94 protein-coding genes (2 of these 94 cut by a window edge) are annotated in these 115,343 nt (G+C 45.1%); 14 read left to right on the plus strand and 80 right to left on the minus strand.

Annotated features, from left to right (window positions below; genetic code table 11):
* On the plus strand, positions 1-829 hold the 3' portion of the coding sequence (locus MHB82_RS16750) for a helix-turn-helix domain-containing protein (protein WP_095357717.1). Its footprint begins 86 nt before the window's first position; only the last 829 of its 915 coding nucleotides appear in the window; its start codon lies off the left edge, out of view; its stop codon occupies positions 827-829.
* A 91-nt stretch (positions 830-920) separates the two neighbouring features.
* Here the strand turns inward: MHB82_RS16750 and MHB82_RS16755 are convergent, their stop codons facing one another.
* Positions 921-2,342: a family 43 glycosylhydrolase gene (locus MHB82_RS16755; RefSeq protein ID WP_341175347.1), complete on the minus strand. Its 1,422-nt coding sequence runs from the start codon at positions 2,340-2,342 to the stop codon at positions 921-923.
* 109 nt (positions 2,343-2,451) lie between these two features.
* On the opposite strand from MHB82_RS16755, the gene MHB82_RS16760 reads away from it, so the two are divergent.
* Complete coding sequence (locus tag MHB82_RS16760; protein ID WP_095357715.1) at positions 2,452-3,258, plus strand: helix-turn-helix transcriptional regulator; 807 nt, start codon at positions 2,452-2,454, stop codon at positions 3,256-3,258.
* Here the strand turns inward: MHB82_RS16760 and MHB82_RS16765 are convergent.
* From MHB82_RS16765 to MHB82_RS16885, 25 genes are all read right to left on the minus strand, one after another.
* On the minus strand, positions 3,248-4,105 hold the full coding sequence (locus MHB82_RS16765; RefSeq protein WP_258377870.1) for a carbohydrate ABC transporter permease: 858 nt from the start codon (positions 4,103-4,105) through the stop codon (positions 3,248-3,250). The genes MHB82_RS16760 and MHB82_RS16765 overlap by 11 nt on opposite strands.
* A gap of 18 nt (positions 4,106-4,123) precedes the next feature.
* The gene (locus tag MHB82_RS16770; protein WP_341175348.1) at positions 4,124-5,017 is read right to left on the minus strand and encodes a carbohydrate ABC transporter permease; all 894 of its coding nucleotides are present in this window, start codon (positions 5,015-5,017) and stop codon (positions 4,124-4,126) included.
* A gap of 95 nt (positions 5,018-5,112) precedes the next feature.
* Positions 5,113-6,414, minus strand: a complete 1,302-nt coding sequence (locus MHB82_RS16775; RefSeq protein ID WP_341175349.1) for an ABC transporter substrate-binding protein — start codon at positions 6,412-6,414, stop codon at positions 5,113-5,115.
* Positions 6,415-6,835: 421 nt separating this feature from the next.
* Complete coding sequence (locus tag MHB82_RS16780) at positions 6,836-7,240, minus strand: PucR family transcriptional regulator (RefSeq protein ID WP_110822939.1); 405 nt, start codon at positions 7,238-7,240, stop codon at positions 6,836-6,838.
* A gap of 49 nt (positions 7,241-7,289) precedes the next feature.
* Positions 7,290-8,690: an allantoinase AllB gene (gene allB / locus MHB82_RS16785; protein ID WP_341175350.1), complete on the minus strand. Its 1,401-nt coding sequence runs from the start codon at positions 8,688-8,690 to the stop codon at positions 7,290-7,292.
* A gap of 53 nt (positions 8,691-8,743) precedes the next feature.
* The gene (locus tag MHB82_RS16790) at positions 8,744-9,799 is read right to left on the minus strand and encodes a DUF6282 family protein (protein WP_341175351.1); all 1,056 of its coding nucleotides are present in this window, start codon (positions 9,797-9,799) and stop codon (positions 8,744-8,746) included.
* A gap of 34 nt (positions 9,800-9,833) precedes the next feature.
* Complete coding sequence (locus MHB82_RS16795; RefSeq protein WP_095357708.1) at positions 9,834-10,703, minus strand: carbohydrate ABC transporter permease; 870 nt, start codon at positions 10,701-10,703, stop codon at positions 9,834-9,836.
* A gap of 2 nt (positions 10,704-10,705) precedes the next feature.
* Positions 10,706-11,602 carry a carbohydrate ABC transporter permease gene (locus tag MHB82_RS16800; protein WP_341175352.1) on the minus strand — a complete coding sequence of 299 codons (897 nt, stop codon included), beginning with the start codon at positions 11,600-11,602 and terminating at the stop codon, positions 10,706-10,708.
* A gap of 23 nt (positions 11,603-11,625) precedes the next feature.
* On the minus strand, positions 11,626-12,963 hold the full coding sequence (locus MHB82_RS16805; RefSeq protein ID WP_341175353.1) for an ABC transporter substrate-binding protein: 1,338 nt from the start codon (positions 12,961-12,963) through the stop codon (positions 11,626-11,628).
* A 74-nt stretch (positions 12,964-13,037) separates the two neighbouring features.
* The gene (locus MHB82_RS16810; protein WP_341175354.1) at positions 13,038-13,700 is read right to left on the minus strand and encodes a GntR family transcriptional regulator; all 663 of its coding nucleotides are present in this window, start codon (positions 13,698-13,700) and stop codon (positions 13,038-13,040) included.
* Between the two features lie 382 nt (positions 13,701-14,082).
* Positions 14,083-16,707 carry a phosphoenolpyruvate synthase gene (gene ppsA, locus MHB82_RS16815; RefSeq protein WP_341175355.1) on the minus strand — a complete coding sequence of 875 codons (2,625 nt, stop codon included), beginning with the start codon at positions 16,705-16,707 and terminating at the stop codon, positions 14,083-14,085.
* Positions 16,708-17,266: 559 nt separating this feature from the next.
* Positions 17,267-17,398 carry a sporulation protein YjcZ gene (locus MHB82_RS16820; RefSeq protein ID WP_095357703.1) on the minus strand — a complete coding sequence of 44 codons (132 nt, stop codon included), beginning with the start codon at positions 17,396-17,398 and terminating at the stop codon, positions 17,267-17,269.
* Between the two features lie 286 nt (positions 17,399-17,684).
* Complete coding sequence (locus tag MHB82_RS16825) at positions 17,685-18,194, minus strand: DUF4188 domain-containing protein (RefSeq protein ID WP_341175356.1); 510 nt, start codon at positions 18,192-18,194, stop codon at positions 17,685-17,687.
* A gap of 18 nt (positions 18,195-18,212) precedes the next feature.
* A complete protein-coding gene (locus MHB82_RS16830; RefSeq protein ID WP_341175357.1) occupies positions 18,213-18,842 on the minus strand; it encodes a TetR/AcrR family transcriptional regulator in 630 nt (209 codons plus the stop codon).
* A gap of 205 nt (positions 18,843-19,047) precedes the next feature.
* Positions 19,048-19,665, minus strand: coding sequence for a histidine phosphatase family protein (locus MHB82_RS16835; protein WP_110822949.1), 618 nt, complete (start codon positions 19,663-19,665; stop codon positions 19,048-19,050).
* Between the two features lie 90 nt (positions 19,666-19,755).
* Positions 19,756-20,334 carry a hypothetical protein gene (locus tag MHB82_RS16840; protein ID WP_341175358.1) on the minus strand — a complete coding sequence of 193 codons (579 nt, stop codon included), beginning with the start codon at positions 20,332-20,334 and terminating at the stop codon, positions 19,756-19,758.
* Between the two features lie 142 nt (positions 20,335-20,476).
* Positions 20,477-20,677 carry a hypothetical protein gene (locus MHB82_RS16845; protein ID WP_341175359.1) on the minus strand — a complete coding sequence of 67 codons (201 nt, stop codon included), beginning with the start codon at positions 20,675-20,677 and terminating at the stop codon, positions 20,477-20,479.
* A gap of 167 nt (positions 20,678-20,844) precedes the next feature.
* Positions 20,845-21,075, minus strand: coding sequence for an isochorismatase family protein (locus MHB82_RS16850; protein WP_309147263.1), 231 nt, complete (start codon positions 21,073-21,075; stop codon positions 20,845-20,847).
* A gap of 325 nt (positions 21,076-21,400) precedes the next feature.
* Complete coding sequence (locus MHB82_RS16855) at positions 21,401-22,750, minus strand: ABC transporter substrate-binding protein (RefSeq protein ID WP_341175360.1); 1,350 nt, start codon at positions 22,748-22,750, stop codon at positions 21,401-21,403.
* Positions 22,747-24,495: a sensor histidine kinase gene (locus MHB82_RS16860; RefSeq protein WP_095357696.1), complete on the minus strand. Its 1,749-nt coding sequence runs from the start codon at positions 24,493-24,495 to the stop codon at positions 22,747-22,749. Before MHB82_RS16860 ends, MHB82_RS16855 begins: the two co-directional genes overlap by 4 nt.
* 98 nt (positions 24,496-24,593) lie before the next feature.
* Complete coding sequence (locus MHB82_RS16865; RefSeq protein ID WP_095357695.1) at positions 24,594-26,237, minus strand: extracellular solute-binding protein; 1,644 nt, start codon at positions 26,235-26,237, stop codon at positions 24,594-24,596.
* A gap of 88 nt (positions 26,238-26,325) precedes the next feature.
* Positions 26,326-27,195, minus strand: coding sequence for a carbohydrate ABC transporter permease (locus MHB82_RS16870; protein ID WP_095357694.1), 870 nt, complete (start codon positions 27,193-27,195; stop codon positions 26,326-26,328).
* Positions 27,196-27,209: 14 nt separating this feature from the next.
* Complete coding sequence (locus MHB82_RS16875) at positions 27,210-28,175, minus strand: ABC transporter permease (RefSeq protein ID WP_095357693.1); 966 nt, start codon at positions 28,173-28,175, stop codon at positions 27,210-27,212.
* 195 nt (positions 28,176-28,370) lie between these two features.
* Complete coding sequence (locus MHB82_RS16880) at positions 28,371-29,918, minus strand: response regulator (protein WP_110822954.1); 1,548 nt, start codon at positions 29,916-29,918, stop codon at positions 28,371-28,373.
* A 342-nt stretch (positions 29,919-30,260) separates the two neighbouring features.
* The gene (locus tag MHB82_RS16885) at positions 30,261-31,457 is read right to left on the minus strand and encodes an MFS transporter (protein ID WP_341175361.1); all 1,197 of its coding nucleotides are present in this window, start codon (positions 31,455-31,457) and stop codon (positions 30,261-30,263) included.
* A 272-nt stretch (positions 31,458-31,729) separates the two neighbouring features.
* On the opposite strand from MHB82_RS16885, the gene MHB82_RS16890 reads away from it, so the two are divergent.
* Positions 31,730-32,179, plus strand: coding sequence for a MarR family winged helix-turn-helix transcriptional regulator (locus MHB82_RS16890; RefSeq protein ID WP_095357690.1), 450 nt, complete (start codon positions 31,730-31,732; stop codon positions 32,177-32,179).
* A 220-nt stretch (positions 32,180-32,399) separates the two neighbouring features.
* Here the strand turns inward: MHB82_RS16890 and MHB82_RS16895 are convergent, their stop codons facing one another.
* From MHB82_RS16895 to MHB82_RS16915, 5 genes are read right to left on the minus strand one after another with little or no spacing between them, the layout of a single operon-like run.
* Positions 32,400-33,494 (minus strand): pectinesterase family protein, encoded by a 1,095-nt coding sequence (locus MHB82_RS16895; protein ID WP_341175362.1) that lies wholly within the window; start codon positions 33,492-33,494, stop codon positions 32,400-32,402.
* Positions 33,495-33,521: 27 nt separating this feature from the next.
* The gene (locus MHB82_RS16900; protein WP_176475944.1) at positions 33,522-34,502 is read right to left on the minus strand and encodes a LacI family DNA-binding transcriptional regulator; all 981 of its coding nucleotides are present in this window, start codon (positions 34,500-34,502) and stop codon (positions 33,522-33,524) included.
* Positions 34,503-34,530: 28 nt separating this feature from the next.
* Complete coding sequence (locus MHB82_RS16905; RefSeq protein WP_341175363.1) at positions 34,531-36,120, minus strand: extracellular solute-binding protein; 1,590 nt, start codon at positions 36,118-36,120, stop codon at positions 34,531-34,533.
* A 54-nt stretch (positions 36,121-36,174) separates the two neighbouring features.
* Positions 36,175-37,056 (minus strand): carbohydrate ABC transporter permease, encoded by an 882-nt coding sequence (locus tag MHB82_RS16910; RefSeq protein WP_095357686.1) that lies wholly within the window; start codon positions 37,054-37,056, stop codon positions 36,175-36,177.
* Between the two features lie 29 nt (positions 37,057-37,085).
* A complete protein-coding gene (locus MHB82_RS16915; protein ID WP_341175364.1) occupies positions 37,086-38,003 on the minus strand; it encodes an ABC transporter permease in 918 nt (305 codons plus the stop codon).
* Positions 38,004-38,423: 420 nt separating this feature from the next.
* Here MHB82_RS16915 and MHB82_RS16920 point away from each other — a divergent pair, with 420 nt between their 5' ends.
* Positions 38,424-39,428, plus strand: a complete 1,005-nt coding sequence (locus tag MHB82_RS16920) for a pectate lyase family protein (protein WP_341176652.1) — start codon at positions 38,424-38,426, stop codon at positions 39,426-39,428.
* 233 nt (positions 39,429-39,661) lie between these two features.
* Here the strand turns inward: MHB82_RS16920 and MHB82_RS16925 are convergent, their stop codons facing one another.
* The 5 genes from MHB82_RS16925 to MHB82_RS16945 all read right to left on the minus strand — a co-directional run bounded on the left by MHB82_RS16925 (position 39,662) and on the right by MHB82_RS16945 (position 45,203).
* Positions 39,662-40,822: an alpha/beta hydrolase gene (locus MHB82_RS16925; protein ID WP_341175365.1), complete on the minus strand. Its 1,161-nt coding sequence runs from the start codon at positions 40,820-40,822 to the stop codon at positions 39,662-39,664.
* Between the two features lie 164 nt (positions 40,823-40,986).
* Positions 40,987-41,667, minus strand: coding sequence for a glycoside hydrolase family 43 protein (locus MHB82_RS16930; RefSeq protein ID WP_341175366.1), 681 nt, complete (start codon positions 41,665-41,667; stop codon positions 40,987-40,989).
* Positions 41,668-42,152: 485 nt separating this feature from the next.
* Positions 42,153-43,493: an ABC transporter substrate-binding protein gene (locus MHB82_RS16935; RefSeq protein ID WP_341175367.1), complete on the minus strand. Its 1,341-nt coding sequence runs from the start codon at positions 43,491-43,493 to the stop codon at positions 42,153-42,155.
* Between the two features lie 34 nt (positions 43,494-43,527).
* Positions 43,528-44,403 (minus strand): carbohydrate ABC transporter permease, encoded by an 876-nt coding sequence (locus tag MHB82_RS16940; protein WP_341175368.1) that lies wholly within the window; start codon positions 44,401-44,403, stop codon positions 43,528-43,530.
* The gene (locus MHB82_RS16945) at positions 44,403-45,203 is read right to left on the minus strand and encodes a carbohydrate ABC transporter permease (protein WP_341175369.1); all 801 of its coding nucleotides are present in this window, start codon (positions 45,201-45,203) and stop codon (positions 44,403-44,405) included. The genes MHB82_RS16940 and MHB82_RS16945 overlap by 1 nt, the downstream gene beginning before the upstream one ends.
* A 375-nt stretch (positions 45,204-45,578) precedes the next feature.
* On the opposite strand from MHB82_RS16945, the gene MHB82_RS16950 reads away from it, so the two are divergent.
* The gene (locus MHB82_RS16950) at positions 45,579-46,736 is read left to right on the plus strand and encodes a DUF418 domain-containing protein (RefSeq protein WP_445671260.1); all 1,158 of its coding nucleotides are present in this window, start codon (positions 45,579-45,581) and stop codon (positions 46,734-46,736) included.
* A gap of 142 nt (positions 46,737-46,878) precedes the next feature.
* On the opposite strand, the gene MHB82_RS16955 is transcribed toward MHB82_RS16950, so the two are convergent.
* From MHB82_RS16955 to MHB82_RS16990, 8 genes are all read right to left on the minus strand, one after another.
* The gene (locus tag MHB82_RS16955; RefSeq protein ID WP_341175371.1) at positions 46,879-47,871 is read right to left on the minus strand and encodes an LCP family protein; all 993 of its coding nucleotides are present in this window, start codon (positions 47,869-47,871) and stop codon (positions 46,879-46,881) included.
* Positions 47,872-48,300: 429 nt separating this feature from the next.
* Positions 48,301-50,214, minus strand: a complete 1,914-nt coding sequence (locus tag MHB82_RS16960) for an acyltransferase family protein (protein ID WP_341175372.1) — start codon at positions 50,212-50,214, stop codon at positions 48,301-48,303.
* Between the two features lie 97 nt (positions 50,215-50,311).
* Positions 50,312-51,457: a WD40 repeat domain-containing protein gene (locus tag MHB82_RS16965; RefSeq protein WP_341175373.1), complete on the minus strand. Its 1,146-nt coding sequence runs from the start codon at positions 51,455-51,457 to the stop codon at positions 50,312-50,314.
* On the minus strand, positions 51,450-52,919 hold the full coding sequence (locus tag MHB82_RS16970; RefSeq protein ID WP_445671261.1) for a HAMP domain-containing sensor histidine kinase: 1,470 nt from the start codon (positions 52,917-52,919) through the stop codon (positions 51,450-51,452). The genes MHB82_RS16965 and MHB82_RS16970 overlap by 8 nt, the downstream gene beginning before the upstream one ends.
* Positions 52,920-53,618 (minus strand): response regulator transcription factor, encoded by a 699-nt coding sequence (locus tag MHB82_RS16975; RefSeq protein WP_341175375.1) that lies wholly within the window; start codon positions 53,616-53,618, stop codon positions 52,920-52,922.
* A gap of 214 nt (positions 53,619-53,832) precedes the next feature.
* Positions 53,833-54,552 (minus strand): CPBP family intramembrane glutamic endopeptidase, encoded by a 720-nt coding sequence (locus tag MHB82_RS16980; protein ID WP_341175376.1) that lies wholly within the window; start codon positions 54,550-54,552, stop codon positions 53,833-53,835.
* Position 54,553: 1 nt separating this feature from the next.
* Positions 54,554-55,102, minus strand: a complete 549-nt coding sequence (locus MHB82_RS16985) for a PadR family transcriptional regulator (protein ID WP_095357673.1) — start codon at positions 55,100-55,102, stop codon at positions 54,554-54,556.
* A 177-nt stretch (positions 55,103-55,279) separates the two neighbouring features.
* Positions 55,280-55,681 carry a hypothetical protein gene (locus tag MHB82_RS16990; protein ID WP_110822965.1) on the minus strand — a complete coding sequence of 134 codons (402 nt, stop codon included), beginning with the start codon at positions 55,679-55,681 and terminating at the stop codon, positions 55,280-55,282.
* A 340-nt stretch (positions 55,682-56,021) separates the two neighbouring features.
* On the opposite strand from MHB82_RS16990, the gene MHB82_RS16995 reads away from it, so the two are divergent.
* On the plus strand, positions 56,022-57,782 hold the full coding sequence (locus tag MHB82_RS16995) for a methyl-accepting chemotaxis protein (RefSeq protein ID WP_341175377.1): 1,761 nt from the start codon (positions 56,022-56,024) through the stop codon (positions 57,780-57,782).
* A gap of 115 nt (positions 57,783-57,897) precedes the next feature.
* Here MHB82_RS16995 and MHB82_RS17000 read toward each other — a convergent pair whose 3' ends face one another.
* From MHB82_RS17000 to MHB82_RS17075, 16 genes are all read right to left on the minus strand, one after another.
* Positions 57,898-58,785 (minus strand): aldo/keto reductase, encoded by an 888-nt coding sequence (locus MHB82_RS17000; protein WP_341175378.1) that lies wholly within the window; start codon positions 58,783-58,785, stop codon positions 57,898-57,900.
* 270 nt (positions 58,786-59,055) lie between these two features.
* Positions 59,056-60,714: a glycoside hydrolase family 13 protein gene (locus tag MHB82_RS17005; RefSeq protein ID WP_341175379.1), complete on the minus strand. Its 1,659-nt coding sequence runs from the start codon at positions 60,712-60,714 to the stop codon at positions 59,056-59,058.
* Positions 60,715-60,953: 239 nt separating this feature from the next.
* Positions 60,954-62,582 (minus strand): glycoside hydrolase family 13 protein, encoded by a 1,629-nt coding sequence (locus tag MHB82_RS17010; protein WP_341175380.1) that lies wholly within the window; start codon positions 62,580-62,582, stop codon positions 60,954-60,956.
* Between the two features lie 67 nt (positions 62,583-62,649).
* Entirely contained in the window at positions 62,650-63,543 is an 894-nt protein-coding gene (locus MHB82_RS17015; protein WP_110822971.1) for a carbohydrate ABC transporter permease, read from the minus strand.
* 12 nt (positions 63,544-63,555) lie between these two features.
* Positions 63,556-64,470 carry an ABC transporter permease gene (locus tag MHB82_RS17020; RefSeq protein WP_095357662.1) on the minus strand — a complete coding sequence of 305 codons (915 nt, stop codon included), beginning with the start codon at positions 64,468-64,470 and terminating at the stop codon, positions 63,556-63,558.
* Between the two features lie 61 nt (positions 64,471-64,531).
* Positions 64,532-66,268 (minus strand): extracellular solute-binding protein, encoded by a 1,737-nt coding sequence (locus MHB82_RS17025; RefSeq protein WP_341175381.1) that lies wholly within the window; start codon positions 66,266-66,268, stop codon positions 64,532-64,534.
* A gap of 372 nt (positions 66,269-66,640) precedes the next feature.
* On the minus strand, positions 66,641-68,047 hold the full coding sequence (locus MHB82_RS17030; RefSeq protein ID WP_341175382.1) for a response regulator transcription factor: 1,407 nt from the start codon (positions 68,045-68,047) through the stop codon (positions 66,641-66,643).
* Complete coding sequence (locus tag MHB82_RS17035; RefSeq protein WP_095357659.1) at positions 68,044-69,756, minus strand: sensor histidine kinase; 1,713 nt, start codon at positions 69,754-69,756, stop codon at positions 68,044-68,046. Before MHB82_RS17035 ends, MHB82_RS17030 begins: the two co-directional genes overlap by 4 nt.
* Positions 69,757-70,036: 280 nt before the next feature.
* The gene (locus tag MHB82_RS17040) at positions 70,037-70,864 is read right to left on the minus strand and encodes a phosphoenolpyruvate hydrolase family protein (protein ID WP_110822973.1); all 828 of its coding nucleotides are present in this window, start codon (positions 70,862-70,864) and stop codon (positions 70,037-70,039) included.
* Positions 70,865-70,875: 11 nt separating this feature from the next.
* Positions 70,876-71,238 carry a cupin domain-containing protein gene (locus MHB82_RS17045; RefSeq protein WP_110822974.1) on the minus strand — a complete coding sequence of 121 codons (363 nt, stop codon included), beginning with the start codon at positions 71,236-71,238 and terminating at the stop codon, positions 70,876-70,878.
* A gap of 51 nt (positions 71,239-71,289) precedes the next feature.
* Positions 71,290-72,810: an extracellular solute-binding protein gene (locus MHB82_RS17050; RefSeq protein ID WP_110822975.1), complete on the minus strand. Its 1,521-nt coding sequence runs from the start codon at positions 72,808-72,810 to the stop codon at positions 71,290-71,292.
* Between the two features lie 64 nt (positions 72,811-72,874).
* Positions 72,875-73,756 (minus strand): carbohydrate ABC transporter permease, encoded by an 882-nt coding sequence (locus tag MHB82_RS17055; RefSeq protein WP_110822976.1) that lies wholly within the window; start codon positions 73,754-73,756, stop codon positions 72,875-72,877.
* Between the two features lie 30 nt (positions 73,757-73,786).
* A complete protein-coding gene (locus MHB82_RS17060) occupies positions 73,787-74,749 on the minus strand; it encodes an ABC transporter permease (protein WP_239297475.1) in 963 nt (320 codons plus the stop codon).
* A gap of 7 nt (positions 74,750-74,756) precedes the next feature.
* Complete coding sequence (locus MHB82_RS17065) at positions 74,757-75,536, minus strand: sugar phosphate isomerase/epimerase family protein (protein WP_110822978.1); 780 nt, start codon at positions 75,534-75,536, stop codon at positions 74,757-74,759.
* Positions 75,533-76,528: a Gfo/Idh/MocA family protein gene (locus tag MHB82_RS17070; protein ID WP_110822979.1), complete on the minus strand. Its 996-nt coding sequence runs from the start codon at positions 76,526-76,528 to the stop codon at positions 75,533-75,535. The genes MHB82_RS17065 and MHB82_RS17070 overlap by 4 nt, the downstream gene beginning before the upstream one ends.
* 52 nt (positions 76,529-76,580) lie before the next feature.
* Positions 76,581-77,795, minus strand: a complete 1,215-nt coding sequence (locus MHB82_RS17075) for a Tm-1-like ATP-binding domain-containing protein (RefSeq protein ID WP_110822980.1) — start codon at positions 77,793-77,795, stop codon at positions 76,581-76,583.
* A 294-nt stretch (positions 77,796-78,089) separates the two neighbouring features.
* Between MHB82_RS17075 and MHB82_RS17080 the strand changes: the two genes are divergently transcribed.
* The gene (locus MHB82_RS17080) at positions 78,090-78,647 is read left to right on the plus strand and encodes a helix-turn-helix domain-containing protein (protein WP_110822981.1); all 558 of its coding nucleotides are present in this window, start codon (positions 78,090-78,092) and stop codon (positions 78,645-78,647) included.
* 133 nt (positions 78,648-78,780) lie between these two features.
* Here MHB82_RS17080 and MHB82_RS17085 read toward each other — a convergent pair whose 3' ends face one another.
* A complete protein-coding gene (locus tag MHB82_RS17085) occupies positions 78,781-79,335 on the minus strand; it encodes a class I SAM-dependent methyltransferase (protein ID WP_110822982.1) in 555 nt (184 codons plus the stop codon).
* 528 nt (positions 79,336-79,863) lie between these two features.
* Here MHB82_RS17085 and rsgA point away from each other — a divergent pair.
* Together rsgA and MHB82_RS17095 are read left to right on the plus strand one after the other, a co-directional pair.
* Positions 79,864-80,868, plus strand: coding sequence for a ribosome small subunit-dependent GTPase A (gene rsgA, locus MHB82_RS17090; protein WP_258377875.1), 1,005 nt, complete (start codon positions 79,864-79,866; stop codon positions 80,866-80,868).
* Entirely contained in the window at positions 80,865-81,875 is a 1,011-nt protein-coding gene (locus tag MHB82_RS17095; RefSeq protein ID WP_110822984.1) for an aminoglycoside phosphotransferase family protein, read from the plus strand. The genes rsgA and MHB82_RS17095 overlap by 4 nt, the downstream gene beginning before the upstream one ends.
* A gap of 102 nt (positions 81,876-81,977) precedes the next feature.
* Here MHB82_RS17095 and MHB82_RS17100 read toward each other — a convergent pair whose 3' ends face one another.
* From MHB82_RS17100 to MHB82_RS17115, 4 genes are all read right to left on the minus strand, one after another.
* On the minus strand, positions 81,978-84,263 hold the full coding sequence (locus tag MHB82_RS17100; RefSeq protein WP_341175383.1) for a preprotein translocase subunit SecA: 2,286 nt from the start codon (positions 84,261-84,263) through the stop codon (positions 81,978-81,980).
* A 102-nt stretch (positions 84,264-84,365) separates the two neighbouring features.
* Complete coding sequence (locus MHB82_RS17105; RefSeq protein ID WP_341175384.1) at positions 84,366-84,839, minus strand: SMI1/KNR4 family protein; 474 nt, start codon at positions 84,837-84,839, stop codon at positions 84,366-84,368.
* Between the two features lie 260 nt (positions 84,840-85,099).
* Entirely contained in the window at positions 85,100-87,058 is a 1,959-nt protein-coding gene (locus MHB82_RS17110) for an FUSC family protein (RefSeq protein ID WP_341175385.1), read from the minus strand.
* A 517-nt stretch (positions 87,059-87,575) separates the two neighbouring features.
* Positions 87,576-93,959, minus strand: a complete 6,384-nt coding sequence (locus MHB82_RS17115; RefSeq protein WP_341175386.1) for a rhamnogalacturonan lyase family protein — start codon at positions 93,957-93,959, stop codon at positions 87,576-87,578.
* Between the two features lie 308 nt (positions 93,960-94,267).
* Here MHB82_RS17115 and MHB82_RS17120 point away from each other — a divergent pair, with 308 nt between their 5' ends.
* Positions 94,268-95,140 (plus strand): AraC family transcriptional regulator, encoded by an 873-nt coding sequence (locus MHB82_RS17120; RefSeq protein ID WP_095357651.1) that lies wholly within the window; start codon positions 94,268-94,270, stop codon positions 95,138-95,140.
* A gap of 108 nt (positions 95,141-95,248) precedes the next feature.
* Here the strand turns inward: MHB82_RS17120 and MHB82_RS17125 are convergent, their stop codons facing one another.
* The 10 genes from MHB82_RS17125 to MHB82_RS17170 form a co-directional block, all read right to left on the minus strand.
* Complete coding sequence (locus tag MHB82_RS17125) at positions 95,249-95,731, minus strand: DUF3888 domain-containing protein (RefSeq protein ID WP_341175387.1); 483 nt, start codon at positions 95,729-95,731, stop codon at positions 95,249-95,251.
* Positions 95,731-95,964 carry a transcriptional regulator gene (locus tag MHB82_RS17130; RefSeq protein ID WP_095357649.1) on the minus strand — a complete coding sequence of 78 codons (234 nt, stop codon included), beginning with the start codon at positions 95,962-95,964 and terminating at the stop codon, positions 95,731-95,733. Before MHB82_RS17130 ends, MHB82_RS17125 begins: the two co-directional genes overlap by 1 nt.
* A gap of 334 nt (positions 95,965-96,298) precedes the next feature.
* Positions 96,299-96,967: a hypothetical protein gene (locus tag MHB82_RS17135; protein WP_095357648.1), complete on the minus strand. Its 669-nt coding sequence runs from the start codon at positions 96,965-96,967 to the stop codon at positions 96,299-96,301.
* 470 nt (positions 96,968-97,437) lie between these two features.
* Complete coding sequence (locus MHB82_RS17140; protein ID WP_341175388.1) at positions 97,438-98,541, minus strand: peptidylprolyl isomerase; 1,104 nt, start codon at positions 98,539-98,541, stop codon at positions 97,438-97,440.
* 180 nt (positions 98,542-98,721) lie between these two features.
* Positions 98,722-98,976 (minus strand): hypothetical protein, encoded by a 255-nt coding sequence (locus MHB82_RS17145; protein ID WP_445671233.1) that lies wholly within the window; start codon positions 98,974-98,976, stop codon positions 98,722-98,724.
* Positions 98,977-99,623: 647 nt separating this feature from the next.
* Complete coding sequence (locus MHB82_RS17150; protein WP_176475937.1) at positions 99,624-100,367, minus strand: GntR family transcriptional regulator; 744 nt, start codon at positions 100,365-100,367, stop codon at positions 99,624-99,626.
* Positions 100,354-101,367: a sugar kinase gene (locus tag MHB82_RS17155; protein ID WP_341175389.1), complete on the minus strand. Its 1,014-nt coding sequence runs from the start codon at positions 101,365-101,367 to the stop codon at positions 100,354-100,356. Before MHB82_RS17155 ends, MHB82_RS17150 begins: the two co-directional genes overlap by 14 nt.
* The gene (gene dagF, locus MHB82_RS17160; protein ID WP_341175390.1) at positions 101,360-102,115 is read right to left on the minus strand and encodes a 2-dehydro-3-deoxy-phosphogluconate aldolase; all 756 of its coding nucleotides are present in this window, start codon (positions 102,113-102,115) and stop codon (positions 101,360-101,362) included. Before dagF ends, MHB82_RS17155 begins: the two co-directional genes overlap by 8 nt.
* Positions 102,112-103,221, minus strand: a complete 1,110-nt coding sequence (locus tag MHB82_RS17165; protein ID WP_341175391.1) for a DgaE family pyridoxal phosphate-dependent ammonia lyase — start codon at positions 103,219-103,221, stop codon at positions 102,112-102,114. Before MHB82_RS17165 ends, dagF begins: the two co-directional genes overlap by 4 nt.
* Entirely contained in the window at positions 103,199-104,251 is a 1,053-nt protein-coding gene (locus MHB82_RS17170) for an amidohydrolase/deacetylase family metallohydrolase (RefSeq protein WP_341176655.1), read from the minus strand. The genes MHB82_RS17165 and MHB82_RS17170 overlap by 23 nt, the downstream gene beginning before the upstream one ends.
* A gap of 279 nt (positions 104,252-104,530) precedes the next feature.
* Here MHB82_RS17170 and MHB82_RS17175 point away from each other — a divergent pair, with 279 nt between their 5' ends.
* Positions 104,531-106,867, plus strand: a complete 2,337-nt coding sequence (locus MHB82_RS17175; RefSeq protein ID WP_341175392.1) for a helix-turn-helix domain-containing protein — start codon at positions 104,531-104,533, stop codon at positions 106,865-106,867.
* A gap of 57 nt (positions 106,868-106,924) precedes the next feature.
* Here the strand turns inward: MHB82_RS17175 and MHB82_RS17180 are convergent, their stop codons facing one another.
* Genes MHB82_RS17180 through MHB82_RS17195 form a run of 4 tightly spaced genes read right to left on the minus strand, consistent with a single transcriptional unit; the run spans position 106,925 to position 111,521 of the window.
* Complete coding sequence (locus MHB82_RS17180) at positions 106,925-107,941, minus strand: glycoside hydrolase family 130 protein (protein ID WP_341175393.1); 1,017 nt, start codon at positions 107,939-107,941, stop codon at positions 106,925-106,927.
* Between the two features lie 52 nt (positions 107,942-107,993).
* Positions 107,994-109,604, minus strand: a complete 1,611-nt coding sequence (locus tag MHB82_RS17185) for an extracellular solute-binding protein (protein WP_110822998.1) — start codon at positions 109,602-109,604, stop codon at positions 107,994-107,996.
* A 38-nt stretch (positions 109,605-109,642) separates the two neighbouring features.
* Positions 109,643-110,554 (minus strand): carbohydrate ABC transporter permease, encoded by a 912-nt coding sequence (locus MHB82_RS17190; RefSeq protein WP_095357638.1) that lies wholly within the window; start codon positions 110,552-110,554, stop codon positions 109,643-109,645.
* A 16-nt stretch (positions 110,555-110,570) separates the two neighbouring features.
* Positions 110,571-111,521 (minus strand): ABC transporter permease, encoded by a 951-nt coding sequence (locus tag MHB82_RS17195; RefSeq protein WP_095286731.1) that lies wholly within the window; start codon positions 111,519-111,521, stop codon positions 110,571-110,573.
* 407 nt (positions 111,522-111,928) lie between these two features.
* Between MHB82_RS17195 and MHB82_RS17200 the strand changes: the two genes are divergently transcribed.
* From MHB82_RS17200 to MHB82_RS17210, 3 genes are all read left to right on the plus strand, one after another.
* Positions 111,929-113,209 carry a glycoside hydrolase family 125 protein gene (locus MHB82_RS17200; protein ID WP_341175394.1) on the plus strand — a complete coding sequence of 427 codons (1,281 nt, stop codon included), beginning with the start codon at positions 111,929-111,931 and terminating at the stop codon, positions 113,207-113,209.
* Between the two features lie 445 nt (positions 113,210-113,654).
* The gene (locus MHB82_RS17205; protein ID WP_341175395.1) at positions 113,655-114,482 is read left to right on the plus strand and encodes a helix-turn-helix transcriptional regulator; all 828 of its coding nucleotides are present in this window, start codon (positions 113,655-113,657) and stop codon (positions 114,480-114,482) included.
* 208 nt (positions 114,483-114,690) lie between these two features.
* The gene (locus MHB82_RS17210; protein ID WP_110823371.1) at positions 114,691-114,999 is read left to right on the plus strand and encodes a cupin domain-containing protein; all 309 of its coding nucleotides are present in this window, start codon (positions 114,691-114,693) and stop codon (positions 114,997-114,999) included.
* Between the two features lie 259 nt (positions 115,000-115,258).
* On the opposite strand, the gene MHB82_RS17215 is transcribed toward MHB82_RS17210, so the two are convergent.
* Positions 115,259-115,343: the final stretch of a DinB family protein gene (locus MHB82_RS17215; protein ID WP_341175396.1), read on the minus strand. The gene runs 371 nt beyond the window's last position; 85 of the gene's 456 nt are visible here — the last part of the coding sequence; its start codon lies beyond the right edge, outside the window; it ends in the stop codon at positions 115,259-115,261.

Here is a 115,343-nt window from a genome sequence, read left to right on the forward strand (position 1 = left end):
AGTAGATTCCAACTGGACGTATCCGTCTCATGAGCATTCCATGTATGAAATTCACTGGATGTTGGACGGCGAGATGAACATGGTGGTCAACGGTCAGTCGTACAGTCAATCCGTTGGAGACCTTCTGTTTATCCGTCCGGGTATGACTCACTCCTGCACAGGTGCCGGACCGAAGGGTTTCACATACTTTTCTGTTCATTTCAGCGTACACGATACCTCCTTCTGCAGAGAACTCAACCGCTGTAAGGACATTTATTATCCGGCAGATTCGAGCCTGGCTTCAGGACTGTCCTCTTCACTGTGTACCTTGTATGATCTGGCTACAGAACACTTATCCATGCCGTTGTCTTCCTCCAAACAGATGAAAGTCCATGCCGCCGTATTCGAACTGCTCGGCTCCCTGGTTGGCCAGTTATCTCAGAACGCATCCGTTACCTTATCGAGAAAAGAAACCATCGCCCACCAAATTGCCGAGCACATTGAGGACTCCGTAAGATATATCCATCTTCATGGTGACGTTCGGGAGAGCGAACGAACCTGGATCCAAGACATCGCGAAGTCACTGAACATTAGCCCTTCACAGATCAACCGGATCTTTCGGGAGGTATATGGTACAGCCCCGCGCAAGTTTTTATCAGAAACCCTTCTGAACGAAGCCCAGCGGCTGTTAAAACAAACAGACCTGAACATTGACCATATTGCGATGATGCTGGGGTACAAGACCAATGCGCATTTCAGCCGTCAGTTCAAGCGATGGACGGGCATCACGCCAAGCGAATTTCGCATCCATTCCCAGCGGACTGCTGCAGCCGAGCATCTCGGTGATTGAAGAACCTTTCCACATGAAATAAGCAGCTGCCGGGTTACCAGCAGCTGCTTTGCCTTGTCTTAACGATGTTTCAATCAATCTGTGGTATCCGTTATGCTAATGTAAAAGAAGCCAGGCTCGCGCCTCCTGATCCTCTATAAGTCAAATACAAAGCCTGCCTGCCGTCTGGAACGGTAATGTCAGCCGTATATTTTTTCCATTCATTTGTAAAATGGACCGGAATCGTTCCCAGTACAGGACCGTCCCATGCGGTTTTAATCTCAAATTCTCCATTGCAATATCCGCGGACCTTCACCGTGACCTGGCGAATCCCATCACAATTGAAATATTTAAAACCTGCTGTGGCTGAATCCACCATATTGGCAATATATCCGACCTCTTCATCACCGTCTCGCCCATCCTGGGTAATCTTCGGAAAGCGGCTGTCCAGCCACGCACCTCCTCCAAAACCACCGGTATACATTTGATCATCTTTTGCAAAAAGATTACATGCAAGGTAAGCGGGATATTCCCCTTTTCCTACAAGAGGGCCCCTATTCACGCCGCAGGAAGTCATTTCTACCTGAGATATCAATCCATGCTCGTCAAAAGAGATACGTTCAATGCAGCCCTGACGGTTAAATGCGTCCCCATTGGTATGGCGGTGATAGAAAATGTACCAGTCTTCATGGATCTCAACGATGCTGCCGTGATTGTTCCCGCCATAATACATCGGCTTGTCAGCTGGTTTATAGGAGTCAATATGTAGATCGCAGTTGCTTATGATTACACCCTGATATTCAAACCCTTTGTTAGGAAATTTACTGGTAGCATAACATAATTCATGCATGACAATGGAGGAGTAAACCAAGTAGTAGGTTTCCCCTCTTTTCCGGATGGAAGGAGCCTCGAAAAATTCATGTCCTTCGAATCCGCTGCCTTCGCTGTATGGCTGACTCGGCGCTATGAATACGGGCTCATCCACAATCGTGAGCATGTCGGGACCAAGCACCGTTGCCATCGCACCGTGTCTCGATCGGTCTCCGGGCGCACAGAATCCGGTATACAGATATGTACGCTCTCCTTCGGTCAGCACGCCTGGATCAAATTGGGGCTCGTCCCCTTCCCTTTCCCCCAGTCGAGTGCCATCCGCATATTTCACGTATCCGTAGAATTCAAATTTGCCTGCAGGTGTATCGCATACAGCCACAGAAACAACCGGCACTTTATCCAGCACATAATAAAGATAATATCGTCCGTCAGCACCAAGCGTAACGTCTGGGGCGTAAAGGCACATACTGCCGCCCGGATTAAGCGGATCATCTGCCTTTTGGTAGATTACGCCTTCATTGCGCCAATTCCCGAGGTCGTCCACAGGCGCCGACCAACATACGTAGTCGTTTAGACAAAAGACATGTCCGTTAAACCGGTCATGCGAACCGTACACATAAACTCTATTCTCAAATACATAAGGCTCACCGTCAGGGACGTACTCCCAGGATGGGAGATATGGATTTAACCCCTGTTTTTTCATAAAAGCTACACTCCTCGTCAAAGTAATTAAGCAATATGAATCGAAAATGAATTCGGTATAATAGAAAAATAGTCCATCTAACAAACTTACATGATATAGGTGAAAATCAATGACAAATATATTTTACGTTGAAAATGACGCAGCACATCATAGCAATTTTGTTTTTGATATTCCCCAAGGACATCCCTGCTGGCTTTTGGTCATTACAAAGACTCCCGCTCAGTTCTGGGTAGATGGAAAACTCAAGGAATACCCTCCTCATTGTGCTGTTCTTTTCGAGCCCCATCAAAAAATTTACTATCGGGCTTCCGCAGGGAAATATATTAATGACTGGATCCGCTTTGCAAGCGATGAACCTTACGTAACCGAAACTTCGCTTCCCTATGGCAAGCCTTTTCCTTTGGATGATCCTGAATATTGCCACAAGCTGTTCCAGCTGCTCGTCGTAGAGAATTCATTCAATAAGGATTACAGAGAATCCTCCATTGATTGTCTGCTCCGAACCCTGTTCAACAAACTGCTGGAGTCTTACTTTCAAGAGGAAATTAGTCCTCAGCACTACAACCTTTTAAAGCTGCGTGCGGCCATTCATAACAATCCAAGCCACCCCTGGACCATATCGGAAATGGCTAAAATTATTAGCATCAGTCCGGGATACCTGCAGTTGATTTACAAAAAATTGTTTGGCCTCTCGTGTATGGATGATGTTATTCACAGCCGGATTCGCCTAGCCAAAGAATATCTCAGGCATGATCAGTATACGGTTGCGGAGATTGCAGACCGGTGCGGTTACCGCAATGTGGAGCATTTTTGCAGACAGTTCAAACAAATGACCGGTTCATCACCCAAGAAATTCCACAAACGCGCGAGTAACTTAACTCCCGGCCCAGCAGATTCCGAAAAGGTCATCCTTTGATTCCGGTCATGGTAATCCCCTGAATAAAATATCTCTGTCCGATGAAGAAGAGGATCAGCACAGGAATAACGGTAATTAATGAAACGGCCATCAGCATCTGTATTTGCGAGGAGCCAAAAGAATTCTGGAAGAACTGCAAACCGATAGCGAGTGTGAAATTCTGATCGCTGTTCAGATAAATCAGCGGAGACATGTAATCATTCCAGTGAAAGGTTATCGACATGAGACCGACCGTAATCAAAGCCGGTTTGATTGCAGGCAGCAGGATTTTGTAATAAATCTGAAATGCATTGGCACCGTCGATATATGCGGCTTCATCCAAATCTTTCGGAATCGTTTTGAAGAATTGCCGCAGCAGGAAAATGTTAAACGCACCTCCCCCAAAAAAGGACGGAACGATAAGAGGCATCAAGGTATCGAGCCAACCAAGCTTGGTGAACAAGAGGTACGTAGGAACGAGAGTGACCTGACTGGGGAGCATCATGGTAGCAAGCACGACTGTAAATAACAATCCGCTGTATCGAGATTTAAACCGTGCAAAGCCATATGCTACGAATGAAGCGGAAAGAACCGTTCCAATCGTCGCAAGTCCTGTTACGATTAAGGTATTCCATGTATAACGGGTGAAATCCGCGTATTGCCAGCCCTGAATGAAGTTATCCCAAGTAAACGTTTCCGGGATGATTTTGGGAGGCAGCGTATAGGCTTCCGAAGGGATTTTAAAGGCGGTTGAAAGCATCCATATAAACGGAAAGATAAACACGACTGCAATGATCGTCAATATCACATAACTCAGGCTGACTTTAATCCGGCCGCTGTTTTTTTTACTTTTGTAATAAGCCTCCATGGTTGCACCTCCCAAATTTTAGTTATCGTAATAAACCCAGTGTCGGGAAGTCCGGTTTACGATGAGCGTGATGATCATAATAACGACGAACAATAACCAGGCCAGCGTTGATGCATAACCCATCTCGTTGTATTTAAATCCGCTGTTATAAATATGCATCATGTACGTGTAGGTGGAGTAGCTGGGGCCACCCTCGGTCAGAATGTAAGGCTGCATAAAGATTTGGAAACCACCAATGATTCCCATAACCAGATTAAAATAAAGCGTTGGCGTGATTAGCGGCAGGGTAATCTGCGTAATTTTAACGAAACTGCTCGCTCCATCAATCTCAGCGCTCTCATATAAGGCTTCCGGAATATCCTGCAGCCCCGCCAGTGTAATGATGATGGAATTCCCGATGGTCCAGATCCCCATTATAATAATCGCCGGCATGGCCCATTTCGTATCGCTTAACCAGTTAGGACCGGTAATACCGAATAGAGAAAGGAAATAATTGATAAAGCCAAACTGGGCATTAAAAATCCAGCCCCAAAGCAAGGTAACCGCAACCCCTGATGTGATATACGGGATATAGAAGCTGGTCCTGAAAAAACCAACTCCCTTTATTTTTTGATTGAGCAGAAGAGCAATCAGAAACGACATGAGTAAACTGGCCGGAACAGAAACCAACACAAAATATAATGTATTTAACAAAGAACGGTAAAAAAGTGGATCCTGTGTAAAGGCCCTGATGATATTATCTAAGCCAACAAATTGGCCTGAGCCGGTCATATCCATATCGGTGAAAACCAAAAAGATAGAATAACCCATTGGATATAAGGTGAATATGAGAAAACCTAAAAGCCATGGCGAGATAAAAAGGAAGAATTGTTTCTCCTCCCTGTTTGCAATGCGGTTGTTTCGCGCCTTCATTCTTTCGCCTCCAAAGCTGCCTCCTATTGAGACCGGTTTAGGATAGAAGGGGGAAGATCGCTCCCCCTCGTTGTAACCAGGTAATCATTATTCGTTTATTTACTCTGATGAATGGAGTCGAGAGCGGACTGAATTTGGGATGTATAGGCTTTGGCCGCTTCCTCTGCGGATTTCCCTTGAACGGTGACCTGCTGCCAGGTTTGCTCATAGAGGTCCCCCGCCTTTGCAATGGAGCCACCCCACGGGAAAGTTATGGCATCCTGCAACCCTGTTACGAAATCCACCATGGAGATATCTGTGCCTTCAATTTTCAAATTGGCAAAAGTACTGTCCGCTGATTCTTTTGCCGCAGGAAGATTTACCTTACTGTACAGATCTCCGACCTCTTTATTCAGGGAGACCGTTTTAATATAAGCCCACGCTGCTTCCTTATTTTTGGAGTCCTTGTTCATGGCGAAGCCTGTCTGGAATTTAATGTTGACGGTTTTACCGGATGGATCTTTTGGAGGCATCACGATACCCCATTGAAAATTGGGACCGATATTTTTGGCGATCGTCGAAGCTTCAAATACACCTAGCGGATACATCGCAGCTCTACCTGCAGCGAACATTTGGTCCATAGGCATGCTCTTGGCGGCTGCATCATCTGGCATTGCTTTTGCATTCACCAGGTCTCCGAACAACTGGTACCCCTTCAGGGTATCGGGATCATCCAGAGTCTGTTTGCTCCAATCCTCGTTATATGGCATCCCGCCGTATACAAAAGGAGCGAAGCTCTGCAAGATCCAGTGGGACACAATGCCATAGACCCGATTGGCACCTTCACCCGAGGAGACCTGTTTGGCTGTTGCCGAAAAATCATCCCAAGTCCAGTCATTCGTTGGATACGGGAGCCCCGCCTTGTCAAAAATGTCTTTATTATAAGCAATCATAAAATCAGAAGCGGTTGTTGGCATCCCTTCGCGTTTTCCGTCCGCATCGACATATCCCCCATCAACCCCCTGTGTTAACAAAGCCTCGAGGTCCAGTTGATCCTTCTCAATATAAGGGTTTAAATCTTCGAACCATTTGGATCTCAACCCTTTCCAGTCTGGAGACATCATGATCACATCACCGGCATTTCCTGCAGCCAGAGCTGCATCGAGCTTGACATCGATGTTATCTGCCGGGAGCCAAACTTCATGTACCTTCACTTTTGGATACAATTTTTTGAAAATTTTGGTGGCTTCCTTTCGAGACTGGAGCTCCTCGCCGCCGCCCCACCCAAATACGGTAAGGTCACCGGAAATTTCTCCATTACCCGATGAATTTTCCGCTGCCTGATCACTGTTTGCTGAGCAGGCGGTGATCACTGTCACGAATATTCCGATAAGCAGAATGATTGCAAATTTTCTCATATATATCCTCCTTTTTATACTTAGGCGAGCGACTGGTGTCGTAACCCGATGAATGAATTTGGATTCTCAAGTGGCAATCGAATAAAAAGGAAATACTAATCTATCCTCATGTAACGCCGAGGATCTACAACCTTCCCAACCTGAATTTGTCATTACATTGCAAGGTGAAATTACAGTTAGCACATATTAAAACACCACTCTTTCTGCCTTGTTAGCGTTTCCATCGTTATTTAAAAGTAAGGTTTCTTCGTGCTTGATACAATGACATATCCTTAAGAATTATTGATGAATAATCATATTCTGAATTTGAAATCCAGGGTTTCAATTCAATGAATGCCAAAAAAGACGACTCTGATCTCCGCTGTTCAAAACGGTTAGAGTCGCCTTTTCTCTTTCTATTCTTTCACCTTTCTTATTGGAATTATGATGTGCGATAATGGCTTCGATAGTCCAGAGTAAGAAGACCATTGGCAGACGCATTGGCTTTTTCTGCATCAAGCAGGCGGCGGAACAGGAACACCAAATTTAGCAGCAACAGGTTTTCGGTTTCTTTAAGCGGAATACCTATGAGCCGTTCCAACTTCTCCAGCCGGTAAGCCGCTGTATTGCGGTGAATGTACAACCTGGAGGACATTTCATTGATGTGGCCATTACAAATTGCGTACGTTTCCAGTGTCTGTAGAAGCTCAGGGTCATAACCTTCTACTGTAAGCAGGCTGCCAATATAGCGGTCGACATATTGTTGCATTTGCTCTCGTGGAATATCTTGAACCAATCGGAGAAGATCTTCCTGAACGGCAGACAATCTACCAGCTTTTGCGGTCATTGCTTTCCCTCCTTGAAATGGGACGTGCTCTTTTCAAGATCAAGCATGACTAGCTACTTATGTTCACCTCTCCCGGGCAGACGATACTGAATTCCCTCCCGGTACCTCGGTTAGGAAATGGCGAACCTTCACTATACGTCAACTGGCCTCGCAGCAGTGTCATCTTAACTTTACAGCCAAAGCTGCGGCCAATGTAAGGGGAATGACGATGCTTCTGATAGAGGTCTGATGCTTTAAGTGTGTAGGGAGCATTTAGGTCAACCAGGGCCAGGTCGGCATCGCAGTTCAGTGCAATGCGTCCCTTCGCCCGATCCAGTCCGAATCGTTCGGCTGGTGCACCAGACAACAGACGCGCCAGCAGCGGAAGCGGAACCCCCCTTTTCAAATATCCTTCATCCAGCATCAACTCCAACGTGCTCTGTACACCGGCAATGCCGCCCCACGTTTCAAACATATCATCCCCTGTCTTCATGCCAGCTGGGCAGGGTGAATGATCCGAAGATAAAAAGTCGAACCAGCCTCCCTGTAACCTGTCCCATAGCTTCCCCTGTTCTTCCGCATTACGCAGTGGAGGTGCACATTTCGCTACAGCACCCATGACTGCAAAATCATTATCGGTCAGACATAGATAGTGCGGACAAGTCTCCAGGGTTACATCGACTCCTGCTAGCCGGGCTTCACGGATTCGTTTTGCAGCAGATTCACTGCTAATGTGGACAAAATGCAATCGGCATCCGCTCTCGGCTGCATAACGCAGCGCCGTTTCCACTGCTTCCACCTCTGCCTCTATCGGACGTGAAGCTGTATAGCTCGCCGGGTCAAACCTCCCCAATCTGCGGGCTTCACGAGTGAGTCTTGCAATAGTAGGCTCATGTTCAGCATGGAGTGCCAGCAGCTTGCCTGTCTCCGCAATCATTCTCATCCCTTCTCTAAGGGTTTCGTCGTCTGACCGACGAAATCCGTCCTTGTCCTTGTCCCCCGGAGAAGACATGAAGGCTTTGAAACCGATGACTCCGGCGTCTGCCAACAGCGGCAGCTCCTTAAGATAACCAGGCATAAGTCCGCCCCAAAATCCATAGTCCGCATACGTTTTACCTGCCGCGCGGTCTCTTTTTTGCTGAAGTGCACGAACTGTAATTGTAGGAGGAACAGCATTGAGCGGCATATCCAGAAAGCACGTTCCTCCTCCGGTAGCCAGAGCAGCGGAACCCGTCTGGAATCCTTCCCAGGATTCCAGACCCGGCTCATTAAAATGTACATGAGTGTCAATAACACCGGGCATCACGGTCAATCCATGTGCATCAATGATTTGGGCCCCCGAAGGATCCATGTTATCTGCGATTTCAGCAATCAATCCATTCCTAATACCGATATCCTTTCGCTCAACGGCTGCTTCCGTAACGATCGTTCCGCCTGTAATGACTAGATCATGCGATGTTGCGGATTTCATGCTCCGCTCCTCCTTATCCATACGTAAGGTTGTAACAGCACACCAGCAATCTTCTATGTGTTCATGCCGATAAGCCTTGCCGGATTTGTCGCTACCATCCGGTAAATATCATCCGGAGAGAATTGATAATCGAGCATGCTGGCAATCATTGTTCTCATCCCTTGCACAGGCGTTGAGGCCGCACGGATCCCATAGTCCGTACCAAGAACGAACTGATCGATTCCCACTTCACGGATGGTATTCATCCATTTTGTCGCATTCGAGAATCTGCCGAGTTCAGCTCCCATATCCATGTACTCTCGTTCTACATAGTAATGGGTCCGGGGGACATCAGGATACAGCCAATCCACAAGGCATGCTTCTAAAAAAGCACCCCTGGCTGCAGCCGATTTTTGCTCTTCGATTGTCATTTGTCCGCGGACGGGATGAGCGATTAACACCTTTGCTATGCCGTATTGTTCTGCAAGGTCCAGCAGACGGAGCGCTTCCGGCACAGATACATGACCCGTATTCAGATAGACCTCCGGATGTTCTGCCACCATGCTTAAGATCTCATCCAGCGCTTCCGGAACAGGACCTTCCAGCGGTATCGACGTCGCCACAGACAGCTCTTTCTCCACAAATTTCGGATAGGCATCCTTAAACGGAACAAGCTTGCCATCGATCAGTGTGGACTCACGCTCAGCTGAATGGCGTGTACAATGTGAACCGAAGCTGATGAAGCGGCAGCCCTCTTCCAGATGTAGTGCGGTTTTTACGGAACGCGGATTCATACCGGCATGGCAGGAGTTCATCAAATAACCCCCATACGTGTGAATGCCCGGTACATGACGGTTCACTACCCAGGCCATCCCTGAGGCCCAGCCGAATACATCATAGTACACAATACTCCTCATGCCTGCAGCTGCAGCTTCTTGCGCTACCTGAATCGGGTCCAGATGCCCAGGGTTAGAGTTCAACACTGGCCCTGCATGTACATGACTATCAATGGCACCAATCAGAAGCTCATCTGGCAGTTCCATTGACCTCCGATAAAAGGATTCATTCCATCTGGTACGATCTGGTGTCCGTTTCTGTGGTTGTTCTTGATTGGAATCAAAAGTAAGCATAGTAATCCCTCCGTGAACGATGAATTTTTAGTGATTATCCCTTAATAGCTCCCGCCATAACGCCGGCAATAATCCGTGAACTGAATACAAAATAAATAATCGTGACAGGCAGCATCGATAATATCATTCCGGCCATAAGCTGTGGATAGTTGGTGCTGTGCTGGGACTTAAAATAGGACATCCCGAGCGGAACCGTGCGCAGCGACTCATCATTCAGCAGGACGAGAGCAAATGAAAATTCATTCCAACAGGAGAAAAATTGTAGAATTGCGACCGTTGTCAGTACAGGTACGGCTATCGGCAGGATGATACGGTACATGGTTCCACTGAAGCTAAGACCGTCGATTGCTGCTGCTTCCTCAATTTCTCTTGGAATGCCCATCACGTAGCTGCTGACCAGCATAATTGGTAAAGAAAGGTTAAAGGCAATATAGGGGATGATGAGCGTATACCATTGATCTGCCAGCCCCCAATTTTTAAATAACAGGTAGATGGGAACAAGTAGAGCGTGAATGGGTACCAGCATACCGAAAAGGTAATAAAAGATCATTGCTCTCTTCCCCTTGAAGTCCAGCCGGGCCGTAATATAGCCTGTTACATATGCAATTGCCGTAATGCCAATGACGGACAGGAAGGTGACCCGAGCACTGTTCCACGATAGCTGCAGCATATTCGTCAGCTTAATCGCTTCCCAATAATTACTAAACTGCGGTGCACTTGGCAGACTAAGAATATTGTTGGCGAATTCTGCTTGTGTTTTCAATGATGAATAACCGATCCAGAGCAGCGGTATGATACAGCTCGCGGTAAAGAGCAGTAATAAGGCGTTCACGGCCAGCTTGGCTGGATTGGGAAGGAACCGACGGGGACTGCGCTGCGATTGTAGTTCCAGTTGTAACTCCATTTTTACGCACCTCCCTTGGAGTGATTACGGCGCTGGAGTAAAAGTGTGGATAGCAGAATCATAAGCATAGTGAGCGTAATGATGGCTATGGCGAGCGCAGAACCATATCCATACCGGAAACGCAGGAAAGACGTTTCATACGCGTATAGCGCCATCACCGAGGAAGAGTTGCCCGGACCGCCCCCGGTCAGTGCGTAGATATGCTCAAACCCGCGCATATTGTTGGCAATACAGAGCAGTGAAGCAACGACCAGGGTAGGTTTGGCCAAAGGAATGATGATATACCAGGCTTTGCGCACACCTGTTGCTCCATCCAGTTCAGCAACCTCAAGAACTTCCTTATTGATTGTCGATAAGCCTGCCAGCATAAGCAGTGTGAAGAACCCGATGTTTTGCCAAGACAGAGGTATGGAGGCCAGCAGAACGATTGGTCCCGTCAGATCCAGCCAGGATTGCACCAATGCACCTAGGCCAAGCTTGGTTAGTCCGGCATTAAGTAAACCGTAGTTATAGTTGTAGACCAGCATCCATAGAAAAGCGATAATTACCGGGGCAAGTGTAGAGGGGAAATAGCTCATTGTCCGATGCAGCCCTTTCAGTTTTACCATCTTGGACATCAGCAGCAAAGCAAAAACAAAACCGAACCCTACTTGTCCAATCAAGCCATAAGCTGTCATCAGCACATTGTTCAGAAAGGAATGCCAGAACACATCATCCTGAAGAATTTCCTTGTAGTTTCCCATGCCGATATACGTTTTTTTGGGACCTCCTGTCCAGGAGTAGAAGCTGTCTCGAAGAGCAGCAAGTATGGGAACCAGCACGACAAATGAATAGATAAGTAGACCCGGAAGCAGATATGCCACAAGCACCCAGCCTTTCGGTCGCAGCGCCTTGCCCATGTTCTCACTCCTTCAATAATAAGTTAGGGTTGATTTAAAAAAGTCTCATAGGCTTGTTGAGTTTCCTCAGCCAGCTGCTCGGGTGTTCTGGAACCAGCCATTACACCTTGAATCCCCGTATTTAGCACTTCTACGATCGAAGCATCAAACCAGAGGTCAAAGATTTTAGTCGCGTCAGCTGCCGCGCTGGCCTCGTAAGCAGCCAGGGCTACCGGATGCAGCTTCCCAGTATCGAAGTCTCCGGGATCATAGGCCGGGAATCCTCCGACTTCTGCCATTAGCTTGGCGCTATCCGAACCGGTCATATATTCTAGCATCGTCATAATGGCGTCTAACTTTTCTCCGGCTTCTACCCCAGAGTTAACGCTATAATAGACACCGGCGCCTCCGGAAGAACTGAGTGGATTGCCAAGTCCGTTCTCGACCCCCGGAAAGACGGCAACTTGTGTACTCGCCTTAATCCCATCCGGTGCATTGTTTACGATATTCATTGCTGACCAGATTCCGCTGACAAAGGCAGCCGATCGACCTTCAAAGTAATAGTTAACCATGGTGTCGTTGTCGACAGAATTCAGGTCCTTATTCAGATAACCGGCTTTCGCCAGCTCACTCATGATGCCAATTCCCTGTATGAAACCTTCATCGGTAAATTTGGCACCATCACCGTTCAAAATGGACTCGGTCCATTCCGGGCCGTTGATCCGATCAGTCAACGCACTGATCCAGCTGGACATGGCATATCCTTTGGACTTGTCTCCGTATGAGAACAGGTTAATGCCTTTTTCGGCCAGTTTGTCTCCGGCATCCATCAGATCAGGCCAGCTCACGGGAAACTGGTCGTAGCCGATGCTTTCGAACATATCAGCATTATAGTAGATCAGATGCGTAGGCCCTGCTGCAATGGGTATCCCGTAAATTTGGCCTTCACGGGTTCCGGCATCCAGTGTTCCAGCACGGTAACCGTCTCGCCATTCAAGGCGCTTGTCCAATTCCTTGTCCAAAGGGCGTACGATTTCATTGTCCACAAAATTGGTCATCCATGAGCCGGGTACGATGAATACATCAGGCATATCGTCAGCCGCTGCCAGTGCCTGAGCCTTAATGGAATAGTCCTCGTTCTGAAGCTGCTCCTCTATGATCTCGATATCCGGATAATCTTCCCTGAACCGCTTCAGTCCATCAAGTACTGCGGTATCCTCCGGACTTTTGCCGATATTAGATTCCTGATACCTGTGCATGAGCGATATCGTAATGGTATTGCCACTTTCAGCTGCTGATTCCTCGTTCTCTCCACTGCCGCAAGCACTAAGCACAGACGATGCCACCACCATTAACCCCAGCATGAATGACCGTTTGTTCAAATCTCTCCACTCCTTTGGATGCATTTTCAGGTAATTTAGAATCCAAAATTGGATACAATCCTATCCAAAAAAAATCACTTTTGAAAGATCTCTTTAAAATTCAGGACATTGGGCGCCGTTTCTGTAAAATTTAGCGAACGTTCGATTTGCCAGAGATGCTCTGTCATAATGCGAGCTGCCTGCTCACCATCTTGCTGCTGAATCGTCGCTAGCAAGTCTATATGATCATGGCAGAAGCTCTGATCCGTCCCATACAAGGCGATGATGACAGAGGTGAGCGAGATCAACTCCTCGAGAAAATGATAGTAGTAATAGTTATCCGATAGTTCTGCCAGCTTAAGGTGTATATCAACCGTGACATCCAATGCGCCAACGATATCGCCTTCATGGCTAGCCTGATGCTCCTCCCGGATCAGAGTCTCGATAGGGAATAACTGCTCCGGCTTCACGGTTGCGCATAACTTTCGGACCATTGAGGTTTCGATAACCCTACGCATTTCAAAAACTTCTCTTGCTTCATCAACACTAGGACAAGAGACAAAAGCTCCCCGGTAAGGTATAACCGTGACCAGCTTCTCCATTTCGAGCCTTCTCAGCACGTTTCGGATTGGAGTGCGGCTGACCTCAAAAGCTTCGGCCAGTGCATCCTCCACCAGTTGGGAGTTCGGCAGCAGCTTGTGCTGTGTGATCGCCAGTTTGATGTCCCGGTAGATTTCCCTCTCCTTTCCTTTAGTCATATACTTCATCACTCCATCTCTTCTTAAGGTTACCTACTAAATTAAGAATGAATGAACTCTTAATTGAATATTATGATAGTTTTAGTCCTATCGAACGTCAATATATGTAACCTTATTTCGGAAAAATGCACAATAAAACCGACCAATACTCCTGTTTCTTCATCTACACACCATTTATAAGTTAATACCTAACATAATTATGATATGTATTCATTCATGTAGACATTTGTTAATGTGTAATTCCACGGAGCTTAACTAGAAATTGTATAGATAAAAATAAAAAAGCCGCTATAAAATAGCGACTTTCATCGGGATTGTATTCTTGTCTCACATTTAACGATACTGCATCTGTAAGGCAGTTAATTCTGAGTTGTTTATTTATTTACGACAGCAATTCGATATACCCTTCAGTTCCGTGTAAACGAATTCGTTGCCCATCTTTTATCAATTTAGTCGCATTCTCCACTCCAACAACGGCAGGCAAACCATATTCACGTGCGATAACAGCCCCATGAGTCATCAGTCCACCCACCTCCGTAACCAAGCCTTTTATGGATAAAAACAATGGAGTCCAGCTGGGATCAGTAAAAGTGGTCACAAGTATATCTCCATCTTCCAGATCCGCCTCCTCCATATTCAGAATGACACGCGCCCGCCCTTCGATCACGCCTGAAGATACAGCAAGACCGACAACAGCTTCAGCAGGAAGGTCCCCACGTCTGTACTTGCCTGTAATAATTTCGCCATCAGACGTGATCACCCGTGGCGGAGTTAGTTTTTCATACAACTTGTAATCATTTTTCCGTCTGTCAATGACCTCGTAATCCAATTTCATCGTGCGTACGGCTTCCTGCAGTTCTTCAAATGAAAGATAGTATATATCCTCCTTATTATCACGAATTACATGGGCTTGGACGAGTTGTTCCGTTCCCTTCAGCAAAGCCTGCTTATAAACGAAGTAACGACTAACAATGTCGTATTTCGGATATTCACGATAACCGATGAAATTACGGATCAGGTCAATCATTTGTTTTGTTTCTCTAGCTTTCTGTTCGCCGCCAGGTAATTGCTTCAAACGAGCTAATATGTCCTGTTCTTTTGACAAAGCTTCCTGTCGTCCTTGTTCAAATTTCCGTTTGCTGGCTCCAGGCTCAAGGTTCTTGATATTACTGAGGATCATGGGTATCAGCACACTCGGTTTTTCACTCCATCGAGTCCGTGTAATATCGATCTCCCCGGCACATCGCATTCCATATTTATTGAGATAAGCAGAAATAGCTTCATATGCTTGCTGGCCGCCTTCGAATTGAACCAGTTTATCCATAAAATGATCATCTCTTACTTGTTGTAAGTACTCAATGATTTCCGGATAGGGACGAATCACATCGGCAACATCCAGCAGCTCCATACCCATTTCTGAAGTAATGTTATGAGGTACAGACAAGGAAAGTGTGTCTGCAGCGTTTTTCTCACCTAACCAGTCATCCATTTTTTCATTAATCCATGCGGATGCGTGAAAAGCAGCCATGATCACACTCAAATTTTTCGAGTCGGAAGAACGCTTCTTCCGCTGCTGCATATCTTCCAGAATGCAATCAAATACGTCCAATCCCGCTTTCGTTTGCATCGTATGTTTCAACTCAGATACCGAGGTCTCACTATTCTGTATCAACGCAGCCACAATGGCTGAATCGCTTCCTGCCTCTTTTAAAATATCCGCAGGAGACATGCCCTTATGGCTTTTTATAGGTCCCTGTTCGCTTTTGTCATTCGGGTCCAGTGGTATAAAATCTCCCCGCTCTATAATGGTCATTAGTGCATCTTTTATAAGCGGATCGGAGTGTCCCAAGACACCCAGCAAATTCTGCCTGCCCGCCGAGGTAGACAGACCCTTGGTAATATCGACAAACAACCTTCCACCCCCCATTTTAAACATGGAGGGGTTGCCCGTTAGCTTCCAGATGGACATTCCCAATGGTTTGATTGGATCTGTCATCATTTGCTGATGACCAACAGATACATACACGTGATTTTCCTCATCTTGTGCTTCAGGAATTGGATATAAAGTGGTGATGGGGCGGCTCTGAACGATGTAAAATGTATCACCGTCCATACACCATTCGATGTCTTGGGGGCATCCGAAATGTTCTTCGAGCTGTTTACCCAAATGTGCGAGTTGTAAAATCTGTTGATCCGAAAGTGTTTGCGTCTTTTGCTGCTCAAGCTGAAGCTGCTTGGTCTCTGTTCCGCCTTCCTTCCGTCCATAAATCGCAAGTTTTTTGGTCTCAATTCGCTTGCTGACGATTTCCCCATCCTTAACTTGGTAACCATCAGCAGACACTAGGCCGGAAACAAGCGCCTCTCCGAGTCCGAAACTGGCATCGATTGAGATCAACTTCCGATTGCAAGTGATCGGATCCGCAGTAAATAATATCCCTGATGCCTGCGGTAACACCATTTTTTGAACCACAACAGATAAATAAACCTGCCTGTGGTCAAATCCATTCTGCATCCGGTAAATTACCGCGCGTTCTGTAAATAAAGAAGCCCAGCATTTACGGATATGTTCCAAGACGGCTTCTGTGCCGATAATATTTAAATACGTGTCCTGTTGACCAGCAAAAGAAGCATGGGGTAAGTCTTCAGCAGTTGCACTTGAGCGCACAGCATAGGCATGATCCTCACCAAAGCGAGAGAGAGATTGGACGACTGCTTTCACAACATCGGAAGGAATGACTACTTCCAAGATGGCCTGTTGGATCTCCTCACGGATTTTATTAACACGTTCTCGATCTTCTACCTTAAGCTCAGACAGCTGATCCAACAATGCATGAACCATTTTATTCTGTTTGATCGCTGTTTGGTATCCCACCGTTGTGACACAAAACCCTTCAGGCACATGAATCCCTTCCAATTTGGATAACAACCCTAAGTGCAGCCCTTTTCCACCAACCAGCCAAAGCTGAGTGTGATCTATTTCTTGAAAATCGAGAACCAGTGAATTCATTCAACCTCTCCTCTATCCGTTAAAATGTGAAAAACAAATATGATCGCTTCAGTCCTTTTCCCCTCAAATACCACCTTTCAAAAAAATAGCATTGACAAATCAAATTAAAAGATGTACTATAAATATAGGAATAATAATACTTACATACTTTTTTCGATTGAAATCAATGACGTTTATCGATTATATCATAGCGTTTTTTTGTGTTCAATTATTTTTTTGCTAAAAAGAGATGACCTTTGTTTTTATGGGGGCATCTCTTTTTACGTAAACAGTCTGAATAACTTTCTTATGTATAGAGAATAGATGGCCAGGAAAAGTATAAATGAATCTATTAAACAAATGCTCATAACAGAACTAGGAGATTTCTCTCCAACTCCTGTATTGACCCTACCTCTAACTTCTTAAAAAAAGGAACTGCCATATTAGCAGTTCCTTTTTTTTACATTACAGGCGAAACACCGAAACTCCGCTAGTCATACCAATTTTGCTTAAGGCACAGTTAGTTTTGAAGGTTTACAAGTTCTTATCTCTTCACTACTTGCGGCTTATTCAGTGATCATTACACCAAGAAAGCTTTGGAGATGATGACTAACAGAATAAAAAGTACCAGAATAGCACCAATGGACGTAAAACCACCATATCCTCCACCAATTCCTCCTACATTATCATTGCTGTATCCAACTGAACTCATATTTCTTCCCCCTCTTCTGTGGTATGTGTTAGATTATTCAGAAATGAATCTTTTGACAAGGCTATATACAAAAAGGGCTTATAGCAACGCTGCCTTTGCTTGTTTTCTGTTCGTTCATAAAAAACAAACAGCCGATCACGATGTCGGCTGCCTTATTCTTGTATTCAGTTATGTTTACCCCATTATCTACAAACACGCGACTTAGATACAGGATATCACCATGCAAGCATAAACTTAGGTTGCACCCTTTATTTGTTTGCTTCGGCAATGGCAGGAGACGCTTAGACTAAGGATTCGGAGGTGTTGGAACAGCTGGATCTCCTTCGCGGCCAAGCCGCCGACTTGCCGTTTCTCTACGCCCCGTTGCTGGAACGTGGGCTCCCGCTTTTGCCAATCCAAAGGTCGGCATATTGTTGTAGACACATTCATATTGCCCTTCAGGAACCACATAGGTTTCGTGGAAAATTCCTACATCTCCCCCAGTTCCAACTTTGCGGTTGAAATCCCTCCATGCCTTCAGATGGTTAGCTCCGTGTCGGGCATAGTGTTCCAGGTGTTCAAAGCTCCTCCAATATTGGATAAGTGTAAGTCCACGGCCTGAAAAGTGATAGGAACCATCCATGAATCCGAGCTCCTCTTTGTTTCGATACAGCTCCTGAAGCATCGGGGACATGGAATTCATAACAGGCAGCCATTTATGTATCGCCCACCATTTGTTAATCCGAAAACCAATCACGAAAACAACGAAGGAACCTTCCATCTGTGCGGTATAACGACCTGCAATCACTTTAGCCATGCTTATTCGCTCCTTCTCCTATATTTCAAGCAGACCCAGATGCGTATCATAAAAGCGGCCAATATCCGCTGAATTGTACAGTTGAGCCGTCAGAAACGCACCATAGAAAATGGTGAAACAGATCTGTACAGATTGCTCCAAGGTGAGAGATGGGTTGAGCTTACCCACTTGTTGTTCTTCCTTCATAAACTGTTGAAATAAAACGAACATATTAGGCGATTGACTCCCCGCTTCCTCGTGACCTGGAAAGAGCAGCGATACTTCCGCTTGACTCAGTTCAGGCATACAAGGCTGCATGTTCTGTTCTGCTAGAAAGGAAATCAAACTCGGCATCATCCCCGGCCTTACTTGATGCTCCTTGGCAACCCTGGACAATAAATGGCGGAATGCCTGGAATCCTTTTTTCTCTTCCTGTTCGATCTCGATCATTCGTTCAGTAAGCCAAACCCGCATAAAATAAATCAGCAAATCCTCTTTACGTTGATAAAATTTGAAAAAGGTGACCTTGGATATTTCTGCAGTCTTGCAGATGTCCTCAATCATGACTTGGCTGAACATTCGATCCTTCATTAAAGATAATCCAGCTTCATACAGCGCAATTTTGTTCTTGGCTTTTTTTAATTCCCTTAGTGAGATATCCTGGTTCATATTGATTGCATCCCCTCAAAGTTAACTACAGTTAATAAATTAACACGAGTTAACTTATTTAGTCAATACGGCTAAACAGACAGACTAAATACCCCTAACATTCGCTAGACAGATGCAGGGGTACAGCCCTAGTGAAATAATCTTTATTCCATTGGGACGCATATTGTATTGTTGTACCGATAAAAAAAGCCGCTTATCACGGCTTCTATATTTCATTTTCCATATTCTCTTTTACAATCTCGATAGATTTTACATTTAAATGTGTAGTGCAATTATACAACGAACATTCCCATCGAGGTTGTGCTGTATGCAGTATGGTGATAGAAGTATTCATTAAACTTTCTGTCATGTCGATATGCGGGATAAGTCTCTTCAAAGTCATCCCAAGGAATGCACCGTGACTCACGATTAATATATTCTCGTCTGGGTGTCTGTCTGATATGTCAGCAAGGCACTCCCTTCCTCTTTTTACAATCTCATCGTCTGATTCGATGCCGAGATCCAGTCTAAACCATCCATACCCCCATCGATTGACACGCTCTTGTTCTGTTGTCCCTTCTATAAGCCCACAGTTCATTTCTCTCAAGCGTGGGTCGGTTCTTACTTCAATATTCTTGAATTTGCCGATGATTTCCGCTGTTTCAAGTGCTCTGGACAAATCACTAGAATAAATATAATTCCACTGTTCTGTGCTAATTCTTCGGGACAAGAGTTCAGCTTGTTGTCGCCCCTTTTCATTGAGCGGGATATCTGAATGGCCTTGTGTCCGATATTCGTCGTTCCAATCCGTTACTCCGTGTCGGATCAATCCTAACGTCGTCATTGGTATCCCTCTTTTCCTCGGTATTATGTAATTTGGTCAAGAGAAAGCCTTCTATTTATTCAACGAATGTTCCCCTTAGACCAATGATGCTTAGCCCCGTTTCCTTTTCTTCCTTGCTCTCATGATGAAGACGGCACTCACCACAAGGATTATTGCAAGGACGATATACAAATCAAAATCCTGCTCCATCATAAACCACATCTTGGATTCCAGATTCACTTGTTGTTTTGGCCCGAATCCCTCACCGAATTGTTTAGTTGCTTGATTAAGGTTATTCATTTCAATTGTCGTGCTGCACGGACTACTGCTTAATTCGCCATCCATTTCACTAATAAATATGAAGTATTTACTGCCTTCCTTGAAGTTAAAACCCCAAGTGTAGTCGGTTGCGACAATGATTTGAGAATCAACTTCCGTTTTCCAGCTTCGCTCAACTTCCACTAGTATATATCTAACTTTCTCTTTTGTGCCCGTTATCCCTTCTTGCTTCAGGTCAACTTGAATTTTCTTTATTTCACCGTAAACAGCACCAGTATATACGTCTAACTCTTCTTGAAGGTTTCCCTTCTCAGCACAGGATAGAGCATTAACGTCTTGACCACTCGAAAAATAGAATATGGTAGTGATAAGAAATATGATCGTGAGTAAACGATGCTTCAGTTTCTCCACCTACTTATCATCATATTATTACGTACATCTTACATCTTACATCTTATTGACTTTCTCAGCAGATGAAAAGTTGCACTCATCCCTCAGCTAGTTGAACAAGAGCAGCCGATCACATAAGTCAGCTGCTCTCTTAGCTATATTGCTAAAGACAACCAATGACTTCGTTGTTATCCAAGGCAATGATTATGGAATTACCGATTTGCTTTTCCATTTTTGCAAAAGCTTCCACATATTCTTTTGGCAGTGGATCTATGAAACGCTCTCGGGTAGCACCCATTTCATCATCTGCTAATATACGAATAATGGTAGGAAGATGGGTTAACATTGCAGTTCTAACTTCCATGTAGACTCCAATACTGAATTCAAGTTATTTTATTTACATATAGAATACCAACAATATAGCTCCAAACACCATCGTGAGAAAAACATTAGTTTCTTAAAACAAAAAGCCGCTATTATAGCGACTTTGAATGGAACATTGTTTTTTTCTGCGAAACCCCACGTCTCTGTTTAATTTAATGTTGTCTGATGTGAGGTATCTATATAAGAGACTATTCCTGCTGTATCTTTAACCATGCCGAAATACGTATCCACTGTTTTCAACGTCATATCATGTTCTGCTTGTGAAAAAGCTGCGCAGGCATCTTGTATAAGGACAATGTGATAATCAAGCATAAAACCTTCCCTTGCTGTAGACTCAACACACAAATTCGTGCTAACCCCTGTCAGGATGACAGTAATCGTTACAACAAGAGATTAAACAGAATTTGAATTGATCTATCCTACCTATTCTACTCCCTCTAATTTAGTACGGTTGATTTCAAGTAAATCGTGCCATTTAAAATCAATTAACTGGTATGATTCTGTCCTGAGTTGAATGGTACCGCTCAATTTTCATCCTTACTTGTTCCGATATAATAATAAGCAGTCGCTATTAACTATTAAAAAACAGTTGCCTACATAGGCAACTGTTTTTAGGTTAAGTGACATCGACAGCAAGACGTTATCCTGGCAGTTAGCATAATGAAACTGATATTATTCACGATATTGTATCCTCTTACTCATATCATTCCATCGTTTGTTTTTCAGATACTTCAGATACTTCAGATACTTTAAACGTAAGTTTGGGTTTCTCTCCCAAAATTGCACTGGCTTCCTCTCGGAACTGCCTGGCCGCCTGTTCCGGTGTAACTCGGCCAAAAAGCAGCTGGTCGTAAATCTCCCGCAGGACCGCGGTCACTTCTGATCCGCTAACCGGATCGGGGGAGTCCATTGGGCTGCTGTTCCTTTCTACCCAATCCACATAATCAAATACCTGTTGTACCTCTGGGTCCACAATTTGTTTGATCTGCACTTTGACCCTTGATGAGAGAGGGACACCCCGTTCACCCTTAAGCAGTTTATTCGCTTCAATATCATTAACGAAAAAGCTGATAAACCGGGCTGCTTCTTCCTTGTGTCTGGAATTACTTGCAACTGAGAAGAACATGCCCGGCTTTAGGAAAAGTGCTTCCTGGCTATGGGGTCCCGGCATGGGGGCAATAGCCAAAGGCTTGCCGTATTCTCTGGACGTGGCAATGAACTGGTTCGAATAGCCCCAGTTAAACAGGGCTTGCCCCCTATAAAATGGATCCCTATCCGGCTTGCCAATATCCGAGGCCCATATATCTGGCGGAAAAATTAGCTTCTCTTTGGCCATTTGCTGCATACGGCCAAAGTAATCGATAAACAACGTATCATCCTCGTACCCCAGCCGCTGTCCATCCTCAGCATAGAGCTTCATTCCATGCTGCCTTAGATAATATGCAAAAAACTGTTCTGGCGTAAAGTAAGTGCCTAGATACATGTCTTTGTCATGCAACCTGTTTCCCATGGCGTAGAAATCGTCCCACGTCCAGTCCACAGTGGGTTCTTCGATACCTTGCTCCCGCAAAATCTCCGGGTCGTAATAGCCCATCAAGGCATTGACTCCCAGACTCATGCCGTAAACTTTACCATCCATTTCACCGATCCGGACCTTGCCTTCGTCCATGTCGCTTGTGTCAATTATGCCTCGATCCATGTATGGTGCAAGATCTTCAAGCAAGTTGAGGGAACTATACTGAGACAGATAGGAGATATCCATTTGTATAATGTCCGGCAACGTATTCCCCGCTGCGTAAGGGGCTAGTTTTTTCCAATATTCATTGAAGTTGTTGTACTCATACTTAATATGGACATGAGGATTCTGCTGTTCATACAGATCTATCACTGCAGCGGTTGCCTCGTTGCGCATCTGTCCACCCCACCAGGCCATATGCAGTGTAATGGGCTCTTCTTCGACAATCATGCCGGGTCTCGAGACAAGCTGGGGCGTACACCCCGCAAGAATCGTTAAGAGACACAGTATGCCGAGGAATCGAAACCATATGCTCATAGTGCTTCCCCCTTTGGTGGTGGTAACAGCAAGATAACCCGCGTTCCCCTACCCGGACTGCTCTCCAGAATCATGTCGTACTCTTCCCCAAAAGCAAGATGGAGCCGATCCCTGATATTCAATAACCCGATCCCGCTTCCTCTGGTTTGAACCTCTCCACGCAATACCTGTTTGACGTATTCTTGCTCCATGCCAGGACCGTTGTCCTCTACAAATACAGCCAGCTTATTTTCATGCATCTGAGCGTACAGACGAATCACGCAAGGACCTGTCTGTAATTCCAGACCATACTGGATGGCGTTTTCGAGCAGTGGCTGTAAAGTCATTTTGGGGATACTGCACTGTAAATAGGCAGAGGGCATATCCATTTGCAAATCCAGTCTTGTCTGAAAGCGGTATTGCTGAATCGTGATATAATGGCTCACAATTTCAAGCTCTTCCGCAATGGTAATTACATTTTGCTTGAAACTGATAGAAGTACGGAGCAAATATCCAAGAGACAAGACCATGCGTGATATCTGTTCCTGCCGGCTCTTTTTGGCAAGCCAATGGATCGAATCCAAAGCATTATACAGAAAGTGGGGATTAATCTGAGCTTGCAATGCTTTAAATTCTGTCTCTTTGATCACCAGCTGATTAGCATAATTCTCCTTGATTAACGTATTGATACGGGTAATCATGAGCCGGTACGTACGCTGCAGCATACCTAGCTCGTCCACATGCTTAGAAACTGGCATAGTAATGGTGGTATCCATATTCTCCAAACTTCCGTGCTGAATGTCTCTCATCTGGGTAATCAATTGCTGAATTGGCCTGGTCAAGCTGCGCGCAAAAGCCATACCGAGTGTCAGTACCACAACAATTGCAATCACATAGACCACGATGAGTGCATTCTTCAATAAAATAATGCGCTCAAATATCTGTTCATAAGGTGCCATATTATAATAAACCCAGCCTGTCTGCGCAGACTTCTTCTGTGCCACAAGTACGATTTGGTCATCCAACTCTTTGATCTCATACCCTCCACTCCCTGGAAGCGGTTGCAAATCTGCAGATAGGCTATCTGAAAACTCCCGGAACGGATATATTACCTTTTGCCCTGCTTTGAGCACAATATCACTGTCCTTGTTGTCTATGCCGGCATATTCCTCGATTAGTTTGTCAATGTTGATCCGAAAAAACAGAATGCCTATAGGCTCCAGCGTCATCGGCTCGTAGCTTCTCACTTGACGCACCATGGCCAGCATCGGATCGTCTTCATCCGGATACAGCCAGCGTACCGCTCCGTTTGCCCCTTCTGCCGCTCGGATCATTCGGTTGTACTTTTCACTGGAAAAAGTCAGCGCTTCGCCGTATTTAACCAACCCACCTTGAGAGTCAATAAGATGAACGGACTGCACATATCGTGCAGCCCCACTGGCGTGTTCCCATATCCGGTCAGCCATCCGGTTTCGCTCAACAAACCCCGTATAATCCGTATCATCCTGGGCAAGCGACTTCAGGGACTTTTGAATAACTCTATCTGAGATCATCGCATGCGATAATGCCTCCAGCTTCCTGAGCTCTGCATCCACGGTGGACGAAGAGAGGTTAAGCAGACTGGACGATTTGTCATACAACTGTCTGTCATAGACCGAGTACGTATAATATAAAGAAGTAAATGCCAGTGTGATGACCAGAGCCATCATCAGCATAATCATCAGAAATACTTTCATTTTAATGCTTAATTTGCGATAGGCTGTCATGGCAAGTGCGCTCCTTTGCACCACGTGTTCTCTATACTTATAACACATGTAGGAGAAATTTCCTGTCGAAACAAACATGAACAGCCACAAACTGACTTTTATTTTGATTGGTAGCGGTCGTAGGCAGCTTGATGCACGGCAATGGCCTCGTCGATGCCCATGCTTTTAATGGTTTCGACCATTTTATCGAATTCCGTGATAGGTTTCTGGCCGTTAATGATCGCGGTCATCGTTTCATTCAGATACGTATCGACCTGGCTCATGATCGAGGTGCTTTTACTGGCTTCTTGCGTAGTCAAGCGAATCGTGGGAAGGGTAAGTGCCGAGCTGGCTTTCATCCATTCCTCGTTGGCCGCCCGCTGCCCGTCATCGAAGAGAAGCGCATCCAGATACCTGCTGTCCTGATTGATTGGTCCATCCATGATTGATAGTGCATAAGAAGCCAGTGCCTGGTCATAGGTCAACCCCTGCGGATTATCGGTGATGACTTCTGTAAATTTCACACCATCACCTTCCTTCACATAGCTCTCATTCTCGATGCCAAAGTTGAACAGATCACTGCCATCTTCACTGTAATTATAGTCCATCCACTGTACGATGTACTTCAATTTATCCTCGTCCGCCGATGAAGTGATGGCTTCGCCGTAACTCAGCACTTTGTTTTCCAAATTAAAGGAAGAATAGCCTGTTCCATCCGGGGATATCGGCCATGGAGCGCCTGTCACATTAAAGTTCGGGTCTGTGTCCCGCATCAGGTTGAAATACTTGCCCATTCCGCTAAATACGCCACCTTGATAGGCTCCCGCCAGGTTGTTGGTGACTTTGTAATCAAACGCCTTGCCATCATTCGTCATGATTTCGGGATCAATTAATCCTTCCTTGTACCAGGTGGACATGTTCTCCAGAAAGTCACGATACCCTGGCTGTATAGGTCCGTACTCCACCTTGTCTCCATTCAGCTGAAAGCCACCGATGACACCAAATCCGGGTGCAAAATCATGCAGCTTGGTCAGATTTCCTGGTCCCCAGTTGCCGGTAAATGGCAATTCATCCGCTTTGCCGTTACCGTTCGGATCTTGCTCCCTGAAGGCTTTGAGTACCGTATGCCACTCGTCGATTGTGGTAGGAACCTCCAGCCCCAGCTTATCCAGCCAATCCTTGCGTATAATCAATCCTGAAGTGGCGTTCAGCTTCAGTGCATCCAGCTTCATTAACGGGAACATGTAGATCGTTCCATCATCCAGGGCAATTTGCTTTTTCACATCCGGATCGGATTCAATGATTCGTTTCAGGTTTGGAGCATATTGATCTATCAGTTCGTTAAGCCGAATAATTCGACCATCCTTAATCATCTTCTCCGGGCCGCCAACGGCATCCGCCCAGTTGTAGTAGATCACATCAGGCAACTGCTTCGTCGAAATCAGCAGATTGAATTGGTCACGCTGCTGTCCCAGAGGCGGATGTGTAAAATTTGCCTTGATGCCAGTCAGCTCTTCTTTCTTTTTGTAGGCTGCCGTTTCGCCGAAATTCCCCAGGGAAGCCGTCAATTTAGCATCATTGGCACGCCAGTATTCAATGGTAAATGGCTCGCTTGTAATCGGCAAAGGAATTTCGGTAAGTGCCTCTGACGGAGTTACCGTGTTGTCGTCAGGTTTAGTGGTTTCGCTTCCTCCGGTGCAGCCTGCCAGCATCGCCATCGTCAGAAGAGAAGAGAGCATGATGGACCCCATTCTTTTTTTCATGTCATTCGCCTCCACATAAGTCATTTATAATATCAGAAGTCGTGACCTTAGTCAGTCACGGCTCCTAAATATTTCAGTTAAATTGCTTTTATTGTTTGACAGCACCAATTAATGCTCCCTGAACGAAGAAACGCTGGATAAACGGGTATACGAGCATAATTGGCAGTGTAGAGATGATAATCGTTGCATATTTGATGTTTTCCCCGATGGCAAAACCGGTATCTGTCCCGGCGCCCATGGCTTCCGTACTGCTGCTGATCAGAATATCCCTCATAATGATCTGGATGGGATAAAGCTCCTGACTGCGTAAATAAAGCATCGGTCCTACATAATCGTTCCAGTGATCCACTGCATAATACAGCATCATCACGGCAAGGATCGGCTTCGATAACGGCAATACGATACGGAACAGGATCAGAAAATCGTTTGCCCCGTCCAGCTTCGCTGATTCGATCAAACTGGTCGGAATGCCTTCGAAATTCGTTTTCATAATGAGAAAATAAAATGTACTGATTGCACCTGGAATAATCATGGCCAGTCTTGTATCCACAAGGCCCAGATTCTGAATCAACAAAAACGTCGGAATCATGCCGCCACCAAAAAACATGGTGAAGGTAATCATTTTCATTAATGTTTTTCGCCCCATCAGATCCTTTCTTGACAATCCGTAGGCAGCCAAGGAGGTCATCAGCAGGTTAATCGCCGTACCGGCGACCACGTAGAACAGCGTGTTCATGTAGCCCGTATATATCCTTGTATCTTTGAAAACGGACTTATATGCTTCCAGCTGAAAGCCTTCCGGCAGCAGCATCAGGGATCTGGAACGCAGCATCTGATCCGGGTCGCTGATGGAGGAATTGAACACGTATAACATGGGGTAAAAGCAGATCAACATAAAGATGATCAGAACAAGAACATTGATTGCATCAAAGATGCGTTCCCCTACAGACCTTTTCATCGTTTCACCTCCGCTTACCAGAGACTGGTTGAGTTCATTTTTTTGCTAATCGCATTGGCGATAATAAGCAGTGAAAAATTGATAATGCCGTTAAATAACCCGATAGCCGTGGAATATGTATAGTTACCTTCCAATATCCCTGATCGGTACACGAAGGTGGAGATAACGTCTGATGTTTCATACGTTGGTGCTGTCTGCATCAAGAGGATCTTTTGAAAATCGGAGTTCATCACCGCACCAAGACGAAGGATCAACATAATGACAATCGTCGGCATAATGCCTGGCAGCGTGATATGCAGCAGTTGTCTCCAGCGTCCGGCACCATCGATTTTGGAGGCTTCATACAACTGGGGATCAATGCCGCTGAGTGCCGCCAAAAAGATAATGGATGCCCAGCCAGCCCCTTGCCATATGTTCGATAAGATATAAATGGGACGGAACATGTCCTTTTCGGCCAAAAACATGACCGGCTGTAAGTCGAAAAAATCCCGAATGACATTAAACAAGCCGCCATCGAGTGTTGAGAACGTTTTCAACATTCCGACCACCACAACGACTGATATAAAATGAGGCATGTAGCTTATCGTTTGCACTGTGCTCTTGAACCATTTCTTGCGAACCTCGTTCAGCAGGATAGCCAGCAAGATGGGTGCCGGGAATCCAAATACAATGCTGTAAAAACTTAAAATGAGTGTGTTTTTAATCAGCCGCCAAAAATAGTAACTCTCGAAAAACATCGTAAAATTGTCAAAACCGATCCACGTTCCTGCCAAAATCCCGTTGACGGGGCTATAGGATTCCTGAAAAGCCATCAGCAGCCCGTACATTGGGCCATAACTGAATATCAAATAATACGCGACGACAGGAACGAGCATCAGATATACATATTTGTTTCGAGCCAGTTCCTTTTTGACGACACCCCATCTGCCTGGTGGTTTCAATGTACCCGCTTGCACCACCGGACCTCGCTTCAGTTCCATTCCCCTTGCCTCCAATTCCGATGTTCATTCGTTAACATCCTATGGTAATCATAAAATTTGGAGGTCATGCTTCCCATGCTCATTTCCGCTCTCTTCATGTTCAAAACCGACTTTCAACCGACAAAAAACACCCTGACGCCTTTTGAGGCATACAGGGTGTATGATGCTGAGAATGCATTAGAACAACCGACAAGGCTATGGAACCTTCTTATATTCGGAAGGCGAGAAACCCGTATATTTCTTAAACACTTTGCTGAAATATGGCCAGTTGGCTCCAAAACCGGTCTTCTCGGCGAGCGATGAAACCGTGCAGCTGCTATCCTGCTTCAAGAGTTCCAATGCTTTGCCCATCCGGTAACGCAGTACATAATTCGTAAATTTCTCTCCAGTTTCCTTTTTAAATATTTTGCCGATATAGTCCGGATTCATGTAAATCTCACCAGCAATAGCCTGAAGTGTCAGAGATTCATCCTCATACCGTGACTCCACGAGTTCCTTGACAGCCTGCACCATTTGCGATTGTCTGGAGCGCTGCTGCCGGTAGCGCTCCAGTGCAATATCTCGTGCTGTATCCAGAATAAAAAGTTGAAACGACTGAAGTGTACTTGATTCCATCATACAGGGCAGTCGATCCATGTATTCTTTCATCCCCGTAGGACTGCTAAGCCGAATGATCTCCATAAAGGTCTGAATGAGATAGGACTTGGTCTGAAATATGTCATAACGTTGATCTGACAGTAAGCAGAACGTCTGCTTCAGCTCATCCTCTGCCACCTGCCAATGTCCAGCCTGAATGGCCGCAACGAGCCGCTCCTGATCCATCTCAAATTCCGAATAGCCATGTTCCTCCGGGGATAGAATATCCCTTTCCATGATAAGGCTGCCCTCCCCCAGGTAAAAGCGATGGTTCAGGTACGATATAGTCTGCATGTACAACTGACGTGTCTGTGCCAATTCTCCCGGCTCACTGAGAGCCATCGTCAAGTCATAGTGATAGTACCGGGTGAACGTGTGACGAATCTCGTCGATATTATGAAACAATTGCTTCTCTGGAAGTTTGTCTTCCATGATCAACAGCACATGACGTCCCAAGGTTGTGCTGAGAATGGGATTGTGAAAGACATCTTCGGCGATGTTCTGGATGGCAAACAGGTGCAAGTACTCATGCTCTCCCTCTATCTCAACCAGCAGCATCCGCACCTGCTGACTTCGAAAATCCACGCCGAACAACTCGCCGAAGTGTCCCCACTCCTTGGCACCATAGGTCTTGTTAGTGACGAGTTCCTTCAGGAAGTATTGCTTCGCATGCGGCAATACACGTTCCAAGTTAGTTTGGATCGTTTGCACAAACTGGGCCTGATCCGTCCATTCATCCTTTTCGCCTACCAGTTCAGCGATAGCCTCCATCAGGCTCTCTTCACTGCACGGCTTAAGCAAATAGTGCTTGACTCCGTACTGCATTGCTCTCTTGGCGTACTCGAATTCAGTAAAGCCTGTCAGCATAACAAATGATATATCCTGATACATTTCGGTAACCGCTTCAACCAGCTGCAGGCCATCCATGCCAGGCATACGAATATCCGTAATAATAATGTCAGGACGTTGAAGCTCTATAAAAGCGAGCGCTTCCAATCCATCCTGAGCGGTGCCTATCAATTCTGTACCAAGTCGATTCCAACTCATTACGCTGGCAATTCCGTCAAGAATCATCCATTCGTCATCAACCAGCAGAACCTTGTACATTCGCTATTCCCCCTGTTGGATATGCTTATGTCTCTATTATAATGAGATAGTGCCTCATGACGAAGAATGAATTGTAGTCTAATCATGAAATATCTTCAATTCCTGCACTTCCTTTTAACCAAAAGGTTTCCATTGCCGCATCTAGTACGCTGGCTTATTAAATTCACGAGGTCTTCCGTTTTTACTCATGATATCTCCTTTCTCAGAAGCAGGTACAGACACAGTGCAGGTATTTTGTAACGATCTGTCAAGAATTCTGATTCCCTATTCACTTCTGGCTTACAAACCCACGCTGGACTTGGATGAAAGCAAAAAGAAGCACCTCCTCAGGTGCCCCTTCTACTAAGATTCCTTCCAGCTATACGCTATATAGACGATACAGAATAGGATGATGACGAGAAACGAATAACGATACATCATCGCATAACTGCTGGCTTCGGCTAGACGCCCAAGAAGTAACGCACCTCCGCCGATGCCAAGGTCAAACGCCGAATAAAAAGTCGCATTCGCAGGTCCGCGCAGTTCGGGTTCCACGCGGTTTAAGATCCATGCTTGCAGCGAAGGCTGCACTGCTCCGAACCCAAAACCAAAAAGAACTGCTGAAATTGCCAGCATGGTCATGCTATGGGCATAGGACAGAACGAGCAGCGAAGCGGCCAGTAATACGCTGCCGGGCAATATGACCCAGGTGTGGCCCTTGCGGTCGAATAGACGTCCTGAGATAAACCGCACAATAAGCAGGCAAATGGCATTCAACGTAAAGAACAAACCAACGTTACCTATCTGAGCTTCTTCACCAAACAGTGTAATGAAGCTGACGATCCCGCCATAAACAATCCCGATCAGCAGACCAAGCAAGGAAGGAAACAGCGCCTTTGGCTCGAACAGCTGTGACCGAAAAGAGGTTTTCGCTTGTACTTGATCTCCGCTACCCAAAGAGGAATCGCTCTGTTTACGCTGTTTCTGAACGCCCCATACGCATAGCAAAGACAGGGCCGTACTGACGGCTGCAACGACAATAACACCAGGCATCTGCCATTTTCCGTCCAGAAGTGCAAGTCCGATCGCAGGCGCCAAAGCCATGGCAAGAGTACTTGCAAGACCGAAATAACCAATCCCCTCTCCCCGCCGATTAGCCGGAATAATATCTGAGGCGATGGTGCTCGATGTGACCGTGACAATCCCCCAACCAACGCCGTGAATGCAGCGCGCCAGTAGAAGCATGGCAACCGAAACCGTCCAATTGTACGAGGATATAATGAGAAAACAAAGGATAAGTCCTGCAACCAGCCAGCCTTTTTTGCTCCGATTCATAAGTGCTCCGACCAATGGCCGTGTGAATAAGGAGAATACGGTAAAAATACTAATGATCAAGCCGACCGCCGTATTGTTTCCACCCAAGTCCAGCATATAAACCGGCAACGTAGGCAGCAGTATCTGAAACCCGAAGAACAAAAAGAAGCTTGCAGCTGTGATCAGTACAAAATCCATTGTCCATAACCTAGGCGACTGCTGTTGCTGTGAAAGTTCATTGTCCATCACACGCCTCCTTAGAACTGCCGAGCCAGGCTTGCTGTGTTTGCCAGCCCTTGTACAGTCAGTCTTGGATTTGGTCTGACGAATAATACGTTAGTCATGGTGAAGCCTCCAGTATGGTTAATTTAGTGAGTAACCTCACCTTTTTTAATATATAGTGAGTTTACTCACTAATTTTCAGGAAGTCAATCCTTCTGGGCTGACACAATTTGAAAAAGAGATTCTTTACGATAAAATAGAAGGAGACTTATTGTGAAAAGAGGATATATAAGCAAATGAACATATCGTCAAATGACTACCCGGATGAAGAAGCTGCCGATACCTTTTATTTACTCACCACCACCTCACGTATTTTGAAATTCGAATTCGATAAACGTCTGGCTTCGTTGGATCTGCCCATCCCCCTCTCAGGGGCCCGTCTGCGACTGTTGATGGAAGTTTGGAAAGCGGAGCATATACGCATGAATGAGCTTGCGGCTGTCATGGACTTAAAACCACGAACGATCACGGATTTCGTGAACGCCTTGGAAGAAAACGGACTGATTCAGCGTACCGTTGACCCGACAGACCGGCGTGCGACCATTCTTTCACTTACTGATAAGGCCAAGCCCCATATTCGGACGATTCGCTCAATAAGCGCGGAAATCTCTGAAAAGCTCATGGCTAAACTTACAGTCGAGCAGCGGCGACAAATGAGGGAAATGCTTCACGTTTTAGTCGAGTAATGATGCTTCCTAAATGCAAAATCCCTGCACTTGAGTAGTTGTGGAGGGATTTTGCACCTGATCAGATATGTCTCGGGACTGCTTTCCGTTTCGCTAATCGCCCGTTTGATACCGAAAACAGCCGATCATGTTGATCGGCTGCCTCCTTGTTTATTCCCTATCGTTTCTCGTTTGTTGAAAGACATCTTATTAGGCATAAAAGTGTTTCGTTCGGAAAGGGTTATCTAAAGGGAAGCCAGCCATCGACCCCGGACAAAATGTGAGCCGCTGTATACTCGGATGCTTCTTCTTCAGTCAGCCTCTTAGCCCACGAAACCCTCTCTTCCGTACTCGCTGCTCCGGGACCCTTACTATTAAATTCAGCGTATACAACAGTAGTTTCGGCATCTGGTTTGTTCCAGTTATGCCAGCCCTCCATCTTAACATGAGCACCCATCCAGCAGTTCAGAAAGCACACTTTAGCATGGTTCCGCCACGGCCGGCCGAGGTATATCGACTGCGGGGGAGCATTGCTGGTCAGGGTGCAATCGATGAACACATAGCCATGGCGAACGTCTTCGGGTGTCGAAGCCGCAGTAATCCACCCATTTACCGTATTCTCTGCTGGAGCAGTATCTGATATATGATTTTGGGAGAAAATTTCACACCCCTTGAACACGGCCGTAGCCGAGCCAAAAATAAAATCAACATCGCCCTCTATATAACAGTCCTCAAAGTACTGACGGAGTTTCCGGCGTTCTGCCCCATCGCGCGGCCCCCCGAAAAAGCTTCGGTCCATGGGCTTTGACGGGAGCGGTCCGGTGAAAATGGTATCCTGATGCCCGATGAAGCGACAATTGCGGAACGCTGCACGGTCACCATCCACGTATATGGCAAGGGCTTGCCCAACATCCTTGCCTGGACCTGCAGAATTCACAAAAGAAAGTCCCTCTGCTGTGAAATCATCCTCTCCGATGAAGGCCGTGTACGAATGAAACGTATGATATAGCTGTCCGTCAGGGAATTTTTTTAGCGCATAGTCATCGTAAGTAATAACAGTTTGCTCTGCGCCCTCTCCGATTAAATGAATCCTAGGCTTATCCATATAAAGCTTCTCATAATAAATACCTTGCTTGATTCGGATCTCCAGCTCATTGATGGCATTATCTGGCATGGCGTTAATTGCAGCCTGAATGGTAGAGAAGTCTCCGCTTCCATCTTGAGCCACCGTGTAGTAACGAGATGGACAGGGCTGATTTATACCATTGAACACCTGTTCATCCCCCGCTTTCGTTTCAAGTCTATTTATACAAGAGTTGTTCTTGTGTGCCTCCATATTCCACCTCCTCTATCGTTGTTATTGCTAAAACTCCCTGGCTATCGCAGTTGAATTACGATGATTCAGTTTCGGTTGGATGACAACTGGATAATCCACTTCTTCATTGCGGATTAATGATACGATTAGTTCTGCAGCCTGAACAGCCAGTTCATCCAGTGCAGGGCCGATTGTGGTCAGAGCAACTTCAGCATATTGCATATCTGGCAGATCATCATAACCGATTAATGATATCTCACGGGGTACATTGTAGCCTGCCTCCAGCAAAGCCCGCAGCGCTCCTCGGGTTACAAGGTTATTCAAACCGATAAAAGCCGTCGGTGCCTTTGGACCAAATGTATAATTTCGAATTGCAAAATACCCGTCCTCCCAAGAGGAATGTGCTGGCAGTACGTAATCTTCTTCAAATTTTAGATTTGTGCGCTGCAAAGCTTCTCGGTACCCTTCCAGCTTGATATTTTGCGAGTTACCAATGAAACCGATACGGGTGTGTCCGAGCGAATTCAAATGCTCCACCGCTTTAAATATTCCCTCTTTACGATCAACTTTGATATAAGGGGAATTGGGCGTCTCATCTGTACCCAGCACAAAGCAAGGCATATTAAGAGTGGAAAACTTCTTCCAAAATGCATCCCGATTTTCAAGTGCATAATCCCACAATATGCAGCCATCTACGCGGAGCTGGCTGAACACATCTACCCCATCATCTGCAACGACCAGAATCATTTGGTATCCACGCTGTTTCAGTTCTGCATGCAGAATGCCCGATATATTCGAGAACAATGGATTGCTCAATTCATCAAGCACAAAACCTATAATATTGCTTCTTCCAGTAGAGAGCTGCTGAGCTAGAATGTTTTTTCGATACTGGTGTTTCTCGGCGACTGCAAGGACTTTCTGTCTAGTCGCCGGTTTAATCCGGGGGTCTCCATTAAGCGCCTTGGATACCGTACTATAGCTAACCCCCGCCAGTTTGGCAATGTCCTTAATCGTTATCAGTTCAATCAACACCTCTCATACTGACCGCCTTCAAATACTACTGCTGAGCAGCCTTGTAACGGTCATATTGTGCCTGTCTGCCAGCAATAACCTGCTCAATGTTCATTTTTTTCAATGTTTCAATATAACTGTCAAACTGATCCAAGCTGGTATCTCCGCTTATAAATTTAAAATTCATCTCTTCAACATAGGTTGTAATATCTGGCATTGACATGCTCTCTACACTGGCTTCATCCGGTAGAGCATAAACAAATGGAAAAGGTTCACGAATATATGGTTCTAGCTCCTTGTCGAGCTTTGCATGCCACTCTGCCACCACGGAATCGGCAGAGTCAGTGGACTGAATATTAGGCAGATTGACAGGACCAATGCCGAGTTTCTGGATATACTCATTGTCTTTACCCTTGTCCGTAAACGCTTTCACCCCATTCTCCTCCGTATACGTATCATCTTTGATGCCCCATGTATAAAATGTTTGTGCTTCCTCACTTACCGCATAATCCAGGAATCGAAAAGCAAGTTCTGGATTTTTGCTGTCACGCGTAATGCCAAAGATACCACTTACAGGTGTACGTCCCACATAGAACTGATCTCCATTTGGCCCTTTCAAAGGTAGAATGCCTTTGAAGATGGGCTCCTTCGGATCGTAATCCTTGAACAACGGACTGTAGACCATTGACATGTACCAGCTAAAATTAAACGTTGCTCCGGTCACATCCTGAGATATTCGTGAGGTTACCTGATCGCTTGTAGTACTCGCATAATCCACTCCAAGCAGTCCTTCTTTGTAAAGCCCGTTCAAATAAGTCAGGTATTCTTTGTAGGCAGGCTCATAATAGCTAAAATGGACCCTGCCCTGATCATTCGCATAAAACTGGTTGGCCAGATCCAGGCCAAAGACCGGTCCAAACGCCATCGACACAAACTTCGACTCCATAGATAATGGGATCTCATCTGCTTGACCATTGCCATTTGGATCATCTGTCTTGAATTTGCGAAGCATCGCCGTGAACTCATCCAATGTTGTAGGCTCATTCATTCCGAGCTTCTTCAACCAGCGCTGATTGATCATAAACACAGGCATATAGTTTCTGGTCAATGTTTGCTGCGGAATATAATACATTTTACCATCTGGCGTGGTTAAACTGGCTTTGACTGAAGGAGATTTTTCATATATTTTTTTGAGATTCATCCCATACTTATCTACCAATTCGTTAATCGGAATAAATAACCCGCTGTTAATATACTTCATAAGTTGATCCTGATCAGGCAAATAAACGATGTCTGGTAACCCCGTACCAGCGGCAAGTCTTGGATTCACAGCATCCGCATAGTTTTGCGGCGGGATTAGATCCCAATCAACCTGAACACCCGCAATATCCTCAATTTTCTTCACAATTGCAGCAGTAGATAGATCTACATTTGTCGTCCATGCATTCGTCCCGAGGATAGATAACTTAGCATCCGTCTGATCCGTCACAGGTCCTGCACCTGTGTAATTAAATGCCGGTTCCGAGCTTGGTGGACTGCTACCTACATCTGTTCCTGTTCCGCCACTACAACCCGCAAGGCTGACTGCAAGTATTGCTGCCATTACACTTTTTCTTCCTGCCCCTTTAATTCTCATCCATTATTCCTCCTTGGTATGAACAAACTTGGTCAACCATGATGCTCAATTGGACTATCCTTTCACGGCTCCGAGTGTAATACCCTTGACGAAGTACCGCTGGATAAACGGGTAGATCGTAACAATTGGCAGAATACTGACTACGATGGATACATATCGAACCTGAAGTGTGGAGACAGCCAGCGCACCTGAGGTCATCGTACCCCCCATCTTCTGCATCACTTCTGGGGAAGCCATAATCAGTACCCGCCTCAGGAACATCTGTAAAGGCTGCATATCCTGTTTGCCCAGATACAGCAAGGCCGAGAAAAAATTATTCCAATGAAACACTGCGTAGTAGAGGGTAAGGACAGCAAGTGTCGGCTTGATGATGGGAACTGCCAAGCGATACAGCATTGTGAGTTCGTTTGCTCCGTCTATACTCGCACTCTCAAAGATTTCATTCGGAATACCTTCAAATGCAGAACGACAGATCATCACGTTAAATGTAATAACCAGGACCGGCAGCACCATTACCCAGCGGGTATTATACAGACCGAGTGATGTAATCAGCATGTAGACCGGAATGAGCCCGCCGGAGAAATACATCGTGAATGCGATAAAAAAATTAAGTTTCCTGCGCAGGAAGAACTGCTGTCTGGATAACGGAAAAGCAGCAAGACAAGTTGCCACAATGTTGAGCAGCGTTCCCACAACGGTATACCAAAGGGTATTATAAAAGGACACCCATAACTCCTTGTATTGAAGTACCATTTGGTATCCTGAAAGGGTAAAACCGACTGGCCACAAGACAACTTTTTGTTTATCGATGGCTTCCACGGAGCTGAATGAAATACTAACCACATACAGGAACGGGTACAACGTGACGACAACTGCCAAAATGGTAAGCAGGTAGACAAATCCGTAGAACATCCGGTCACTTCTCGATTTTTGCATACAGGTCTCCTTTGATTCAGTTTGGAATCTTACCAGAGTGACATCTTAGTCAGACGACGAGTCATTGTATTCGCTGCAAAAACAAGTACAAAGGTGATAATGGAGTTAAAAAGGCCAACAGCCGTTGCAAAACCATAGTTTTGTCCTTCGATTCCCATTCGGTATACATAGGTTGATAACACATCGGCAGTCTCGTACGTGGCCCCGTTGTATAACAGATATACTTTCTCGAAGCCTACGCTCATAATGCCTCCCAGTGACAGCAGGAGCAGAATAACTATAGTCGGCTTGATACTCGGAAGGGTAAGATGCCAGAGCTCCTGAAACTTGTTGACGCCGTCAATTTTTCCGGAATCGTACATCTCTGGATCAATGCCCATAATGGCTGCGATGTAGATAATGGAGCTAAAACCGAAGCTTTGCCAGATATCGGAACTCGTGAAAATAGTACGGAACCAGCCAGCTTCCATCATGAAGTTCACTTTTTCCATTCCAAATTTGGCAATCAGCGTATTGACGATCCCATCCGTGGGTGACAGAAAGTTAATAATCATACCAGCCACGACCACGGTTGAGATGAAGTGAGGGAGATACGTAACCGTTTGGGCAAAACGTTTGAATGTTCGGTTTTTAATCTCTACGATGCAGACAGCGAATAGAATGGGGATGGAGAAACCAAAGAGCATAGGAAGAAAAGCAAGCAAAAATGTATTACGCAACAGTCTCCAGAAGTAAATTGAATTCACAAATTGCTCGAACCATCTCAGACCTACCCATTCACCACTGAACATTCCCTGACCTGGCATAAAATTGCGAAAGGCAAGCAGTACACCAGGCATGGGAACGTACATAAAAATGATGTAATACAAGAAAATAGGCGCGAACATAAGCAGCAAATACCTATCCCTTTTGGCCAGCACATACAACGTGAACAAACGTTTTTTCACCTTGAAGACACTTCCCTTCGCTCAGAATTACAACGTTGTAATTTTTAAGTATACATACTCCCACATTCTCGAAAGTAATTAGGATTTAATAGTATTAATACAGTTATTCGAACAAGGTGAGAACTTCAATCCAAAATTTACAACGTTGTAATTTCAATCTAAATGTATGCGCTTCCATAACGTTTTTTACATCTTAGCAAACTCCCCTGTATTTGGCAACAACAAAAATCAGTGCTATGTTGATGACTCCAATGGAGCACTTCTTATCATCAAGTATATACAATTGCATAAATGTTACGTAGTTAATGTTGACACAAACATTACCTTCAAATACAATGTACCTGTAAAAAAAATACATTTATCAAAGGATGGTGACTTGTTTTGAAAAGGCTTTCATGTTTGGTACTCGCTTTCGTTCTCATGGCTCTGAATTTCTCCACTCTTCCCTCTACGTATGGGGCAGCCAATTTTCCGAACACTGGTGCAACTGGTCTGACAGGGTTTGCAGGAAATGCTAAGAATGAGAATGGAGTTGCGAAGTCTGCCGTAACAGGCGGCAAAAACGGCCAAATTATTTACATCAACAATCTAAATGATCTGAGGACACACATTGCTGATACTGTACCGAAAATTCTTGTCATAGAAAAAAATATTTCCTCTTCCACTTTACAAAAAGTAAACTTCGGGGCTAACAAAACAATCGTTGGCTCGTATGACAACCACACATTGACTAACATTCATTTCCGCTCAACTTCCTCTTCAAGCAATGTTATTTTCCAGAACCTCAACTTAGTTCATTCTGCTGGCATCAATGCAAACGATGATATCCAAATGTACATTACCTCTGGGTCAAACTATTGGATAGATCATGTCACTTTTTCAGGCCATAGCTATAGCTCTAGTGGTACTGAAGTAGATAAATTGCTCTATATTGGCGACAGAGCGGATTATATAACCATCAGCAATTCCAAATTCGCAAATCACAAATATGGAATTATTCTGGGTCACCCCAATGATGGCAACAGCAGTTATAACGGCGTGCCTCATGTGACTATGGCCAACAATTACTTTGAAAACTTGTACGTTCGAGGTCCTGGGCTGATGAGATATGGATATTTCCATATCAAAAACAACTATGCAAACAATTTCAACCAAGCAATTACGATTGGGGAAAAAGCGCGCATCTATTCAGAGAATAACTACTTTGGAGCCGGTGCGGAAAAAGGCGGCATCCTTGATGACAAAGGGAATGGGGAATTTACCGATACAGGGAGCACACCAGCTTTATCTGCCCCAAGATCACCCAAAACAAACTGGAGACCAAGCAGTAATTACAGCTATGAAGTGAGGGATGCAAACTATACACGTGAATTCGTAACTAAATACGCTGGTTCTTCTAACACAACTCTTGTTTTTGGCAAATGAGCGATCCATTGCATGGATAAAAAGTAGAGACCGCTATTTTATACAATAATAGATAAACATTTAGAGTTAAATTACAACGTTGTAATTGTGTTGACTTGAAAAAATGAAACAAAGTTCTTGTCTAAAAAATCAAAAGACAAGAACTTTGTTTGTAATTATAACACCTTCATGTATAGCTGAGTCGTAACATCATTGAGACTAAAAAAACATTCTTAAGTGACCAGGAGATGAAACTACTCTACTGAAAAAATACGTACCGTAAGACCATCGGTGAACCCCTCAAGAGTAGCAGTCAGATCTGCATGGTTCAGAAAGTCAAGTGCTTTGCTATCGGTAGTTATAGTAGGCTTCAGTTCCCCTTTCACATGCTGGTTAACGATATGAATAATGCACCTTTTCTCCTCATAGTCTACCCCTTCCAAAGCATACTCTGCTCGAACCTTGACCAACTTCCCTTCATGATAGTCTTGTATGTCCTCGGCTCCTTGTAAAATCTCGCCTTTGAAGTAAGGGCATTCGCAGCTCCCAGTAAAAGAGATAGAAATTTGTTTATCATCGCCTTCTTCTATACGTACTTCACTGCCTGTAATCCGTACATCGATCGTTAACACTTCTTTCTTTCCAAGTAGAAATTCATGTATGGATACAAGAACACTCGCCTTTTGTTTATCGGTAAAATGATGTCCGGCTTCCTTTACTAATTGTAAATGACATTGGCCTAATTCATAAGATTTTTGGGCTTCAACGGAGTAATTATAATGTACTGTCTCATCTGCGGTACCATGGATCAGCAACACTGGATTTTTGTAAGGCATGATTTCTTGATACGGATTCATATCAACGACAGTCTCATGAAACTTTTTGCCAATCGTCATCTTGCCGCACTCTATTATCTCAGGGACATCATGGACATCATAGGATGATCCTGCTAATGCACCTTGCCGGGCATCGTCTGGAATACACAGCGCTGGATAAAGGAGAATTAAAGCTTCCACTTCTTTTGCACATTTGGCAGATGTAAGCGCTGAAACAAATCCGCCCTGACTAAACCCCATCAAAGTCAATCGGTTATCATCAACATAAGATAATCCTTGAACATAATTCATTACGACTTCCAAATCATCACATTCCGTCAGAACTGTCATATCCGATGATTTCCCGTCACTTCTTCCCTCTTCATTCGCGCAACCACCACAGAAGTCAAAACAATACGAAGCATACCCCCACGATGCAAACGTTCTACAGTATTCTTCCAAATCCTTGGAATTCCCTCCAAATCCATGACTTACGATTATCGCTGGAAGTTGATCTCCTATAGGCAGAAATTCTTTTCCACGAATAGTCAGTCCATCTCTTATGCAACTAAAATCACGTTCAATGACCTCGTTTTTCATTACATTTCTCCTCTCAAAGTATAGACAACAACTAAACATTTCTATTTGGTATCGCTTACATAAATATCGTTTCTGGATCAAGCAGGAATCAATTATTGTGTGAATATCTTAATATAAGTATACGAATAGCACGCTTAACATTTTCGATCTGCGAATTCTGATGCTTAATTTCCCCAGTGGGCAAGTAAGAAATCATATTCATGCTGTGTAATTGGCAGTACAGATCCATGCCGTTTTTTTAGAATATCGAACGAGTAATCTTCTGCCTTCAGCTTCTCCCAACATGCTCCACTGGTATCTCCAATGTCGGTCGTTACGATCGGCAAGTATCCTCCGCTTGTAGCATATTGGTCAACAAGTAAAACCCACCGTTTTTGATCATTAAACTTGAAAAATACAGGTCCCTCGACATCCTTGCCTGTTAATTCTAGTCCCAGAGATTGTAACGTGGATACTTTCTTCCAGTCACCGCGAAGTTGTTCGGAGGACTCAATGGTAATCTGACCATCACCTGAAGCCCGATAATATTTGTTGCCAACTTGAATAATCGTTGTATCAATAATCGATTCATTCGCGCCGCGGGTAATATACCGTTCGGCAGGCGAGAAAGATTTGAAGTCTTTCGTCGTGCTGCAATAGATGTGCATTCCCCGGCCTTTTCCGTCGCTAGCTTCCATACTCGAAGCCCAGAATACGAGATATGCATCCACGAGATCATCATAAATGGCTTCCGGAGCCCATGCACATCCCGCTGCCTGTGGTGCTACGTCGACTTTTTGTGCCACGGACCAATCGATCAGATTGGAAGACTCCCAAATAATTAGCGAACGGCTTCCGGTGAGCATGGCCTCTGTCTGCTCCCACCCTCCCCTGTGATAAAATACTTAGATCAGTTGCAAGGATGTAGAATCGATCGCCGCTTTTGCTGCGCAGGATGTAAGGGTCTCTTACGCCCTTTTCTCCAATAACAGATCGGAGGACCGGTTGACGCTTATGCAAATCCTCCCAATGCAGCCCATCCCGGCTTAACGAGAAATAGATTTGCTCTCCATCGGGGTTACTTTCTCCAGTAAAGTAAACGAACAAGTATCCATATATGGAACGGTCTCCTTCTTTTTTTAAATTTCCTGTGCTAAAAATTTCATGATAACGCCTGCTTTCTCATAGCTGCGAACGAAAGTAAGGTTTCAATAAAATGGAATTTTCATTCTGGTTACTCCATGCTAGCACAAAACACAGTCATTTGCTTCCACGTTGTAGAGCATAAATAAAAACTATGAAGGGGATCTAAAAAAAATCCGCTCCATAGATTTAATTTGATTACAGCTGATTATTGATTTTCTTTGAAGAACAACGTGTATTTATCTTGTAAAATCCGGGAAACTTCAGCAGACGTTTTCGTGCCTGCATAAAAGTCATCATATAGAGTATAGATTTCTTTCGAGAACATGGACTCATAGTTGGCAAATGATTTAATGTTCTTGAGCATGGTCATAAATTCATCTACATCTGTTTGACTCGGTTTTTTCAGGTGAAGATGAATTCCTTTTCGCGAGATATACTGTCCGTCTGTATAGTTGTTCACACTCTTTTGAATCTGTTCATGCAACTGATCCAAGACGACAGAGAATTCTGGTACTTGATCCAATTGATCTACATCCATATCCAATGCAAATTTGATATATTCCCATGCGCCTTCTGAAGCTTTGGAAGCTGCACTAATGGCATACAGATCATGTCCCATGCCAAAATAGGATCCGCTGCTTCCATCGAGGGTTGGATAACCAATCATTGTCACAGGCTGCTCGCCATAAAGAGCAAAATAACTTAAATATTCATCAAAATTCCCAAAGGCTCCTCTCTCCAGTAATCGCTGACCACTCTGGAACTTCGTTGCATCTTCGTCAGCTGACGCCGTTCCATGCGAATGACTGTGGTCATGTCCATGATTACTTTCATTCAATTTCGCAGAAAATTCCAATAATTGTGCATATACCGGATTGTTGTAATGAACGGTTTCTTGAACTTGATTCAGAAATTGGTTTCCGGCCCCAACAAACGTCATAAACTCCGTAGGACTTTGATGTCCCATAATTTCGATGTGATCTTCATGTACAGTTTGGATCACTTTCAGGAATTCCTCCATGCTCCACTGGGTCATGCCATTGGTTAATTTTGCATTGGCAAACAGACTATCCACAAAAAACGTTGGAGAAAGCCAATAGAGCCCATCGTCTACTTCGTTAGCTTGCAAGTAATTCGTTAGGAATGCTTGCTTATTATACTTCTCATCCGACTTCATAAAATCATATAAATTGATAAAAGCACCATTTTTTGCGTAAACCGTTCGGTCTATGCCATGAAGATTAATAATATCCGGAATATTTCCTACAGCGATATCCATATTCAACATCGTTTGGCCTTTCACATAATCTGCCTGATCATCACTATCATAATTATCATATTGACCATAATCTTTAACTTCAATCTGGTATTTGGTTTGAGAAGAATTAAATCCCTCTACTGCTTTCGATAACCCATCGCTTGCATGCCATGTCGCCAATGTTAACGTTTGCGTACCTTTTTCTTCTGCACTTTGTGAGGAAGAACATGCCACGGTTGTCACCACCAAGATGATCATTATTAATAGTAGTGCATATATTCTTTTCATTCTTTTTACCTACTTTCATTGGTGTAGTAGTTTATTATTCTTTGGTTCCTGTGTATGAAATCCCCTTGGACAAGTCTTTTCTGCCAAATAAAAACAGCAGCAATGGTGGGATCATATACAAAACTGCTGCTGCAAACGTCTGGCCTAGATGCTGATTGCCTGTTTTGGAGAGATATAAAGAAAGCGGCTGTTGCTCCGGCTCCAGGAACAAAAGTGGCTGTTCTACCATATTCCAGTAATCGATAAACACAAGCAGCAGGACGGATACGATCATACTTTTACACAATGGAATGACGACATGACGAAAGATTTGAAATTCTCCTGCCCCATCCAGCTTCGCAGCTTCAAAATAGGAACTTGGAATCCGTCTCATCGTTCGAGTAAGCAGATAGATTGGAAATACAGAGAAAACCCCCGGTAAAATCACCATCCAGCGGCTGCCATCTATTCCGATCGTTTGACCGATAAGGTAGTTGGGAACCAACATTACTTGATTCGGCATCAACATCAATATGACAAACAAGAAAAATACGATTCGTTTGATTTTGCCTTGGAACCTTGCAAAGCCATACGCTGCAAACAATGAAATGATAATCTGAATCAACGTAATGGGAACGACTAAAATCACAGAATTCCAAAACCGTTTTAAAAACGTAGGATCTGTGATGGTCTCCCTATACTGATCTATCGTCACGGTTTCGGGAACCAGTGTCAGTGATATGGCATCAGACACATTGTCTGTGTCGCTGCCCGGATTCAGCATGGCATGGTAGTGATATGTAATTTCACGATCTGTCATGAAGGAACTGCTAACGGTTAAGATCATCGGTATCAGAAATAAGATGGACATGAATCCCAGGCATGCAAATAGAACTGCTCTTTTAATATTCCGATTGAATTTTCGTTTCATTAATTTTCAACCTCCTTTCCAAATTTTCGTTCCAGCCCAAACAAAACGCCGATGATGATGACCATACCCACCGCTTGCCAGATTGCTGCAGAGGACAGCTTTGGATAAGCCCCGCTTTGAAACGTGTTGTTAATAAAATTCTGTAACATATACAGACCGTCTACAGGGTAGTTTCCCACGAGCATGTATACTTCCCGAAAAATTTTGAATGAACAGATCACAGCGTACAACACAACGAAAAATATAACCGGAGATAAATATCGCAATTTAATATGAAGAAATATATATCGTTCCGAGGCGCCGTCCAATCTGGCTGCTTCCACAAGATTCTCTGGAACACTGGAAAGGCCTGCCGTAAACAGAATCATGTTATACCCGATCGTTTTCCATACGAATATTAAGACAATAACAACCATGCCATAATCGGAATGAAGCCAGTGAAGCACCTGGTCTCCACCGAGTTGGAAGACGGAATTGACGTAACCCCGATCGTGAAACAAAGCTTGCCATATCAATACAACGGAAGCGGTCGGCACCATCATCGGTGTGAAGAAATATGTGCGAATCCAGTTCTTCCCTGGAATAGACCAATCCAACACTGCTGCAAATAACAGGGCAATAATCATTGAGAGCGGAATGGCAGTTATTGTGAAAATCAATGTATTTTTGACCGCTAATCGGAACGCATCATTTGAAAGTACATCTACATAGTTTTGTAATCCGACAAACTGCTTGGTGAAAATATTGCGAATGCTGCTGAAATAAAAGACAAGACCAAATGGAATGATTGAAAAAGTCATTACTCCAATTAGGCTTGGCAAGATCCAATGCCAACCGTTCCATGTATGTATCCATCGATTATTATTTTTTCTGATCATCCCACTCTGTCTCATAATCATCCTCCCAAAAACTTTCCCTGTTTATTAATCGTAATCATTACGTTATAGACAAAGGAATATATTATCGTAATAATTACGATTTGTAAACGGGTATTCTCCAGATATTTGGCTTGTGACATTTTGTTTACAACTTGATCAAACTTTAGCGACAAGTCCCTTATATATTGAGTTAGTGAAGTTGCTAAATACACAAGCTAACAACAGACTAAGGAGGAAGTTGAATTGTCATTACCCTTTTTATCATCAAATGTGCCCAGATCTAAGAAAGCGAAAGAGGTGAACACTGTTGACTCCGATTCTCAGAACGATAACTCAAAGTCTTCGACTGAGCGGGAGAATCAACGCGCAACGGGACGACGCCTTCTCGCTCTCGATGCAGCAAGGGGGCTTGCAGTCATCGGCATGTTCTTACAGCATTTCGCTTTGAATGAAAGAAATGCTTTTGTCGCGGGAAATACGACGCTGCTATTTGTTCTTTGTGGAGGCATCTCCTATTCGATAATGGCCCAGCGAATGAAAGAACGTGGAGAAGCAGAAACTATTTTTCGTTCAAAAATGCTTGCTCGTGCTGTATTTGTTGATGTGATCGGTTATTTCCTTATCATGTTAAACACCCCTTACGGCATTATCTTACCAGCGTACGCTGCCATGTTTGTCTTGGGATTGGTGCTGATCAACCGTTCAACTCGCGTTCTCGTATACACCACCCTTGTCTTATGGTTATTCGCTCCGCCACTTATGATTCTGGGAATGAGTTATTTCTCTGGAACGTATCTCTTTCAAGATATAGCTGGTGGTCCAATGTCTGCTCTCGCTCTTGCTCCTGCTTTTGTTGCAGGAATGACGATCGCACGTTTCAATTTATCTAACAAACGAGTAGCCATGACACTTGCGTGTGTAGGCTTCGTTATGCTCATCATTGGTAAGTTACTAGCCATTTATGTTCTACCAGATTTAACAACTTCCTTTGAAGCTTGGCTTGTTCGTGTTCAACCTTCAAGTCCAACTCCAATTGACGAATATGCCATCTGGCCAAATAACGTAACACCACCGCTAATGTGGCATATGCTCCTGCAGACAGCTCCGCATACCGCATCCACGTTCCAAACGATGATTGGAGTTGGGATTGCCTTTGTGGTCATAGGCCTCACATTCCTCGTACCAAGAAAAATAAGTGTAATGTTAACCCCTTTTGCATCCGTTGGACGTGTAGCTCTTACGATGTACGCCGCGCAGTTCACCATCGTTTGGGTGTTGACACTCTTTGGAATTGATTATGGTTTAAGCGAAGTCCCCCTTGGTGATCTGATCGTTATAATCGTCACACTCGTTATTGGCTCCATCATTGCTCTAATGCCCAATGGTCCGTTAGAGTCAATAATGCGACGCTTTGACCGAATATTCAGTTCGTTTGGTTCAGCTTCAACCAAATGAAAAGTTTCTAATAACCATAAGAGTAATGCAAGAACCCCACTCGAATTCGAATGGGGATTTTTGTTTTTAAGTTTAAGTTCTCGTGTATATGGAGCAACGGTGTTTCAATTGATACATTTAGAAATCAGCTGTCTCGCACTCACTATTGTTGTATCGTCTCCATCTCTTCAGAGGGGTCTGTATCATCAGATTCAATAATGGTACGGACATACTCTTTCAAATCGTTGCTGCTTGTTACGCCCAGTACTGCTGCTCTACCGACATAGGTCTCTTTAAGCAGCTTCATTGGGGGAATTTGCTCACTTGCCTCCATCTTGCTTTTATATCCGACCGAGGCCAACTGCCACATATCACTTACAGATAGATTGGTATCGATATACGGACTGACTTCCTCCAGGATGGATGGAAGCTTCATAATGGATGTCGTCGTTTTCATTTTTTCTACGATAGCATTGGCAAAATCGCGCTGCCGCTTCGTCCGGGAATAATCAGACAGGGCATCATGACGGAAACGAACATACTGAAGTGCTGTTTCCCCATCCAAATGCTGTTCCCCTTCTTTCAGATGGATATCATACTCGTGATTATCGGCTTTACTTTCATAAGTCATATCCTTCTCTACATGGAAATCAACCCCGCCGACAGCATCCACAAGTTTGATAAAGCCCTGGAAGTCCGTATAAACATAGAATTGAATTGGAATTCCGAGTAAGTCGCTAACAGCGCGCATTGCCGTCTTGGGTCCATGAGTGACTGCTGTGTTAATACGGTTTTTACCGTGCTCAGGGATATCGGTATACGTATCCCTAAGAATGGAGAATACGTGGATCTTTTGTTTGACCGGGTTCAGAGAAACAACCATCATGCTGTCAGACCTGGGAATCTCATTTTTCTTGTTTCCACGTGCATCTACCCCCATTAACAATATATTTACCGGCTCCGTACCTGTCCATTTTGGAGGCTCTACCACTTGTTCCTCGCTCGCCATCACTTCAGCAAAGGGAGAATTTTCGGACGCTTTTCTCAGACCTTCCAATCCTTTATATATGGACAAGGAATAATAAATTCCAAAAGCGATAACAGCTAAAATCATAATGCTTAGTATGAGTGCAATTCTTTTATTTTTGATTAACATGCGGCTACTCCCTTTTTGAGTCTTCAATGAATTTGTTCTTGCACATTTGCTTTCTCAACTCACCTGCTACTTCTGGAACCCGAGTTGTTACGACGAGAACCTCCTTGGCTTCAGTTAGAGATGTGAGCAAACTGCGTAGTTGATCTTTAGCGAAGGGACCGTTGGTTCCAAGTTCGATAATGATGTGGTCTCCCAATTTGCCCGTAGCACTTCATTGCTAAATTAATTTTTCGGCTTGTTACGCCTGCCTACCTTCCATCAACAGTAGCTTTGGGGAATTTCCCCTTTAAATATGGCTCTACACCAACGATGACTGAGTCTTCAAAGATGGTAACACCTTCACCGTTGCAAGTCCCCAAACCAACCCTGTTTTTCTTTGTCTCATCTTCCGTGCACTCTTTCATTATGTTTCTCTTGATATCGTTAACTTCAGTTCTGCATGAGGTGTTCCACCAGCTGAGATGCATAGTAGCGAGCTCCTTCCGGAGTCAAGTGAACACCGTCTTGTGTAAACAGCTCGCTTTTGTCCTCACTGGCTGCATACCAATCAATAATATTGACATTGGGATAATCATTAGCAACGTCTTTTAAAGCTTCATTCACAGTATCCTGCCATGGTCTGGGCACCCGCGTGGTTACCAGATAAAGCTGCTTGTCATGTAAAGTATCCAACAAGGTTCGCAATTTACCTTTATTAAAGACCCCATTACTTCCGAGTTCTATGATGATGCGGTCCCCTAACTCTCCTTTGGCTCGCAGTTCATCCACCACTTCTTGAGCACGTGACATTTGTCTTCCAACTTTGCCATCAACCACAATACCCGGAAGCAACTCTTTGATATGAGAATCCACATCCATCGTAATTGAATCACCGATCAGTGTGATTCCCTTTCCTGTAGAGGATGGGCTAACAAAATCATCCTTTTGACCGTTTGAATTTGAAAGATCATTACTCGCCGGATGCTTTTCATCGAAGTAGGCGGATTGATCGTGATCTGTCTTCTCCGGATTTTCATTTTGTACATTGTTTTGAATGCTCACAGGTTGAACCGATTCAGGTTGATTCTGTGCTGCATTGGTGATCCAAGATTGAGCCACTAAGAAAACCAACAACGTTAAACTTAATCCGATAAAAGGTTTGAAGCGATCATGATGCCAGACAGTACGCCATTTTTCACGAAATTGTCCCCTGCGAATTGGCTCTTCAATGAACTCGTACGATAAAACAGATAACACGACAATGATGACGAGACGCCATAAGATTTGTACCATTCCAAGCCCTTCAATCGTCGCTTCTGGTTTCATGCAGATAATCACGGGATAGTGCCAAATATACAGACTATAAGAACGCTTACCCAGCCAGGTCAGCGGTGGACATCCCAGGATATTGCCCAATCGGCTAGCTGGATGCACCAGGACAGCAATATTGACTACTGTCACAATGGACAGAAAGAGAAAACCGAACTGGTACAATGACTCATCATATTCATTCGTACGATTAATCAAAATAAGCAATATAAGCAAACCCGCCGCGCCAATAACATCAAGTGACGTACGTACTATAGGTTTAACTTTCTCACCCAACTTCCAACTCGGCCACATCACCGCCAAAGCCGCACCAATCAGTATGGCGAAGGCACGGGTGTCTGTTCCGTAGTATACTCGGCTTGGATCTGTACCTGGTACATACATCAACGCCATGGCCAATGCGGAGAGGACAGCCAGACCTAAAATAAGTAACACCAGCTTTCCACGCCGCGGAGCGAACTTTAAACCAATGAGTACTAAGATGGGCCACACGAGATAAAATTGTTCCTCGATGGAAAGTGACCAGAGATGTCCAATCGGTGAAGCAGGTCCATAACTTTCAAAATATGACACTTCATGAAATATGAGATACCAGTTATTCACGTAAAAAATCGATGAGATAAAATCTCCTTTGAGTGATAAGAGTCTCTCCGGATCTGTAGTTAATAACCACATGGCAACCAGAATGAGCATACACAACATAGCAGGCAACAATCTGCGAAACCTTCTCATCCAGAAGTTCCAAATCGAGACGTAATGGTTCACTTTCCACTCCATGAGGAGCTGATCTGTTATCAAATAACCAGATAGCACGAAAAACACGCCTACTCCGAGCAAACCACCCTGGGCCCACTTCAAATCCAAATGGTACGCAATGACAGCCAAAACAGAGATAGCTCGTAAGCCATCAATCCCAGGCAAATAACGCTTTAACGGTTGATTCAATTCCCCACTCATATGTCTCAGTCCTTGTCTGTATATGGGCTTGTTCTCTTTAATCAATATAATCAGCAGATGTCGCCAAAGTTTGATCAAGATGTAAACAAGTTGTCACAACAGCCGTATGTCTGTTGACACAGAAAAAACACGCAGACACGGATGACTCCGTGATGCGTGTTTGAATGAATTGGTGCTATTCAAATTCGATAATAAAAGCAGGCTCCTCTGTGGGATCATCACTCTGAATGACGTTCGGACTTGTAAAGGCCTTAGGGCCTTGAATGAACAGACGGTTATTGTCCGGACTCCACTTCATATTTAACGGTAAAACACCATGGTAGACGGGCCCGTTGTATAGCACATTTCTTCCTTGCATTATGCCAACATATACAGCATCCTCATCTTGAAGTGTATACGCTATAAACTTTTTGTCTGAAGAGAGTTCATATGCAGAGACTCTTTCCATAATGACGGATAACTCTCCATTACGCTGATCGTATTCATACAACGTACCGTCCCTTCCCAAAAACGCAAACTGATCATCTCCGATCCAGGTCATCTGCTTATCTGCTATTTGACGTTTGTACTTAATCTGCAATTGACCATCAATCAGTTTGCCAAGCACTACAGTTGTTCTGCTCGATTGAGTGGAATCAAACAGCTTGATCAATGCATTTTGGCCATCATTGGATACCTGGACCCCAATCAACGTGTCATCATCATTGAAACCATTTAATACGTACGATGCGGATTTCCTGGTTTTTAAGTCGTAGATCCTTAGCATATTCTTTTCTGGATGGACAGCGTCAACAATCAGATAACTGATATACTCGCTGTTGTCCGACCAGGACAAACTCTGCAAGTAATTCTGGCTTGTTAAATTAAGCGTTTCAACTTCTGTTTCTTTCTTGTTCTGTATAGAAAATAATTTTAACGTTGCAGTGATTCTTGTTGTGCTAACATCAGCAATTTGGGTCCCATCCGGCGAGAGCATCATACGCGTACTGTCCATATCGATCTCTGAAATATTTCCACTCTGTTCGAAGGGATACACCAACCCTTTCAACTGCAAGTGTTCAGGATCTAACGCAGAATTGAATGCTCCAATCATTGATTTCGTTGAGGACCAGCCCAACCAATATCCCTTATCTACATTTTCCTTGGGGAGACGATAGATTTTACGCACTTGAACGGGACTCAAGTCCTCATGTGTTTGTTCCGATTCTTCCGAGCCAGAAATGATAATAGTTTCGTTTTGCGGACGTGTACCACAGCTTGTAAGAACAAGGATCATAAGAACCATCATACCTAAAAACCATCCACTATGTGTTCTAGCCATGACGGGTCCCCTCCTCTACCGCTTTTATTCGATTAAATTCTACAGTGACTACGGTATGGTTATCTTGGTTCACCATCGAAATTGAACCTTCCAATTCGTCCACAATTGACTTGACGATGCTTAACCCCAAACCAACGCTACCCTCTTCTGAATCCTTCGAGTGTGCCAGATAGAAAGGTTCAAATAGTTTGGAGAGCTGCTTCGCATCGATTGGATCACTTGAATTTTCTACGATGAATCGAATTTTACTGTCCACGTGGAAACCTCTTACGTTTATTTCCGAGAAGTCCAGGCTGTATTTAATCGCATTATCCAACAGGTTAATAAAGAGTTGTCGAATTCGGTCCTCTTGCGCAAGCAAATATAATCCGTTTTCAATATCTACCGTTATGTTTTTTTTGTAACGCTGTGCTCGTATGGACATGGATTCACATACATCTCGAAGAACTTCTCCAGCTTCAACGTTGTCCAATTCTTGATTAGTTGCATGACGTCGAGACACTTCAAGCAGCTTGAGTACCATGTTGTGTAGGCGCTTGCTCTCTTCAATGATATGGTTCATTCCTTTTTCAAAAAAGCTTCGGTCTCGTTCTCCGTGGGTCTTAATGAGCTCCGCATAACCCAATATGGAGGTCAGAGGCGTTTTAAGTTCATGAGTAATATTATCAAAGAAACGTTTTTCCTGCTGATGAAGTTCTTTGAGCTGGTCCCGATCCTTTCTAATGATGCTCATTTGCAGTTCAATCTGATTAATCATCTCATTAAAATTGTCAGCAAGCCGGCCAATCTCATCCTTCCGTTTAAATCCGATACGTATGTTTAAATTTCCATTTTTCACTTCGGAAGAGGCCCGTGCAAGTTTGCCTAGAGGAAGAGTAATATGTCTGGACAAGATGAAGGAGAAAATAAAAGTTACGGCAAAAATAGCCAGCGTAATGTAGAGCGTAGTATCCAAAATTCGGTTGCTCTGTTGATATAACAAACTAAAATCTTTGTAAAAACGCAGAATTCCCACTTTTGCTCCATCGATCACAACTGGATAAGAAAACAATACGGACGTCTTGTCCTCATCGTACTCGATGTTAAATGCGGTGCTGCCATGAATAGCCTCTTGCAGATCCGTTCGCTGCGGTTGGGAGAATAGGGACTTATCTGACGCATACAACAACTCTCCGTTAACGGTATACACGCCAACACTATTTCCGGTGGCACGATTCAAGTTGTTTCCAAGTTCTTCGGCCATCTCTCCAAAATAAAGTTCATTGCTCGTGAAGTGATTTATCAGAAAGGTCTGACGTACATAGACATTGCTATTATTTTTAAGCCCTTCGAGTTCGGTGGTAATTAGGTTTTGATTGCTTGTATGAATGATCTCTTTCACTGTTTGACTTAGTACCACAAAAGAAAAAGAGAATATCAACAGAAAACCGAGGAGAAATTTGAGACTGATTCTATGCATGATTTAATCACCTGTTTTTTTGAACTTGTAACCGATCCCGAACACCGTTGCAATATAATCCATCGCATCCAGTTTTTTGCGAAGCCGCTGAATATGGGTATCCACAGTTCGTGTATCCCCTGCAAAATGGTATCCCCACACTACATCAAGTAATTCAGATCTGCTAAACGTTCTTCCTGGATTTCTCACTAGTGTCATGAGTAGATCGTATTCCTTTGGCGTTAATTCAACCTGTTGACCGTGTTTACTGACAAACCTTTCTTCAGATCGAATCTCAATGTGATGAAAACGAACGACATTATGATGTAGATCATGATGATCCTTTTGATTGGAGTGCTCCAATCGGCGAAGAATGGTCCGAATCCGGGCAATGACTTCTCGAAGGTCGAAAGGCTTGGTGATATAATCATCTGCTCCGAATTCAAGACCCAACACTTTATCGGTAATATCCGATTTTGCAGTAATCATGAAGATAGGAATGTTATACTCGGAGGTTACTCTTTTGCATATATCCAGTCCGCTCAGGTCGGGAAGCATCCAGTCCAGAAGTAACAGATCAGGTTGGAACATCTGTATTTCACTCATCCCAGCTGTTCCATTTGAGGCGATCTTTGTTTGAAATCCCTCCATGGAAAGACCATATGAGAGTAAATCGGCAATAGGTTCATCGTCTTCGATGATTAGAATTTTAGCGTTATTCATGATAATCCCCGTCTCGTATAAATAATCATGTCTTAATCCTCACTGACATTGTTACTTATGTTAACGATTTGTTTTGAATTAATCAATTTCCTGTTTTCTCGTGAACTTTCAACAGCTATGTCACGCTTCATCCGCCCATTTAAATTGTAGTTATCTGTATGTTTCTTCTGCAACTCGTTCACTTATATTGGATTGCCCAAAGGATCCTGCATAGTTATCTCATAAATAAGGCACTGAAAATAAGAACATCCTGCAAGAAATGAATCGTCAACGCCCAGAAGAATCCTTTCGTTTCTAACATCGATTTGGCTAAAAACCATCCGATAAACGCTGCCATCAATACACCCGCTATCCCGCCTGGATGTCCAAAATAATGAACGGCGCCGAAGATTGCAGCGGCCATTCCTTGAGCTGCATACGGGGACAAACCATATTTACCTACAACGGCAACAAATGAAAACCGAAAGATGATTTCTTCAGAAAAAGCATTCATTAGGGCAAATACAAGGATGAGGATAACACCGGGATACAACTCCAGTCCCACGGTTTTCCCGTGCACCACTTGGAAATAGATAACGACAGCCGTTACCAACGTTATGATGACCGCGAAGTTTAGACCTAAGTGTTTCCATGTCTCTGTTTCTTTCGGCTTAATGCCGATCCACGGTTCGGGCCGAATTTTTCCGTCTCGCTTTTTCAGATTTAAATACCTAAGTCCCTGCTTACCGGCCAAGCCATATACTATGCCAATTACTATTACAGCTAATAACAACACCGTGATCTGATAACTAATCTCCAGGTTGTATACATCGCTGTCGAAGACCTTTAATCGGAGAAGCGGACTGCTTCTAAACCATAACAGGAGGGGTGCGCAGGCAACCACCACGATCGTGATCAATAGGATGGGAATGAGGACGTATCGTTTTTTATCCATTTTAATCTCCCGTATTTGGATGATTTAACGTTTCCAGCGCATGCTTACACCATTCCAGGGTCATCCGAAGATATCTCTCCCCATAGTCCAGGGTTAATAACCAGAGCTGGGCCTGCTTGCTTTCCCCTGTGGGAACACTCGCTTTAATTCCTGCCAACATCGTGATGAGCTGTTCATTAGCTATTAATTCCTCTTCAAGAAAAGTGATGAGTTGCGGGATATGACGTTCATCGGAGACAAAAAGCTTCATAAGCAGTTCATTTCTCATAACAGGTTCTTCAGGTGGCAGAACCAGCCAGGAATCAAGTTGGTCACACCCTTGCTCTGTAATGCCGTAGACAATTTTACGTCTCCCCGTCTCTGCTTCTTCCACCACCGAAACTGAGCCTTCTAACTGCAACTGTTTGATGCTCTTATGAATATGTCCGTACGATTCGTTCCAAAAAAGGCCGATGCTCTCCTTCGAAAACTTAACCAGCTCATAGGCGCTCATGGGCTTCAACCGAAGCAAGCCGAGAATCGCAAAGTGTGTGGTATTGATTCTTTTCATATGCCCTCCCCGTCCAAAATGTATCTTTGAGATATATATAATTAGCATATTACTCCATTAAGATAAAGATTACAATTCATTTCTAGATATCTTTAATTCTGTTCTCCAATGCAAATAAGGAGTGATTACCGTAAGGTAACACCCCTTCCTATCTATAATAATGCATTATGCCTATAATCATTTTTGAGTGCTGCTTACACCTTTTAATTCCATGCCTCTTGTAAAGAACACTATTCCAATTGCAGCAAACGTTACGTAATTACTTATCTTGGCTATTACTTCTTCATCATCCTCATAATTAATCCAGAACAAAAGAACGAACGGTGATACTATCATTAATACTTTCATTGCCAACATAAATACATAGTGAACTCTTTGCTTCCGCAAATTGCCTTCTTGAGAGGTTATTCTAAGGCTAACCTTAGAAGAGTCGTAGATCGTTATTAATAGTGCGATAATGCTTGAGTATGCTGTTATTTTCAAACCAATCTCAATCCACGGAACAAATGCTGCGACGGCGATACCCAGATAAATCCCAGCAGCTAAATAAAAAAGGTTAATCTTAATCTTTCTGTGCAAAATCCTTCGCTCCTATCATATCACCTGTATATTTTACCATCATTATACAACAATAAGTGTTTGTTCACCTGTGTTTTATGAAACATCGCAGACAGGATATATTCATCCTCTCTACTTTGTGGAGAATGCATTTCTATGCAATCGCCACTATTGGTTTTTACAAATTCTAATTGACCTGTATGAGCAGGACAACGGAGGATTTCGTTTAAAGAGAATTCATCGCTCAAAGACTTCATTTTACCTCCTCTTTTTTCGATATATTAGGTACAGATTTAATTTAAATTTTAACGATCAGGTTCTGAGTTAGATCTGTACATTGACATACTTAGGGGGAACTGAAGTGAAAACAAAGATAGGATCCATTCTAAAAATGAGAACGTTAAGGGCCAAGTTAGTTTCTTTGTGTTTGGTTATACTTATTGTGCCCACAATCGTAATAGGGTTCAGTTCTTATACCGTTTCAAAAAATGAAATGAATGAATCCGGCAAGGCCGCACTTGAAAATAGTGTACGAATGGTCATTGGTATGATTAATCTCCTCAATGAGCAGGTAGAGAACGGAAGTTTAACATTGGAGCAAGCGCAGGAAAAGCTCCGCGTACAACTGCTCGGTGAAAAGAATGCAGATAATAAACGGCCTGTAAAAAGTGAATATACTGTAGGGGAAACAGGATATCCATGGGCTGTTGGCAAGGATGCACATTCCCTAATGAATCCTTCAAATGAAGGTCAGGATTTGACAGATGTCGTTACAGAAGACGGCGTATATTTGGGAAAAGAGATCGTTAATGTTGGTACAGCCGGAGGCGGATTTGTCACCTACAAGTGGGCTCTACCTGATACAGGTGAGGTAGAAACGAAAGTTTCATATGTTGAAATGGACCCGCATTGGGGATGGATCATCGGATCTGGTGCCTACTTAAGTGAGTTTAATAGTGGTGCCACACAAGTTCTCTATCTTGTTCTTATCGTTACGGCTGTGGCGGTTGTTCTAGGATCCATTATCGTTAGCATCATCTCAGGACGCTTAACGAAGCCGATCCTTATGGTCGCTAAGCGATTGAAATCCGTTGCGGACGGTGACCTAACCGTTGAAGAAGTTAAGATGAAGTCCAAGGATGAGATTGGTGAGCTTTCACAGGACTTTAACCATATGATTAAGAACATGAGAACACTTATTAGTCAAGTCGATCTCTCAACAAAGCAGGTAGCCTCTTCTTCCAAAGAGTTGACCCTTGGAGCGGAGCACACCAGTAAGGCAACTGAGAATATCACCATTTCGATCCAAGAATCTGCAGCAGGTGCACAAGAGCAGCAAATGATGCTTCAACGGACTACCAACTCACTCGAGGAAATATCGATCGGGATTCAGCGAATAGCGGAAAGCTCATCAACCATTGCCGATTCTTCTGTTAATGCGATGGAACTCGCGAACATAGGTGGTACAGCCGTAGAACATACGGCGAAGCAAATGAATCTGATCAACAAGTCGGTTAATGAAACGGATGTAGTCATGAGAATGCTGGATGAACGCAGCCAGCAGATCGGTACCATGCTGCATGCCATTACGGATATTGCGAAGCAGACGAATCTTCTTGCTCTGAACGCCTCGATAGAGGCAGCCCGCGCAGGCGAAGAAGGCCGCGGTTTCTCGGTAGTTGCTGCTGAGGTGAGAAAACTTGCTGAACAATCGAACCAATCATCCGGGCAGATTTCGACGTTGATTCAAGATATGCGTACAGATATTGAACAATCGCTCAAAACGTTGAATCGAGTTAAACAGGACGTCGACTCCGGCTTACAGATTGCTAATGAGACGGAACAACAGTTTAACAAAATCGTAGGGTCTACCAACTTTATCGCCCAACAAACGGAGGAACTTGCCAGCGTTACGCAGCAGATCACGGCAAGCGTCCAGGAAATCACAGCGGGCCAAGAGCAAGTCTCCAATCTTGCACTTCAAGCTGCAGACAACTCCCAAAATATAGCTGCTTCTTCAGAAGAACAACTGGCTTCAATGGAACAAATTACGAGCCTAGCCACAACCTTGTCCGATATGTCTCAAAAGTTAGAGCGTTTGACAATTCAATTTAAATATTAATTTGATTATTCCAGGTCAAAAAAAAGCAGCCGACCCCTCCAACTTTGGTCGGCTGCTTTCTCCGTTTTAAACCACGACTGTATAGCCCTCAGCAAACTACACTGATCAAGCTCGCTTAAAGTTCCAAATCTGCAGCCCGGGCGTTCGCTTCAACCTGCTCCGGACTTTTGCATCCTGGAATGACGCAGCTAACGGCTGGATGCTTCAGACACCAGGCAAGAGCCCACGAGGCCATGTCGACACCTTCAGGGACTTCGTTTTTCTGGATTTCAGTTACCAGCTTCAGTTTCTCATCGATCTCTTGACGCTCGCGTCCCTTTCTGACATTGTCATTGAACACTGCGCCTGGCTTGTACTTGCCGCTCAGATAGCCGCTGGCCAGTGGGACTCTTGCGAGCACACCAAGGTCCTGCTCCTGACATGACGGGAATACCCTCTCCTCGGGCTTCTGGTCCAGACGGTTATATACGACCTGTATAGCCTTCGCGTTTAACTCACTAGCCTTGCTCGTCTGATGCAGATTATCGTTGCTGCCAATGGAGATCCCGAGATTTCGAATTTTACCGGCCTGTACCTGCTTGTCCAGCATGGTCCACAGCTCGTCGTTATCAAACACCTCATCTGATCCGGAATGGAACTGATACAAATCGATATAATCTGTTCTTAGGGCTTTCAGGGATTCTTCCAATTGAACACGGATCTGATCCACGCTCCAGGCATTGGTCCAGTGATCATGCCACTGATGACCAAACTTCGATGCGATCACCCAATCCTCACGCCGGTCACGGGATATAAAATCACCGATAAAATTTTCCGACATATGGTGAGGTCCGTAACATTCCGCTGTATCAATCAAATTAATACCAAGTTCTTTGGCACGGTAAAGAATATCATCGACTTCTTTCTGGGTATAGTCTTTACCCCAGTCCCCGCCAAACTGCCAGGTGCCCACACCTACGACGGATACATCCAGCTCGGTCTTGCCCAATCTTCTGTACTTCACGCTACTCACCTCGAGGATTAATATGTTGGTCAAGTGACCGAATGGTACAATAGGTACTCAATTTACGATAACGCTTTCATAATAAAGGATAATTAACAAATTATCAATCTGAGGTGTGCTCTATTAAATAAAACCCCTTAGAAATTCATTGGATAAACGGCGCTTATTCCAATATCTTTTCTAAGGGGTACACTTGCTTGATTTCAGAAATTAGAGAGTGAAGTCTCTGTTTGCTTCATTGGATACCTGTAGGAAAATCAGACTTATTCTTTAGCTTAACCCAACGATGGTTTCATACGGTCGCAGCATCCTTGGCAGCTTGCTATCTTCGTAGTTGGTAAGCCAGATCTCGGAAAAGTTAAGGCTATGCTCTTCTTCCACAAGCTCTACGGCTTGGTCAGAGAGATTGACTACGACCAGCACCTGTTGGTCTGCCAGAGTACGTGTATAAGCAAATACACTAGGATGTTCCGGCATAAGAAGCTCATAGATACCATATGTCAGCGTGTCGTGTTCTTTTCGCAGCTGAATCATTCGTTTATAAAAGTGAAGGATCGAACGCGGATCCTGCAGCTGTTTCTCTACATTAATATGAACGTAATTGTCATTCACCTTAAGCCATGGCGTACCGTTGGTGAACCCGGCTTGTTCTGCTGAAGACCACTGCATTGGCGTTCTGGAGTTATCGCGACTCGATGCCCAGATGATGTTCATGATTTCCTCATGAGACATCCCTTCTTCACGTTTAATCTGATATAGATTCCGGTCAGCTACGTCGTTATAGTCCTCTATGGAAGGATAAGCCACATTCGTCATGCCTATTTCTTGTCCTTGGTATATGAACGGAGTGCCCTGCATGAAAAAGTACATGGCTCCAAGAGCTGTTGAACTTTCATACCAATACTCCGCATCATTTCCCCAGGATGAAACTTTCCGTGGCTGATCGTGATTTTCAATAAACAAAGCATTCCAACCGATGCCTTCCAGTGATTTTTGCCACTTGGTCAAGACGTTTTTCAGTTTGGGAACATCCAATTGCCGGTCTGTGCTGTTTTTCCACAGGTCAAGGTGTTCGAATTGGAAGACCATATTAAATTTGCCTCTGACTTCACAGATCCAATCGTACAGATCTTCCTGGTCTTCTACTTTTACCCCATTGGCTTCCCCAACGGTTACCACGTCATATTTGGATAGAGTTTCCTCTTTCATTTCCTGCAGATAACGCTGAATGCCTTTGACATTCATGTGCTTCTCAAACGAAGAGATATATTTAAAGCCTTCTTTGACTGGCATATCCAGTAGGCCCTCTTCTTTGTGGATATGGCTGATTGCATCCACACGGAAACCATCGATACCTTTATCCAGCCACCAGTTCATCATTTCATATATGGATTTCCGCACGTTTTCATTTGCCCAATTTAAATCCGGTTGTTTTTTGGAGAACAGATGAAGATAGTACTGTCCGGAGACTTCATCATATTCCCAAGCAGAACCACCGAAGATGCTTTCCCAGTTATTCGGTTCTTCTCCGTTCTTCCCATCTCTCCAGATGTACCAGTCCCGTTTGGGATTATCCTGCGATGATCTCGATTCGATGAACCACGGATGTTCGTCACTGGTATGATTGATCACCAAGTCCATGATGAGTTTCATGCCACGGTGATGTACTTCTTTTAATAATTCATCAAATTCATCCATCGTGCCGAATTCATCCATAATGGAACAGTAATCACTGATATCATAACCATTATCATCGTTGGGCGACTTATACATTGGACAGATCCATATCAGATCAATACCGAGGTCTTGAATATAATCCAGTTTTGAAATGATTCCCTTGATGTCTCCAATCCCATCCCCATTGGAATCCATAAAGCTTCTAGGATAGATTTGATAAGCTACTGCTTCTTTCCACCATACTCTTTTCATTTGATGCAATCCTTCTTTCTCAACCACGATATAAACTGCACTAATCGATCACACAAGGGCACTACGAGCGCAGTACCATCTTCCGATCGCTGTTATCCCCAGATTTCTTGAATCCCCTTCTCTAAGGGGAAAATCCGGTGATAAAGGCGAACGCTTCGCTTCTCCAGATTGGTTCTGCCTCTCCGTTAACGTGTGTCTGTTTAAGCAGTTTATATAGACTTTATTTATAGTATTATTCTTTACACATGCATAAGGTACATTCTCACTTCATATGGACGCAGTTCGTTCAGAGGCAGTTCACCTGCATAATTCGATATCAGCAGCTGATTCGTCTCTGCCAAGTGTTCCTGAAGCGGGAGCTCGATCGTATTTCCTTTAAAATTACATACAACAAGGACTTTTGTTTCATTCAGCGTTCGGGTATAGGCAAACACCTCTGGATCTTCCGGGAAAACCAGCTCATAATCTCCATACACAATGACTTCATGTTCTTTTCTTAATTGGATTAACTTCCGATAGTAATGAAATATGGATTCAGAATTATTCAAATTGTCTTGGGCATGGATATCGGTATAGTTCGGATTCACCTTGATCCAAGGTTCGCCACTTGTAAACCCAGCGTTATTGGAAGAATCCCACTGCATCGGTGTTCGCGCGTTATCGCGTCCCTTGGCGAAGATCGACTCCATCACACTGCTTTCAGTGTATCCTTTCCCCATTCTTTCTTTATAGAGATTGAGCAATTCAATATCCCGATAGTCTTCAATCGCATATTGAACATTCGTCATGCCTAATTCTTCACCCTGATAAATATAAGGTGTGCCTTGCATGCCATGAAGAAGGGTCGCAAGCATTTTAGCCGATTCAATTCTATATTCTCCGTCATTTCCCCAACGGGAGACGATTCGAGGCAAGTCGTGGTTGTTCCAGAACAAGCTGTTCCAGGCATCGCCTTTGAGCTCTGTCTGCCATTTGGACAGCACTTTTTTCAATTCCAGCACATCCAAAGGCTTGAGATCCCACTTTCCTTTGCCTTCTTGTTCATCCAAGCCGATGTGTTCAAACTGGAACACCATTGAAAACTCGCTGCCGTCCGGGTTGCTGTACAGTTTGGCAATCTCAGGAGTAGCGCCCCATGTTTCTCCAACCGTTAGCAGATTTTCTGCTTTTTGAAACGTTTCCTTGCTAAGTTCCCTAATATATTTATGCAGATTAGGCCCATTCCCCGTAATCTTCGCATCCGGCTCTTTACCAATTAAGTCGATTACATCAAGTCTAAACCCGCCGACTCCCTTGTCGATCCACCAATTGATCATGTCGTAAATCTCTTGCCGGACTTTGGGATTTTCCCAGTTCAGATCTGGTTGTTTTACGGAAAAGAGATGCAAATAATATTGCCCAATTTCAGGAACCCATTCCCAGGCTGAGCCACCAAATGTGGATCCTAGATCGTTCGGAGGCGTTCCTTCCACACCATCTCTCCAGACGTAGTAGTCATGGTACGGATTGTCTTTCCCTTTTTTGGCTTCTTGAAACCAAGGATGTTCATCCGATGTGTGGTTCAATACCAGATCCATAATGATCCGAATATCTCGTTTCCCGGCTTCATGAATTAACGATTCCATATCATCCAGAGACCCGAACATTGGATCGATATCCTGATAATCGGAAATGTCATACCCAAAGTCATCTTGAGGTGACTTGCAAACAGGTGACAACCAGATCGCACCAATGCCGAGTTCCTGCAAATAATCGAGCCTTGACACAATACCCTTCAAGTCGCCGATTCCGTCTCCATTACTATCTTGAAAACTCCGCGGATAGATTTGATATACAACGGTTTCTTTCCACCATTTTTTATTTTCCATGTCTTACAACCTTTCTACCTTTTCCAGATTGGTGTGCCTCTCCGTTAAGGTGTGTTATAACCTCTCATTATTCTTTGACCGATCCAACGACAATGCCTGTTACAAAGTATTTTTGCAGCAGCGGATAAATCAGCAGCAGCGGAATGACCGCGACTACGATTTTAGCCGCATTCAGGTTTTTATTCGAAATCTCAGTCAGGTTGCTGAGCTCACTGGAATTCGTACCGGCTTGCAGCAGATCGGCAATATTTACGTTAAGGGACTGAATATAGGTCATAAGCGGATAGTTGCTGACCTTGGTCATATAGATCAAACCGCTGAAGAAGTCGTTCCATGTGCCCACGATACTGAATAAGGCAACGGTCGCCAGCGCAGGTATGGACACGGGAACATACACTTTGAACAAGACTTGGAGCGGATTTGCCCCATCGATAAACGCCGCTTCTTCCAGTGCTTTAGGTACTGCAGAGAAGAAGTTCATCACAAGGATGACACTGAATATCGGGACAGCACCTGGTAGAACAAGTGCCCATATCGTATTGAGCATATCCAGGTTTTTGATCAGCAGGTAACTCGGAATCATGCCTCCACTGAACAACATGGCAAAAATCATGATATTCATATAGATGTTTCTGCCTTTGAATTCCCTTTTCGACTTGGATAGCGGATAAGCCATCAAAATAATCAGAATCATGTTAAGCACAAGGGCCAGCGCAACGCGCAGTACAGATATGCCAAAAGAACGCCAGAACTGAGCATCATCAATAATTTTTGAATACGCGGCTGTCGTAAAATTGACCGGAACGAGACCTACGGCATTCGCTGATACAGCTTCGCTGCTGCTGAATGAAATGGCAACAATATTCCATAACGGAAGAAGGCAAGCCAATGCCAGCATGATTACGATGGCATAGATGACAAACCGGCCAATTCGATCTTTAAAGTTTGCAGAATAGGACACGGAATTGCCTCCTTAGAAAATTTTTCTGTCTGTATATTTTTTGGCGAGTTGATTCGCAGACAAGAGCAGCACGATGCCGATCACGGATTTGAACAATCCAACAGCCGTACCGAAGCTATACTGTCGTCCAACGAGACCAATGCGGTACACGTAAGTATCCAGAATATCGCCCGTTTCATACACTACCGGGTTATACAGGTTATAGATTTGATCGAAACCGGCACTCAAAATATTGGTCAGGCTCATTACACCCATGAGCAGAATAATAGGCAGCATACCCGGCAGTGTAATATGCCATACTTTTCTCCACCAACTGGCTCCATCCATTCCTGCCGCTTCATATAGACCGGGATCAATCGACGTGATAGCAGCCAAATAAACGATGGAACTATAACCAAATTCCTTCCAGACATCTGTTCCTATGATCAGTGGCTGGAACCACGTGTTGCTGCCTAGGAAATTGATATGATCCAGGCCAAAGAACGCGAGCATTTGATTCACGATTCCATCCAAACTGAACATGTTGACCACGACGGATGCGAGTACAACCCAGGATAGAAAGTGAGGCAGATAAACTATTGTCTGCACGGATTTTTTAACGTATTTAATACGAATTTCATTCAACAATACGGAAAATATGATCGCCATCAACGTTCCGAGCAGAATCTTGGCAATCGCAATGACTAGCGTATTGCTGATGACCTGAGCGATATCCGGGAGTTTGAACATATAAATAAAATGCTTCAGCCCTACAAATTCGGAGCCGAACATGCCCTTGGCAGGTACATAGTCCTGAAAAGCCGTAATGACACCGACCATTGGTATATAGCTGAATACAAGCAAAAACAAAATACCCGGCAGCATCATCATATGGTACATGGCACCTGTGCCGAGCCGGCCTCTTGCTTTTAATTTCCCCTGTTTCATGGATGAACCCCTTTCCTGAAGAAAGGCTGCATATCGCAGCCCTGCTACTGTTCATGGATGTCTATTGTTTCGATGCGATCTCGTCTTCGATTTCCTGAATGACTTGATCACCGCCTTGTTTCTTCCAGTTGCTGACGAATGTATCGAAGTACTCCAGCGGTTCGGAGCCCGTCACAATTTTGATGAACGATTCCTGCTCGAGCTTCGTCAGATTGGCCCACGTTTGTTTCATGCTTGATGTCGTTCCAGAGAAAGCAGGCGTCATCCAAACGAATTTATTCTCCTGTGTCAGCTTGTCAATCAGTCCAACTCCGTTAATCCGTGAATGGTATTTGGACCAAGCGGTCACGTCGTCCGTATCCATGTCGCTCAAATACGTTTTGATGCTACCGATATTGTTCTTCGATTCGGTTGTGCGAACCTCATCCAGACCAATTTCACCTTTAATTCCACGAACGACATCAGAGTAATCATCCAGCAGCGATGTAGCCGAATTGACTTCGATATTAAACGGTCTCGTAGAACCGTCTACCCCAGTCTCCTGATACTTGGCAGCTTCCGGCATGGTTGTTGCCACATCTTTATCATTTGCCAGTTTGTCGTAGAACAGGTTTACAATCTTAACAGCCAGTTCAGGGTGCTCATACCCTTTTCTTACCACGATAAACTGATTGGATGGATTAGCATGTGCCACGTTTACATTGCCGTCTGCATCTTCCAACGTATACGCCGAAAATTTCGCATTTTTATCCATCTGTTTCACGCTGATCAATCCCCAGTCCGGGATATGCCACGGTCCAAAAGCGATACCGCTCTGGCCATTGGTATAGAGTGCAGTAATGTCATCAAACGTCCGAGTTCCGAATTGCGGGTCAATGATGCCGTTCTTGAACCAGTCCGCCATGATCCCTAGCATTTGCTTCGTCTCTTCTGTCGTGGAACCATACACAATTTTGCCGTCTTCCCCATTCATCCAATATTGTGGGAACGCGCCCTGGGTTGAGGCAACACCCAGCATGGTATAGGAAGAGGCATTGTAATCTGTGGTATTCAGTGTGTTGACAAAAGGGATACCGACTGGATTACCGGTTTGACCAGGATCTCTTTTCAGGAATTCCTGTGCTGTTTTCTCTACTTCTTCGAGCGAGATGGCACCATCTCCGTCTGCATCGAGTTGGATCCCCAGCAGATCCAGCCAATCTTGACGTACCCAAACCATCGTTGGTGCGGAATCCAGGGACGTCGCCGGAAGACCCATCAAACGACCATCAATCGTCGCATTATCTAATGCACGCCCATCATAGGAATCGTAAATCTGCTTGATGTTATCTGTGGCGTATTGATCGTAAATGGTTGTCAGATCCTCAATCAGGTCATTGTCCACCAGTTCTTTCAGTTCGTCTTTGGAGTCGACACGCATCATGTCAGGCAATTCCCCAGAGGCGATGGCAAGCGAAACCTGACGACTGTAATCTTCACCATTGGCTTCAAATTGATCTGTAATTTGAGCGTTAAATGTATCTTTAACCAGTCGCGTATATGCGTTGTTCTCATAGGTATCTCCAGCCGGCAGTTTCGGGTTGGCTGTAGTCACCCGTCCCATGGTTACGGTGATTTCGTCTTTGTAGGCACTGAACGGATCCCCCGGTGTCACCTCATATTTGCCTGCTTCCTCTGCAGTAGGAGGAGTGGATGCGCCTCCACATGCCGCGAGAGCTGTAACCATCAGCGCAGACATCGACAGCACGGCCAAACGTTTCGTGAGCGGTTTGCTTTTCATGGACCATTTTGTTCTCATCTAATTCGATTCCCCTTATTGTGTTTATCATTTTTTGTTTACGCTTTCATTATAAAATGGAGTGAAGATCCACTGAGATAGGGATTGCACGCTCGTTTGGATAGAGAAATGATTACAGTTTTCAACCGCGATCCTGGAGCATTGGTTAGTTCGTGAACATTTATCCTACCTGCTGACTTACATTCATCTATCTATCCTTATTTCCATTCGAAAACAAAGGCCGGCAGCTCCTCAAACAGGAAACTGTCGGCCTTCAATTTATCCATAATCGATAAAATGTCTCTTGGACCATTTCCATGACGGCCTCCAACCATCATTATGGAGACGATCACTTTCCCTATGATGACTGTCTGTCTAATGGGAACACATCTGCTATTTGACTCCTCTGCCTTGCTGCCGATATTCGCTTGGCAGAAGGCCTGTCACTTCACGGAAAATCCGGCTGAAATATTTTTCATCCGTATAACCCACTCGCTCGGCAATCCAGAAAATCGTGTTGTTTGTATTGAGCAAATACTCCTTCGACTTCTCTACCCGGATGAACCTGGAGTACTCATTAAAGGTTTTCCCCATCAGATCTTTGAAACATTGACTGAAATAACTTCGGCTGATATTGAGTTGTTGGGAAAGGCCTGAAGCCGTATACGCCTGCTCCAAGTCATCCTGCATGATCATCACTGCTTTTTTCACGGCATGGATGATTTCCTGGGAATACGAAGTCTGTTCGTCGGCCTTACGAATAACTACCGCAGTCTGTTTGATCCATCTCTCAACCTCGTACCAGGAATCGAAACCATGGATCATAGAGATCCTTCCAAGCGTTGTTTGGGCAAAAAGGTGATTCCACTCCATAACGAGGGAGTACAGCAATCCCATCAACTGGCCCTTGTTTAATCGTAATGATGTAAACTGTTCAATGAGTTGGTTATAGTACGTGTCATGATGAGTCCATGGAGTTTGGAACCAACTTTGCTTTATCCGGTCTATGTCCTCATCCTGCGGTTCTTTTAAAAATGTCTCTTCCTCGTTCATTGAAACGGCAATGACTCGGTGTTCGGGGTTGTACGCATAGAATAGAGATGCCTCTGTATAATTCATAATCCAGTTTTTGATGTGGGACCAGGTTTTCTCTTGTACATCGGACAACACCAATAACGTACTATGGGGAACTTCATTCAGGGATGCCTTTAACTGATGAAACAGCGGGTCCTGCTCGTCATAGGAAGCTGCCCACATCCAGCTATTCCGTTCAACCTCCCACCTGATCACATCTCCATCTGTGGTCAGTTCCACGGGCCACTTTTGTTCGGATTTGCGATCTTGGGAAACGAGTGCATACACATTCGGGTAATGCACATTGATTTCATTGGTAGAAGGCATCTTTCGGATAGAAGTCGTTAACCCAGCAATACGAGTATGGATCCGGTGCAGAACATGTTCAAATTGCTCTTTCTCCAGCTGGACTTTGGCTATATAATCAATGGCCCCCAGCCTCAGTGCTTCCTGGATATAATCGAAATCCTGATGCAAGGTTAACACGACAACATGAAGCTCCGGATAGAGCTGTTTTGTAGCTCGCATCAGTTCAATTCCTGACATTACCGGCATCGCAAGATCCGTCAACATGAGATCAACCGGTTGGGATTTCAGGAAATCCAATGCTTTCGCTCCGTTACTTGCTTCTCCTACAACCTCCATATTGAATTCGTTCCATGGCATCGCTGAGCTAATGCCTTTGCGTACCAGCTTATCGTCATCCACAATCAATACCTTAATCATGCTGAGATATCTTCTCCTTTAATGGGCAGTATGAGCAGAATGCTTGTCCCCGTTCCCAATTCACTCTCAATGACCAATTGTGCTTGGTCCCCATATTGTGACTTCAACATGCGGTGAACGTAATTGAGTCCAATGCCCATTCCTACTTTTTGTTGTTCAGCTACACGGTTGTTCAGCAGTTTATGAATGGTTTCCTCGCTCATGCCTGCACCATTATCCTGTATCATAATGTTCAATGTTGTATTGCATGTCACTTCAATTTGAATAAAGCCTTCGTCACTCAATCCATGATAGAGCGAATTTTCAACCAGCGGTTGCAGAATAAAACGAGGCACAGGAATTTGAAGCACTTGTTCATCAGCAGTAATACGGACGTCGAATTCAAAGTCATACCGAATTTGCTGCAAGATCAGATACTGTCTTAATGCATCAATCTCCTCTTCCATCGTGGATACTTGCCCTAATTTGCCCAAGTTGTAATAGAGCAGCTTGTTCAATGACTGTACCAGCTTGTCGATCTCCCCTTGTCCGTTCATGACGGCCAGCCAGTGTACCGTATCCAGTGTATTCATCAGGAAGTGCGGGTTAATCTGATAGAGCAATTTTTCCACTTCAAGGTCTGCACGAATTTTTTCTTTCTGCTGCACTTCCTTGAAGAGATCGCCAATTTGATGCTGCATATTGGAAAATTCACCGAGCAGAAAATCAAATTCGGGAATCTGGGTGCGAGCTCTGCTCCCCGTCGTTTGTGGATTTTTGGACATCCCGTTGATTTCCGAATGGAACAAACCAAGTGGTTTGTACACCATCTTCCACAGGAGCCAAGCTAGAAAAACGGTAAAGCCGAGGAAAAATAATGCGACCAGCAATATTTGAAGTAACCACTGGTTTTTCTCCTGCTGATATTGAGCCTGCGAAATGACTGAAACGACGCTCCATTTCTGTGATGAATCCTCCTTGAACCAGTGATACCCCCGGGATATCCCGTCCTTGGCAGGATCGGCTGTCAAGCTGGAGAAATTCTCCCCGACCTTCATCGCTTCCGGTATCTCACTGTACACAATGTTGCCTTCACCATCCAGGATCAGATGAGACAGAGCCCCGTTGTACTGACTGTATCCCAAGTTATCCTGTGTGAGGCGAAAGCCCGACTCAACGTAAATGTACACGTCGTCCCTTTCGGGCAGTTGTACTCTTCGCAGAGCAGACAGAACGAGTTGGTCATCGAATCGGTTCATGCTGATATGCGGACCATAGTACTTAATCCCATAGGTCTGGAAGAGCACAGGCAGTGACTCCGGAGAAAAGTGGTCCTTAATCGGAAAGTTGCCAAACTGTGTCGTTCCATCCTTTTGGAAGTAATATAAGGTCAAACCAATATTCGGATTGGTAAACGTGACCACACTTAACTCGCTTTTTAACTCGTCTCTCGCCTCCATCAATAGGAAGATATCCGAGGAAGGCTTCAGGAATTGATCCAGCTTTTTGCCAATGGTTCCTCGGTAGGACAATTGCTGTGTAACGTGATTCAGATTAGTAATTGAATTCTCCAGTGAGGACGTCACCTGCTGTAAATTGCTGCGGATGCCATCATCAATCTTATTTGCGAAAATGGAGTCAATGGTATAATAAGAAATCGCAAATATGCTGATAAAAGGGATAAACGCACTGAGGAAGAACAATAAAAAGATCCTTTTTTTAAGTGTCATTCTGACCTAGTCTCCTTCTAAAAATAAAAACAGCAAGCCTCCTGGTTATGGAAGCTTGCTGTGAGTATACATACAGCTATACCGAATATCGTTATCCCCATAGGCTGAGGCCTACTTTGAAGCTTGTCGGCATTTCGATCCATTCAGGCGGACACACATCAGGACACTTCGTCAGTTCCCGTCCTCGTCCAATTTCCTTCATAATTATAGATCGATATTCGAATAAGTCAAACGCTTTCATATAGCTTTAGCTTAATTAAGTGAAAATTAATCACCTTGATTAAGTTCCAATACTCTTAAATCGCTGTACTTGTGAGGTAATGGCGACCTCCGTTGGAAGACGCTCCACACTGGATGCACCGAAGAAGCCAGAGACTCCCTTAGTACGGCTAAGAACATAAGCGGCGTCCTCCGGTTCGGAGATCGGCCCTCCGTGGCAGATGACCAGAACATCTGGATTAACCTGTTTACCCGCATCGCTAATCCGTTGTACCACATCAACTGCTTCATCCAGTGTCAGTGCTGTTGAAGCTCCGATGGATCCCTTCGTCGTAAGACCGACATGGGCCACCAGGATATCTGCGCCAGCTTCAGTCATCTTTCTCGCCTCGTCTTCATTAAAAACGTATGGCGTGGTCAGAAGACCGAGTTCATGAGCCTGCCTTATCATCTCCACCTCCAGATCGTATCCCATCCCTGTCTCTTCGAGATTTTGTCTGAAGACCCCATCGCATAGACCAACCGTTGGGAAGTTCTGTACACCGGTGAATCCCATCTCTTGAAGCTGCTTCAAGTACACCGGCATGACGCGAAACGGGTCCGTTCCACATACTCCGGCAAGAACAGGTGTATCTTTCACAATCGGGAGTACTTCTGACGCCATCTCCACCACGATTTTGTTAGCATCTCCGTAAGGCATTAGCCCTGCGAGTGAACCACGTCCCGCCATACGGTAACGGCCTGAATTATATATGATGATAAGGTCAGCTCCACCCGCTTCAGCGCACTTTGCGGATAATCCTGTACCTGCCCCTGCTCCAATGAGCGTTGTTCCCTGGCTAACCTGACTTTTTAAACGCTGCAGTGCTACTTCTCTTGATATAGACATGGTGGCCCTCCCTATTCGCCGACCGTTTGACGGTCTGCTGATGAGTAGGCAATGATCATCCTGCAGGGTTCCCAGCTCGTTACCTTAGCATGATGGGGTACACCGCGGGGGATCCGCAGCATCATTCCAGGCTCGAGGTGGAACGTTTCATCCCCGAGTGTATGGTCGCACTCCCCAGAAAGAATGAAAATAACTTCTTCGCAATTGGGATGAATATGCCGATTATTTTCCTTGCCCGCATCAATGTACACCATCCCGAACGTCATTTCCGCCTCTGGGTCGATCTCCTTCCCGCACAGCCACTGGATTTTACCCCAGCCCATATCCAATAGACGGTGCTCCTCTTGCTTGCTCAAACTTGTGATGGTCGCCATAATCTCTCTCTCCTTTTTAATACTTATTTTTATGAACTTCGCTATGCAGCATTATTGGGTCAAGGCCAACCTTTCCTTGTACGCCTCATTAATCTCCTTGGTGATCTGCTTATAATTGGAATCATTCTGGATATCCTGAATCAGCTTATCCCAGTCCTCAATTGTGGCTTTCCCCATGATGATCTGTGTTTTCATATCGGCCATCTTCTTCGCGTAGTCAGCACCGAGCTTCGTATCCGTCTCCGAAACTAGGCCAATGGCAACATCCGGCTTGGCGATTTTGGCTCGCTCGTCAATCACCTGTTTATTACGTTCGAAGACTTCCTTTGTCATGCCTGGTGCGTATGCATACATGTACGGGTCATATCGCATAAACAGCTTTCCGAATGCACCAACGCCTACACTGTCCACGACAGCTTGCTCCGTTGCTACCTTCATGCCATCCTCTTCGTTATAGTGAACACCCTTGATGCCATACATGGATAGAGTGCCTCCTTCTTCCGACGCGCCATAGTCCAGAAGAGATAAAATTTTCTTCACCTTTTCCTCCGGCACATTCTTCGGAATAGCGAGAACGCCAATGTATCCTCTATACTCAGGCGCGTATGGGCCATCTTGGTAAGTAAGGGAGGACATCGGCATCCAATCAACATTAGGGTCGCGCTTCCATTGATCATAGGTCCAGCGGAACTGCGCCTCGATGGTCTCCGCGGTCGCGCCTGCTCTTCCCGTCGTGGCCAGATCCCAGAATTGACTATCCTTCATAACGGAGAAGTCTGGCGGAATGAGACCCTCATCGAATAGCTTCTTTTTGAACAATATGGCTTCACGCATACCGGGATCAAAGTTCGCATCGATTAATTCCCCGCCAACATCCTTCCAGCGTCCATTCGAATTCGTAAACACCCCATCTAATACCTCATGTCCACGCATCGTGTAACCGTACGTATCCGCTTTTCCATCAGGCTTCTGTTCCTTGAAGACCTTGAGCATGTTATAGAAATCGTCCACGGTCTTTGGCACCTCAAGCCCCAGCTTATCAAGCCAATCTTTACGAATGTTGGTGAACACGAAGCCATTAAGTGGCCTTGCTACGGGAATAACGTAGTTTTTACCGCCAATCGACGTATTGTTCCATACGGATTCCGGATACGTCATCAAGTTCGGATAGGATTTCAGATAGGGTGTCAAATCCCAGAACACGCCCTGGTTGACCATCTGCTGGAAAAGAGGATTGGTGACATCGTTCAGCTTTAGTAAATCAGGCAGGTCTCCGGAACTCAGCACCACATTGATCCGATCAACATAATCCGTCCAGTTCGCTCCGGATACCCAAGTGATATCCAGCTTCGTATTGGTGTTTTTCTCAAATTCCTTAATGATGGGATTGTCTGCAGAAGGCGGCTGAGCGATGGTAAAATCCGACATGATTTTAATAGTGACGGGCGCATCCTCCTTCGCCGTATTGTTACCGTCCGTAGTATTGGCCGAGCAAGCCATTAGACTCGATCCGAACGCAATGAATAGTACCATCGCAGCCATCGTACTTTTCCATTTTCGTACTTGGAACATTTTTATCGACGACCTCCCAAGTTGAACGAATGCTTAAATCGCAATTGCATAATACACCTGTTGCTTAACCCTTGACCGAACCAAGCATGACGCCTTTCGTAAAATGTTTCTGCAAAAACGGATAAATGCACACAATAGGCAACGTGGAGATGACGACAGCAGCCATTTTAATCGTTTGCGTTGGAATCTGTTGTTCTGAAATCATCTCCATTGCAGCTGCGCCCCCAGTGGAGGTCGACGAGTCTACGAGCATATTGCGCAACACAATTTGAAGTGGAACTTTCGCAAAATCGTTGATGTATAGAACAGCCGAAAAAAACGTGTTCCAATAGGCAACGGCGTAGAACAGACCAAATGCAGCTAGAGCTGGCGCCGACAGCGGAAGGACAATCCGGAAAAAGGTACCGAGATCGGTACTTCCATCGATCATGGCCGCTTCTTCGAGCTCTACTGGGATGCTGTCGAAGAAACTTTTCATCAAGATGACGTACCAGCCACTGGTCAATACAGGAATAATTAGCGACCACACACTATTGATCAGGCCGAGTTCCTTGACGACGAGATACGGTGGGATAATACCTGGATTAAATAAAAGTGTAATTACAATGGCGACGAGCATGAACTGTCTGCCGCGTAGCCGCTTACGGGACAAGCTGAAGGCTATGCCTGCTGTGACAATGAGGCTTAATGCCGTACCAACCGTCGCTAGAAAGGTGCTCACTGCTGCCGCGTTAATAAAAGCCGAGGTAGAGAACAGATATTCATAGGCCGCAATCGACCATTTCGTCGGAAAGAGAATAAAGCCATTTTTCTCCGCGAACTCGTGCGAATCGGTGAAGGAAACGACGAGTACATAATAAAGCGGAAATAGCGTGACGATGCCAATCAATGAAAGTACCGCATAGTTTGCTGTATTAAACAGCCGGCTTGCTATGCGAGGTTTCATATGAGTCCCTCCTTCCTGATACGGCTGGTTTTAATAGACTCCTTCCTCACCGAACTTCTTGGCCATCTTATTGGCGATAACGACCAGAATCAGTCCGACAAGGGATTTGAACAGGCCAACAGCTGTACTATAGCCAAACTGCCCGTTTTGGATGCCGTTACGGTAGACATATGTTTCGAACACGTCTGCTACATCCGTCACAGCTCCATTCATCATGAGGAAAATCTGCTCAAATCCGACATCCATGATGTGCCCCAGGCGTAAAATCAATAACACAATGATGACATTACGGATCGCGGGTAACGTAATATGCCACGTTTGACGAAGACGATTGGCACCATCAATTTTGGCTGCCTCGTACAGTTGTGTATCAACGGAAGTAATGGCCGCCAAAATGATAATGGTTCCCCATCCCGTCTCTTTCCAGATGTTTTGTATGGTTAGCAGCGCCCAAAAGGTATCCTTGTTGGTCAGGAAATCGTAACTAGCCAATCCAGCCCACTGAAGGATCATGTTGATGATTCCAGATGACTGTGATAACAGCAAAAACGAGATCCCAACAATGATGACCCAAGACAGAAAATGCGGCAGATAAACAATGGATTGAATCGTACGTTTGAAAGCATGATGAGTCACTTCGTTGAGTAGTAAGGACAGCAGGATCGGTAGTGGAAAAAAGAAAAGTAAATTGAGGAAGCTAATCATCATAGTGTTGCGAAACAAAATGATAAAGTCGGGATTGGAAAAAAAGCGGATAAAGTGCTCAAATCCCACCCATTTGCTCTGAAGTATGCCTAGATAGGGTGAATAATCCTGAAAGGCGATTACCACTCCCCACATTGGCACATACTTAAACACAATAAAGTACAAGATGCCCGGCAAAGCCAGCAAATAGAGGTATCGATCTCGCCTTATGTCCGGCCATAGCGCTCGGCTACGAGCGTTTTCCTGTCTCCGGGACTTTCTACCAAGCTTAGCGATAAGGGAATTCACAGACGATTCACCTCCGGCTAGATTTACCCTGCGCCTCTTGAATTCCTTGCTGCATAAAATGGAGACATTGACGCATCCCCTCCTGGATCCCTCCGCCGCTTTCCTCATCTGCAGACATCCAGCCCACATATTCTATCTGGTGGATCGCTTGAAAAATCGGCACGAAGTTGATCTCTCCCTCTCCTAGTACCCGCCAGTCCCCGGCCGCAAAATCTTTCATATGGAAGTTATCGATGTATGGAGCAAAGCTGGTAATGATCTCAGCGACGTCCGATATCCCTGACTTCACCAAATGTGCTGTGTCCATCGTCAAGCCTACAGTTCTGTCCTGCAGTTGATCGAAAAAGATATCAAAATCTTCTCGGTACATTACGGGCTGGTCGTAATGGTGGTGCAGCGAAAGCTGGACACCCCGCTGCTCGCATTCCTTGCCGAGCTCTGACAACTGACGGGCGAAACGGCGAATATCCTCCGCCGTGACATGTTCCCGGGAGAGCCCGTGACAAAACACGATAGTCTCCGTACCCACGCTTTCACTGAAGTTAAGCAGCGGGGCTAGACGGGAGCGAATCTCGTCATCAACAGGTCCACCTGTAATCAGTGCCGACGCGATCCCGGGCCACGTTCCCCATTCGTCAAGGAAACGTTCTGAGTCATTAATGTATGGAGCGTACTGGGCATGTTTTAATTGAAGCCCTGCATAACCAGTTGAATGATATTCTCTGAATAGAAGGTCCCGTTCTTCATCCGTTTGGGTCGGCCGTGAAAAGGCAAACTTGATGCTCATACGACTACTCCTTGATTCAGCATTATTGGACGTTGCTCGGTAGAGGAACGATAGGCAGCATCCAGGATGGCCACTGTCTTCAGATTATCTTGTGCGCTATTTGGAGCTTCATCTCCGGTTTCAAGTGACACCAAGAGCTGATTTAGGCCTTCAAAGGTGGCTGTTTCACGAGAGACATCGTTGCGCCATGTTTGTAATGGGGACTTAGTGTCATTCCGGTACAGTTCCACCCTCTGATGAGTGCAGAACAAAGTGCCCGTTTCACCGATAACAATCATCTCCGTTCTCGGGAATGGAGACGAAAAGCTCTGAACATAGGTAGCCATCGAACCGTTCTCGAAGGCAACTTGAACCGTTGCGTCGGTTTCACCCGCACAATTGATTGCTGAAGAGGACCGCATCAAACTATTAACGGAAACAGCCTCTGAACCAAGAATTTGGCGGAACCCATCAAACCAATGAATCCCCATAACGGACAATGCATGACGCTCACACTGGAGTCGCCAGCCGCTGTCTTGACGGAAAAACAGATTGTTGAAAACAATTGAAGTTACCTTGCCGATCGTGTCCTGAGTCACGATATCCTTAACGACATCGAAGGCGAAATGCCTACGGAAGTTTTGGTTGACTGAGATTGGCACGCCAAGCATCGCTGCCTTATTGGTAATCTCGGTGGCATCAGCCAATGTATCGGAGAATGGTTTCTCGACAAAAAGTGGGATTCCTGCTTCCAGCAGGGGGTAAACAACCTGCTTGCGAATCGAAGTGGGGGTGCAGACAACCGCAACATCGATGCCGCTATTCTGAATAAAGTCATCCAATTCGGTGAATTGCTGCCGAATGCCATATTGTTCCGCTTTTTGAGTAAGAATCTCTACATTCGGATCACAAATGGCAACGATCTCAAGCCGGTCTGGGTGATTTTTATATCCCTCCAGATGAAGCTCTGTGACACCACCTGCACCGACAAGACCCACCTTATACGTTTTCATTTTCCGTTCTCCTCCTTAAATGAATACTCTGTTATCAAGCCTGGTGCTCCGCTTATGGACTACCCGCAAGCATTCCCTTCAGCAGGTTAACAGCTCTGTCCGCAAACGCTGGATCATTGATATTGACATCCATTTCATAAACCGGAATACTGTCCTTAACATGCTTGCGGATTGCATCAAAACAGGCGCGGTCTGCATCTGGATCCCAAAATGCTTGCCCAGGGCTACCCAAAATGGATACGCCTCTCATTGGAAGCAGGAAGGCAACTGGACCTGAACTAGCATTCGCCTTCTCCGCAAGTATGCGGCCAATCCGCATATTCTCTTCAGGTGTCGTTCGCATGAGTGTAATATTCGGATTCCACTCGTAAAGATTACGGCCCGCATACTGGACGGGGACTGTTGCCCGGGCATGAAAATTAACCATATCCACGCAGCCCGGAGCGATGACCTGTGGAATGCCTCGCTCAGCTGCTGCCTCTCCTCTATTGGGTCCAGCTGAAAATACCCCGCCCGCGATTTCATCGGCCCATTCTGTCGTTGTGAGGTCTAGAATACCTCCCAGTAAGCCGGCTTCAGCCAGACTTTCCATCGTTTGTCCACCAACGCCCGTGCAGTGAAAGACCAACACTTCCATTTTCTCGGCCTCAAGCTGTGCTTTCGCCCGCTCAACGCATGTAGTCGTATTGCCAAACATACTCGCAGCAATCAATTTCCGATCATTTGCAGGCATAACCTCGGATTCAGTCATACCGCATATCGCACCAGCTGCCCGTGTAAAGATGGCCCTACTGATTCGGTTAATTCCTGACACGTCAACAACGGCGGGAAACATAACAATATCCTTCGTCCCTACATACTCCCTTGTATTGCCCGCTGCAACTGTAGAAACAATCAGCTTGGGAAAACCGATAGGCAGCTCCCGCATCGCACTGCTTGCTACTGCAGTCCCAGCAGTTCCACCCATTCCGACTAAACCATGAATTACACCAGATGAAGCAGCCTTCGCGATGACTTTAGCAGCTCCTGAGGACATGATTCCCATTGCCTTCCCTCGGTCGTTTAGAGAGATTAATTCCTCTAGAGATGATCCCCCTTCAGCAGCGATCTGTTCTCGCGGAATGTCTGAATGCAACCGAGGTTCACCGATCACACTTGTATCAAATACGTATACTCCGAATCCCCTACGTTCAATTTCGTTCTTCATAAATGCAAACTCAGTGCCCTTGGAATCCATCGCCCCGATCATACCAATGATCCGCCTCACGCTAGCCCTCCTTCACATGGTCCTCCTTTTATAACAAATCAACTAGGTAAAGCTTAAGTTTACCAATTCAACTTTTATTCAACCTTGTTGAATTGAGATCATCATACCTCATGTCATTTCTTTAAGCAAGCGCTTTCTTTATGTTTGTTTTTAACTCCTAATAGTCGGTCATTATCGTCATTAACCGTCAAAATTTACATGAATGAACATTATCAATATCGAAGAGATTGAATATTCAACATAGTTGAAGTATATTATACATTGATACAAATCTTAGATTAGAAAGAGGTAACCATGGATTTGGGAAGGCGCATTCGTCTCATACGCAGAGAGCAAAAGAGGACTCAGGAGGAAATTGCTGAAGCATGTGGTTTCACTAAGAGCATGCTGTCTAAGATTGAGAATGGCGGTGCGATGCCAGCTGTGTCGACTTTAATGAAAATTGCGAATGCTCTTGGGGTTAAGGTCTCCGACTTGCTAGAAGAACAATCCAGCAGCGACACGGTCATGGTTAATGCGAGTCAATATGAGGACGTTGAGAAATGGATTAAAACGAACAAAGGCTATTCGTTCTTTGCGTTCGCTTCCAATCGACATAATAAAATTATGCAGCCCTATATGTTTGTGGCAAAACAAGGGGAAGTTAATGAACACACCTTCTCACATGAAGGTGAAGAATTCATATATGTTATATCTGGCAAGATGAAGTATCGTGTAGGAGGAACAGAATACGAGCTAAGTGATGGAGATAGCTTGTACTTTAATTCACTCCAGGAACATACGGTAATACCGATCTCGGAAGAAGTTCGCTATCTAGCCGTATTTACCGAGCACCAATCGAAAGACTCATAGTAAATCCATTCGTAGATTAACGAGGCTACCGATAATTTCGGCAGCCTCGCTTTCATTTACATTAAGCGTTGGTTGCAGCAACATCTAGACGCCCTTTTACATAAGATAAATTCAACGTTATTGTTCTTATTGTTTACTTTTGAGCAAGGATTATATAGACAGATTGGTTGGCAATTTGGGTCGACGGGTAGATCTTATTAACAATGGTAAAGCCAGCATCGAGCATTTCCACTTCCATATCTTTGGAAGAAACTCTCGGACCCGTTGAAGTCTCTGACTTTTCTAATTCGATACATAAGAACAAGCCTCTGTCTTTCAATATTCTGTTGATCTCTTTCAGAGCTGTTGCAAGGGGCTTAACTTCGTGTAAAGAAATGGATGCAATAGCTATATCAAGAAGCTGGTTATCTAACGGAATTTCTCTAAAGTCACCTACAACAGATGTAATATTCGTAATGCCTCTCTCTTTCGCTTGGGTCTCCAAATATTCAAGAACATCCTTATCATTATCCAACGCATATACGGTGTTCACTCGTTCTGCAATGGACATGGAAATATAACCAGTGCCCGCTCCAAGGTCCAATACATTATCGGTTTTCTTGATAGGCAATAGCTCCAATAATTCTTCTGCAGGAAATCTTCCGATATTTTCTAAGTTGTTAATTTTCTTTTGTAATTTTGGATTCAAATTGCTCTCTCCTTTAATTGCGGATAAAATAACTCTTTAATGACTATAATATACTTTCATTGTAATGTAAACGGTAATGTTCCTTAAGATCAGTGGAAGGCTCATTTTCGGTTAGTCGTATTTTTCAATTGATTTTTCTGGAAAAAAAGGTTATTTTATAAAGAGCTTAGTGATAAGCAAGTTCCTTACACGAAGGGAGATGTTTTTAATGGCAGCTACTTATATGGTGGTTTCGTCTTAAAACTGAATAGTTGGCATACACGAAAAAAGCGGGAAAACGCCCGCATTATTTGGTATGCCATCCAAAGTAACCTTTCGTGAATATTGCTGTTTGCAGATACGATGAAGGTCGTATCTTTTTTTGCGTCCTGATGCCGCGCGACAGCAGCTTCTTAAGAGGCTGCTTGTCCGTGGCATTTTTGCGTCCAAAAAACAACATTAAAGGAGCTACCCAATAACATGATTGATTTGAAAACCTATGGCTATATAGAGATAGATGCAGTTCAAAGCGGATTATTGCCCGGCAGGGTGATAGAGCTTAGGCGCGAGCGCTTCACGGTCATGACCGAGCGCGGGGAAGTAACAGCGGTTCTTAAAGGAACCTTTTATCACGGCGCGGCAACACGTGCGGACTTTCCATGCGTCGGGGATTTTGTCTTGCTGTATTACAACGAGAGCGGAGATTCTCTCATCGCTACAGTCCTGCCCCGCCGCTCCAAATTCTCACGCGCGGATCACTCGGGTCATGCCACAGGTTATACCAAAACCGTGCTGGAACAGGTCGTTGCAACCAACTTTGACTATGTGTTTATCCTTTCATCGCTGAATGGGGATTTCAACGTTTCCCGCATCATGCGGTACCTGACACAAGCCCGGCAGAGCGGCGGCCAGCCGGTCATCATTCTAACCAAGGCTGATCTCGTTGAAGATTATACTCTCCCACTCTCCGAAGTCACACAAAGTATTTCTGGTGTGCCAGTTCACGCAATCTGCAGTCATACAGCCATGGGGCTGAACGAACTCAATTCCTATTTCATGCCTGGTAAAACAATTGTCTTCCTCGGTATGTCTGGTGTTGGGAAATCGTCTCTCCTCAATGCATTGATGGAACAGAACGTAATGAAGGTTCAGGCAATCCGGGAGGTCGACAGCCGGGGACGGCATACAACAACCCATCGTCAGCTGTTCATGCTTCCCTCCGGAAGTATGGTCATCGACACGCCGGGTATGCGGGAGCTTGGTCTTTTTGATGCCGATGAAGGCTTACGCACAAGTTTTACCGATGTAGAGGCATGGTTCCCTCAATGCCGATTTACGGATTGCCGCCATCAGACCGAGCCCGGTTGTGCCGTTCTCACGGCGATTGCCGACGGTTCGTTGTCTCGTGAGCGGTGGGAGCATTATCTCGCCCAACACCATGAGAACAGGTATGTCCAGGATAAAACGAGTTACCTCATTAACAAGAGTGCGAGAAGCAAAACGCTTGCCATGTACAGCAAGAACATGAAGAAAAACGGGGGTAAGAAGATATGAATATTAAATCCGAAACGCTGAACGCTGTCTTGAGCAGAAGATTTGAGAGAGAGATCATCTCGGCCGATTACCAAACCATCCCTTTACATGGCGGTACTGTGGGAAATGTAAACTTGGTGTCGGGGGTTGCCGAAACATCCGAGGGTGAAAAATTGTCATACCGCATCGTGCTGAAAATTCAGAAGCAATGGACTCGTTACAATGATCCAGGCTCATGGCGCCGGGAATATGACCTCTATGCATCTGACTTGGGTGAAACATTCTCCAATGCCTTGCGCTGGCCAACATGTTATTACGCCGAGATGAATACCGAAGAAGATGAATTCCATCTATGGCTGGAATATATTGATGGCGTATCCGGTTTGGAATTGACCGGTGACATGTATGAACAGGCTGCGCTGGAATTGGGACGCTTTCAAGGCAAACTGTATGCCAAACAACCTGCTGTACTGCAAAGCCTGACTAACCTAAGCCATGCGAACCTCATGAAAAACACCTATCTGCACTACCGGTCATGGCCGGTTGTTCATGACTATATACGTTCAGAGGACTGCGAATTCCCGCAGCATGTGCGGCAAATGCTTATCGACATTGATGAGCACGCAGAAGAAATATTTGACCGCATTGAAAAACTTCCCCTTGTGCTATGCCATAGGGACTTCTGGGTGACCAACTTGATCTATACGGATGGGAAAATTGCGCTCATTGATTGGGATACATCGGGATGGGGCTACTTGGGTGAAGATCTAGCAAGTCTGATTGCGGATGAAGCAGATGTTAATTACATGGTCGATTACTACAAGCGGTGTGTTCCTGCGTATTACCAGGGATTTTCTGAATATGCAGATGCACCCCCTGCTGCAGACCATTGTGTCTATGAAATGATCCTGCTCGTATTTGGATACAGGTTTGTGGAGAGTTATCTCCACACAGAGGATGATGAAGAGAAGATAAAACTTGTTCAAACGCTCCAAAAAATCCATGAAATGAAGAACATCCCTGTTTAATTTGTCCTGACAGAGAAACTCCGAAACCCTGAATGTTGTGGGTTTCGGAGTTTCTTTTGCAGCATCAATCGATTCGACGAACTGAAATACTACTTTTAATCACTATTTAGACATCCTATATACCGGCCATAGTGCCCATCTCAAAATTTGGCTGCCCCAAAAAGCAAAGACGGTCGTTCCAGTCCATAAGCTGCGTCTATTTTCGCTGTACTGATCGTTGATAATATAAGTCCTTGTGGATGCAGGGCTTTTCAGACCGAGCTTTTCCCACTTCGATGGATCATCTGAGTCTCCAAGTCTTAGAAGCATCTTCTGAGATGCCTTATTGATTTTATACGGAATTTGCTCGTAGGCCTGGGTGATTTGCATATGAAATTGGTCGATTGGATTGCGGCTGGCTATGCTCTCCAAGTGGATGCTTTCGCGAAGGTAAGAAACATATGCCAGATGTTCCGCCCAGAACTCGTCGGTATAAAAAAGACGTACTCTCTGTTCCGAAGGGCTCATCGGTATATCGCCTTTTAGAATCTTAAGTCGTTCGACGTATAGAATTCGCCTCTGATCTTCCACCATATCCGAATAACTGTTCAGTTCCAGATGAATGTCAAAATTCTGACCCATAATAACGCGCTGAATATGCTCGATTTTACTGAGAAGCACAATGTCATCGAGAGCCTCATCCTGCCTAGGTACGTGAACCCATTTATGGATACCGAACTGAACCATTAGCTCATCTTCCAGGCTTACGAAAAATACGGAGGATCCCGGGTCGCCCTGGCGGCCGGAACGCCCACGGAGTTGATCGTCAATCCGCACGCTTTCATTCACATATGTACTGATCACGTATAAGCCTCCCAGATTGGCGACCAATCCTGCCTGCTCAGGATTTCCGCCTCCTAGCCGAATGTCTACGCCTCGTCCTGCCATATTTGTAGAAACGGTTACGGCACCAATTTCTCCTGCTTTAGCGATAATTTCGGCTTCTTTTGCGTCGTTTTTTGCATTTAAAACATGGCAATGTACATTAACCTTCGTCAGCGCTTCCGCTAGGTCATCGGACTCCTCAACACTGGATGTACCAATGAGAATCGGACGTCCCGTCGCATGGACAGACGAGATTTCTTGTACAAGTGCTTTTAGTTTGGCTTCTATATGAGTGTAAATTCGGTGCGGGTGGTCGATCCGTATGTTTGGTTGGTTCGGCGGAATTCGCATGACCTGCAGCGCATAGATATGTTCAAATTCCATTGCAGAAGCATGCGCTGTAGCCGTCATTCCGCAAATGCCCGGATACAGGCTAATGAAGTGTTGAATGGTAATCGTGCCGAGAATTTTCCCGCCTACCGTCCACTGCAGCCCTTCTTTGGCTACAAGCGCGGCTTGCAGTCCGTCAGGTAAATACCTGTTTTCTGCCACTCGGCCAGTATATTCGTCAATCAACTCGATTCCACCGTCTCGGACGATGTAATCGACGTCTCTTTTTAGTAACGTTTCCACATGCAGCGCACAATGTAATGAAGTTAACAAATGTGTATTATGGCTATCATACAGATTGCCGCATCTGAGAAGTGACTCCGCCTTCGCCGAGCCTGCTTCATTCAAGTAAACGTTCCGTCGGAACTCATCGAATTCGTAATGCTCTCCTTGTCTGAGCTGCTGAGCCACTTTTGCGAAACGAATGTCGTCATTCTTGGAAGAGCCCGACTCTCCACTAATAACTAGTGGCACCCGTGCTTCATCAAGAAGCAGCGAATCCGCCTCGTCGACGATGACGAAGTGGAACGGACGATGAACCAGATCAACTTCGTTGAGCGCAATCGTGTCTCGTAAGTAATCAAATCCAGCTTCTTTAGCTGTCACATAGGTGATATCGCTAGCGTAGGCATTCTTTTTCTCGTACAGATTCATGCCCGCGTGAACTGAGTTTACACTTAACCCAAGAAAGCGATAGATCGGTCCCATCCACTCGGCATCTCGGTTGGCCAAATAATCGTTGAACGTCAGCACATGCACGCCTTGGCCTGTCAGCGCATTTAGATAAGCAGGCATAACAGCGGAGAGTGTTTTTCCTTCACCCGTGTGCTGCTCGATTAGAAATCTCTCATGCAGAGCGATGGCTGCCATGATCTGTACATCATATGGGTTTAATCCGAGCTTTCTCTTCGCCACCTCGCAGACTAAAGCGTAGGCATCGACAAGCAGCTCATCCAAAGCTCTGCCTCCTAACGCTTCCTCTTTCAGTCGATGTGATTCCTCTTGAAGTCGTTCATCGTCCCAGGCCTCCAAATTCCTTTTTCTGATGAGTTTTACTTGGTCTCGATAGCCTTTCAACTGCTGCCGGCTATCGCGATCTTTGAGTTCACTCATCAACTTGGTGACTACATTCACGGTTGATCCCTCCTCGGTAGAAGTGCATAATACGATAACGACAGCAACCTCACTAAGCAATTAACATAATCGTGAAGGAGGCTTTACTGCAAACCCTTTTGATCACTGAAATACAATTGAATTCGACATAATGAGTTCCAAAAACTCATCCAGATCATTTGCCACTTTTTTGATTTCTTCAAATTCAGGTTCATCTCCACGTACGAGTGCACCTGTTTCATTGGATAAATCTATCGCATAAAAGGAATAACCACCGTTAACTGATATCATGATTGGCAGGTAATGATTCCACCATGTCGTTATTTCTGATCTCCATTGATCGTCATTCATTGCTGCTTCCAAGCTGAGCAGTTCTAATTCATTCCATCGAAAATCATCATCTGAGCTATTATTATATTCATTCTCACAGAGGAACCATGTTTTCTCATCAGGGGTGATGCATTGTTCCACAACACGTAAAAAATCTAAATATCTATCAGGAATTTTTTTGTATCTGGAAATAAAACCAACATCGAAATTTAAATGAGAATTCGTTCGTTGGGTTATTTTCCAACCGTTTGATTCAGCCCAATTCATGAATTCATGGATTTTACTACTCATAGCGCACCTACTTCCTCCAATGGACTCACTTTCCTATTAGTTTTGATTACTATTCTAGCTTTACGATTCCATACCCTTTTTGACGAAGTAATTCTTCACTGAGTAATTGCCTCTAAGATAGGCGTATCTAAATAATAGGTTCTCCTTCAATAGGACCGTAACATAGATAAAAAAACCGTTCCCTCAATATGGACGCTTGTATCGAGCAGCCACGTTGAGGGAACGGTTTATTAACATTAGGTGATACGTAATGAACGTTGTAATTGAACAATATCTTCATGGATTAAAGGGTATTCAGGCAACCTCGGCACGTCCATAATGAGTTTCTCTTTATATTTGATGGAGTGTGTAAGTCTTTCGAAATAGACTTTATACTCTTGCACTCGCTCTTCCGCTACTTCTCTTGAAGGATGGCGGGACGCTGCGAGTAACATGTAACCCAGGTGCAAGCAATCTCCCACTGCAGGCGAGAGACTTGTAACCTTTACATCCCTGCGAAGTGATTCCGCTAATGCACGGTCATATACTAAACGGAGCTGAAGCAAAGCATGTTGGAGCTCCTGATGTTTGGGGGCTTGCATTGGCGTATGTTCACTCTCTAACATGGAAATCAACATTTCCCCTTCTTTTCCAACAGCATCAGAAAAAACGGTAAGCAACCGTTTGGAAGAAATCTTCCTCCATAACAACGCCGTCCCGACAATGGCAACGATGCTTCCAATGATGATATCGAAGAGCCTGGCGGATATGAAGTACCCGCTAGTCAGTGCTGGATTAATTGTCGTTCCAATCAGAAGGGTACTGGGAGTAATGAACATAACTGCGAGCGAATAATTTCGGGCGTAGATTAATTCCACGATAAACTGCAATCCGGCAAGTGTTAACGAAACAAACAAGCCAGCAGGTTTCAGCCATAGCAAGGCTGCCCCTATCCAAATCCCAATGATCGTGCCCACCGAACGTTGTATACCGCGATGCAGGTTACTGACATAAGTCCCGCCTCCCATGACTGCAGCCGAGGATAACGGAACCCAATACGAACGGTTCAAATGGAAACCATACGCAATAGCTGCTGAAATAAAAATTATCGTTCCGTAACGGAGAGCCACAAAAGGGATATGAGAATCCCTGCTGAACAGTTTTTTAATTCGATCAGTACCACTTACATTTTTCTTCTCTTCGGCACCAGACGACGCCGGAGCAGAACTCAAAGCAACTGTCCCAGAATGTATCTCGCATGCGAACTTTACGTTTGCATAGAGATTTCTAAGGAAAGTACTGCTTCCTTCTTCCGACATTTGAACTTTTATATGTTTTTCCTTGTCTTTATCACGAAGCTGATTGCTCATGGTCTGCAGTGATTTGACGATTTGATCTTCCATCTCATGCTTTTTCTCTTGCGAGACATCGAGTATAGAAAGAAATATTACTTCAGCTTGTGCGTTTAATCGTATCAATTTTTCCAAAACGTAATTGTTCCGGTTCCGTTTTCCGAACAACTTGGCATGGGATAATGTTCGCTCTGCCTGCTTAATGAGAAACGCCGTTTGATGCTGCCTTTCTGTATACGTATCCATTCCGATCGAGGACAGAAGACTCGCCAAGCTCTGGTATACTCCCGAAACGGCCTTGTTCTCGTTACGGTACGGATTTACAAGCACTCCCGTCATTGCAACGATCCAGGCAAAAATGGCACCCAGCAATACACATAGCACTTTGGATCCGAGCAGAGCCAGATCATGCGGCATGGAAGTGCCAATCGCATAAGCAAGGACAATAAACAAGCCTCCAGGGCCGACAATTTCAAAAAGCTTAAACAGCATGGTGCTCAGAAACCCAATAACTCCAAACATAAGCACCAAAAGTACATCGTTATAAGAGCTTAACGCTCCAAGTGCAAATGAAGCAGTTAATCCAAGCGCAATCCAGAATAATCTTACAGCACGCTGGGAATATGGTTCATTCGTTACATATAGAAAGGTAAAACCTCCGACGGAAGCTAGTATGCCGAGAGCAGGATCTCCGATCAAAAAACCGATTAAAGAAGGAATTCCCACACTGATTGCCGAGCCAATTCCCCTGAACCAATTGAGCGGAATCGGTTTGATACGGAAGGCTTCTCTATACGTTGCTTTCTTCGGAAACTGATGCTTAGGACGTCGTCTGTTGTCATGGGTAAATTGAGTATGATCCATCTTACCAACCTCTATTTCAATCTAGTTTTGTGTATGAGTTCTTGCGTTATTTTCGATACGGGTTAACACACTGCTGAACATGGCAAACTCATCCTTCGTTATACCTTCCAATATTTTGGCCAAAGCAGCGGGGTCCTTATCCGTAAATGTGCAGGGTCTTTTTGCGAAATGCCTTCATTTTCTTACGTCGGCTTTCAATACGGTCCACTTTCGAATCAGCAGTCACGTTGTAGTTAGCATAGTAAAAAAAGGACGTCCTGTTTAGGAACGTCCATCTTTGTAGTCTAGCCATAAATGTATGTAGATTCACATAGACGTGGCCGAACATGAAGAGTTTTCAACTTGAAAATCTAAAATTTGGGTTGTTCGTTTCCCCATCATTGAAGAAGGTATCAGAGTTACTCAAAAATAGAGAAGTGCTACTCCTCAGATGGATGAGGAATAGCACTTTTTAATATACCTTATCTACTTCAGTTCTGAATCACTTGTGATAAAGGGAGACCTTAAACATTTTAGCCTACTTTCGTACGGTTACATTTAACTTGGAAGATCTGGTTTCCCCTGAAGAATTACGAAGTACAGCTTCATACTCATAGATTCCAGGTGCCCTTCCAGTGATTGCAGTAACCGCTGATTGAGCATTAGGCGTATTCGATTGCAGAGACTGTGCGTCGATCAACATACCATTTTCGTAAAGTTCGTATTCGGTTGCATTCGTTCCCCACCACAGATTCATGCTGACATTAAAATTACCATCTCCGTCCCAGTTGTCGTTTGATAGAACGGCTTGCCCCGGAGAAGCATCGGTAACAGTGACTGTCAGCGGAACACTCATCGTCGTGCCTAGTGAATTGATCAACTCTCCGGTATAAATGTAGGTGCCATTTTTCTTTCCGGTAATATCAACTTGAACAGACTGAGCGGATGGTGATTGATCGACCAGTGCTATTTCCTTGATCAATTCGCCATTCTCATACAGTTTGAACTGATTACCGTTATTACCCCACCACAAATTCATCGTGACTGTGTAGTCCCCGTCTTTGAGACCCGTGTCGTAACCGTTATTGTCAGATAGCACGGGCGTTCCAGGAGCCCCGTTCGCTAGTGGAGTTGCTTGGTTGAGCCATTCCTCCCACTTGATTAACACCTTGGCCTGCTCATCCGTAAATACGGTTCCTCTAGCTGCTTGAACATCATTACCGTAAGATGCAAGAAGTTGACGTGCTTTTGCTCCTTCATGATTGATAGCTGCCTGGTTGGCCTGCCCTAATGTGTTCGCAAGCTGCTCAGCAAGAGCACTTGCATTAGGATCGATCGATTCATTCGCAAAGGAGTTAGTCAGATGAATCAGGCTATCGAATGTAGCAATAACGCCAAAGCTATATTCTACCGTCTGTTCCCAACCAGCCAAATCGGAGACTGTTGCCGTCACCTTGTTCAGGCCGGGTTCCAGTGTATAAGCCGGAGTGTCCAGGAGCACACCCGTCGGTTCTGCCACGCCCGATATTGAATCAGCGGCTGTATAGCCAATTTCCACGTGCTGATCAATGGTGTATTCGGTTTGACCTTGAATTTCAATGGTTGGTGGTACGAGATCTATAGACAGGGTCAGAGACTGTTCACTCTCTTGATTACCATCCACATCGACGCTCCAGTAGGTGATGGTGTGTGTACCTTCTTCACTTAGTGTCAACTGTGTGCCACTCACCTTTTCGCCACCATTGATTTGATAATAGGTCCCTTCGATCTCGGAATCTTCATCATTTGCTGTAAAGGTTACTTGTACTGGAGAAGTATACCACCCTTCATGCTCATCACCTTCAACGGATACCGTGGTATGGGGTGCTGTCTGTTCCGGTGATTCCCCATCCAGTGTGACAAAGGCTGAAAGCGGTATATTCAATTCTTTCACAAGACGTGCCACAAGTTCAGATACCTTGATGGCACCGTTCATCTGCAAATGTGTATTGTCTTCCGTTGTTCCTACCCACATGAAAATCGATTTGGTTCCTTCCGTGCCAAGCTCCTGGAAATACTCCCAGCTTGCCTGGTTCAGATCGATGATGATCGTTTCCGTCTCGTCCGCCGTTTCTTTCATCGCCTTAACATATTCCGGGAAGCTTTTGTTCAGGGTCTCTCCAGTAAAATCACGACGGTTCACTGGTGTGACCAGAACCGGAATCGCACCTCTTTGCCGAGCTCCATCAATGTATTCTTTCAAGTATACCTTGAATTGCTCAGGCGTAAGATAACGCTCCGGGCGGGACGGTGTGGAATCGTTATGAGACCACTGCATGAACAGATAATCACCTTCATGAATGTCGAGCAGTAGATCGTTGAGATATCCACCGACCAGGAAGGTTTTGCTGCTGAGACCCCCGACTGCCCGGTTATCAATGCTGACTTCATTTTGATCAAAATATCCGCCCAGCGTTTCGCCCCAGCCTGCTTGTGGACGATAGTTCTCCGCGTAATTGGCAACGGTGGAATCGCTAGCCAAATAAATGACAGGCTTATCGCCCGCGCCGTTTTCAGGCAGACGCTCAATCTTCAGTCCATTAATCTTCGGTGTATTTCCAGCGAAGTCAAAGTTAAACACTCCGTCAATCAGAGCAATGTCAGTTGTGATTTCTTTAAAATCGCCCTTGGCAATGGTTGTAAGCGGCAGCTTCGTCATCTGCTCCGCGACGACACTTGCGCTTGTCGATTCCTCCGCATCCCCAACGGTCATCGTTACCCGGTAATTGGCTGGTTCCATTTCCACCAGGAAGGAAGTTCCGTTTACCCGCGTGAAATCCTCCTTGAGCGCATCTCCGGTTTCCCGGTTCACATCTTCGGTCAGCGCAGTATCGACAAAGCCATATCCATTTCCTTCGATGTACGCTCGCTTGGCATCTACCTTGATATATCCATCAGCAGTGCTGCCAGAACCAAAATCAAACTTGTATTCACTTACCTCTTCAGCCGTCTCTTTGGTCAATGAACCCTTGGCGACATTTAACATGTTAAATGCGTGGTCAACCTGGGCCTGAGTGGCTTCTGTATTGAATATGGCTTCCGCAGCTGCCAAAGCCCGATTCACCACTGCTTTCGATGCTTCTGTATATTCCGACAGATCCAGTGCTTTGATCTCATCATACAGAGCAATCAAAGCCGTTTGATCGCCGCCCTCTGAAGGGAGCTGAGTACCTTCAATTCGTACGTTATCGATCTGAGTCGTCCAGTTCAGCGTGCCTCCACCGCCTTTTCTCGTACCCAAGAACCTAAGGGCTCTGACGTTGTCCGCGTAAGCACCGGAACTCATCTGAATAGATTCGATCGTCTGTGTAACTGTTGGATCCGCTAGGTTCGTTAACGTCAGATCCAGCTTTTTCTTGGCGAAATTAACGGTTGCATCCACATTGACCCACTGGTTCTTGGAGATCTCTGTAGCCGTTCCCCCTTCAGGTATGGCTGTATCGCCTGTGCCGTAGTCCGGATTATATGCACCGACGTAATAATGAATTTTGGAACTTCCGGTTTTCGTATACAGTGTGAAAAGCGCATTTTCGTTAGAATCCATGATGGTAAGATGCCCCTCTGACGGATAGGCACTTACGTTGCCCGATTGCCAATCAAACTTCACGTTTACCTGATCGCCGTTTACGGCATCGAACATACGGAACACTTTAGCTCGATGTCCTGATCCAGATCCCGTGACGGACAGCACTTTATTTCCGCTTTGTTCTACAACCGTTCCCGTCATGGTTCCACCAATACCCGTAGCATTAACCATCGCATACTGGTAGCCTGCAGCGTCGCCTTCAAAATCCTCTTCGTAGAGCTGAATTTCCGGCTCCGGTTCCGGCTCGGACATATCCGGGTCGATAACCAGAGAAGAAATACTCAACTCCATGTCTTTGACTGCGCCTGCAACCAGTCCGGCAATTTTCTGCGCGCCATAACGACTGAAGTGGGTATTATCGTTGATTCCATTCGGGTATTTCGGATATTCACCCGGATTAGCGTAAAGGAACACTTTCTCCGTTGCAGCATTACCGATTTTGTCGTAGTACGCAATGCTCAGCTTGCTGAGATCAATCAGCGGCACGTCAAGTTCCTCCGCCACCTCTTTGGCAGCCTGCACATACGCCGGGAAGCTGACGTTGAATTCCTGAGTTACCGTGTTGAAATCTCTGCGTCCAACCGGAGTAAGCAATACCGGTGTTGCACCGCGCTGTTTGGCTCCGTTTACATATCTGGCCAGGTATATCTTATAATCTTCAGGTGATGCATAACGGTCCGGTATACCTGCACTGGCATCATTATGACCGAAGGAAATGAAGAAGAAGTCTCCCGGCTTGATTCGCTGCAGGATCGTATCCAGACGACCGTCTACCATAAACGATTTGCTGCTACGGCCGCCGATTGCGTCGTTCACGATCACTGCCCCACTTGAGAAATAACGACCGAATTGCTGACCCCACCCTTCTTGTGGTGCCTGCATCTCACTGTAAGATTGCATGGTTGAATCACCGGCCATATAGATCGTCGTTGCCGCACCGGCCGATTTATCCGGATATTTCTCTATGATAATGTCTTGGATGTCTATGGCTGTACCCGTGAAGAGGAAATCAAGTTGACCATCCACCAGGGCAATGTCATAGGAATACTCCAGCGGTTCTCCCGCTTTTACATTGGTCATAGCTAGCTTCTGGACATATTCGGATTTGACGCCGACGTTGGAGTCACGCGCGTCATTGCCCAGTCGCAATGTCACCTTATAGTTGGCATTCGGCAGGTCAACAGCAAATGTCGTTCCTGTCTCCACGGAAACCTGGTCTGCCCCTACCGTAACACCACTTGTTTCTATGAAGCCGTATCCCGGATCTTGTGCGTAAAGCGTATCCTGTACTGCAGTATTTCCTGACGCTGTCTCTGTACCGAAGTCAAAACGATAGACAGACTCCAGCATTTTTGCTTCACGCGTCAGTGACAGATCCGCTTTAGGGAATGCTGTAGCTTCCGCTCCAAGATAGAAGCCGGTATGAGGCGGCTGGTTGTAGGCAACATTTTGCCAGGCAACGCCAAGTCGGTACACAGGGTCCTGCATCAGCGTAGGGATGCGATAATCCGAAGGAATGGTCGTCGTATAGAGACGATATTCCGAACTATCTTCGCTTCGCAGTAGAATTTCCTCACGCCAATCGCCCAGAATATCCGCCTGTAGCGCCGGATTACCTTTGGTATGATTATTCGTTAATGCACCGGTCGCCCGAAAGATTTCATCCAGCTTTTTGTTCTCGTAATCCCATTTGTAAATGAGTGGAATTCCTTTGGCGGTACTGTTATCCCACTGATGGTCAAACAGCTCTCGTTGAAGATCTCCATCCCACCAGATGGCGAAGTTGGCAGTTTTGGGTCCTTCATCCACAGTGTAGATTGCCTCTCCTGCAGCCGAATAGGTATTGGTTACAGGTACACTTTGACCGTTGGTAACGGTCGTGGCCCATGATTCGTAGCCAGGATAGTTCGGATCAATGTCTGCGGACATCCCGCGACCGGTGTCAAAACCTGTTTTCTCACCCCAGAGAATTTCACCAGTTGCCGCATCGCGCATTTCCAATCCGTAGGCCGCATCTGAATGCTCGTGCACGCTTACCACCTGGTAGCCATCCCGGTTCGGATCGAGCTGGCCGGCGTGCATGGCATCACCGTGTCCAAGTCCGGTACTGTACATCAAGCTGCCGTCATCATCTATGGCCAGGGCGCCAAACATGATCTCGTCCTTGCCGTCATTGTCAGCATCCAGCACACTCAGATTATGGTTGCCCTGTGACTGATATTGTGATCCTGCTTCGTTGGTGTCGAACGTCCAACGCTTGACGAGTTCCCCGCCAACATAATCATAAGCAACAAGCACTGTGCGGGTGTAATAACCGCGGCTCATCACGACACTCGGTTTCGTGCCGTCCAGATACGCAATCGCGCCAAGGAAACGGTCTACACGGTTACCATAGCCGTCACCCCAATCACTGACGTTTCCTCTTGGGGGATCATAATTAACGGTCGATATAGCCGCGCCAGTCTCACCGTCAAAAAGTGTGAGATATTCCGGTCCTGACAGTATGTATCCGCCGTCGTTGCGATAATCCTTCGTGGCATCACCAATGACCGTGCCTTGTCCGTCTTTTGTGCCATCAGCTGTTTTCACAACAACTTCGGCTTTTCCGTTGCCATCCAGATCGTATACCATAAGTTGCGTATAATGGGCTCCAGCACGGATGTTGACTCCAAGGTCAATCCTCCACAACTTCGTGCCGTCCAGTTTAATGGCATCGATATAGACATTGCCGGTGTAACCTGCCTGCGAATTGTCCTTGGAATTGCTCGGACTCCATAGGAAGACGATCTCATATTCGCCATCACCGTCCAAGTCCGCAACCGAAGCGTCGCCCGCATAATAAGAGTAAGTTCCACCGTCCTTGGTCCGGCCGTCGGCCGGCTTATCAAGTGGAATAGGCAGATAATCGTTATGCCAGACCGATACAACCTCTGGCTGCATCTGCTCCTTGCCCGCAATGATGGTGGATATCTGATATTGCGAGCTGTCGAAGCCAGTTGTATCCACATAGTTCGTCACGTCGCTGATCGGTGACGCGTTCACTTTGGTTCCATTTTTGTATATATTGAAAGCGATCTCATCAGGGTCATTGTTCAAATATCTCCAGCTTAAAAAAACGCCGTTGTCTACAAGAACCGCAACGAGACTCCGGTTAAGATATTCTCCCTGGCGGCCCGTCAGGATGTCGGATGACTCTGCACGTGCCGGAGCCGGAGGTACAGCCAATGAAATAACCATAAGGAATGCTAGAAAAGATACAAATATTGATTTCTGGATGGAAACAGTTCTTCGGTCCATTGGATTAGCTCCTCCTTTATCCAAAAATTCATTTTAGAATCTGGGGATAGAAGTCTTTTTGTTTTAAGACATCCCCAGGAATTCAGATCAATCTGCCCTGCTTGATGTTGTTATTCGATGCACTTGTGCAGCACGAATCCTTTGATGCAGGAAAACTTCGTTCAAAAACAAAAGGAACACTAACAATAGTCACCCCCTTTTTATGTTACCGCTTACATTTATCTTACAGGTGTAAAAAAAGGCAGACAATCTAAAAAATGTGACGTATTATATAAGAAAATTGACTTTTTTAGGCAGGGGATGAAAGTATGGTCCATACGGTCTCTTATGCTTTTCGTAACGACGATACATCAATCATGACACTGGACTCTATAGGATGGCAGATCGTCTCCAGCGAGGAATATCGCTGTCCAAGTGACGATAGACCGGACCCCGGGCACGTTGTTTTTCAATACACCCTTAATGGACAGGGCTATCTGGATATTGATAATCAAACCCTTCCCTTACCTAAGGGACATGCACTACTCGTTAAAATCTCTGGAGAGCATTGCTATTACTATAAACAAGAGAATAATGAACCTTGGGAATTTATCTGGATCAACATTCGTGGGGATGAAGCGAACCGAATCTGGGATATGATTCATGATAACGAAGGACATGTCATTCAACGAAACGCGGATTCTCCCTTGATTCAGGAGTTATGGCAAATCATCCATTTGATTCATCAGGAGAAAGTAACGGACAAGTATCGCTTGTCCATGCAAGTCTATCAGTGGCTGCTTATCTTGGTTCAGACAAGTCGGGATGCGGAGAGAGATATCGGCGTCCTATCGATCACCACGATTGAGAAATGCAAAAAGTTCATTCGAGAGAATTATGCTTCCCCGTTGACACTGGATGTGCTGGCCAGCCATTGTGATATCAATAAACATTACTTGTGCAGATTATTTCAGAAATCAGAAAAAACTTCTCCTCTAGCCTATCTCAAAGACAGACGGATTGAGGTCGCAATCCGACTTCTCCGCACGACCGAGCTTCCAATTTTCCAAATCGGCCAACAATGCGGCTTTGAGAGTCCCAGCTATTTTGGCAAAGTTTTCAGGCAATATATGTCCATGTCACCCAAAGAATATCGCTTGAATAAATTAGCGTTTCCTTACGAGGCTATCTATTATGAGTAGCCAACTTTCCACTCCACTGCGGCATTCGAGGGCAAGAAATTTGTGCAGATAGCAAAAAAGCCACCATAACAGCGACTTTCGAAGGAACTCTGTTAACCATTTAAAGAATTACATCTGTCTGAATGTTGCCGTTGGAATGACCACCTTCCTCCAATGTGGTGGAAGCTCGTAGTTCTTGAGATGTTGATATGCAGTGACTTTAACCTCGCCGGAATTGTCTATATGGAATGTAATCAGATCCTGACCAACACTTAAGTGGGGACCAACGTACGGTTCAACCGTGACACGGACAATAATGTGTGAATCATGGTACTCTAACTTTAAATCATACCCGCCTAGAAAAGGAGCAAACGTAGGCTTCTCATTCAATCGATCTTTATAAAGGGTAAGTTGTTCTTCTATTTTTGGACTTAAAAGAGTTAGAATCAGTCTTTGGTCCTTACAATTTGTATCTGTTTCAGAGTAGGCTTTGGTGGGTTCCAAAATAAGCATTATACAGAGAAGCGAAACAAGTAATACAAGTAATCTTCTTATTACTCTTCCAAACAAGGACACACCTCCGGTTAGAGATTGCGCACTCCAACATTGCATCAATCTCCCTTTACTTCGATATCACTCGGAATTAATTCATACAAGGCACGAACGTCACAACCGATAGAGTCGGCGATCGATATGGCAATTTTGAGTGGCATTACTCTTTTGTTTTCCATAAAGTCGTAAACTCGTTCCGGTTTAAAAAGCAATTCCTTTGCCAGCCACTCTGCTGACTTTCCGGCTTCCATCAAGCGTTCATTCAGTAAGCAGTGCCCTAGTTCGAATTTCAAGAAACGATAACCTCCTGTGTAACATTATATTTTAACCTTATGCGTCTTCGTTTGTCAATATGGGTGTTTCCTTACTAGTGGCTCCACTTGGAGCCCGACAGATACAGTCCAAATTAAAATCAATGAAACAACCTGTTTGAACAAAGAGCACCCCCCAGCGTTTTTGTAGTATTGTACCCTTCGTTGATTTCAACTATCCCGTTCGTTAGCATATTGAATTTTGTTATTCTTCCACAACAAAAAAATGTCTAATGAACGAGTTAATCACTCATTCACTAGACACTTCAACTTTCTCTTTACTACATATCAGCTCTATAACGTAGTAGTGGAAACTTTATGGCCTCTGTGAATCTAAAGCTTTTGAAGTGGTGATCCAGATGGACACCATGAGGATCAGTTCAAATATATTGGTTACAGCTGTGCTTGCTACAGGTATTTGTAGCCCTTGACCTATAAATAATAGCAAGGTTCCAACAAACAGCCATACCCATTTTTGTTTTACTAGAACGATTACACCTATTAACAACAGCAGAAAACCAACGATGATCACCATGAATGGCGGACCTGCAAGACTCTCTGATGTATACCTCAAAACCCCATACTCTTCTATCGGTATAAGACTTTTTACTTCCTGTAATGTTGAACTTACAATTTGGTAAATGATTAAGCCCACTGTTATTAACCACGCCGTAATATGTGTAATGATGTGTTGTGAAAACTTGACTTGTGAGCTGCGCAGGATGTAGTAGCCTACAAGTATTAACGTCGGAGTTGCAAAGGCATGAAGCCAAAATCGAACACCGCTAAGTCCCTTAAGCAGCTCTCCTTCACCGATGAAGCGACCTGCTGCAATAATTCCGTTATCGTACGCGAGACTGAACAATACAAAAATCTGAAAGATGGCGTAATTGAGCCATTGTCTTTTTCCAGATAATTGAGCAGCAATCCTGACAACAAGAAACAAATAAATTAGTGCCAGTGCCGAATAAATGACAAAATCCAAAAAGAATCACCTTCCCTTATACTTTTTTGTGTAGCAGCTTACATTTATCAGAATAGTCAATTCCCCCGTTATTAACCCACAATCATCAACCTGATTGAATTAAGTTAGTCAGCCCCAAATTTTTATAAGCCTTAAATGATTTTGATAACGTTTGGAAAGATCATTCCAATCCTGATACACATGTTTGTTATCCTGGCTGTTGTTATAGTTGTGCATTCGTCTTGCTATATTACGTCTATGTACAGTATAAAAAGAACCGTTAAGTTCTTTCTACCTCAGCAGCTCATGTCAATTAATGATTAATATGTACCCTTCCTGCCCGTCGGTTAAACGAAAGCAGCCGATCTAGCATTCTAACAAGCACTGCACCCTTTTCTTTCTCAACTAGCGAGAAAAACAGCTGACACCTTCGAACCTTACAGTCCAAAGTATCAGCTGTTTAAATGTTGCTATTCCATCTGTCGTGACTATTATTCCTTGGCAGAGGATTCTGTATCCCCAGTGGAAGCTGCAGGAGCATCAGAGCTTTCATCCGCTGGATCAAGTGTGTTAACAATCGTAGCCTTGGAGCGCAATTCACTCATCCAATTCGTACTGAGCTCACCGACTTGCTGCTCCACCAGTATGTTACGAATATCTTCTTTTTTGTCTTCCTCAGTCGGATTGGTTGCCTCTTTATAATCTGTCCTCTTGATAATGTGGTAACCATAATCGGACTTAATTGGGTCGCTAATCTCATCGTTTTTCATGGAGAAAGCTGCTTTCTCAAATGCTTCTACCATTTCACCTTCTCCGAAAAATCCAAGATCCCCGCCATTCGCTGCAGATCCTGTATCTGTGGATTTTTCTTTTGCCAGGGTAGCAAAATCTGCTCCCTCATCCAATTGTTTTTTGATATCATCCGCTTCTTCTTTTGTCTTCACAAGGATATGAGATGCTCTCACCTGCTCCGGAGTGGCGAATGTTGCTTTGTTCGCCTCATAATAGGCACTGATATCTTCATCTTTTACAGTGGTTTGTGGTTCAAGAATTTTACGGATTTTCACTTGGACTTCTGTATTTTTCTTGAGTGAATCCATGGTCATGCCAGATTGAGAAAGTGCCGAGTTAAGCCCTTCTTCACCGCCATATTGGGTTTTTAGAGTCTCAATCTCTGCATTCACATCCTGTTCAGTAACAGACACGTTCGCTTTTGTGGCTTCCTGGTCGATCAACTTCATTGTAATCATGCTGTTTAGTGTGCTCTCGCCACCAAGCGAAACCAATTCATTATACAGCTCATCCTTAGAAATATTCGTACCATTGACCGAAGCCACAGACTCCCTGCCCCCACCAAACGGTGGATATACAAGTACAACGATAAGCGCTGCAGCTAAAACTCCCGAGATTGCCATCCAGACCACACTTTTTTTCCCTTTAACCACTTGTGGTTGCGCCTCGGATGAATGCTGTTGATTCTCTTCTTCTTGCATTTCGGGCAAAATCGTTGTTTCTTGCTCGGTTTCCCGCTCTTCGGTCAAAGAATCTTTCATTTCTTCTTCGTTGTCAGGTTGCGACGGCTTGTTGTTGTCCATTAAATTATGATCCCCCTTAGGTCTTTTCCTAAATCTACTTTTTAATTAAATATAATGTATTCGGAAAATAATACCTTAAAATAACATAAAAATTCTTAAATCCTTATTCATTTGATTCGTTTATATGTGTTATTTCGTTATGTAAATAGATATCGCCTTCTCCCACATCCACATGTGTAATTAGCTTTTAGCTCCCAAGGGGATATCTACAAATGGAAAGTATGGGTTTGGATCTACTTCTTTATATACGCGAACAAAATGGACATTAAAGGTTGGATAAGGAGCTAATTCGTTCATTGCTAACTGTTCCATTTCGAGGATTTCAGTCTCACTCAATCCCCAGTAGGTTTGCCCCAAGGTCAAATGCGGATGATACTTATCCATTTCAAAGTAGTGATCTATCAGTTCTTGTGATGGAGAAATCACGTTTACCAATCTTCGATGTAACTCAATTACTTTTCCAGTTTCAACGCTAAGAAATGCAACTTCACTTCAGAACGATCCAGGTACCGACAATGTTAATGGAAAAGTTTGAATTGAAGAGCATGTTTGTATTACCTTTTCTAACCATTGCAGATCTCCATAAAGACTTCCTTGCGCTTTTACAGTGATGTGTGGCTCTACTACATCGTTAAGATCGATCGTTACTAGACCAGCGATCACGGAATACCTCTATTTTTTCTTTGTAATCATCTGGAGGGGTAATTCCAATAAAATAGTTCATTATACAGTCACATCCTTTAGCAACCATTACGGAACATTTTCCACTTGCTCTCAACATTCTTATTTCTTCGATTATTCAGACGATCCTGCCTGTTAGTTAAATAATGTGTCACTCCCAAGCAAATTCACCGATAACTCATGCAAACATAATTAGATATAAAAATAGACCCATTCTTGTAGAATAGGCCTTACCTTATATACCTTATAACCCTCTTACTTTACTATAATCTTGAAGTAATGGGTATTTTACCAAGTATCGGCTCAACAGAATAAACTTATCTGCGTCCTGAAAAATATCCTGAATCTTTTTCAATCTTTCAAAATGCCGTTTCAGATTCTCAACATGAACACTTTTTAATTCAGGTGTCATAACTGACCAGATAATGATGAAGCTCTGTATTATAGCAGCCGATACTGTGCTCTATTAGTCTTCCTTCCCCGTCATAGGAGTTACGCAGGCGCTTGAGAACATGCATCCCCGCGGGGATCTCCAGCAGCCGGCACACCTCGGGAGGTGCTGGCTCTACAAAGAAACGGTCCCTGAAGTTTTCCAGCATAATGTCATTCTCCTCCAGTGAGTCGTACAGGGATTGAATATCTGTATTCATTTCTTGTGTACCGCCCGGCAGGGCAGCTGCAGCCAGGAAATGTATAAGATGAATATAAGGCTGACCGTTCAGAATGTAAAGCCTTTCAATCCGCTGACAATACGGACCGAAGCGGTCATATTCTTCTGTTCCTTCATCATTGGAGACTAATCGGGAGTTCAGTACTCTCTTTTCCAGTTTATGACCCTCTTCTACGAGCAGCTCTGTAAACCGCTTTCCCTTAGAGAGCTTCTGATGGGAGGTATTGCGCATCACAATCGTGCCAACACCACTTTTTTTCTGCACATATCCTTCTAGAGACAGCTCTTGAACCGCACCGCGGACCGTCATTTTACTGACGCCGAATTCCTTCTCCAGCTGTGGCTCAGAGGGGATGATGCTTCCGAGAGGATATACTCCATGCAGTATTCGGTCTTTGAGAATTTTTTGAATTTGCTGATATAAAGGACCTTGCTTGCGCTTCAAGGACACTCGCTGTTCACTACCTTTCAACATCTAAGGTATGGTCTGACAGCGCTCGGAGCACCTCACTCTCGCTAAAAAGCGCTGTATCGCCTGGAGTGGTATGGGCCAGCATCGCTGCCGCCACTGCCATATTAATCGTTTGCTGATGCGGGTATTGCTGCAATTCCCCATGGATAATGGCGCTGGCAAATACATCGCCGGCTCCGATTCGGTCATACACCGGGAAAGTCAGTTTGCCGGAAAACACAAACGTACCTTCATGACAGATATAACCTGTCAGGGAATGCGTATGGTCAGCATTAATCTCTCGTTGCGTTCCCGCTGCCGTTCTGACGCCGAAGCGCTCCAATACTTCGGGAATCACTTGCTTTAACTGTGTTATTCTATCATAATCTCCGGCCCCAATGCCAAGAATATAGCGCGCATCCTTCTCATTGATCAGTGCGATGTCCGCAAGTTCGAGCATTTCTTCATAGTGTGGACGAGCTTTGGTATAGCCATCTGTTCCCCATAACGCAGGACGGTAATTGCAATCAAAAACAACCTTCCCCCCAGCACGCTTCACTTCCACAGCAAGTTGTTTCATCTGCTCGCGAACGCCTTCATTCATTGCCAGCGTGATGCCGCATAAATGAAGAACGTCGACTTTGGCCGCAAGAGCTGGCATATCATAGTTACTTGCCGCCGCGGTATTGAAGCTGCTGCCTAGCCTGTCTGTGTAAGTGACTCTGCCGGGACGGGCTCCAAAGCCATTCTCCAGAAAGTACATCCCCAGATACTTGCCGCCACGGCTGATCAGTGAAGTATCTACTCCAAGCTTGCGCAGATAACCGATAGCTGCCTCGCCCACCGGCGTTTCCGGCAAGGTTGTTATAAGCGCCCCGGTATGGCCGTATTTAGCCAGTGCTGCCGTTACATTTACCCCGCTGCCAGAGAAAGAATACTCCAGCCTGCTGCTCTGGATCAGCGTTTCATAGCCCGGAACCTGCAAACGCATCATCACTTCGCCAAAAGCAGCGATCCTAGGCATACCGGTCCACCAGCGATTTCATCATATCGAGTAGTCTGCGAACATCCTGCACGTTCGTACTCCCCGTCTCTGGATCAATAATGGAGGAGTAGACATGCGGGATAACCTGGGGCACACCTGCCTCTAAGGCAATCTCCAATATGGCTCCGAAGTTAGCCAGATCGATTCCACCCGTAGGCTCCAATGCAAACCCAGCTTCTCCGCAGGCCTTGGCAACTGCTCGGTACTCCTCCTCCAGCTTCAGACCCTGCATGGGATAATATTTGAGCGCATTGCCACCCATGTCACGAACCAGTGCAATCGCAGCATGAACCGGAACAATGGCGTGCGGAGCGGTTCCTGAACTGACAGGCCCCGTGGAAATATCTACATAGCCGGGTTGCCCACATGGAGAAACCAGGCAGTTAATCCAACTGTCCTTAGCTCCCAAGTTCGCACGGGTTGCCCCCACTGCCGGAAAGACCTGATTGATATGGCTTCCCGGATAACTTGCTGCAATCTCCGCAACAACAGCCGCCTGGCGATTGTCTCCGGCTCCGAGCCCGATGGATACGGCATCCTGAATAGCCTGACCATATGCAGTCATGGCAATTACTGCTTCCTCCACCGTATCGTAGTTTTTCGAGAGCACACCTATCAGTACATATCCTTCTGCAGCTTCGTATACTTCCTTAGCGTTCCCGATACTGCCAGCCAGTACATTAAGTGCGGCCCTGTTCTTATACAGTCGCTGCTGAATATGACTCAATTACGCTCACCTCCCACGATTTCTTTTATTCTTGTGATAATCACCTGAAGATCATCACCTTGCAGCGGCCTTGGATCAATATCGAAATAACCCTGCTTAACGCCGTAGTCTCGAGTGTATACCGCAATTTCACCTTCACGCAGCTGGTCATTCACATCCTTCGCATCCATTCCTGCAACATTGGAATCAACCTGGATGCGTCCACGGTAGATCGCTCTGCCCGCTTCATCTTGCACGATGCGAACTGAAACACCAGAAATCTCAGCGAGCACCTGAAGAGCCTCCAGCGCTTGCTTCTCCCGTTCGCTGTTATCGGTCTTGTTCTGGTATTCCTCCAGTGCCTGAAGCAGCCCGAAGGTAGTCTCTTTACCAACCTTCATACTGCGGCCGATCCCGTGCAGCTGTACCTTCAGCCATTCGGTATATTTCTTTTTACCGGCAACAATCCCGGAGGTTGGACCCTCAATCGCTTTGGATCCGCTGTAAATCGCCAAATCTGAATAATGGACATATTTGGACAGGTCTTCTTCTGCTGCGGCATCAACAATTAGCGGAACCCCTCTGCGCTGTGCTACCTCCCAGGCCTCTTCCACAGAAATCATGTTCTTTTGGACAGCGTGGTGAGATTTGACATAGAGAATTGCCGCAGTATATTCACCGATAGCCTGTTCAATATGCTCCTGCCGGCCTTCATTGGCGTATCCCACTTCCACAACCCGGCCGCCGCCAAGAAATACCATGGTTTCAACAGGTGCTCCATATTGCACGTTATGACCTTTTAGCATAATAATTTCGTTTTTCAATATCGGCTCTTGGTGAAGACGAAGACTGAGCCGCGGATCTCCGCCGGTCACCATGGATGCCACCGACAGGGCTATGCCGCTGGACGCCGAGTTCACAACAACTGCCCCTTCCGCACCAAGCAGGTGTGCAATATATTCTCCCGATTTGTCTACAAGGTCCGCGATTTCTACGTACTGTTGGCCGCCTTGTTTCATGGCCTCCATGACCGAATCCGTTGGTGCGGAAACGCCAAGAATGCTCATTCTACCACTTGCATTTATCACACGCTTCAGTCCATATCTAGCTTGTAATGAGTAATCCATTAGCATAGACTCCTTTAACCTTAATATAGTGCTGTGCCATTCGAACATCGCCTTCCGAGTCCATCAGTTGCTTCTCACCTGCTTCCAGAGCAAACAAAGTCAGGTTCGCCTGCTGTCCCACACTAATCTGTCCGAGCTCCGGCTTGCCGAGCCATGCTGCTGCGTTGATTGTAACCGCGCGGATGACCTCTTCCAAACTGTAGCCAAGAACGAGAAACTTGGTCAGCACATTCGACATACTGTACACTGGCCCGTTCAGACGGTTGCCGCGGTAAATATCCGTACTGATTGTATTCAGTTCAATGCCAGCCACTTTGGCCTGTTCTGCAATCCGGAAGGAGAAGCTCGCTGTGCCATGTCCCACATCCAGATGAACTCCACGGGAAGCAGCATCAAGCAGTCCTTGTAGGGGTGTGCCGTCCTCATGGAACAGGTTATTGGACTTGCCATTAAGGTAATGGGTTATTACATCGCCGGGCTGTAATAGCTCCAATACTTCGGAGATTGCAGGCGGAGCGGAACCAATATGAACCATGAGCGGCAGCTTCGTTTCTTCGGACAATATGCGTGCCAGCTTGAGCGGTTCAATGCCGTTGTCTTTGACGACGCTTCCGCTTATGCGTGCCTTCAGACCAACGATAAAATCAGGATAAGCCGCCGCCGCTGCCTGGGCCTTCGCCCGGTCTATCCATTTCAGCTGTGACAGCTCATCTGTCCGTTCGAGCCCGATCCTCGAAATATTCAATAGAGCAAACACCCGCGTATCAGCCTTCAGGCTGGCAGTGTACAAGGCACCGATCCGATCTGCACCGCAGCTTCCGGCATCCACGAGCGTGGTTACTCCCTGCTTCACACCAATTTCGTCGATATCATCGCCATAGGGATCAAGCTCCGGCACAGCATGCACATGCAGATCAATCCATCCGCTAGACACATATAACCCGGAACAGTCTTGACCTCTCTTAGCTTCCTCGGCCTCGCTTGACGGTGTAATGTTGGTGATGACCCCGTCCTGAATGGCGATATCCATGATCCGCCCGTCAACAAGCTGCAAATTGCGCAGCACATTCTCTGTGCCCAATCATCCCATCTCCTTCTTCGACCCAGGTATACAGGCAAAATTCAAAATTGGATTCATTTCATGAAACCTGTACCTCCTTCTATTAAAAATAAACCTGACGTGCTACTTTATTCCAAAGATTATAATGTTATAATGTTTATGCTGACTTAAGTATACTCCAGAACAGAACATAAATTTATATTCCAGAATGACTAATTCTAACTTTTTAAATACGGGAGGGACAACTACATGGCTAATCCGGCACTCAAGCCATCCTTGCTCAACCAATTCAGACTCAGCTGGAATCATTTCAAATCAAGACTTCTTCTGAAATATGCGTTTTCCTACATCCTCATATTTCTCATTCCTCTAACAGGGGTTACTATTTTCGTATATGAAAACGCTGTCAAGGGACTTCGTGTCGAAATTGAACAATCCAATGTCAATCAGCTGAACCAGGTGAAGAACACCATAGATACCCGTATGAACGAGCTTCAGGAAATAGCCGGGCGAATCGCTTATGACAAGTATTTGACCCCATACATGGTGAAGGATCCCTACTACAGCATGGAGGCGGTACAGGCCTTGGCGAATTACAAAGCCAGCAGCAACATTGCCGAGGACCTACTTCTGTATTTCCATAATGACTCCAATATCTATTCTCACCGTGGTCTCGCTGATCTTCATGTCACCTTCGATACGCTCTATCAATTTGAACGCTGGACTCCTGCAGAATTGCGACAGGACTTAAATGAAACCAGACAACCGCTGGTACGTCCCGCGGAGAATGTAACCATAAATTCCCGGACAGATCCAATGCTTGTCATGCTCGTACCCATTAAACCGAATGACCCTTATCCATATGGAACGGTTGTCTATTTAATGAAAGAATCCAAGCTTACTGGCGTTATGGATTCGATTTTGAGTGACTTCACGGGGAGCAGCTATATATTCGGTCCTACTGGAGAGGTGTTGACCGCAAACAGCCACGGCGTCACCCTTCCACGGAACGACCTTGAGAAGATATCCGGACTTGAGCCTGGGATTCATAATCTGAAGCTGGACGGGGAACAACACTCCGTCGTTTCGGTGCAATCAGAAGAAAATGGCTGGACCTATGTGACCACGATGCCAAGCTTCCAATTTTTCAGCCGTGTGGCCCATGTTCAGACCCTGATTTTAATTGTCTTTTGTATTACGGTAATCACTGGAATAGCTGCCGCATTGCTGCTGGCCAAACGGCAGTACCATCCGATCAGGGATCTGATGGAATTCGCCAAGCTGAAAAGCAGCGGCAAGGATGCTCCCAAGGTTCGCAATGAGTGGGAATGGATCCGGCAGACTCTCCATGATTACAGTGCCAAAATTGATTTACAGGAGCCTTTCGTCCGCAATCAGTGTATGCTGCTGCTGCTCAAACATGGCAAGCCGGACGACCCTGAGATTGAGCAGATGATCTTCAGTACCGGCTTCAGCCATCCTCAGGGAGAAGGACTCTATTTCTCAGCTATATTATCCTGGGATGACACCAAGCCGGGCAGCAAGTCCTGGCAGGAACGGCATCTCCTGCAGGAAATCCTCAGCAATGTGTGCTTGCCCACTTCTGGTGCACAGATCTTTGGTGTGGAATTTTCGGTCAAGGACCAATTTGCCCTGATCATTTCGCTTCACGGAGATGCGGACATGCTCGTCCAGACCCGGATGGAGCAGGTTATTGAAGGCATTCAAGCGATCATTCGCGAGCACTCGCAGCTGTCCTTAAGCATCGGTGTCGGTATGGCATACAGCGACCTGAGCCGCCTTAACCAATCGTTTATTGAAGCTGCTGCGGCACTGGAACACCGAATGATCCGTCGCAGCGGACAGGTAACCTACTTTGAGCAGCTTGCAGAGCTGAACCCTTCCGCCACCGAGAGTTTCTGGATTCCGCGCAAATCCATGTTGAAGCTGGAGCAGAGTCTGAAACAGGGCAACGAACCCGTAGCCGTCCAGATGATTGCTGATACCATCGAGATGATCAAAGACGAGCCGCTGCAGGTTCATCTGCTGCGCTGCATCTGCTTCGAACTGCTGAACGCTTTTCTGCGCACGGCCTCCGAACTTGGGATGGACAGTGTGTTTGCCAATATGCCGGAATTGACCTCCTTTGAAACGCTGGAAGAGCTGGAGAACCGCCTGCTCTCTCTGGCCGCTGACATTTGCATGCAGGTCGAGCGGAACACGGAGACTAGCGAATCATCGTTAATGGATGACATTCTGGCATACGTGGACGAGCAGTTCGCAGACTACACACTCAGCCTGGAACATGTGGCGCTTAAGTTTGCCATTTCAACCTCTTATTTGAGCCGGAGTTTCAAAGAGAAGACTGGCAGCAATTTCTCACAATATATCTGGCAAAAACGTGTGGATGAAGTTATCCGGCTGTTAGAGAATACTAGCGCACCGCTCAAGGAAATTATCGAGCAGGTCGGTTATTTGGATACGCCGAATTTCATCCGCAAGTTCAAAAAAGAAATCGGTCTTACACCAGGGCAATATCGTAAAGAACATGCTTTGAAGGAGACTGTTGTGAAAAGGCCCATTTAATTCCGGGCTTCCTTCTTCCCCTGCAAAGCACCTGAAACACTAACCAAGTTAGCCCGCTTACTGCCCTTCTCGAAGGATATGCTCTACCAGTTCATCCAGAGGAACCGTGGCGAGAGCAATCGCTGTATCCGTTACTCCGTAATAGATATAGAGCAGTCCGTCTTTGACCACGTTTCCGGTCGGGAAGATTACATTCGGAATCTGGAATCCAAATTTCTCGTAGTACGTCTCCGGCTCCATAATGAAATGATGGGTCCGGGCAATGATTTTCTCAGGCTTCTCCAAATCCAGCAGCATAGCTCCCACACGGTAGACGATATCTTCATCGACGCCGTGATAGAGCATCAGCCAGCCCTTGTCGGTACGGATAGGAGGCGTCGAGCCCCCGATTTTCCGCGATTCCCAGGACAGGTTTCCGGCGGTAGCGAGCAGCTTGGGCTCTTCCCAGTTCACCAGATCCTCGGAGTAGGTAATCCACATGGCCGCCTTATCCGTACCGTAGTCTTCACCCACATATTCCTCGGGGCGGCGCAGGAGCACGAATTTGCCATCTATTTTTTCAGGAAACAGAATGTTGTCCCGGTCGTTAATATCAAGGGGCGTCGTATCCGCCACAAACTCCCAATCCAGGAGATTATCCGATTTCAGAATGGAGGAGCGGGTCAACCAGTGTCCCTCCTCTTTCCCCCATCCGTCCGGATATTCGGGAATAGTGCGCAGGGGGACGCCAGCTCCGGTAGGATAATAGCTCATTGCACAGGGACGCAGGGCGTAGTTCAGATAAAAGGTTCCATCAATTTTGACAATACGAGGGTCCTGCACACTGCCATAAGGAAAACCCAGCATATCGGGGGTCACAATGGGCTCATCCTTCACGTGGGTGAAGTTAACGCCGTCATCGCTCTCCAGCAGCCCCAGATAATTCTTGCATGGAGTCAGGGAGCCTGCGGTGCGCTCAATCATGTAAAATTTGCCGTTATCTATGATGACCGCCGGGTTGAAGACCGTAACCTTGCGCCACTCATAGCCGCCCGGGACGACAATGGGATTGTTCGGGTGTCTCGTTATCTGCATGTCTGTTCCTCCTGGAATTCATGTTCAAGGTATAGTTTACGCATGGGCTTGATTAGTTGGATTTCCAGCGGTCATACGCAGCCTGATTAATTTCAGCCACACGCTCTCCGCCCATTTTCTTAACGGTAGCCACATAATTGTCCCAACTGGTTAGCGGCTCTGCACCGGTGATAAACTTCGCTTCCATCTGCTTCACATAAGTGCTCAAATCCGAATTCAGGTTGCTGATTTCCGTCTGTTCTTCCACGGTCAGGAACAGTGTTGGGAACGGAATCCGAGCGCCTTTATCGAGAAGCTTCTGCTTCGTTTCCTTCTCTACCCAGAGATCAAAGTCTGTCTTCAGCCCTTTACTAATATCATCCATGGACAGGGTCGGAGCAGGAATACCGTAGTTAGGTGTCAGAGTGGCTCGATAATCTTCCATTTCCTTTCCGTCCGGTACAGGCAAGTATTTCTTGACCCGGTTTTCTTTGTCGGTGTATTCCCAGAGAATGCCCTCTGGCCCTTTATTGAAGAACATGGCACCTTCGTAGGAATAGAGATAATCCACCCAACGCATGGAGGCTTCCGGCGCCGGGTTGCTCTCCGTAATGGCAAAGGCACCCGTTGTAATGCCTCTGTTCTTCGCAATCGCCGGAGCATCAACCGATTCGCTACGGACAGGTGCAAACATCGGATCTGCAGTCGAAGGCTCTCCGCCTTTGGACATGTAGGCATGCCAGTCGGAGAAGAGGGCGACCTGGTTGTTCTGTGCCTTAGCCTTCTTTTGCTCTGCCGTCTGCGAGAAGCTCTCATGATCCAGTAGCTCTTCGGACCACAGACGATTCATATAAGTCAAATATTCCTTATAACCTTCTTCAAGCGGTGTATAGTGCACCTTATCGTTATCATCCACGTATACTTCTTCTTCATAAATACCGAAGGCGCCAAGCAGCCAGGTGCGAATATCACGGAGGTTGGCAGCAGGTGTTGTCACCGAAGATATCGGAATTTCATCAGCGATACCGTTACCGTTCGGATCCTCCTCTTTCACACGCTTCAGGTAGGTATACAGCTCTTCTGTCGTTTCGGGAAGCTTGTCAATGTTTAATGCTTTCAGGAAGTCCCCGTTGTACCACATTGGGTTGCGATACCAATGCTGACTTAGTTCTACTACCGGCAAAGAGTAGATATGCCCGTCCGGTGCTGTAATGGATTTCCGGACATCCGGGTTCTCATCCAGCAAGGCCTTGAAGTTCGGAGCATATTCTTCAATCAGATCCTCCAGTGGAACGAGGATACCCTGCTCTCCATAATTCATCTGCTCCGCAGTAGTCAAACCGGCAGCATAGAGTATATCCGGGTAATCTCCGCTGGCGAGCACCAGATTCTTCTTGGTCTCGAAGCTGTCCTTCGGTGCATTCCTGTATTCTAGCTTAATGCCTGTCTTCTCCTGCATCTGCTGGAGCACTTTCATGTTCTCCCAGTTCTGAATCCCTACATCCGGCGCCATAAGCGTAAGAGTTACGGAGTCATTGACAATCGGGAAACCCTCTTTATTCACAGCAACCGCTCCGGTACTGTTATCTCCTGCTCCTTTGTCAGCATTACTGCAGCCTGCCAGCAGTGTAAGAACTAGAGCCGAAGACAACAGAAGCTTCCATGGTTTGCGTGTGGTCTGCATAAATAATTCCTCCCTTGTTATATACACATTCTAATGGTTCAACCTTTAACTGAGCCAATCATGACCCCTTGGACAAAGTAACGCTGCAGGAATGGATAGACCGCCACGATCGGAAGCGTGGACACCACAATGACTCCATATTTGATTAGTGATGCTGTTTCAGCCTTATTGTTCATGGCCGTCGCCACCTCACTATTGATCGAAGCGCCCGTGGTTTCGGCCGACATCTCCTGAAGGACAAGGATCTGGCGCAGAACCATCTGCAGCGGATACTTGGCTTCATCATTCAAATAGATCAGGGACGGGAAATAACTGTTCCAGTGTCCTACTCCATAGAATAGAGCCATAACGGCAATAATGGGTGCCGACAGCGGCAGAATAATGCGAATGAACAGCTTCAGATTCGTACAGCCATCCATGTGAGCCGCTTCCTGCAGTTCTTTTGGGATGGTCGTCTGAAAAAAGGTGCGGGCCACGACAATATTCCAAACTGAAGCAGCCACCGGCAGAATCAATGCCCACATGCTGTTGATGAGTCCGAGGTTCTTGACCAGCAGATACGTCGGCACGAGCCCTCCGCTGAAGAACATCGTAAACAGAATGAGACCCATGAACAGATTACGCCCGACAAAATCAGATCTGCTAAGCGCATATGCGGCTGGCAGAGTAACGGCGAGATTGACCAGAGTCCCTACCACCGTATAAATAATCGTGTTCAAATAACCATTCCATATCTTCGGGTTTTCGAAAACAAGCTTGTAGCCGTCCAATGTCACATTCTTCGGAAACAGCCACATGGCTCCCGAATTGACGTCCTTCGGAGAACTGATGGAAGCACTGAGAATATAGATCAGCGGATAGAGAACAACGAGCAGAGCAAGAACCAAATAAATATAGGTGCAGATCACAAACAGCTTGTCTCCTCTGGATTCTTTCATGGCAGTAACCAAAGACCTCAACTCCTTTCTACCAGAGGCTATTCTCACTGGTACGTTTGGCAATCTGATTGACAGTAACAAGCAAAATAACGTTGATTACCGAGTTAAACAAGCCAACAGCCGTTGAGAAGCTATACTGGGCATCCACCAAACCGGCTCGGTAGACATAGGTGGAGATTACATCGGAGGCTTCCATATTGAGTGAATTCTGCAGCAGCAGAATTTTCTCGAAGCCAAGGCCCAGTATATTACCCATATTTAAGATCAACATGATTGTAATGGTGGGTACAATTGTCGGCAGATTGATATGCAGCATCCGTTTAATCCGGCTCGCCCCATCCATAATGGCAGCTTCATGCAGCTGGGGATCTACGCCAGACAAAGCCGCGAGATAAATAATCGTACCCCAGCCGGTACTCTGCCAGACTCCCGAGAAAACATAAATTGTCTTAAACCAGGCCGGATCCGTCAGAAATTGTGCTGGTTGAAAGCCCAGGAATTCGATGAGCCGGACGATCATTCCACTGGAAGGCGACAGAAAGGTAATGATCATCCCCGCCATAACAACGACGGAAATGAAATGCGGAGCATAGGTTACCGTCTGAACCGATTTCTTGAACGGACCGTTCCGAACCTCATTAAAGGCTAGCGCCAGAATAATCGGAAGTGGAAACCCGATCGCAAGTTCATAGAAGCTGATGCTGAACGTGTTCCAAAGCAGATCCCAAAAGAAATAAGAATTGAAGAATCGTTCAAAATGGTCAAAGCCAACCCATTCACTGCCTGTAATTCCTTTTGAAGGTACGAAATTCTTGAAAGCAATCTGAATGCCGTACATCGGGCCGTAATGAAAAACGAGGAAATACAACAACGCGGGAAGCATGAACAAATAAAGCTCCCAATTTTTCCAAATTCTTTTGCCAAGGGATTTGTTCTTTAATGAAGGTTTTACGGATACTGCAGCATGACTCACCTTCATTCTCCCACTCCTCTCTATGGTTTTTTTCGTTACATAAAATAAATTTGTATCCGCTTTGCATGTAGCTGACCTCTCTTATGCTAGCGCTTACAATTCAAATTGTAGTGAACCCTAGCTGACACCGTAAATATGTAGGTTGTGCATTGTCATCTTAGAAAACGCGTATAACCGGGCTGCAGCGGTACTTTCGGGCTTGCCGTGATTTAAATAACCACTGATAAATGATGGCGATAATGTGTGAATTATGAACCTCCCTTTAAGCTGCAAAAGTTACATATTGTGATCAACGGGCAAGTATGCAAACATTTGCTACGAATGCCAAGGCTACCACACGGACTGATGATATCAGAAGGTTTATATTATGAGCCGTGCAACCTTAACCTAACTATGTAGGAGGAGTTTTGACTATGAATCTGCCACCTTCCATTACCGAGTACTTGAATGAAGCCGACGAACGGCTTGCCCATCATCCCAAATTGCAAAAGCTGTTCCGCAACTGCTTCCCCAATACACTTGAGACGACAACCAAGCTGCTTGAAGACGGCACCACTTTTGTATTTACTGGCGATATTCCAGCCATGTGGTTGCGCGATTCTACGGAGCAGGTGCGCCACTACATCCCGTTTGCCAAAAATGACTCTGAGCTTCAGCGGATTCTTCGCGGCCTCATAGCCCGGCAGATGTTCTATGTGAATATCGACCCGTACACGAATGCATTTAATGAAACAGCAAGCGACAAGCATTACCGAGCTACGGATGATTGCAATTTAAACCCCTGGATGTGGGAGCGTAAATACGAGCTGGATTCCCTCTGCTTTGTCGTTCAGCTGGTTTATATGTACTGGAAGGAAGCGGAGCAAACCGATATCTTCGATACCGAATGCTACCGAGCACTCAGCTCCATTGTGAACGTTATTGAAACGGAGCAGTACCACGGAGAGAAGTCGTCCTACCATTTTATCCGACAGACGCTTCAGGATACGGAGACGTTGTACAATAACGGACGCGGCATGCCTGTCAACTACACCGGCATGAGCTGGTCGGGCTTCCGCCCGAGTGATGACAGCTGCGAATTCGGCTACAACATCCCCTCCAACATGTTCGCTGTGGTGATTCTCGAGTATATCCGCGAGATTGCCAGCGTTATTTATAAGGACGAAAGGCTGGCTGCCCGAGCAGCGAAGCTGCGCAAGGAAATTGACTTCGGTATCCGGACGTACGGGATTGTGAATCATCCGAAATACGGTCGAATCTACGCCTATGAAACGGATGGATTTGGGAACTATTCACTGATGGATGATGCTGGCACACCGGGATTACTATCTATTCCTTATATTGGTTATGTAGGGGTGGAGGATGAAATATATCAAAACACCCGCCGATTTGCCCTCAGTTTCGATAACCCCTTCTACTTCGAAGGTAAACATGCCAAAGGCATTGGCAGTCCGCATACGCCAGGAGGTTATGTGTGGCATATGGCACTGTCTATGCAGGCGCTAACAGCAGATAACGATGAAGAAATGAAAGAATTAATCGATATGCTGATCAGGACTGATGCAGATACCGGGTATATGCACGAAGGCTTTCACCCGGATGATCCCTCTGACTTTTCACGTGAATGGTTCGCCTGGTCTAACAGCCTTTTTGCTACGCTGATCGGCAAAGCGATGGACAAGGGAATTATTTAAGCCCACTAAGATATACACTCTTTTAGAGACAGCTACAGCGAGAATTATCGTATTCCAACAAAAAACCTCTGCACCGTCCTGTTTATAGGGAAGGCCGCAGCAGGTTTTTCGTTTTTTGTAGGTTTCCTCACTATTCTATATTTAGTAGCTAATCCGAGTCCGATCGATTTTGACATTAGACACGCTGTCGCTTGCCTCATAATACGTGCTTCAACGCCAGCGTAAATGATTCACAGACAATACAGGAGCACCAATGTCTCAAGGTGATCCTGTTGAAAAAATTCTCATGTTATTTAATTTCTGAACTCATTCAATTATCCCGGTGAGCATTAGTACGTTCGTTCTTGACAATGATAATCGTTATCAATAATGTGAATATAGGAAATACATTGATTAATTAACTTCAAAATTTGATCACATACTACTATTGAAGTGAGGTCGCACTGTGAACATAAACATCAATCTACTAGCAGAACACTTTGCACAAATTCCTTTTCAAGTAGAAGGAGTATACCGATATGGTAATACATCTGGAGTGCCCTACGCAGATTATACAGATTCTTTCCCGGGATTTGTGTTCCCCTTGACAGGGAAAATACAATTTCATTTTAATGGAATGCCTTATATTTTTACGCCAGGGAAAATTGTTCATGGGGGAGCGAAAATGAAACTAGAACAAACAATGTTTGGTGACACTAACTGGGAGTATATTCTTGTGTTATACCGGATACATGACTCAAAATTAAAAGAGTCGTCCTTTTCTCATCAACATTTTGAATTGCCAACCGGAGATTCCACCCGTCTAACCGAATTAATTATACGGCTTTGGCATGTGTATAATCAGCAAGGTGGAATTTCGATGTTTCAGACAGAAATGTTGTTTCGTGATGCACTAAATGAAGCATTATTATGTGCGGATAACAGGCAAACTAGCAGTGAATCACTTGCCTTATTCCAAAGTGTATCGAAATTCATACATGAATACTATTATCAAGGTCTTACAATATCATCGCTCGCAGAGCATTATGACGTTAATCGAAATCGACTTTCTTATGTGTTTAGAAGACATTCTGGTATGGGGCCCGCAGAATATGTACTGAAATACCGCATTAACATGGCGCAAAAAATGTTATTTACAAGTGATGTCTCAGTACAGCAGATTGCAGAATCTGTTGGAATTACAGACCCCTTTTATTTTAGTAGAGTGTTCAAGAAACAATTTGGTCTTTCTCCAACCGAGTATAGGCAGAGATTCACCAATAATCCATGTTAGTTTCAACAGGTATCCATTTTAAACTGAAAATAAAAATTATATGCTAATAGCAAGCCAGGAAAACAAGATGTCTGGAATATTGCGTATGTAAAAACGTAAATGTCTGATCATCCCAAAATGATATGTTACGGACCCCAGGTGGTGAATCGCCAATTTCAGTGTTTGCATTCTTGTGAAGCAAAGTACATAAAAATAAGGAGTGATTACTATCCATTATCAAGTTATTAAACTGAGTGAGGAACTATCTACAATTCATGATCAATGGACTCCAAAATTCATTGGTGAAATGAATGACTATCAAATTAAGCTTGTAAAGATTGCCGGAGAATTCGATTGGCATGTTCATGAAGAAACAGATAAGGTATTTTTCGTGATCGAAGGGGAAATGATCATTGATTTTCGTGATAGTCAAGTGAAGATTTACAAGGATGAGATGATTGTTATCCCGAAAGGAATAGAGATCAAGCCATCCGCCATAAAAGAATGTCATATCATGTTGATGGAGCCAAAAGCTTAGCAAATACGAACGGGAATTGGGGCCCACTATACAGCCGTCAAAGGTCTTTGAACCTCATGGTTTGTTTGTGGCAAGAGCGTCAGTGAGCTTATTCAGAACATTCATTTACCTAAGAAAGGAGCTGGTAGCAGAAGCTCCTTTCTATTTTTTTCAACTCTTTGGTTATTAGCTGTTATTCCCAGTACTTTTTTATTGAGCTACCTTTAAGTGTTATCTCAAAGCCACTTCAATTCAGTTTATTGGTGATTATGAGCCGCCGTTAAAGCCTCGCAAACGTGATGTAATCGATTGGGACAGGCTCTGACGATTCAATTCGAAGCGCTTGGTTGATCTGTCCCCGGTGA

Source organism: Paenibacillus sp. FSL K6-2862 (assembly GCF_038005125.1).
GTDB classification, from domain to species: Bacteria; Bacillota; Bacilli; order Paenibacillales; family Paenibacillaceae; genus Paenibacillus; species Paenibacillus illinoisensis_A.

What these genes read in the sequence shown, in the direction of transcription:
- MHB82_RS17020 (WP_095357662.1), bottom strand. Translation starts at nt 64,470, where the DNA reads ATGAAACAGGGGAAATTAAAAGCAAGAGGCCGGCTCGGCACAGGTGCC.
- MHB82_RS17185 (WP_110822998.1), bottom strand. Translation starts at nt 109,604, where the DNA reads ATGCAGACCACACGCAAACCATGGAAGCTTCTGTTGTCTTCGGCTCTA.
- MHB82_RS17070 (WP_110822979.1), bottom strand. Translation starts at nt 76,528, where the DNA reads ATGAAAACGTATAAGGTGGGTCTTGTCGGTGCAGGTGGTGTCACAGAG.
- MHB82_RS17115 (WP_341175386.1), bottom strand. Translation starts at nt 93,959, where the DNA reads ATGGACCGAAGAACTGTTTCCATCCAGAAATCAATATTTGTATCTTTT.
- MHB82_RS16825 (WP_341175356.1), bottom strand. Translation starts at nt 18,194, where the DNA reads ATGGCTAAAGTGATTGCAGGTCGTTATACCGCACAGATGGAAGGTTCC.
- MHB82_RS17055 (WP_110822976.1), bottom strand. Translation starts at nt 73,756, where the DNA reads ATGAAACCTCGCATAGCAAGCCGGCTGTTTAATACAGCAAACTATGCG.
- MHB82_RS16890 (WP_095357690.1), top strand. Translation starts at nt 31,730, where the DNA reads ATGAACATATCGTCAAATGACTACCCGGATGAAGAAGCTGCCGATACC.
- MHB82_RS17105 (WP_341175384.1), bottom strand. Translation starts at nt 84,839, where the DNA reads ATGAATTGGGCTGAATCAAACGGTTGGAAAATAACCCAACGAACGAAT.
- MHB82_RS17040 (WP_110822973.1), bottom strand. Translation starts at nt 70,864, where the DNA reads ATGTCTATATCAAGAGAAGTAGCACTGCAGCGTTTAAAAAGTCAGGTT.
- MHB82_RS16780 (WP_110822939.1), bottom strand. Translation starts at nt 7,240, where the DNA reads ATGACCGCAAAAGCTGGTAGATTGTCTGCCGTTCAGGAAGATCTTCTC.
- MHB82_RS17180 (WP_341175393.1), bottom strand. Translation starts at nt 107,941, where the DNA reads ATGCAGATAACGAGACACCCGAACAATCCCATTGTCGTCCCGGGCGGC.
- MHB82_RS16870 (WP_095357694.1), bottom strand. Translation starts at nt 27,195, where the DNA reads ATGAAAAGGTCTGTAGGGGAACGCATCTTTGATGCAATCAATGTTCTT.
- MHB82_RS17125 (WP_341175387.1), bottom strand. Translation starts at nt 95,731, where the DNA reads ATGCAATGTTGGAGTGCGCAATCTCTAACCGGAGGTGTGTCCTTGTTT.
- MHB82_RS17005 (WP_341175379.1), bottom strand. Translation starts at nt 60,714, where the DNA reads ATGAAAAGAGTATGGTGGAAAGAAGCAGTAGCTTATCAAATCTATCCT.
- MHB82_RS16925 (WP_341175365.1), bottom strand. Translation starts at nt 40,822, where the DNA reads ATGAAAAACGAGGTCATTGAACGTGATTTTAGTTGCATAAGAGATGGA.
- MHB82_RS17140 (WP_341175388.1), bottom strand. Translation starts at nt 98,541, where the DNA reads ATGGACAACAACAAGCCGTCGCAACCTGACAACGAAGAAGAAATGAAA.
- MHB82_RS16820 (WP_095357703.1), bottom strand. Translation starts at nt 17,398, where the DNA reads ATGAGTTCAGTTGGATACAGCAATGATAATGTAGGAGGAATTGGTGGA.
- MHB82_RS16975 (WP_341175375.1), bottom strand. Translation starts at nt 53,618, where the DNA reads ATGAATAACGCTAAAATTCTAATCATCGAAGACGATGAACCTATTGCC.
- MHB82_RS16790 (WP_341175351.1), bottom strand. Translation starts at nt 9,799, where the DNA reads ATGCTTACTTTTGATTCCAATCAAGAACAACCACAGAAACGGACACCA.
- MHB82_RS16760 (WP_095357715.1), top strand. Translation starts at nt 2,452, where the DNA reads ATGACAAATATATTTTACGTTGAAAATGACGCAGCACATCATAGCAAT.
- MHB82_RS16810 (WP_341175354.1), bottom strand. Translation starts at nt 13,700, where the DNA reads ATGACTAAAGGAAAGGAGAGGGAAATCTACCGGGACATCAAACTGGCG.
- MHB82_RS16895 (WP_341175362.1), bottom strand. Translation starts at nt 33,494, where the DNA reads ATGGAGGCACACAAGAACAACTCTTGTATAAATAGACTTGAAACGAAA.
- MHB82_RS17120 (WP_095357651.1), top strand. Translation starts at nt 94,268, where the DNA reads ATGGTCCATACGGTCTCTTATGCTTTTCGTAACGACGATACATCAATC.
- MHB82_RS16860 (WP_095357696.1), bottom strand. Translation starts at nt 24,495, where the DNA reads ATGACAGCCTATCGCAAATTAAGCATTAAAATGAAAGTATTTCTGATG.
- MHB82_RS16800 (WP_341175352.1), bottom strand. Translation starts at nt 11,602, where the DNA reads ATGGGCAAGGCGCTGCGACCGAAAGGCTGGGTGCTTGTGGCATATCTG.
- MHB82_RS16920 (WP_341176652.1), top strand. Translation starts at nt 38,424, where the DNA reads ATGGCTCTGAATTTCTCCACTCTTCCCTCTACGTATGGGGCAGCCAAT.
- MHB82_RS16945 (WP_341175369.1), bottom strand. Translation starts at nt 45,203, where the DNA reads ATGACTTTTTCAATCATTCCATTTGGTCTTGTCTTTTATTTCAGCAGC.
- MHB82_RS16930 (WP_341175366.1), bottom strand. Translation starts at nt 41,667, where the DNA reads ATGCTCACCGGAAGCCGTTCGCTAATTATTTGGGAGTCTTCCAATCTG.
- MHB82_RS16755 (WP_341175347.1), bottom strand. Translation starts at nt 2,342, where the DNA reads ATGAAAAAACAGGGGTTAAATCCATATCTCCCATCCTGGGAGTACGTC.
- MHB82_RS16855 (WP_341175360.1), bottom strand. Translation starts at nt 22,750, where the DNA reads ATGAGCATATGGTTTCGATTCCTCGGCATACTGTGTCTCTTAACGATT.
- MHB82_RS17095 (WP_110822984.1), top strand. Translation starts at nt 80,865, where the DNA reads ATGAATATTAAATCCGAAACGCTGAACGCTGTCTTGAGCAGAAGATTT.
- MHB82_RS16980 (WP_341175376.1), bottom strand. Translation starts at nt 54,552, where the DNA reads ATGGATAAAAAACGATACGTCCTCATTCCCATCCTATTGATCACGATC.
- MHB82_RS17045 (WP_110822974.1), bottom strand. Translation starts at nt 71,238, where the DNA reads ATGGCGACCATCACAAGTTTGAGCAAGCAAGAGGAGCACCGTCTATTG.
- ppsA (WP_341175355.1), bottom strand. Translation starts at nt 16,707, where the DNA reads ATGAATTCACTGGTTCTCGATTTTCAAGAAATAGATCACACTCAGCTT.
- MHB82_RS17150 (WP_176475937.1), bottom strand. Translation starts at nt 100,367, where the DNA reads ATGTTGAAAGGTAGTGAACAGCGAGTGTCCTTGAAGCGCAAGCAAGGT.
- MHB82_RS16965 (WP_341175373.1), bottom strand. Translation starts at nt 51,457, where the DNA reads ATGGCTAGAACACATAGTGGATGGTTTTTAGGTATGATGGTTCTTATG.
- MHB82_RS17200 (WP_341175394.1), top strand. Translation starts at nt 111,929, where the DNA reads ATGAATCTGCCACCTTCCATTACCGAGTACTTGAATGAAGCCGACGAA.
- MHB82_RS16830 (WP_341175357.1), bottom strand. Translation starts at nt 18,842, where the DNA reads ATGAACCAGGATATCTCACTAAGGGAATTAAAAAAAGCCAAGAACAAA.
- MHB82_RS16770 (WP_341175348.1), bottom strand. Translation starts at nt 5,017, where the DNA reads ATGAAGGCGCGAAACAACCGCATTGCAAACAGGGAGGAGAAACAATTC.
- MHB82_RS17025 (WP_341175381.1), bottom strand. Translation starts at nt 66,268, where the DNA reads ATGAGAACAAAATGGTCCATGAAAAGCAAACCGCTCACGAAACGTTTG.
- MHB82_RS16845 (WP_341175359.1), bottom strand. Translation starts at nt 20,677, where the DNA reads ATGGAAGTTAGAACTGCAATGTTAACCCATCTTCCTACCATTATTCGT.
- MHB82_RS16905 (WP_341175363.1), bottom strand. Translation starts at nt 36,120, where the DNA reads ATGAGAATTAAAGGGGCAGGAAGAAAAAGTGTAATGGCAGCAATACTT.
- MHB82_RS16765 (WP_258377870.1), bottom strand. Translation starts at nt 4,105, where the DNA reads ATGGAGGCTTATTACAAAAGTAAAAAAAACAGCGGCCGGATTAAAGTC.
- MHB82_RS16940 (WP_341175368.1), bottom strand. Translation starts at nt 44,403, where the DNA reads ATGAAACGAAAATTCAATCGGAATATTAAAAGAGCAGTTCTATTTGCA.
- MHB82_RS16880 (WP_110822954.1), bottom strand. Translation starts at nt 29,918, where the DNA reads ATGTACAAGGTTCTGCTGGTTGATGACGAATGGATGATTCTTGACGGA.
- MHB82_RS16935 (WP_341175367.1), bottom strand. Translation starts at nt 43,493, where the DNA reads ATGAAAAGAATATATGCACTACTATTAATAATGATCATCTTGGTGGTG.
- MHB82_RS16985 (WP_095357673.1), bottom strand. Translation starts at nt 55,102, where the DNA reads ATGAAAAGAATCAATACCACACACTTTGCGATTCTCGGCTTGCTTCGG.
- MHB82_RS17165 (WP_341175391.1), bottom strand. Translation starts at nt 103,221, where the DNA reads ATGGATTACTCATTACAAGCTAGATATGGACTGAAGCGTGTGATAAAT.
- MHB82_RS17030 (WP_341175382.1), bottom strand. Translation starts at nt 68,047, where the DNA reads ATGATTAAGGTATTGATTGTGGATGACGATAAGCTGGTACGCAAAGGC.
- MHB82_RS16875 (WP_095357693.1), bottom strand. Translation starts at nt 28,175, where the DNA reads ATGGAACTGAAGCGAGGTCCGGTGGTGCAAGCGGGTACATTGAAACCA.
- MHB82_RS16910 (WP_095357686.1), bottom strand. Translation starts at nt 37,056, where the DNA reads ATGCAAAAATCGAGAAGTGACCGGATGTTCTACGGATTTGTCTACCTG.
- MHB82_RS17050 (WP_110822975.1), bottom strand. Translation starts at nt 72,810, where the DNA reads ATGTTCCAAGTACGAAAATGGAAAAGTACGATGGCTGCGATGGTACTA.
- MHB82_RS17110 (WP_341175385.1), bottom strand. Translation starts at nt 87,058, where the DNA reads ATGGATCATACTCAATTTACCCATGACAACAGACGACGTCCTAAGCAT.
- MHB82_RS17035 (WP_095357659.1), bottom strand. Translation starts at nt 69,756, where the DNA reads ATGACACTTAAAAAAAGGATCTTTTTATTGTTCTTCCTCAGTGCGTTT.
- MHB82_RS17170 (WP_341176655.1), bottom strand. Translation starts at nt 104,251, where the DNA reads ATGGATATCGCCATTCAGGACGGGGTCATCACCAACATTACACCGTCA.
- MHB82_RS17195 (WP_095286731.1), bottom strand. Translation starts at nt 111,521, where the DNA reads ATGAAGGTGAGTCATGCTGCAGTATCCGTAAAACCTTCATTAAAGAAC.
- MHB82_RS16865 (WP_095357695.1), bottom strand. Translation starts at nt 26,237, where the DNA reads ATGAAAAAAAGAATGGGGTCCATCATGCTCTCTTCTCTTCTGACGATG.
- MHB82_RS16885 (WP_341175361.1), bottom strand. Translation starts at nt 31,457, where the DNA reads ATGGACAATGAACTTTCACAGCAACAGCAGTCGCCTAGGTTATGGACA.
- MHB82_RS16955 (WP_341175371.1), bottom strand. Translation starts at nt 47,871, where the DNA reads ATGTTAATCAAAAATAAAAGAATTGCACTCATACTAAGCATTATGATT.
- MHB82_RS17155 (WP_341175389.1), bottom strand. Translation starts at nt 101,367, where the DNA reads ATGCCTAGGATCGCTGCTTTTGGCGAAGTGATGATGCGTTTGCAGGTT.
- MHB82_RS17175 (WP_341175392.1), top strand. Translation starts at nt 104,531, where the DNA reads ATGGCTAATCCGGCACTCAAGCCATCCTTGCTCAACCAATTCAGACTC.
- MHB82_RS16795 (WP_095357708.1), bottom strand. Translation starts at nt 10,703, where the DNA reads ATGGAGTTACAACTGGAACTACAATCGCAGCGCAGTCCCCGTCGGTTC.
- MHB82_RS16835 (WP_110822949.1), bottom strand. Translation starts at nt 19,665, where the DNA reads ATGACGACGTTAGGATTGATCCGACACGGAGTAACGGATTGGAACGAC.
- MHB82_RS17080 (WP_110822981.1), top strand. Translation starts at nt 78,090, where the DNA reads ATGGATTTGGGAAGGCGCATTCGTCTCATACGCAGAGAGCAAAAGAGG.
- MHB82_RS17065 (WP_110822978.1), bottom strand. Translation starts at nt 75,536, where the DNA reads ATGAGCATCAAGTTTGCCTTTTCACGGCCGACCCAAACGGATGAAGAA.
- MHB82_RS16775 (WP_341175349.1), bottom strand. Translation starts at nt 6,414, where the DNA reads ATGAGAAAATTTGCAATCATTCTGCTTATCGGAATATTCGTGACAGTG.
- allB (WP_341175350.1), bottom strand. Translation starts at nt 8,690, where the DNA reads ATGAAATCCGCAACATCGCATGATCTAGTCATTACAGGCGGAACGATC.
- MHB82_RS17010 (WP_341175380.1), bottom strand. Translation starts at nt 62,582, where the DNA reads ATGGAAAATAAAAAATGGTGGAAAGAAACCGTTGTATATCAAATCTAT.